This window comes from Citricoccus sp. SGAir0253, from assembly GCF_005877055.1.
GTDB lineage: Bacteria > Actinomycetota > Actinomycetes > Actinomycetales > Micrococcaceae > Citricoccus.
Map to the genome: position 1 here is coordinate 2,794,180 of NZ_CP039424.1, position 114,251 is coordinate 2,908,430.

General features: G+C 74.1%; 92 protein-coding genes, 5 tRNA genes and 1 riboswitch (1 of these 98 running past the window's edge). Of the genes, 39 read left to right on the plus strand and 58 right to left on the minus strand.

The features are described 5' to 3' along the window. A protein-coding gene (locus E7744_RS12215; protein WP_246858668.1) for a cell wall metabolism sensor histidine kinase WalK crosses the window boundary here: on the minus strand, positions 1–306 show its beginning. 834 nt of this gene lie to the left of the window's left edge; 306 of the gene's 1,140 nt are visible here — the first part of the coding sequence; it begins with the start codon at positions 304–306; its stop codon lies beyond the left edge, outside the window. Positions 307–618: 312 nt separating this feature from the next. Between E7744_RS12215 and phoU the strand changes: the two genes are divergently transcribed. Beyond that, a complete protein-coding gene (gene phoU, locus E7744_RS12220; protein ID WP_137774351.1) occupies positions 619–1,278 on the plus strand; it encodes a phosphate signaling complex protein PhoU in 660 nt (219 codons plus the stop codon). A gap of 145 nt (positions 1,279–1,423) precedes the next feature. Here phoU and E7744_RS12225 read toward each other — a convergent pair whose 3' ends face one another. Genes E7744_RS12225 through E7744_RS12235 form a run of 3 tightly spaced genes read right to left on the minus strand, consistent with a single transcriptional unit; the run spans position 1,424 to position 3,817 of the window. Continuing rightward, on the minus strand, positions 1,424–2,182 hold the full coding sequence (locus tag E7744_RS12225) for a phosphoglyceromutase (protein WP_137774352.1): 759 nt from the start codon (positions 2,180–2,182) through the stop codon (positions 1,424–1,426). A gap of 36 nt (positions 2,183–2,218) precedes the next feature. Next, a complete protein-coding gene (locus tag E7744_RS12230; protein WP_137774353.1) occupies positions 2,219–2,560 on the minus strand; it encodes a DUF2516 family protein in 342 nt (113 codons plus the stop codon). A 9-nt stretch (positions 2,561–2,569) separates the two neighbouring features. Continuing rightward, positions 2,570–3,817: a PLP-dependent aspartate aminotransferase family protein gene (locus tag E7744_RS12235; protein WP_137774354.1), complete on the minus strand. Its 1,248-nt coding sequence runs from the start codon at positions 3,815–3,817 to the stop codon at positions 2,570–2,572. A gap of 127 nt (positions 3,818–3,944) precedes the next feature. Here E7744_RS12235 and tmk point away from each other — a divergent pair, with 127 nt between their 5' ends. From tmk to E7744_RS12250, 3 genes are read left to right on the plus strand one after another with little or no spacing between them, the layout of a single operon-like run. Then, positions 3,945–4,685: a dTMP kinase gene (gene tmk / locus E7744_RS12240; RefSeq protein WP_137775035.1), complete on the plus strand. Its 741-nt coding sequence runs from the start codon at positions 3,945–3,947 to the stop codon at positions 4,683–4,685. Further along, positions 4,682–5,905: a DNA polymerase III subunit delta' gene (locus tag E7744_RS12245; protein WP_137774355.1), complete on the plus strand. Its 1,224-nt coding sequence runs from the start codon at positions 4,682–4,684 to the stop codon at positions 5,903–5,905. The genes tmk and E7744_RS12245 overlap by 4 nt, the downstream gene beginning before the upstream one ends. Before the next feature lie 25 nt (positions 5,906–5,930). After that, positions 5,931–7,529: an alpha/beta hydrolase gene (locus tag E7744_RS12250; RefSeq protein ID WP_371415344.1), complete on the plus strand. Its 1,599-nt coding sequence runs from the start codon at positions 5,931–5,933 to the stop codon at positions 7,527–7,529. 77 nt (positions 7,530–7,606) lie between these two features. Here E7744_RS12250 and E7744_RS12255 read toward each other — a convergent pair whose 3' ends face one another. After that, positions 7,607–8,323: an HAD family hydrolase gene (locus E7744_RS12255; RefSeq protein WP_137775037.1), complete on the minus strand. Its 717-nt coding sequence runs from the start codon at positions 8,321–8,323 to the stop codon at positions 7,607–7,609. A gap of 204 nt (positions 8,324–8,527) precedes the next feature. Here E7744_RS12255 and E7744_RS12260 point away from each other — a divergent pair. Further along, positions 8,528–8,601 (plus strand) — tRNA-Thr (locus E7744_RS12260). A gap of 26 nt (positions 8,602–8,627) precedes the next feature. On the opposite strand, the gene E7744_RS12265 is transcribed toward E7744_RS12260, so the two are convergent. Both E7744_RS12265 and E7744_RS12270 read right to left on the minus strand, forming a co-directional pair. Continuing rightward, a complete protein-coding gene (locus E7744_RS12265; protein ID WP_137774356.1) occupies positions 8,628–9,077 on the minus strand; it encodes a hypothetical protein in 450 nt (149 codons plus the stop codon). Next, positions 9,077–10,099 (minus strand): NAD(P)H-quinone oxidoreductase, encoded by a 1,023-nt coding sequence (locus tag E7744_RS12270; protein WP_246858440.1) that lies wholly within the window; start codon positions 10,097–10,099, stop codon positions 9,077–9,079. Before E7744_RS12270 ends, E7744_RS12265 begins: the two co-directional genes overlap by 1 nt. Positions 10,100–10,247: 148 nt before the next feature. Between E7744_RS12270 and E7744_RS12275 the strand changes: the two genes are divergently transcribed. The 3 genes from E7744_RS12275 to E7744_RS12285 all read left to right on the plus strand — a co-directional run bounded on the left by E7744_RS12275 (position 10,248) and on the right by E7744_RS12285 (position 13,752). Then, positions 10,248–10,335: transfer RNA gene (locus E7744_RS12275), tRNA-Ser, on the plus strand. Positions 10,336–10,471: 136 nt separating this feature from the next. Then, positions 10,472–10,975 carry a hypothetical protein gene (locus tag E7744_RS12280; RefSeq protein WP_137774357.1) on the plus strand — a complete coding sequence of 168 codons (504 nt, stop codon included), beginning with the start codon at positions 10,472–10,474 and terminating at the stop codon, positions 10,973–10,975. 170 nt (positions 10,976–11,145) lie between these two features. Continuing rightward, positions 11,146–13,752: an ExeM/NucH family extracellular endonuclease gene (locus E7744_RS12285; protein ID WP_137774358.1), complete on the plus strand. Its 2,607-nt coding sequence runs from the start codon at positions 11,146–11,148 to the stop codon at positions 13,750–13,752. A 105-nt stretch (positions 13,753–13,857) separates the two neighbouring features. Here E7744_RS12285 and E7744_RS12290 read toward each other — a convergent pair whose 3' ends face one another. Beyond that, complete coding sequence (locus tag E7744_RS12290) at positions 13,858–15,840, minus strand: FAD/NAD(P)-binding domain-containing protein (protein WP_137774359.1); 1,983 nt, start codon at positions 15,838–15,840, stop codon at positions 13,858–13,860. A 143-nt stretch (positions 15,841–15,983) separates the two neighbouring features. On the opposite strand from E7744_RS12290, the gene E7744_RS12295 reads away from it, so the two are divergent. The 3 genes from E7744_RS12295 to E7744_RS12305 all read left to right on the plus strand — a co-directional run bounded on the left by E7744_RS12295 (position 15,984) and on the right by E7744_RS12305 (position 19,800). Continuing rightward, entirely contained in the window at positions 15,984–18,359 is a 2,376-nt protein-coding gene (locus tag E7744_RS12295; RefSeq protein ID WP_246858441.1) for a prolyl oligopeptidase family protein, read from the plus strand. A gap of 59 nt (positions 18,360–18,418) precedes the next feature. Then, a tRNA-Ser gene (locus E7744_RS12300) sits at positions 18,419–18,510 on the plus strand. 372 nt (positions 18,511–18,882) lie between these two features. Continuing rightward, complete coding sequence (locus E7744_RS12305; RefSeq protein ID WP_137774360.1) at positions 18,883–19,800, plus strand: DUF2382 domain-containing protein; 918 nt, start codon at positions 18,883–18,885, stop codon at positions 19,798–19,800. A 117-nt stretch (positions 19,801–19,917) separates the two neighbouring features. Here the strand turns inward: E7744_RS12305 and E7744_RS12310 are convergent, their stop codons facing one another. The 4 genes from E7744_RS12310 to E7744_RS12330 all read right to left on the minus strand — a co-directional run bounded on the left by E7744_RS12310 (position 19,918) and on the right by E7744_RS12330 (position 25,190). Next, entirely contained in the window at positions 19,918–20,751 is an 834-nt protein-coding gene (locus E7744_RS12310; RefSeq protein ID WP_137774361.1) for a hypothetical protein, read from the minus strand. A gap of 23 nt (positions 20,752–20,774) precedes the next feature. Continuing rightward, the gene (locus tag E7744_RS12315) at positions 20,775–22,568 is read right to left on the minus strand and encodes an ABC transporter ATP-binding protein (RefSeq protein ID WP_246858442.1); all 1,794 of its coding nucleotides are present in this window, start codon (positions 22,566–22,568) and stop codon (positions 20,775–20,777) included. Positions 22,569–22,573: 5 nt separating this feature from the next. Further along, complete coding sequence (locus E7744_RS12325) at positions 22,574–23,782, minus strand: DUF1611 domain-containing protein (RefSeq protein ID WP_137774364.1); 1,209 nt, start codon at positions 23,780–23,782, stop codon at positions 22,574–22,576. 196 nt (positions 23,783–23,978) lie between these two features. Then, the gene (locus E7744_RS12330; protein ID WP_246858443.1) at positions 23,979–25,190 is read right to left on the minus strand and encodes an MFS transporter; all 1,212 of its coding nucleotides are present in this window, start codon (positions 25,188–25,190) and stop codon (positions 23,979–23,981) included. 34 nt (positions 25,191–25,224) lie between these two features. On the opposite strand from E7744_RS12330, the gene E7744_RS12335 reads away from it, so the two are divergent. Then, positions 25,225–26,664 carry a phosphomannomutase/phosphoglucomutase gene (locus E7744_RS12335; protein WP_137774365.1) on the plus strand — a complete coding sequence of 480 codons (1,440 nt, stop codon included), beginning with the start codon at positions 25,225–25,227 and terminating at the stop codon, positions 26,662–26,664. Positions 26,665–26,693: 29 nt separating this feature from the next. Here the strand turns inward: E7744_RS12335 and E7744_RS12340 are convergent, their stop codons facing one another. Continuing rightward, positions 26,694–28,910 (minus strand): ATP-dependent DNA helicase RecQ, encoded by a 2,217-nt coding sequence (locus tag E7744_RS12340; RefSeq protein ID WP_246858444.1) that lies wholly within the window; start codon positions 28,908–28,910, stop codon positions 26,694–26,696. A gap of 111 nt (positions 28,911–29,021) precedes the next feature. Here E7744_RS12340 and E7744_RS12345 point away from each other — a divergent pair, with 111 nt between their 5' ends. Further along, complete coding sequence (locus tag E7744_RS12345; protein ID WP_137774366.1) at positions 29,022–29,486, plus strand: Rrf2 family transcriptional regulator; 465 nt, start codon at positions 29,022–29,024, stop codon at positions 29,484–29,486. Positions 29,487–29,681: 195 nt separating this feature from the next. Then, positions 29,682–30,863: a globin domain-containing protein gene (locus E7744_RS12350; protein WP_137774367.1), complete on the plus strand. Its 1,182-nt coding sequence runs from the start codon at positions 29,682–29,684 to the stop codon at positions 30,861–30,863. Positions 30,864–31,088: 225 nt separating this feature from the next. Here the strand turns inward: E7744_RS12350 and E7744_RS12355 are convergent, their stop codons facing one another. Continuing rightward, positions 31,089–32,930 (minus strand): phosphoenolpyruvate carboxykinase (GTP), encoded by a 1,842-nt coding sequence (locus E7744_RS12355; RefSeq protein ID WP_137774368.1) that lies wholly within the window; start codon positions 32,928–32,930, stop codon positions 31,089–31,091. A gap of 364 nt (positions 32,931–33,294) precedes the next feature. On the opposite strand from E7744_RS12355, the gene E7744_RS12360 reads away from it, so the two are divergent. Next, positions 33,295–33,368 (plus strand) — tRNA-Arg (locus tag E7744_RS12360). Positions 33,369–33,555: 187 nt separating this feature from the next. Next, entirely contained in the window at positions 33,556–34,620 is a 1,065-nt protein-coding gene (locus tag E7744_RS12365) for a GTP-binding protein (protein WP_137774369.1), read from the plus strand. A 46-nt stretch (positions 34,621–34,666) separates the two neighbouring features. On the opposite strand, the gene E7744_RS12370 is transcribed toward E7744_RS12365, so the two are convergent. The 12 genes from E7744_RS12370 to upp all read right to left on the minus strand — a co-directional run bounded on the left by E7744_RS12370 (position 34,667) and on the right by upp (position 47,323). After that, a complete protein-coding gene (locus E7744_RS12370; protein ID WP_137774370.1) occupies positions 34,667–35,221 on the minus strand; it encodes a histidine phosphatase family protein in 555 nt (184 codons plus the stop codon). Positions 35,222–35,314: 93 nt separating this feature from the next. Beyond that, positions 35,315–36,610, minus strand: a complete 1,296-nt coding sequence (locus tag E7744_RS12375; RefSeq protein ID WP_246858445.1) for an acyl-CoA dehydrogenase family protein — start codon at positions 36,608–36,610, stop codon at positions 35,315–35,317. A 1-nt stretch (position 36,611) separates the two neighbouring features. Next, positions 36,612–37,538, minus strand: a complete 927-nt coding sequence (locus E7744_RS12380) for a 3-hydroxyacyl-CoA dehydrogenase family protein (protein WP_137774371.1) — start codon at positions 37,536–37,538, stop codon at positions 36,612–36,614. Positions 37,539–37,727: 189 nt separating this feature from the next. Continuing rightward, entirely contained in the window at positions 37,728–38,552 is an 825-nt protein-coding gene (locus tag E7744_RS12385) for an enoyl-CoA hydratase/isomerase family protein (protein WP_137774372.1), read from the minus strand. Then, the gene (locus E7744_RS12390) at positions 38,549–39,802 is read right to left on the minus strand and encodes an acyl-CoA dehydrogenase family protein (RefSeq protein ID WP_137774373.1); all 1,254 of its coding nucleotides are present in this window, start codon (positions 39,800–39,802) and stop codon (positions 38,549–38,551) included. The genes E7744_RS12385 and E7744_RS12390 overlap by 4 nt, the downstream gene beginning before the upstream one ends. Positions 39,803–39,810: 8 nt before the next feature. Further along, on the minus strand, positions 39,811–41,475 hold the full coding sequence (locus E7744_RS12395; protein WP_137774374.1) for an AMP-binding protein: 1,665 nt from the start codon (positions 41,473–41,475) through the stop codon (positions 39,811–39,813). A 47-nt stretch (positions 41,476–41,522) separates the two neighbouring features. Then, the gene (locus tag E7744_RS12400) at positions 41,523–42,299 is read right to left on the minus strand and encodes an SDR family NAD(P)-dependent oxidoreductase (protein WP_137774375.1); all 777 of its coding nucleotides are present in this window, start codon (positions 42,297–42,299) and stop codon (positions 41,523–41,525) included. A gap of 83 nt (positions 42,300–42,382) precedes the next feature. After that, on the minus strand, positions 42,383–43,525 hold the full coding sequence (locus E7744_RS12405; RefSeq protein WP_137774376.1) for an acyl-CoA dehydrogenase family protein: 1,143 nt from the start codon (positions 43,523–43,525) through the stop codon (positions 42,383–42,385). Between the two features lie 49 nt (positions 43,526–43,574). Further along, positions 43,575–44,426 carry an enoyl-CoA hydratase-related protein gene (locus E7744_RS12410; protein WP_210417111.1) on the minus strand — a complete coding sequence of 284 codons (852 nt, stop codon included), beginning with the start codon at positions 44,424–44,426 and terminating at the stop codon, positions 43,575–43,577. Between the two features lie 143 nt (positions 44,427–44,569). Then, the gene (locus E7744_RS12415) at positions 44,570–45,244 is read right to left on the minus strand and encodes a TetR/AcrR family transcriptional regulator (protein ID WP_246858446.1); all 675 of its coding nucleotides are present in this window, start codon (positions 45,242–45,244) and stop codon (positions 44,570–44,572) included. A gap of 233 nt (positions 45,245–45,477) precedes the next feature. Continuing rightward, positions 45,478–46,311 carry a winged helix-turn-helix domain-containing protein gene (locus E7744_RS12420; RefSeq protein WP_137774377.1) on the minus strand — a complete coding sequence of 278 codons (834 nt, stop codon included), beginning with the start codon at positions 46,309–46,311 and terminating at the stop codon, positions 45,478–45,480. A gap of 376 nt (positions 46,312–46,687) precedes the next feature. After that, a complete protein-coding gene (gene upp / locus E7744_RS12425) occupies positions 46,688–47,323 on the minus strand; it encodes a uracil phosphoribosyltransferase (RefSeq protein WP_137774378.1) in 636 nt (211 codons plus the stop codon). 167 nt (positions 47,324–47,490) lie between these two features. Here upp and E7744_RS12430 point away from each other — a divergent pair, with 167 nt between their 5' ends. The 6 genes from E7744_RS12430 (at position 47,491) to E7744_RS12455 (ending at position 52,858) form a co-directional block, all read left to right on the plus strand. Continuing rightward, on the plus strand, positions 47,491–48,717 hold the full coding sequence (locus tag E7744_RS12430; RefSeq protein WP_210417112.1) for a multidrug effflux MFS transporter: 1,227 nt from the start codon (positions 47,491–47,493) through the stop codon (positions 48,715–48,717). After that, positions 48,710–49,192 carry a tRNA adenosine(34) deaminase TadA gene (gene tadA, locus E7744_RS12435; protein ID WP_137774379.1) on the plus strand — a complete coding sequence of 161 codons (483 nt, stop codon included), beginning with the start codon at positions 48,710–48,712 and terminating at the stop codon, positions 49,190–49,192. Before E7744_RS12430 ends, tadA begins: the two co-directional genes overlap by 8 nt. Before the next feature lie 41 nt (positions 49,193–49,233). Next, positions 49,234–49,323, plus strand: a tRNA-Ser gene (locus E7744_RS12440). 94 nt (positions 49,324–49,417) lie between these two features. Next, entirely contained in the window at positions 49,418–50,719 is a 1,302-nt protein-coding gene (locus E7744_RS12445; RefSeq protein WP_137774380.1) for an aminotransferase class V-fold PLP-dependent enzyme, read from the plus strand. Continuing rightward, positions 50,716–51,168: a Fe-S cluster assembly sulfur transfer protein SufU gene (sufU, locus tag E7744_RS12450; RefSeq protein ID WP_137774381.1), complete on the plus strand. Its 453-nt coding sequence runs from the start codon at positions 50,716–50,718 to the stop codon at positions 51,166–51,168. The genes E7744_RS12445 and sufU overlap by 4 nt, the downstream gene beginning before the upstream one ends. Before the next feature lie 193 nt (positions 51,169–51,361). Next, on the plus strand, positions 51,362–52,858 hold the full coding sequence (locus E7744_RS12455) for a PHB depolymerase family esterase (RefSeq protein ID WP_137774382.1): 1,497 nt from the start codon (positions 51,362–51,364) through the stop codon (positions 52,856–52,858). 32 nt (positions 52,859–52,890) lie between these two features. Here E7744_RS12455 and E7744_RS12460 read toward each other — a convergent pair whose 3' ends face one another. Continuing rightward, entirely contained in the window at positions 52,891–54,030 is a 1,140-nt protein-coding gene (locus tag E7744_RS12460; RefSeq protein WP_137774383.1) for an alpha/beta hydrolase, read from the minus strand. A gap of 145 nt (positions 54,031–54,175) precedes the next feature. Between E7744_RS12460 and E7744_RS12465 the strand changes: the two genes are divergently transcribed. Continuing rightward, entirely contained in the window at positions 54,176–54,634 is a 459-nt protein-coding gene (locus E7744_RS12465; protein WP_210417113.1) for a 23S rRNA (pseudouridine(1915)-N(3))-methyltransferase RlmH, read from the plus strand. Positions 54,635–54,652: 18 nt separating this feature from the next. Here E7744_RS12465 and E7744_RS12470 read toward each other — a convergent pair whose 3' ends face one another. Further along, on the minus strand, positions 54,653–55,399 hold the full coding sequence (locus tag E7744_RS12470) for a maleylpyruvate isomerase family mycothiol-dependent enzyme (RefSeq protein ID WP_168199818.1): 747 nt from the start codon (positions 55,397–55,399) through the stop codon (positions 54,653–54,655). A 277-nt stretch (positions 55,400–55,676) separates the two neighbouring features. Between E7744_RS12470 and E7744_RS12475 the strand changes: the two genes are divergently transcribed. The 3 genes from E7744_RS12475 to E7744_RS12485 all read left to right on the plus strand — a co-directional run bounded on the left by E7744_RS12475 (position 55,677) and on the right by E7744_RS12485 (position 63,380). Then, positions 55,677–61,079, plus strand: a complete 5,403-nt coding sequence (locus E7744_RS12475; RefSeq protein ID WP_137774385.1) for a DEAD/DEAH box helicase — start codon at positions 55,677–55,679, stop codon at positions 61,077–61,079. Positions 61,080–61,112: 33 nt separating this feature from the next. After that, the gene (locus tag E7744_RS12480; RefSeq protein WP_137774386.1) at positions 61,113–62,045 is read left to right on the plus strand and encodes a DNA-formamidopyrimidine glycosylase family protein; all 933 of its coding nucleotides are present in this window, start codon (positions 61,113–61,115) and stop codon (positions 62,043–62,045) included. 99 nt (positions 62,046–62,144) lie between these two features. Beyond that, positions 62,145–63,380 (plus strand): glucose-1-phosphate adenylyltransferase family protein, encoded by a 1,236-nt coding sequence (locus E7744_RS12485; protein WP_137774387.1) that lies wholly within the window; start codon positions 62,145–62,147, stop codon positions 63,378–63,380. Positions 63,381–63,449: 69 nt separating this feature from the next. Here E7744_RS12485 and E7744_RS12490 read toward each other — a convergent pair whose 3' ends face one another. Next, on the minus strand, positions 63,450–68,969 hold the full coding sequence (locus tag E7744_RS12490; RefSeq protein WP_137774388.1) for a carboxyl transferase domain-containing protein: 5,520 nt from the start codon (positions 68,967–68,969) through the stop codon (positions 63,450–63,452). Between the two features lie 53 nt (positions 68,970–69,022). Beyond that, complete coding sequence (locus E7744_RS12495) at positions 69,023–70,963, minus strand: 3-oxoacyl-ACP synthase III family protein (protein WP_168199819.1); 1,941 nt, start codon at positions 70,961–70,963, stop codon at positions 69,023–69,025. Positions 70,964–71,380: 417 nt separating this feature from the next. Here E7744_RS12495 and E7744_RS12500 point away from each other — a divergent pair, with 417 nt between their 5' ends. Then, complete coding sequence (locus tag E7744_RS12500; protein WP_137774389.1) at positions 71,381–71,845, plus strand: helix-turn-helix domain-containing protein; 465 nt, start codon at positions 71,381–71,383, stop codon at positions 71,843–71,845. Between the two features lie 13 nt (positions 71,846–71,858). Here the strand turns inward: E7744_RS12500 and E7744_RS12505 are convergent, their stop codons facing one another. From E7744_RS12505 to E7744_RS12525, 5 genes are all read right to left on the minus strand, one after another. Then, positions 71,859–73,136, minus strand: a complete 1,278-nt coding sequence (locus E7744_RS12505) for an alpha/beta fold hydrolase (protein ID WP_137774390.1) — start codon at positions 73,134–73,136, stop codon at positions 71,859–71,861. A gap of 152 nt (positions 73,137–73,288) precedes the next feature. Next, positions 73,289–73,657 (minus strand): hypothetical protein, encoded by a 369-nt coding sequence (locus E7744_RS12510; RefSeq protein WP_137774391.1) that lies wholly within the window; start codon positions 73,655–73,657, stop codon positions 73,289–73,291. A gap of 115 nt (positions 73,658–73,772) precedes the next feature. Next, positions 73,773–74,588, minus strand: a complete 816-nt coding sequence (locus E7744_RS12515) for a beta-ketoacyl-ACP reductase (RefSeq protein ID WP_137774392.1) — start codon at positions 74,586–74,588, stop codon at positions 73,773–73,775. A gap of 36 nt (positions 74,589–74,624) precedes the next feature. After that, a complete protein-coding gene (locus E7744_RS12520; protein WP_246858447.1) occupies positions 74,625–75,665 on the minus strand; it encodes an alpha/beta fold hydrolase in 1,041 nt (346 codons plus the stop codon). 28 nt (positions 75,666–75,693) lie between these two features. Next, positions 75,694–76,113: a hypothetical protein gene (locus tag E7744_RS12525; RefSeq protein ID WP_137774393.1), complete on the minus strand. Its 420-nt coding sequence runs from the start codon at positions 76,111–76,113 to the stop codon at positions 75,694–75,696. A gap of 359 nt (positions 76,114–76,472) precedes the next feature. Here E7744_RS12525 and E7744_RS12530 point away from each other — a divergent pair, with 359 nt between their 5' ends. From E7744_RS12530 to E7744_RS12540, 3 genes are read left to right on the plus strand one after another with little or no spacing between them, the layout of a single operon-like run. After that, entirely contained in the window at positions 76,473–77,597 is a 1,125-nt protein-coding gene (locus E7744_RS12530) for a pseudouridine synthase (RefSeq protein WP_137774394.1), read from the plus strand. Beyond that, positions 77,594–78,196 carry a DedA family protein gene (locus tag E7744_RS12535; RefSeq protein WP_137774395.1) on the plus strand — a complete coding sequence of 201 codons (603 nt, stop codon included), beginning with the start codon at positions 77,594–77,596 and terminating at the stop codon, positions 78,194–78,196. Before E7744_RS12530 ends, E7744_RS12535 begins: the two co-directional genes overlap by 4 nt. Next, the gene (locus E7744_RS12540) at positions 78,197–80,047 is read left to right on the plus strand and encodes a DMT family transporter (RefSeq protein WP_137774396.1); all 1,851 of its coding nucleotides are present in this window, start codon (positions 78,197–78,199) and stop codon (positions 80,045–80,047) included. An 81-nt stretch (positions 80,048–80,128) separates the two neighbouring features. On the opposite strand, the gene E7744_RS12545 is transcribed toward E7744_RS12540, so the two are convergent. Then, positions 80,129–80,437 (minus strand): hypothetical protein, encoded by a 309-nt coding sequence (locus tag E7744_RS12545; RefSeq protein ID WP_137774397.1) that lies wholly within the window; start codon positions 80,435–80,437, stop codon positions 80,129–80,131. Between the two features lie 141 nt (positions 80,438–80,578). Between E7744_RS12545 and E7744_RS12550 the strand changes: the two genes are divergently transcribed. The 4 genes from E7744_RS12550 (at position 80,579) to E7744_RS12565 (ending at position 84,152) form a co-directional block, all read left to right on the plus strand. Continuing rightward, entirely contained in the window at positions 80,579–81,772 is a 1,194-nt protein-coding gene (locus E7744_RS12550; RefSeq protein WP_137774398.1) for an NADH:flavin oxidoreductase/NADH oxidase, read from the plus strand. Positions 81,773–81,807: 35 nt separating this feature from the next. Further along, entirely contained in the window at positions 81,808–82,584 is a 777-nt protein-coding gene (locus tag E7744_RS12555) for a glutamine amidotransferase (RefSeq protein ID WP_137774399.1), read from the plus strand. A 69-nt stretch (positions 82,585–82,653) separates the two neighbouring features. Then, a complete protein-coding gene (locus tag E7744_RS12560) occupies positions 82,654–83,193 on the plus strand; it encodes an NUDIX hydrolase family protein (RefSeq protein ID WP_137774400.1) in 540 nt (179 codons plus the stop codon). 2 nt (positions 83,194–83,195) lie between these two features. Continuing rightward, complete coding sequence (locus tag E7744_RS12565; RefSeq protein WP_246858448.1) at positions 83,196–84,152, plus strand: DUF6707 family protein; 957 nt, start codon at positions 83,196–83,198, stop codon at positions 84,150–84,152. A gap of 167 nt (positions 84,153–84,319) precedes the next feature. On the opposite strand, the gene E7744_RS16610 is transcribed toward E7744_RS12565, so the two are convergent. Continuing rightward, a complete protein-coding gene (locus tag E7744_RS16610) occupies positions 84,320–84,715 on the minus strand; it encodes an FUSC family protein (RefSeq protein ID WP_371415406.1) in 396 nt (131 codons plus the stop codon). After that, positions 84,598–85,419 carry a hypothetical protein gene (locus tag E7744_RS12570; protein ID WP_371415346.1) on the minus strand — a complete coding sequence of 274 codons (822 nt, stop codon included), beginning with the start codon at positions 85,417–85,419 and terminating at the stop codon, positions 84,598–84,600. Before E7744_RS12570 ends, E7744_RS16610 begins: the two co-directional genes overlap by 118 nt. 144 nt (positions 85,420–85,563) lie before the next feature. Here E7744_RS12570 and tgt point away from each other — a divergent pair, with 144 nt between their 5' ends. Continuing rightward, positions 85,564–86,937 carry a tRNA guanosine(34) transglycosylase Tgt gene (gene tgt, locus E7744_RS12575; RefSeq protein ID WP_371415347.1) on the plus strand — a complete coding sequence of 458 codons (1,374 nt, stop codon included), beginning with the start codon at positions 85,564–85,566 and terminating at the stop codon, positions 86,935–86,937. A 124-nt stretch (positions 86,938–87,061) separates the two neighbouring features. Here tgt and E7744_RS12580 read toward each other — a convergent pair whose 3' ends face one another. The 3 genes from E7744_RS12580 to E7744_RS12590 form a co-directional block, all read right to left on the minus strand. After that, entirely contained in the window at positions 87,062–88,348 is a 1,287-nt protein-coding gene (locus tag E7744_RS12580) for an acyl-CoA dehydrogenase family protein (RefSeq protein WP_137774401.1), read from the minus strand. Positions 88,349–88,427: 79 nt separating this feature from the next. Further along, positions 88,428–89,831: an acyl-CoA dehydrogenase gene (locus E7744_RS12585; protein WP_137774402.1), complete on the minus strand. Its 1,404-nt coding sequence runs from the start codon at positions 89,829–89,831 to the stop codon at positions 88,428–88,430. Between the two features lie 54 nt (positions 89,832–89,885). Further along, a riboswitch (SAM riboswitch) is annotated at positions 89,886–90,003 on the minus strand. Between the two features lie 208 nt (positions 90,004–90,211). After that, positions 90,212–91,849 carry a long-chain-fatty-acid--CoA ligase gene (locus E7744_RS12590; RefSeq protein ID WP_137774403.1) on the minus strand — a complete coding sequence of 546 codons (1,638 nt, stop codon included), beginning with the start codon at positions 91,847–91,849 and terminating at the stop codon, positions 90,212–90,214. A gap of 102 nt (positions 91,850–91,951) precedes the next feature. On the opposite strand from E7744_RS12590, the gene E7744_RS12595 reads away from it, so the two are divergent. After that, positions 91,952–92,680, plus strand: coding sequence for a TetR/AcrR family transcriptional regulator (locus E7744_RS12595; RefSeq protein WP_137774404.1), 729 nt, complete (start codon positions 91,952–91,954; stop codon positions 92,678–92,680). Positions 92,681–92,705: 25 nt separating this feature from the next. Here E7744_RS12595 and E7744_RS12600 read toward each other — a convergent pair whose 3' ends face one another. Beyond that, the gene (locus E7744_RS12600) at positions 92,706–93,533 is read right to left on the minus strand and encodes a queuosine precursor transporter (protein ID WP_246858449.1); all 828 of its coding nucleotides are present in this window, start codon (positions 93,531–93,533) and stop codon (positions 92,706–92,708) included. A 241-nt stretch (positions 93,534–93,774) separates the two neighbouring features. Here E7744_RS12600 and E7744_RS12605 point away from each other — a divergent pair, with 241 nt between their 5' ends. Continuing rightward, entirely contained in the window at positions 93,775–94,635 is an 861-nt protein-coding gene (locus E7744_RS12605) for a DUF427 domain-containing protein (RefSeq protein WP_137774406.1), read from the plus strand. A gap of 93 nt (positions 94,636–94,728) precedes the next feature. Next, entirely contained in the window at positions 94,729–95,793 is a 1,065-nt protein-coding gene (locus E7744_RS12610; protein WP_137774407.1) for a VOC family protein, read from the plus strand. Between the two features lie 22 nt (positions 95,794–95,815). Here the strand turns inward: E7744_RS12610 and E7744_RS12615 are convergent, their stop codons facing one another. From E7744_RS12615 to E7744_RS12625, 3 genes are all read right to left on the minus strand, one after another. Then, a complete protein-coding gene (locus E7744_RS12615; protein ID WP_371415348.1) occupies positions 95,816–96,472 on the minus strand; it encodes a methyltransferase in 657 nt (218 codons plus the stop codon). Then, positions 96,469–97,212 (minus strand): PIG-L deacetylase family protein, encoded by a 744-nt coding sequence (locus E7744_RS12620; RefSeq protein ID WP_137774408.1) that lies wholly within the window; start codon positions 97,210–97,212, stop codon positions 96,469–96,471. The genes E7744_RS12615 and E7744_RS12620 overlap by 4 nt, the downstream gene beginning before the upstream one ends. 101 nt (positions 97,213–97,313) lie before the next feature. Beyond that, positions 97,314–98,264 carry a DUF6282 family protein gene (locus tag E7744_RS12625; RefSeq protein ID WP_137774409.1) on the minus strand — a complete coding sequence of 317 codons (951 nt, stop codon included), beginning with the start codon at positions 98,262–98,264 and terminating at the stop codon, positions 97,314–97,316. A gap of 263 nt (positions 98,265–98,527) precedes the next feature. Between E7744_RS12625 and E7744_RS12630 the strand changes: the two genes are divergently transcribed. After that, complete coding sequence (locus tag E7744_RS12630) at positions 98,528–98,776, plus strand: hypothetical protein (protein WP_137774410.1); 249 nt, start codon at positions 98,528–98,530, stop codon at positions 98,774–98,776. Positions 98,777–98,893: 117 nt separating this feature from the next. Here E7744_RS12630 and E7744_RS12635 read toward each other — a convergent pair whose 3' ends face one another. From E7744_RS12635 to E7744_RS12695, 13 genes are all read right to left on the minus strand, one after another. Next, positions 98,894–100,045, minus strand: a complete 1,152-nt coding sequence (locus E7744_RS12635; protein WP_137774411.1) for an ABC transporter ATP-binding protein — start codon at positions 100,043–100,045, stop codon at positions 98,894–98,896. Continuing rightward, positions 100,042–101,151 carry an ABC transporter ATP-binding protein gene (locus tag E7744_RS12640; protein ID WP_137774412.1) on the minus strand — a complete coding sequence of 370 codons (1,110 nt, stop codon included), beginning with the start codon at positions 101,149–101,151 and terminating at the stop codon, positions 100,042–100,044. The genes E7744_RS12635 and E7744_RS12640 overlap by 4 nt, the downstream gene beginning before the upstream one ends. Beyond that, on the minus strand, positions 101,148–102,032 hold the full coding sequence (locus E7744_RS12645; RefSeq protein WP_137774413.1) for an ABC transporter permease: 885 nt from the start codon (positions 102,030–102,032) through the stop codon (positions 101,148–101,150). Before E7744_RS12645 ends, E7744_RS12640 begins: the two co-directional genes overlap by 4 nt. Further along, complete coding sequence (locus tag E7744_RS12650; protein WP_210417114.1) at positions 102,019–103,050, minus strand: ABC transporter permease; 1,032 nt, start codon at positions 103,048–103,050, stop codon at positions 102,019–102,021. The genes E7744_RS12645 and E7744_RS12650 overlap by 14 nt, the downstream gene beginning before the upstream one ends. After that, positions 103,043–104,788: an ABC transporter substrate-binding protein gene (locus tag E7744_RS12655; RefSeq protein ID WP_137774414.1), complete on the minus strand. Its 1,746-nt coding sequence runs from the start codon at positions 104,786–104,788 to the stop codon at positions 103,043–103,045. Before E7744_RS12655 ends, E7744_RS12650 begins: the two co-directional genes overlap by 8 nt. A gap of 317 nt (positions 104,789–105,105) precedes the next feature. Continuing rightward, the gene (locus E7744_RS12660) at positions 105,106–106,152 is read right to left on the minus strand and encodes an amidohydrolase family protein (protein WP_137774415.1); all 1,047 of its coding nucleotides are present in this window, start codon (positions 106,150–106,152) and stop codon (positions 105,106–105,108) included. Between the two features lie 38 nt (positions 106,153–106,190). Continuing rightward, positions 106,191–107,420 (minus strand): zinc-binding dehydrogenase, encoded by a 1,230-nt coding sequence (locus tag E7744_RS12665; RefSeq protein ID WP_137774416.1) that lies wholly within the window; start codon positions 107,418–107,420, stop codon positions 106,191–106,193. Between the two features lie 165 nt (positions 107,421–107,585). Then, positions 107,586–108,446, minus strand: coding sequence for an SDR family NAD(P)-dependent oxidoreductase (locus tag E7744_RS12670; RefSeq protein WP_210417115.1), 861 nt, complete (start codon positions 108,444–108,446; stop codon positions 107,586–107,588). Continuing rightward, positions 108,447–109,577 carry a hypothetical protein gene (locus E7744_RS12675; protein WP_210417116.1) on the minus strand — a complete coding sequence of 377 codons (1,131 nt, stop codon included), beginning with the start codon at positions 109,575–109,577 and terminating at the stop codon, positions 108,447–108,449. It abuts the gene before it with no gap. Then, entirely contained in the window at positions 109,574–110,170 is a 597-nt protein-coding gene (locus tag E7744_RS12680; RefSeq protein WP_137774417.1) for a UGSC family (seleno)protein, read from the minus strand. Before E7744_RS12680 ends, E7744_RS12675 begins: the two co-directional genes overlap by 4 nt. Positions 110,171–110,178: 8 nt before the next feature. Continuing rightward, positions 110,179–111,348, minus strand: coding sequence for an NDMA-dependent alcohol dehydrogenase (locus E7744_RS12685; protein WP_137774418.1), 1,170 nt, complete (start codon positions 111,346–111,348; stop codon positions 110,179–110,181). Positions 111,349–111,362: 14 nt separating this feature from the next. Continuing rightward, positions 111,363–112,853, minus strand: coding sequence for an aldehyde dehydrogenase (locus E7744_RS12690; protein ID WP_137774419.1), 1,491 nt, complete (start codon positions 112,851–112,853; stop codon positions 111,363–111,365). A gap of 28 nt (positions 112,854–112,881) precedes the next feature. After that, positions 112,882–113,991, minus strand: coding sequence for an NDMA-dependent alcohol dehydrogenase (locus E7744_RS12695; RefSeq protein WP_137774420.1), 1,110 nt, complete (start codon positions 113,989–113,991; stop codon positions 112,882–112,884). Between the last annotated feature and the right edge of the window lie 260 nt (positions 113,992–114,251).

Below are 114,251 nucleotides of genomic sequence, written 5' to 3' on the forward strand. Positions count from 1 at the left end.
CTGCACCACCAGGACGCCCTGGCCCACCGGCCCGCGCGGCAGCTCGTAGCGGCGGTCCACGATGATGCCGTCCGCCCGGACGCGGTCCACGAGCTCGAGCACCTCCTCGTGGACGAGGTGGTGGCCGCGCACGAGCCCGTAGGCGTACGCGGAGGGGTTCGCCCGCACCACGCCGTTGACGGCGTCCAGGACCACGTAGGCCCGGCCGATCACGGACAGGACCTCGGCCGCCCCCTCCGGGATGGAGGGCTCCCCCACGGTCAGGTGGACGGCCCGGCTGCGCTCGGAGACGCGGAAGGCGACCATGGCCAGCACGCCGAGCACGAGGCCGATCAGCCCGCACACCACTCCAACGACCACGGGATCCGTCACGCCGACCAGCCTACCCATCCGCCGGGCCCCGCTCGGCACCCGCACGGCGGGTGTCGGCCCGTCGATCCGCGTCATCCCGGCCGCCACCGGGCCGGACGGGGCATACTGGGCACGGGAGTACTCCTGCCGTTCAGCAGACGTTCACCTTCCGTGGCGACGATGACGCGGGCCCGTGTCCCCGACCGGGCGCCCGTGCCGCTGGACCACGGGGCCGACGACACCCCCAACCGGAAAGAGGGACCATCCATGCGAGAACTGTTCCATGCCGACCTGAAGGCCCTGGGCGACCAGCTGGTGGAGATCTCCGGCCTGGTCCGCGAGGCCATGGACAAGGCCCGGACCGCCTTCGAGAACGCGGACGTGGAGCTCGCCGAGGCCGTCATCACCGACGACGCCCGCATCGACTACCTGCAGACCTCGATCGACGAGAAGGCGATCGAGCTGCTCGCCCTGCAGGGCCCGGTCGCCGCGGACCTGCGCACGGTCGTGGCCGCCCTGCGGATGAGCTCGTCCCTGGAGCGCATGGGCGACCTGGCCCGGCACATCGCCCAGCTGGCCCGCCGCCGCTACCCGGACCTCGTCCTGCCCGAGTCCGTCCGCGAGGACTTCCGGCAGATGGCCGACCACTGCGTGGCGCTCGCCGGCGAGGTGGAGCAGCTGCTGACCGACCACGACACCACCCACGCCCAGCAGATCGTCAAGCTCAACGCCGCGATCAACGAGCTGCACGCCAAGAACTTCAAGACCGTCAACGCCGCCGACTGGAACGCCTCCGGCGCCATGACCGCGGACGTCACCCTGGCCTCCCGGTTCTTCGAGCGCTTCGCCGACCACGGGGTCTCCGTGGCCCGCAAGGTCACCTACCTCGCCACGGGCGAGTGGGAGCCGGTCATCGAGATCGACTGACCGGCCCCCCCGGGGGCCCTGCCCCCGGGACCCGTTCCCGCCCAGCACGACGCCGGCCGGTCGCCTTCCGCGGGGAAGGCGACCGGCCGGCGTCGTGGTTCCGGGGGGGCCGGGCGCGGCGCTCGCGGCGCCCGGTCCCGGGAGGCTACTTCCGGGCGCCCTGGGCCGCCACGGCGGCGGCACCGGCGGCCGCGGCCTCGGGGTCCAGGTACCGGCCGTGCGGGGTGACGGGGCGCAGGTCCTCGTCCAGCTCGTAGTACAGCGGGATGCCCGTGGGGATGTTCAGCCCGGCGATGTCCTCGTCCGAGATGCCGTCCAGGTGCTTGACCAGGGCGCGCAGGGAGTTGCCGTGCGCGGCGACGAGCACGGTCTTGCCGGCGCGCAGGTCCGGCACGATGTGGTCCGTCCAGTACGGCAGCAGCCGGGCCACCACGTCCTGGAGGCACTCGGTTCGCGGCACGTCCGGGCGCAGGTCCACGTAGCGCTCGTCGTGCGCCTGCGACCACTCGGAGGAGTCGTCCAGGGCCGGCGGCGGGGTGTCGTAGGACCGGCGCCAGACCATGAACTGGTCCTCGCCGAACTCCTCCCGGATCTCGGCCTTGTCCTTGCCCTGGAGGGCGCCGTAGTGCCGCTCGTTCAGCCGCCAGTGGCGGTGGACCGGGATCCACTGCCGGTCGGCGGCCTCGAGCGCGAGGTTCGCGGTGGTGATGGCGCGCTTGAGCACCGAGGTGTGCAGCACGTCCGGCAGCAGCCCCTCCTGGGCGAGCAGCTCGCCGCCACGGGCGGCCTCCTGGCGGCCCTTCTCGGTGAGCGGGACGTCCACCCAGCCGGTGAACAGGTTCTTCTCATTCCAGTCGCTCTGCCCGTGCCGCAGCAGGACGAGCTTGTAGGGGGTGTCAGCCATGCGCACATCCTAACGGCGCGGCCGGGCCCCGCCCGGTCAGTAGCCGTAGTGCGACGGGCCGCTGCGGCCGTACAGCTTCAGCTCGCCGCGCGGGCCGGCGAGGTAGACCGCGGCCACGCACAGCGCGGCGATCTGGAACAGGCCGAAGCCGGCGCCGAGGCTGTTGATCGAGCCGAGGAACGTCAGGACGCCGACCGCCCCGGCCACGCCGGTCAGGATCAGCCAGAAGGACTTCGGTTTCTGCCCGGCGCGCTCGAACTGCTGGGCCGGGCGCGTCAGGCAGTCGCCGAGCGCCCACACCTCGAGCACCACGGCCACCACGGACAGCGCGACGTACATCCAGTTCTCGATGGAGGTGACCAGTGCCCAGACGTTCATGGGGCCAGCCTAGCGGGGGCCCGCCCCCGCCGCGGCGGCGGCGCGCAGTCCGTGCACGAGGTCCTCCCACAGGTCCTCCACGTGCTCGATCCCGCAGCTCAGCCGCAGCAGGCCGGCCGGGACGGTGCGCGGCTCGGCGGCGAAGCGTCGGCGCCGCTCCACGAGCGACTCCACGCCGCCCAGCGAGGTGGCCGGGACCCAGAGGCGCAGCGCCGTCACCATCGCGTCCGCGACGGCGGCCACCTCCTCGTCCCCGGCGCCCTCCGGCCCCGCGACCTCGAGGGTGAGCACGGAGCCGAAGCCGCCGTGCATCTGCTCCGCGGCGATCGCGTGCTGCGGGTGGTCGGGCAGCCCCGGGTAGCGCACCGCGGCCAGCGGCAGGGCACCCTCGCGGCGGGCGGCCTCCGCGCGGCGGGCCAGCTCGGCCGCGGTGGCCTGCGAGCGCTCGAGGCGCAGGGCGAGGGTGCGCATGCCGCGCAGGGCCAGGAAGGCCTCCATCGGCCCGGCGATCGCCCCGTGCAGGGTCCGGTGCTCGAGCAGCCGGGCGTGCAGCGCGGGGTCCCGCGTGACGGCTGCCCCCAGCACCACGTCCGAGTGGCCGGCCAGGTACTTGGTGACGGAGTGGACCACGACGTCGGCGCCCAGCTCGAGCGGTCGCTGGACGAGAGGCGTGGCGAAGGTGTTGTCGACGACGACGAGGGCGCCGGCCGCGTGCGCGGCCTCGGCGAGCGCGCGCAGGTCCGCGACCTCGAGCATGGGGTTGGTCGGGGACTCGAGCCAGAGGATGGCGGCCGGGCCGCGGGCGCCGGCCGGGCCGGCGTCGGGGGTCCCGGGCGCGGGCGTGCCGGCGAGCGCGGCCTCGACGGCGGCGAGGTCGGTGATGTCCACCTGGTCCACCGCGAGCCGGCCGGACTCGCGCAGGGAGGCCAGCAGCGAGGTGAGCCCGTTGTAGGCGTGCTGCGGGGCGACCACGCGGGCGCCGGTGGGGACGAGATGCAGGGCGGCGGCGATCGCGCCCATCCCGGAGGAGAACAGCAGGGCGGGGGTCGCCGTCGGGTCCTCCACGCCCTCGAGGGCGGCCAGCAGGTGCTCGGGGCCCTCCCACGAGGGGTTGGACATGCGGCCGTAGACGCGGCGGTCCGTGGCCCCGGACTCCCAGCCGACGAACGTGGAGGTGAAGTGCACCGGCTCGTTGACGGGCGCGTCCACCTCCTTGGCGGGACGGGCGGCACTGACCAAGAGGGTTTCCGGATGCATGGGGCACATCGTACGTCCGCCGCCCCGGGCGCTGGGGATGGTGGGATCCCGTGACGCCACCGGCCGGTAGGCTGGACCGGTGACCCGGAAGCCTGCCGCTGCGCCCACCCCCGAGCGGGGACGCGGACTGTTCATCGCCTTCGAGGGCGGGGACGGCTCCGGCAAGTCCACCCAGGCCCGGCTGCTGGTCGAGGCCCTGCGCGAGGCCGGGTACGACGTGCTGCCCACCCGCGAGCCGGGCGGCACCCCGGTCGGCGAGCGGCTGCGCTCGCTCGTGCTGGACCCGGGGCACGCCCCGATCGACCCGGTCACCGAGGCCCTCGTCTTCGCCGCCTCCCGCTCCGCCCACGTGCGCCAGCTGCTGCGCCCGGCGCTGGAGGCCGGCCGCGTGGTGGTCACGGACCGCTACGTCGACTCCTCGGTGGCCTACCAGGGCGCCGGGCGGGACCTCGGGACGCGGCGGGTGGCCGAGCTCAACGAGTGGGCCACGGACGGGCTGCACCCGGACCTGACGGTCCTGCTGGACGTGGACACCGCCACCGCGGCCGCGCGGCGCGCCGCCCGGGAGGCCTCCCCCGGCGGGGCCGGCCCGGACCGCATGGAGGCCGAGCCGGAGGCGTTCCACGAGCGCATCCGCCAGGCGTTCCTCGAGCGGGCCGCGACCGACCCAGGCCGCTACTTGGTCATCGATCGGGCCTTACCCGTCCCGGAGATCGCCGCCGCGGTGCTGGCGCACGTCACCGGGCTGCTGGAGTCCCGCGAATCCTCCGGGGCGACGGCGGCGGAGGACACCGCGGCCGAGACCGCCGCTGCCGAGGATGCCGCTGCCGAGGATGCCGCCCATGCTGCCGAGGGGAGCCGGCCATGACCACCCCCGCCGGGACCGTACCCGGCACCCCCGCCGCCCCCGCACCGGTCTGGGGCGACCTCGCCGGCCAGCAGGCGGCCGTGGAGCAACTCTCCCGCGCCGCGGCCGCCGAGCGGCCCACCCACGCGTGGCTGTTCACCGGCCCCCCGGGCTCGGGCCGCTCGAACGCCGCGCGGGCCTTCGCCCAGGCACTGCAGTGCGAGGTGGCGGACCCGGCCGGGCGCGGCTGCGGGACGTGCCACGCGTGCCTGACCGTGGCCGCCGGGACCCACCCGGACGTCAAGGTCCTGGCCACCGAGAACGTCACCTACCGGATCGACGAGGTCCGCGAGCTCATCGCGCTGGCCCAGGACCGGCCGGTCGGCGGGCGGTGGCGCATCTTCATCATGGAGGACGCCGACCGCATGACGGAGCGGGCCACCAACGTGCTGCTCAAGGCGATCGAGGAGCCGCCCGAGCGGACCCTGTGGATGCTGTGCGCCCCGTCCCCGGCGGACGTGCTGGTGACCATCCGCTCGCGCTGCCGCCAGGTGGGGCTGCGCATCCCCTCCGTGGAGTCCGTGGCGCAGCTGCTCGTGGAGCGCGACGGCCTGGACCCGGAGCTGGCCCTGTTCGCCGCCCGCGCCTCCCAGTCGCACGTGGGCATGGCCCGGCGGCTGGCCCGGGACGAGGGGGCCCGCTCCCGGCGGGAGGCCGTGGTGCACCTGCCCCTGCGGATCCGGGCGACCTCGGACGCGGTGGCCATGGCCAAGGAGCTCGTGGAGGTCACCCAGGCCGAGGCCGCCGCCTCCGCGGAGGTCCGCAACGCCGAGGAGCGCCGGAACCTGCTGCGCTCCCTGGGCCTGGGCGAGGACGAGAAGGTCCCGCCGAAGCTGCGCCACCACGTCAAGCGGCTCGAGGACGCGCAGGCGGCGCGGAACAAGCGCTCCGTCCACGACACCCTGGACCGGGCGATGATCGACCTGACCGGGCTGTTCCGGGACGTGCTGGCCCTGCAGCTGGGCACCGAGGCGCCGCTCGTGAACGAGCACCTGCGGGACGAGCTCGCCTCCTACGCCCGCTCCGCCTCCCCCGAGCGCACGGTGGCCCGGATCGACGCCGTGGCCACCGCCCGGCGGCGACTGGCCGGCAACGTGCCCCCGCTGCTGGCCCTGGAGGCGATGGCCACCAGCTTCCTGCCGGACCGCATCCTCGACCGCCGCCCGCCCGACCACCCCTGAACCGCCTCCCGCCCGAAAGGCCGCCGTGCACCTGCGCCCCTCCCCCTCCTCCCGACGGCCCCTCGCGGTGGCCGGCGTCCTGGCCGCCGGGATGGCCCTGACCGCCTGCACGGCGCTCCCCGGGACCGGCCGGGGGCTGCAGGAGGGCCCGGAGGCCGGCAACGGGACGGGGGCGCCGACGTCGGGCCCCTCCTCCGGCGCGCCCGCCGGCGCGGTGCCGGAGGGCCTCGAGGAGTACTACGGCCAGGACCCCGAGTGGCGCGACTGCGAGCAGGAATCCGGCGGCCTGGAGTGCGCCACCGTCCGGGCGCCCCTGGACTACGCGGACCCGGACGGGGAGCACGTGGAGCTGGCGCTGGTCCGCTCGGCCGGGGCCGGCGCGGACGCCCCGCTCCTGCTGCTCAACCCCGGTGGGCCCGGGGCCTCCGGCGTGGACCTGGTGGCCGACTCCCTGGACTTCGTGGTCTCCGAGACGGTGCAGGAGCACTACACCGTGGTGGGCTTCGACCCGCGCGGGGTGTCCCGGTCCACGCCGGTGACGTGCCTGACGGACGCGGAGATGGACGCGGCGCGGCAGGAGGACATCGACCCGGCCACGGATGCCGGGCTGGCCGAGGCGCGCGCCTCCGCCCGCGAGTTCGCGGCGGCCTGCGACGAGCACACCGGCGCGGTCCTGGGCCACGTGGACACGGACACGGCCGCCCGGGACATGGACCTGCTGCGCGGGGTGCTCGGCGACGACCGGCTGAACTTCCTCGGCTTCTCCTACGGCAGCGCCCTCGGGGCCTCCTACGCCGGGCAGTTCCCGCAGAACGTGGGGCGGATGGTCCTGGACGGCGCCATGGACCCGTCCCTGACACCGGCCGAGGTGACGCTCGGCCAGGCCGAGGCGTTCGAGCGCGCCGTGCGGTCCTGGGTGGGGTACTGCCTCGCCCGCGAGGACTGCCCGCTCAGCGGCACCCCGGAGAACGCGCTCGCGCAGCTGCAGCGGTTGTTCGAGCAGGTGGAGCGCGAGCCCATGACCGCCTCCGACGGGCGCCTCGTGCCGGCCACCACGTTCGCCTCCGGGTTCATCACCCCGCTCTACGCGGACGAGAACTGGCCCACGCTCAACGACGCCGTGCAAGATGCCATGAACGGCGATCCGGACCTCATCCTCTACCTCGCCGACCTCAACGCCGGCCGGGACCAGGACGGTCGGTACACGAGCAACATCACGGCCGCGTTCACCGCCGTGAACTGCCTGGACGCCCCCGCGGCGGCGGACACCGCCACGCTGCGCCGGGAGGCGCAGCGGCTGGACGAGGCCTCGCCCACGCTCGGGCGCTTCCTCGCCTACGGGGCGGTGAACTGCGCGGACTGGCCGGTGCCGCCGGTGGACCGGCCGGCGCCGGCGAGCGCCCCGGGCGCGGCGCCGATCGTGGTCATCGGCACCACGGGCGACCCGGCCACCCCCTACGAGTGGGCGCCCGCGCTGGCCGAGCAGCTCGAGTCCGGCGTCCTGGTGACGTGGGAGGGCGAGGGGCACACGGCGTACGGGCGGGCCGGGGAGTGCATCGGCGACGCCGTGGACGGCTACCTGGTGGAGGGGCGGGTCCCGGAGGACGGGCTCACCTGCGGCTGAGCGTCAGCGCCGTGGCGCCCGACGGCGGCCGGTCGCCGTCGTGCTGGGCCCGACGTCCCGCGGTGCTCCTTGGGCCCTCAGCGCCCGGCGACGAGCGCGGGCACCTCGCGCACCGAGGGAACGACGACGGAGGCCCCGGCCCCGGTGAGCGCCCCCTCGTCGTGGTAGCCGGTGAGCACGCCGACGGTGAGCCCGGCTCCGGCGCGCTGGCCGGCGCGGATGTCCCCGACCGTGTCCCCCACAACCATGACCGAGCGCACGTCGTCGAGGTCCAGGGCCAGCAAGGCGGTGAGGATCATGTCCGGGTAGGGGACACCCCGGCCGGCGTCCGAGGGGCACAGGCTCAGGTCGGAGACGCCCATCCAGCCGAGGGACTCCAGGATCATGTTCTGGGTGTGCCGGGCGAAGCCGGTGGTGAGCACGATCCTCAGCCCGGCCTCGCGCAGCCCGGCCATCGCCTCGGCGGCGCCCTCCACGGGGCGCACCCCGCGCTCGGCGAGCAGCCGGTCGTACGTGTCCTCGAAGGACTGGTTGGCCCGCCGTGCGGCCTCCGGGTCCTCGGCGAAGAGGGAGCCGAAGATCTCGTGGCGGGCGGTGCCGCGCGCCTCGCGGAAGTACCCGACCATCGTCTCGTGGCGCGTGGTGCCCGGCTCGATGCCCTCCCGGCCGATCGCGGCGCCGAAGGCCTCGTCCTGCAGGCCGCCCTCGTCCACGGTGGTGCCGGACATGTCCAGCACCGCGAGCCTCAGCGGGCGCCGCAGGCGCAGGTCCCGTCCCGGGTGGGCGGCAGTCATCGTCACGGCAGTTCTCCCTAGACCACGGCCCGGCGGTCGCCGGGCGTGCGTCCATGCTCGGGCCCGTGCGCGGCGCCCACCTGTCCGCAGGTTGGCCGTGGAGTGAACGCCTCCTGAGGGTTGGGCGGGACCCGCTTTGCCGCGAGGGCGGGGATACCGCTACCATGGACAGCCGTGGCACCCGCTCGCCGGGCGCGCACGAACGCCTCCTTAGCTCAGCTGGCCAGAGCAGCTCCCTCGTAAAGAGCAGGTCGCCGGTTCGAATCCGGCAGGGGGCTCCGACCAGGACGGCTCCGTCCGGGGATCACCTCCCCGGCCGGAGCCGTTCTGCTTCCTCCACGCCCGCGACCACCTTCTCCGCCCGGCGGCCCACGGAGTCCAGCGATCCCTGCCCCAGCCGGAACATGGCCGCCGCCTGCGCCGTGGTGGCGAGGTCGTTGGCCGCGCGGGACAGCACGCGGTGCAGGTCCGAGACGTCCTGCGGGATCTCCAGCCCGTGCTCGGGGTGGGCCCGGCGCGCCTCGACGCACAGTCCGCGCACGGTGGGCATCAGTTCGGCCAGCACGTTGCCGGCGTTGACCAGGCCGTTGAGCTCGTCCTGCGGGACGGAGCCGTCACGCCGGGCCTCGTCCACCACCTGCCAGTAGCGGTCCAGGGAGCGGGCGAACCAGTCGTTGCACCGGCGCCACAGCTCGGTGCCGAGCTCCTGGTCGTCCTTGCGGGCCTGGCGCCGCCGCGCGAAGGGTCCGGCCATCACCGCTCCGCCTTGGCGGCGTGCTGCTCGGTGACCAGCAGGACCTTGCCGGTGCGGTCCGCCGCCTCGAACCGGTCCTGCGCCTCGGCCGCGCGCTCCAGCGGGAAGGTGGCGTCCGTCGTCGTGCGGATGGCACCGGAGGCCACCAGCGGCCAGACCTCCTCGCGCACCCGGCGCATGATCTCGGCCTTCTCCGCCACCGGCCGCGGGCGCAGCAGGGTGCCGGTGACCGAGCCGTTGCGGCCCATGAGGTCGGCCAGGGGCAGGGTGCCGGTCGCCCCGCCCTGCAGGCCGATGACCACGAGCCGGCCGCCGCGCGCGAGCACCTCCACGTTGCGCTCCAGGTACTTGGCGCCCATGACGTCCAGGACCACGTCCGCCCCGTGCCCGCCGGTGATCTCCCGCACGCGCTCCACGAAGTCCTCCGCGCGGTGGTCGATCGCGGCCTCCGCCCCCAGCTCGAGGCACCGCCGGACCTTCTCCGGGCCGCCGGCCGTGGCCAGGGGGCGGGCGCCGATCCCCTTGAGCAGTTGCAGGGCGAACGAGCCGATCCCGCCCGTGCCGCCGTGCACCAGGACCCACTCCCCCGCCTGCACCCCGGCCTCCATGGCGAGGTTGGACCAGCAGGTGGCCGCGACCTCCGGCAGCCCGGCCGCATCGGTGAGGGAGACGCCGTCCGGCACGGGGACCACCTGGCCCGCCGGGACCGTCACGTACTCCGCGTAGCCCCCGCCGGTCAGCAGCGCGCACACCGGGGTGCCGAACTCCCAGGGCCCGACGCCGGCCCCGGTCTCCTCGATCGTCCCGGAGACCTCCAGCCCGGGCACGGAGGAGGCACCGGGCGGCACCGGGTAGTTCCCGGCCCGCTGGAGCAGGTCCGCCCGGTTGATGCCGGCGGCCGCCACCTTCACGAGCACCTCGCCGGGGCCCGGGGTGGGCACGGGGAGCTCCACGACGGACACGGCCTCGCGTCCGCCCGCGCCCGTGTACTCGATGGCCTGCATGGTGGGATGGGTGCTCATGGTGTCCTCCGCTGCCCGGCGGCGGGCCGCGGGCCGATTGGGTGAAAGGCTACCGACCATGATGTCCCGGATCGCGGCCCCGCGGCCAGCCGGGCGCGGGGCGGGGCGAACGGGGCGGTCGGCGGGCACCCGTAGAATGGCCCGACCGGGATGGTTGTCCGAGCGGCCGAAGGAGCTGGTCTTGAAAACCAGTGTGCGGTAACCCCGTGCCAAGGGTTCGAATCCCTTACCATCCGCGTAGATAAAGGGAAGCGGCCCCGTTCAACGGGGCCGCTTCCGTCGTCTCCGCTTTGGCGAGGCCTCTGGGGCTTGAAGGTGAAGGCAGCCACTGGAGGCCCTAGGGTGGGACCACCCGAACGTGAGGACGTGGCCATGGCAGACGGACTGGAACACCTGGTCGCCGTCATCCAGGCGGCCAAGGCGTGGCGCGGGCGAGACATGATCACGGCGACCGTGGACGTCACCGGCGCCGTTCCGGAGACGTTCACGGTGCGGGCCCGCACCCCTGAGGGCACCATCGAGGCCTCCTCGGACCACCTGCGCGTCACCTACCACCCCGCCACCCGCGAGCGCACCGTCCAGGAACGGGGCCACCCGCCCATCACGGAGGTCCTCGAGACGTTCCCGATGCAGCCGCTGGTCCTGGGGATGTTCAGCCCGCTGGACCTGCCGATCTGGGGCGGGCTGGAGCCGAACCCGTCCGTCGTCGCGGCCACCCGGGACGGTGGCCTCGTCCGCCTCGAGCTGGCCGGCCTCTCCTCGTCCGGCCATGCGGTCGTGGACCTGGACACGGGCATCGTCGTGGACCTGGACTACCTCGGTCGGCGGTACACGACCCGCCAGGTGCGCCAGGTGGACGCCCTGCTCGCCGACTAGCCACCACGCGGCACGCGGCCCCTCGCCGCCTCCCGCCCGGGCCGCGATCCGCGGCCCGACCTCGACCCTCCGCCCGTTCACGAGGTGCTGGACCCCACGTCATCCCCCGTTCAGGGGCCGATGCCACGATGACCGGTATCGCACCCGTCATCACTCCCCGAAGGGCACCCATGTCCACCCTCCAGCGCCTGGCCGCGGCCGGCGCCTCCCTCGCACTGCTCTCCGCCGCCGTCGTCCTGCCGCCGGCCCAGGCCTCCCCCGCCGGTGACGGCATCGTCATCAGCGAGGCGTACACGAACGGCGGGTCGGCCAACGCGGTCTACACGCACAAGTTCGTCGAGCTCCACAACCCCACCGACGCGCCGGTCTCCCTGGACGGCTGGTCCCTGCAGTACCGCTCCGCCACCGGCACCTCCGCGCCGACCGGCACCGTCGAACTGACCGGCACCATCCCGGCCGGCGGCTACTACCTCATCAAGGGCTCCTCGAACGGCTCGGCCGGACAGCCGCTGCCCACGGCGGACGCGACCATCGGCGCGTCCTTCTCCGGCACCACCGGCACCCTCGTGCTGTCCAACCAGTCCGCCGCCCTCACCGGGCTGTCCACCGGCTCCGTCACGGCCGGGCAGGACGAGCGCGTGGTGGACCTGCTGGGCTACGGCACCTCCAACACCTTCGAGACCGCGGCGGCGCAGTCCCCCGCGGCGAACTCGGACCCGAAGTCCATGAACCGCGCCGCGGACGGGACGGACACGGACGACAACGCGGCCGACTTCCGCCTCTCCGGCACGGTGACCCCGATGAACGCCACCACGGAGCCGGGAGGGCCGGGCACCGGCACGGAGCCGGACCCCACGCCGGAGGACCCCGCGGCCCCCGCCACGATCACCCCCATCGCCGAGGTCCAGGGCACCGGGGACGCCACCGCGCTGGCCGGGCATTCCGTGACCACGCGCGGCGTGGTCACCGCGGTGTACTCGACCGGCGGCTACCAGGGCTACTACCTGCAGTCCGCGGCCACCGGCGGCGAGGCCACGGACGCGACCCCCGGTGCCTCGGACGGGATCTTCGTGTACTCGCGGGACACCGTGGGCTCGGTGACGATCGGCGACCACGTCCAGGTCACCGGCACCGCCGGCGAGTACCACGGCCTGACCCAGCTGAGCGTGCCGGCCGGCGGCCTGGAGGTCCTGGCCGAGGGCGCCGCCGTCGAGCCCACGGTGCTGGACTTCCCGCTCTCGGAGGCCGAGAAGGAGGCCCACGAGGGGATGCTGATCGCCCCGGCGGGCGAGTGGACCATCACGGACAACTACGACGTGAACTCCTACGGCTCCCTGGGCATCGTGCCCGGGGACAGCCCGCTGCTGAACCCCACCACGGTCGCCGAGCCCGGGGACGCCGCGCGGCGCGTCATGGCGGAGAACGCCGAGCGGCTCATCGTGCTGGACGACGGCGCGAGCACCAACTTCATGCGCTCCCCCGGCAACCAGGGCACCCTGCCCTACCTGGACCTGGACGACCCGGTGCGCGTGGGCTCCGGCGTGGACTTCACCACCCCCGTGGTCCTGGACTACCGCTACGGCGCGTGGAGCTTCCAGCCGCTGACCCACCTCACGGACGCCACGGCCGGGCAGTACCAGCCGGCCCGGTTCGAGGACACCCGCCCGGCGGAGCAGTCCCCGGCCGAGGTGGGCGGCACGGCCTCCGTCGCCACGTTCAACGTGCTGAACTACTTCACCACCCTCGGGGACCAGTACCCCGACTGCCGCGCCTACACCGACCGCGAGGGCGACCCGGTGACCACGAACTACTGCGAGCCCCGCGGGGCGTACGAGCAGGAGGACCTCGAGCGCCAGCAGGCCAAGATCGTCGCGGCGATCAACGGCCTGGACGCCTCCGTGGTGGGCCTCGAGGAGATCGAGAACTCCGCGCGGTTCGGCCAGGACCGCGACCACGCCCTGGCCGCGCTGGTGGACGCCCTGAACGCCGACGCCGGCCACGCCCAGTGGGCGTACGCGGCCTCGCCGGCCGAGCGCCCCGCCGCCGAGGACGAGGACGTCATCCGCAACGCCTTCATCTACCAGCCCGCGCAGGTCCGGCCCGTGGGCGAGTCGGTCATCCTCGACGACCAGGTCGCCTTCGACAATGCCCGCGAGCCGCTGGCCCAGGTGTTCCAGGCGGCCGACGGCGGCGCGTCCACCCGGTTCATCGCCATCACCAACCACTTCAAGTCCAAGGGCTCGGGCTCCGGCGAGGGCAACGCGGACACCGGCGACGGGCAGGGCGCGTCCAACGCGGACCGCGTCCGGCAGGCCGAGGCGCTCGTGGCCTTCGCGGACCGGCTGCGCCAGGACACCGGCGTGGAGCGCGTGCTGCTGATGGGCGACTTCAACGCCTACGAGCAGGAGGACCCGATCAAGGTCCTCGAGGCCGCCGGCTACGCCTCCCAGGGGACGCGCACGGGCGAGCACACCTACGCCTTCAACGGCTCCGTGGGCTCGCTGGACGGCGTGTTCGCCAACGCCGCCGCGGCGCGGGACGTGACCGGCGCGGACGTGTGGGACATCAACGCGGACGAGTCGGTGGCCTTCGAGTACTCGCGCCACAACTACGTGGCCGAGCAGCTCTACGCCCCGGACCAGTGGCGGTCCTCGGACCACGACCCGCTCAAGGTGGGCCTGGACCTCGCCCCGGCCGCCGCGGCACGCGGGGTGGACAACCCGAACCGCGGCCCCGGCAACGACAGCGGCCTGCACCTCGGGCAGCCGCGCGGCTGACGCCACCGCGCGGCGAGCGCATCACGCCACGGCCCCCGGGAGTCACCTCCCGGGGGCCGTGCCGTTTCGCGGGCCGTGGCGGGGACGGCGGGAGCCGCCCGAGCCTCAGGAGGTGACGATCCCCCAGGCCGCCCGCGCGGCGGCGTCCGCGTCACCCAGGGTGCGGGCCCGGCCGTCGGGATCCTCGCCGGCCTCGGCCGCGATGGCGGTGCCCCACTGCACCGAGGCCAGCTGCAGGCCGAGGACGAACACGGAGCCGTGCACCGTGCCGTCCGCCGCGCGCAGCCGGTACGGGCGCTCGGTGACGTCGAAGCCGCGGCCCGGCAGCAGCTCGCCGTCCTCGTCCTCCACGGTGTACGGGACCGCGGTGCCGGCGGCGAGCATCGAGGACACCAGCGGGGAGGCGGACTGCTGCACGCGGTTGGCGGGCATCATCGCCTCCACGAGCCACGTCCCGCTCTGCACGTCCTGGGCCTCCTCCCCGCCGCCCACCTGCGGGCTGGACACGGTGAACCGGGCCCGGCCGGCGTCGGGCTCGAACTGGGGGTCCGGGCCCACGAACCGGACCAGGCCCGCCCGGGCCAGCGCCAGCAGCTGCTCCACGCGCAGCAGCGGCGGACCGGAGGCCAGGCCCTCCACGAGGGACTCGAACCAGCCGGAGACGTCCCGGCGGCGCGAGGCGTCCGTGATCCGCCGCTCGGCGACGAGCCGCTTGACCAGCAGCCGGGCGGCGTGCAGGGTGCCGATCGCCACCATGAGCGGGGAGTCCTCGCCGGCGGCGGCCTCCGCGCACACGCCCTCGAGGAAGCCGGCGACCTCCCGCTGGTACTCCTCGCCCGAGTCGTAGACGCGGCGCTCGAAGGGCCGGCCCAGGGCGCGGATGTCCAGGAACGGCATGCCCGGCTGGTACTCGGCCAGCAGCTCCTGCGCGTGGCGGGCGGTCACGGGCTCGCCCCGGCCGGCGGCCTCGAACTGCCCCACGAGGGCCGCGAGGAACTCGCCCGCCCGCTCGGCCCCACCGAGCACCTTCGGCCGGGTCCGCACGAGCGTGAAGTAGTAGGCGCGCACCACGTCCCGGTGGACCAGCGGCCACAGGTGCACGGCGAAGTCCAGCACGCCGTGCTCGGCCTGCAGCCGCTCCACGGCCTCCCGGGTCAGGTACTTCAGGGACACCGCGTGGGGCACGAAGGCGTCCAGCTCGGCCTTGGGCAGGTAGCAGGTCCCCCGCCGGGAGGCCGGGTGCAGCACCGGCTCCCGCCCGGAGGGCACGTAGCGCAGCGTCCGCCCGGGCCCCTCGCCCGTCGGCTCGAACGTCCCGCCCCGGCCCAGGGTCAGCTGCGCCATCGCGTCGAAGAAGTTCAGCCCCATGCCCCGCACGAGCACGTCCTCGCCGGCGGGCAGGGTGTCCCAGTCGAGCTCGGCCGGCAGGTGGGGGCCGCGGTAGTGCAGGCCGAGCTCCGTGGCCGCGGCGGACAGCAGCTGCTGCTCGCGGGTCGGCCGGGCCGGCACGTGGCCGAGGCCGAGCACCACGGCGTCGGCCACGAGGGTGGCCCCGTCGTCGAGGGTGAGCGTGGCCCCGCCCGCGGGGCCGGGGATCAGGCCCACCACCTCGGCGGGCACCCAGGACACGGTCCCGACGGCGTCGTGCGCCTCGAGCGCGGCCGTCACCTCCCCGTACAGGTCCTCCAGGTAGAGGCCGTAGACGGCGCGCGGCGGGTAGTCGGAGCGGTCCAGGTCCCCGGCCCGGTCCGGGTTCGCCATGCGCCACTGGTCGAAGGTCAGCCCCACGGAGGACGGGCGCAGGCCCGGGGTGCCGGCGGCGGCCGCCGTCGGGAAGAAGGAGGGGGTGTTCATCAGGAACTGGGGTGACTGGTCGGTGCGCCACACGCGCCCGGGGCCGGGACGCTGCGGGTCCAGCACGACGACGTCCACCGGCCGGCCGCCGGGAGCGGGCCCCGGCTGCCCGGAGCGGCACTCCGCCGCCTCCTCGACCACGGCCAGGAGCCGTTCCAGGAAGGAGGTCCCGCGCGGGCCGGCTCCCACGACCGCGATGGTGGCCCGGTCCGGGGTGGCGGGGGACGGCGGCATGGGGATCCTCTCGGGGCGGGGTCGGGGTGGCTCCAGACTAAGCGGTGTCCGCGCGCGGGCGAGTGCCGCGAGCGCGGGCGAGTGCCGGGGAACGGGGACGGGGTGCCCCGGCGCCGCGGGGCGGAACGTGGTCTGATGGGAGGATGCCGACCACTCCCCCCGTGACCGCCGCCGACGACGAGTTCCTCTGGCTCGAGGAGGTGCACGGCGAGCGCCCGCTGGACTGGGTCCGCGAGCAGAACGCCCGCACGGAGGCCCGGCTGGACTCCCCCGCCCTGAGGGACCTGCAGGAGCGGATCACCGCCGTGCTGGACGCCCCGGACCGCATCCCGCACGTCACCAAGCGCGGCGACTGGTACTACAACTTCTGGCGGGACGCCGAGCACCCGCGCGGGCTGTGGCGACGCACGCGGTGGGAGCCCTACCTGGCCGGCGCCCCGGACTGGCAGGTCCTGCTGGACGTGGACGCGCTCGCCGCGGCCGAGGACACGCCGTGGGTGTTCTCCGGCGCGCGCCTGCTGCGCCCGGACTGGGACCGCGCCCTGGTGCGGCTGTCCCCGGACGGGGGCGATGCCGTGGCCGTGCGAGAGTTCGACGTCGAGGCCCGCCGGTTCGTCCCGCCGGCCGGAGCCGACGACGGCGGCGACCCGGACCGCGAGCGCCCGGTCCCGGATCCCGCCGGGCCGGGATCGGTCGCGCCCGGTCCGGACTCCCGGGACGCCCCCGGCTTCGTCCTGCCGGTGGCCAAGACGCACGTGTCCTGGATCGACCGGGACCACGTGCTGGTCGGCACCGTGACGGACCCGGATCCCGACGGCGGCGACGCCACTCGGTCCTCCTACGCCGCCACCCTGCGGGTGCTCACCCGCGGCCAGACCCCGGCCGAGGCCGAGACGGTGTTCGCGGTGGACCACGAGCACGTGGCCGCGTTCGGCGGCCACGACGCGACGCCGGGCTGGGAGCGCACCGTGGCCGTGGACGCCGTGGACTTCTACCGCTCCACCACGTGGCTGCGGGAGCCGGGGGCGGACGGCCCGCGGCCGGGCTGGCGCCTCGTGGACGCCCCGGAGGACGCCGAGGTGGACGTCCACCGGCAGTGGCTCACGCTGTTCCTGAAGTCCGCGTGGGACCGCCGGCAGGCGGACGGGACCACGGTGCACCACCCCGCCGGCTCCCTGCTCGTGTGCACGGTGGCCGGCTACCTGGACGGCACCGAGGACCCGCGGCCCGCGTTCGTGCCGGATCCCGAGGCGGTCCTGTCCTCGTGGACGTGGACGCGCTCGCACCTGGTGCTCACCGTGCTGCGCCACGTGGCCTCCTCCGTCCTCGTGCTGGCGCAGGAGCACCTCGGCCGGGACGGTGCCGCCGCGCGCGCCCGCCCGCTCGTGCTGGAGACCCCGAACCCGGCCGACCCGTTCCTGACCCTGTCCGTGGGCGCGGTGGACGACGAGGACCCGGAGTGCGGGGACGACCTGTGGATCACGGCCACCGGCGCACTCACCCCGCCCACGCTGCTGCGGGCCGCCCTGCCCGGCCCCGCGCCCAACGGGACCGGCACCGGGACGGGGGCGGCCGGCGTCGTGCCGGAGCTGGTGACGGTGCGGACCGCGCCGCACCGCTTCGACGCCTCCCGGCTCGCCGTCCGGCAGTTCTTCGCCACCTCGGCGGACGGCACGCGCGTGCCCTACTTCCAGGTGGGCCCGGCGGAGCTCGAGCACGACGGGCGCAACCCGGTGCTGCTGGACGGCTACGGCGGCTTCCTCGCCTCGAAGCTGCCCGCCTACTCGGGCGTCTACGGCCTGGGCTGGCTGTCCCGCACGGACGCGGCCGGCCGGCGCGGCATCCACGTCATCGCCAACATCCGCGGGGGCGGGGAGTACGGCCCGGACTGGCATCGGGCGGCGCTGCGCGAGGACCGGCACCGCGCCTACGAGGACTTCGCCGCCGTCGCCCGGGACCTCGTGGCGCGCGGCGTGACCGACCGCGCCCACCTCGCCGCCACCGGCCGCTCCAACGGCGGGCTGCTCATGGGTGTCATGGCCACGCGGTACGCGGACCTGTTCGGGGCGATCAGCTGCGGGGTGCCCCTGCTGGACATGCGCCGGTACACGGTGCTCTCCGCGGGCCACAGCTGGATCGCCGAGTACGGCGATCCCGAGGACGCGGAGCAGTGGGAGTCCCTGCGCACCTTCTCCCCCTACCACCTGTTGCTCGACGAGCCCGTGGACGGGGCGGCCGCGGGGCGCGACGGCGCCGGGCCGGGGAGCGGCCACCCGGACCTGCTGGTGTGGACGGCCACCTCGGACGACCGCGTCGGCCCCGTCCAGGCCCGCAAGATGGCCGCCCGGATGCAGCGCCTGGGCGTGCCCAACGTCTGGTTCCACGAGGACCTCGAGGGCGGGCACGCGGGCGCGAGCGACAACCGCCAGGCGGCCGCCCTGCACGCCCGGTCCCTCGAGTTCCTGTGGCAGTCGGTGGCGGAGGGGAACGGCGAGCGCGGGGGAGCCGACGCGCTTTGATCTACACGGGCCCGGGCGGCTACCATGTCAGGGTTACCGCCCGCGAGGACGGTGACGGAGGAGACGTGCCAGAGCGGCCGAATGGACTTCACTGCTAATGAAGGGCCCGGCGAAAGTTGGGCCGGGGGTTCAAATCCCCCCGTCTCCGCCACCGGGAAGGCCCGGGACCCATGCGGTCCCGGGCCTTCTCCGTGTCCGGCGGCCCTCCCGCCGGTCTTCCCGCGGTCCTTCGCCTTCCGTGTGGGCCCTCGCTCGCCGGGCGTGTGCGCCCTCATCCGCGGCCGATCCGCCCCTGACTGGGTGGAACCTGAATGCCGCCTGTGCCTTGGCGCAGAGCCCCTTTCGCACCGGCCCGAGGATCACTAGGGTCGGGAGAACGACATCAGGTCGGGTCATCGCCCAGAACGGATACCCGGGCGGCCCCGGCCGATGCACGGCCCCCCGGCGGCGACCGTCGCCGGGAACCGCGTCTCCACAGGCGTGTGACCGCACGCCGGACACCATTGAGTTAGGAGAGCACGCCATGCAGGACTTCACCACTGTCGAGAACCTCCAGAACGCCACGGTCTACGGCAATGACGGCGAGAAGATCGGATCGGTCGGGCAGGTCTACCTCGACGACCAGACCGACCGTCCCACGTTCGTCACCGTCCGCACGGGCCTGTTCGGCATGAACGAGACCTTCATCCCGGTCTCCGAGGCCACGCAGACCGCCGACGGGCTGACCGTCCCCTTCGACAAGGCCTTCGTCAAGGACGCGCCGAACATCGACGCGGACGGGTCCCTGACGCCCGAGGAGGAGCGCCGGATCTACGAGTACTACCGGATGGACTATGGCCACACCACCGGCTACGACGGCACCGCCGCGGACTACACGGGCCCGACCGGCACCGACTCCGGCCTGCGGGACACGGACCGCGACGCCGGCCTGGCCGCCTCCAGCGGCACCGCCGCCAGCGGGGTCTCGGGCCTGGGCGTCCAGCGCGGCGCCGACGACCGCACCGCGGCCGACCTGGACCGGGACGTCGCCGACCGCGACACCGTGGGCCGGGACGTCGACACCGACCGGGAGACGGTCGTGGCCCGCAACGAGGAACTCAACGTCGGCACCGAGGTCCGGGAGTCCGGACGGGTGCGCCTGCGCAAGCACACCTACACGGACACCGAGACCGTCGAGGTCCCGGTGACCCGGGAGGACGTGGTCGTGGAGCGGGAGACGATCGACCCGAACTCCCCCGAGGCGCAGCGCAGCACCGGCGACGAGGAGGTCGTGGTGACCACCCACGAGGAGGTCCCGGTGGTGGACAAGACCGCCACCGCCGAGAAGGTCACCGTGGACAAGACGCGCGTGCAGGACACCGAGCGCGTCTCGGGCACCGTGCAGCACGAGGACATCGAGGTGGAGGGCGACGGGGACACCGGCACCGGCCGGCGCGTCTGACGCCTCTCACCACGGGCGAGACCCGGCACCCCGTGGGTGCCGGGCCTCCTCCGTGTCCGGGCCCCGGCGTGGGGGGGCCTTGCGGGGTCTCGCGAGGGTCGGGGGATCCCGCCCGGGTCAGTCGTCCTCGTCCCTCTCGCGCTGCAGGATCCGCAGGAACTGCAGCGCCTCGTCCTCCGTGAGCACGGTGTGGGCCGAGAGCTCCAGGGCGGCCTCCTCCACGCGGCCGTCCCGCACCATCGCGGTGAGCTGGTCGCGCAGGAACGGCGGCAGGTCCGAGCTCGAGACGCGCACGGTGGTCTCGTCCCGGACGACCTCGAGTTCGAACGGCCGGTCCGCGGGCAGGTCCTCGGTCAGCCAGTCCTGCGGCACGACGAGCGAGGTGGCCTCGGGCTCTGCCGGCGCCGGTGGCCCGGGCCGGTCGCCACGCTCCCGGGGCGCCGACGGTCCGGTCCCCTCCTCGGCGGACGACGCCTGCGGCGCCTGCTCCTGCTCCTCGTGACCCTGCTCCCCGGTGCCCTGCTCGCCGGGACCCTGCTGACCGGCGCCCTGCGGACCGGCGCCCTCGGCGTGCGCGGTCTCGTTGGCAGGGGCCTGCGGGGCGGCCGGGGCCGTCCACACCTGCGGGAAGGTGGCCAGGGACTGCACGTCCAGCATGGCCTCGAAGGTCCCGCGTCCGGTGGAGCGGCGGTAGGCCAGCACGGCGTCCCCGGTGCGCCCGGCGGCGATGAGCCGGTAGACCTCGCGGTGCGTCTCCTGGTCCAGGCGGCCGGAGGCGGCGCGGGCGCTCTCCGAGCTCACCCGGGCCGCCAGCGAGCTGCGGCCGCCCCGGCGCTCCGCACGAGGGCCGGGCGTCCCGGCGGCGGACGAGCGGCGAGACAGCAGCCAGGCGCCCCCGGCGACGGCGGCACCGATGACCACGATGATCAGCACCGGGACGAGATACTCCATGGCCCCAGTCTAGGTGGCACGGTTCAGGGCCCGTCGATGGTCCAGGACCGGTGTCCCGGCGCGATCCGGCCCGGGTCGTGGGAGGTGACCAGCACGACGCCGGGGTAGTCCGCCAGCTCGCGGCGCAGCAGCCGCACGCCCTCATCGTCCAGCTCCGCGTCGAGGCCATCCAGGACCAGCACCGGGGGGTCACCCAGCAGGGCGCGGCCCAGTTTCAGCCGGGCCGCCTGCGGACCGGTCAGCGGACGGCCGCCGTCCCGCAGCCGGGTCTGCGTCCCCCGCGGGAGCGCCTCGAGGACCGAGCCCAGGCCGACGCGGCCCAGCGCGCGGCGGCACTCGTCCTCGGTCGCCCGGGGATCCCGGTAGGTGACGGCCCGCTCGATCGTCCCCCGCTCGAGCGGGACCCGCGCGGAGGCGTGGCCCAGCAGGCCCCGGCGTTCGCGGGCCGGGGCCCGGGTGTAGTCGTACCCGTCCACCACCATCCGCAGCGCCTGGGCACCAGGTTGTGCGGGGTCGTTGCGCCCGGCGAGCACGGCGTCCAGGACCGCTGCCGCGCGGGCCGGGTCCCGCGCGTCGAGCACCACCCGCTCCCCGGCCCGGGCGAGCAGGGCGGGGACGGGCCGCCCGCCGACCACGAGCCCCTCGATCCACACCCCGTTCCGGCCGGTGACGGAGCGGTCGCGCGGCACGCGCGCCCAGTCCCGTTCCAGCTCCCGCTCGGCCCGCAGCAATTCCTCGCCGCGCGCCAGCAGCGGCGCCTGGATCCGCCGGGCCGCCCGGTAGTTCTGCCGGTACTCCACCACGCGCCCCAGGTCGCCCAGCGGGGTGGTGAGCACGCCCACGAGCATCATGGCCGAGGCCACCGCCGCGGCGTCCACCACCGCGAGCGAGCCGAGCACCACCACGGTCCCCGTTGACAGCGAGGCCGCCGTGAGCGCCGCGGCGCGCACCAGCCCGGTGACGCGGGAGCGCCCGACGGCGGCGCCCACCACCCGGCGCGAGTCCCGGTCCAGCGCGTTGAGTTCCCGGCGCACCCCGCCGGCGGCCCGGATCCCCTCCCGGGCCCGGACGGCGTCGGCGATCCGGCCGGACATCCGGCCCCGGTGGCGGCGCAGGGTGCGGGCGCGCCGCAGGGCCGCTCGGGCCAGCGGCGGCACCGCCAGGCCGAACAGCACCACGGGCAGCCCCACGGCGAGCCCGATCCGCCAGTCCGAGAGCCCGAGCACCACGACCACGAGGACCACGAACGGCAGGGACGTCAGCAGCGCCACCAGTCCCCGGGCCACCCAGGTGCGCACGGCCGTGAGGTCGTTCGAGGCCCGGGTGATCGTCACGCCCAGCGAGGGACCCGCGTCCTCGGCCAGGGCCGCGCCGATGAGCCGGCGGCGCAGCCCGTGCACGTAGTCCTGGCCCAGGTCCTCGGCCACGACCCGCTCGGCCCAGCGGGCACCGAACAGGGTGAGCACCGCGACGGCGAGCACCGCCACCTGCGGCAAGGGCACGTGGACGGCGGCCGCGGCGCGCGCGGCCGGGTCCAGCGGCGTGCCGTCCGGCGCCCGGCCGGTGGCCAGCGCCGCGTTGTACTGCGCCGGCGCGCCGAGCAGCGCCTCCACCGAGAACGCCATCGCGAGGGCCATGACCGCCTGGAGGACCCCCAGCAGGACGAGGAGCACCAGCAGGAGGCGGCGGCGGCCCGCCCACACGGGGGGCATCCGCTCGGTCGCGGGGCCGTCGCCGTCCTCCGCGCCGACCGCTCGGCCGCCGACCTCGCCGGCACCCCGGGGCGGGGCCGGCGTCGGGAGTGCTCGCGTCTCCATGCGCCTCAGCGCCGCGGGAGCAGGGCGGTGGCCAGGGCCGGGTCGGTGAGCCCGTACGTGTCCAGGACCGGCACGCCCAGCACGGCCCGGGCCTCCTCGGTGGCCAGCGGCGAGGAGGTGAGGACGCCGGAGACGGCGGCCACGTCCAGTCCGGCGGCCTGCAGCTCGCGCACGCCGGCCACGGCGCCGAGGGCGTCGCCGGCGGCGAAGACCACGCGGTCCACGACCTCCTGGAAGAGGGGGTCGCGCAGCAGCCGGGCCGTCTCGCCCTGGTACACGCCGTCGGCGATCTCGACGACCACCACGTCCGTGCCCGGCCCGGAGAGCGCCTCGACGATGTCCACCGTCAGGGAGCGCACCCGCTCGTAGTCGAGTCGGAAGGTGGTGGGGTAGCCGAAGTCCGTGAAGTCCAGGACGGTGGCCGCGCCGGCGTCGCGGTAGAGCATCGGGTCGTTGCCGGCACCCGTTCCCGTGGACTTGCCCGCCGAGACGCTCAGGCCCGCCGCCGTCAACCCGTTGACCAGCGTGGCCATGGCGGTGGACTTGCCCGAGTTCATGGACGTGCCCAGCACGCCGATCACGGCCGGCCGACGAGCGGGCGCCCCGTTCGTCGGGTCGCCGGGGGCCTCCTGGGCTGCGGCGCCGGACACGGCCTGGGCCGTTGCGGCGGTCGCGGTCGTGCCGGTCGCCCGGGCGGCGGCGGGCACGGGGCGCGGGCGGTGCGGCGCGAACCGGGAGAGGTTGACGACGCCCTCCGCGTCCGCGAGCAGCCCCAGGGGCTCGATGCGGGTGGGGTCGTCCACGCGCACGTGCTGCCGGGTGACCACCCCGGCGACGCCCCCGGCCGCGACGAGGTGACAGGGCTCGAGGGTGTCGGGGACGTGGGCGAGGAACTGGTCGGCCGCATAGCGGTGGCCGTAGGCCAGCATGACGAGCGCCCCGGGGAACAGGATCGCCTTGCGCGACTCGGGGGTCTCCACGCGCTTGTGGTTGAGGATCTCGGTCACCCGGGCGACCACCACGTCCCCGGCCCGGGGGGTGACGGTCGGCCCGGCGGCCAGGTGGAAGGCGGCGGGGTCGGCCGCCACGGCGCGGTCGACGAAGCGCGTGGTGTAGGAGCCCTGGACGCGGGTGGGCAGCTCGATCCGCTGGTAGGTGGCCCCGGCCGTCTCCACGAGCGGCAGGGTGGCGGGGTGGGTCATCTCGATGGTCATGTCAGGGCCTCTCATGGTCTTCCGTCCCGTCCGGGGTGTTCCCTCGGCGTCGGGATCCATGCAAGCCGCCGGCCATGAACCGAGGATGAAGGACTGATGAGAACGCTCTCATCTTCGCGGCCGCCGGCCTCGGGAGCGGTCCCGGCCGGGGTGCCGGCAGGGTGCCGGCGGGGTGCCGGCCGGGGCCGGCGGGACCTCAGCGCACCGGGTCGCGGCGCAGCAGCAGGCTCGCCACCGCCAGCGCCGCCAGGGCGAGCCCGACCGTCATGAGCACCGTCCCGGGCCAGCCGAGGGTGGTGAGGAACACCCCGCCCAGCCAGCCGAACACGCTCGATCCGGCGTAGTAGCCCAGGTTGTACAGGGATGCGGACTGGGCCCGGCCCGCCGTCGCCGCCGCGCCCGCCCAGCCGGAGGCCACGGCGTGCGCGGCGAAGAAGGCGCCCGTGAACAGCACGGTGGCCGGCAGCACCGCCCACAGGGTGGGCAGCAGGGTCAGCAGGACGCCGGCGACCATGAGGACCGTGGCGGCGCGCAACACGGCCGGACGGCCGTACCGGGCGGCCAGCCGGCCCGCGAGGGGCGAGGTCCACGTCCCGGCGAGGTAGGCGAGGAAGACGAGCGAGACCACCGCCACGGGGAGCCCGAAGGGCTCCTCGGCCAGGTGGTAGCCGAGGTAGTTGTACATCGCCACGAAGCCGCCCATCAGCAGCATGCCCTGGGCGTACGTGGCCAGCAGGGCGGGCGAGCGCAGGTTGCCCGTCAGCGCGGCGATGGCCTGGCGGAACGAGGCGCGGTGGGGCGTGAAGCGCCGCGCCGCCGGGGCCAGCACCAGGAAGCCCACGGCGCACGCGACGGCGAGCACCGTGACGGCGAGCATCCCCAGCCGCCAGTGGAGCAGGTCCCCCACGGGGGCGGCCACGATCCGCCCGGTGAGCCCGCCGACCGTCGTCCCGGAGATGTACACCCCGGCCGCGACCGCCGCCGAGGCCCGGTGCACCTCCTCGTTGAGGTAGGCGATGGCCAGGGCCGGGACGCCCCCGAGCGCGGCCCCCTCGAGGAGGCGCAGGACGAGGACCGCCTCGAGGGCGGGCACGGCCACGGCCGCCGCGGAGAAGGCGCAGGCGCCGATGATGGCCCAGCCCATGGCGCGCTGCCGCCCGAACCGGTCCCCCGCGTACGACCACGGGATGACGCCGAGCGCCAGGCCCAGCGTCGCCAGGGACACCGTCAGCGCGGCGTCCTGGGCCGACACCCCCAGGTCAGCGCTGATGAGGGGCAACATGCCCTGGGGGGAGTAGAGCTGGGCGAACGTGGCGACGCCGGCCAGGAACAGGGCCAGCTGCAGGCGGCGGTACCCGCCGGTGCCCGGCACGTGGCCGGCCCACGTGACACCTCCCCCTGCGTTCACGGCTCCGACTCTAGCCCGCCTAGGATGGCGTCCTGTGAAGACTTCAGTGGATCTCAGCCAGTCCTTCAAGGCCTACGACGTCCGGGGCATCGTCGGGCAGACGATCACCGAGGACTCGGTGCGGGCGGTCGGCGCCGCGTTCGTGGACGTCCTGGGCCTCGGCGGGCAGCGCGTGCTCGTCGGCGGGGACATGCGCCCGTCCTCCCCGGCCTTCGCCCGCGCCTTCGCCGAGGGCGCCACGGCGCGCGGGGCCGACGTCGTGATGCTGGGGCTGGTCTCCACGGACATGCTCTACTACGCGTGCGGCGTGGAGGACGCGGCCGGCGTCGTCTTCACCGCCTCCCACAACCCCGCCGAGTACAACGGCATGAAGATGGCCCGGGCCGGCGCGGTGCCGGTGTCCTCGGACACCGGGCTCTACGAGATCCGGGACGTGGCCCAGCGCTACCTCGACGGCGGCGCGGTGCCGGCCGCGGAGCGCACCGGCTCCGTGACCGAGCAGGACCTGCTCTCCGGCTACGCCTCCTACCTGCGCTCCCTCGTGGACCTGTCCGGGATCCGCCCGCTGAAGGTCGTCGTGGACGCCGGGAACGGCATGGCCGGCAAGACCACCCCGGCCGTGCTGGGGGACGCCGTCCTGGAGGCCCTGCCGCTGGAGATCGTGCCCCTGTACTTCGAGCTCGACGGCACGTTCCCGAACCACCCGGCCAATCCCCTGGAGCCGGAGAACCTGCGGGACCTGCAGCGCGCGGTCACCGAGCACGGCGCGGACCTCGGGCTGGCCTTCGACGGCGACGCCGACCGCTGCTTCGTCATCGACGAGAACGGCGACCCGGTCTCCCCCTCGGCCGTGACCGGCCTGGTGGCCCGCCGCGAGATCGCCCGCGCCAAGGCCGGCGACACCGTCAACGGCACGGTGCACGCCCCCGAGGCCGAGCCCGTGGTCATCCACAACCTCATCACCTCGCGGGCCGTGCCGGAGCTGGTGGCGGCCGAGGGCGGCCGGGCCGTGAAGACGCGCGTGGGCCACTCGTTCATCAAGGCCGTGATGGCCCAGGAGAAGGCCGTCTTCGGCGGGGAGCACTCCGCCCACTACTACTTCCGGGACTTCTTCAACGCGGACACCGGCATGCTCGCGGCCATGCACGTGCTCGCCGCCCTCGGCGCCCAGGACCAGCCGTTGTCCCGGCTCGCCGCCGAGTACGACCCGTACGTGGCCTCGGGCGAGATCAACTCCCAGGTGGAGGACAAGGACGCGGCCGTGGCGGCGGTCCTGGAGGGCTTCGCCGCCGAGGACACGGTGGTGGAGCGCATGGACGGTACCACCGTCTCCGCGGCGGACGGGTCCTGGTGGTTCAACCTGCGCCCGTCCAACACGGAGCCCTTCCTGCGCTACAACGGCGAGGCCGCGGACGCGGCGACCATGGAGCGCATCCGGGACGCCGTGCTGGCGATCGTCCGCCGGGACGCCTGAGCGAGGGCGCCCGGGCCGGCCGGCCCGCCTCAGCCCGCGAGGGCCAGCACCAGCGGCAGCACGCCCTGGGCGCCGGCCTCCCGCAGCACCCGGCCGGCCTCCGTCAGCGTCCAGCGGCTGTCCGCCCGGTCGTCCACGAGCAGCACCGGCCCGTGGTGGCCGGCGGCGGCCGCCGCGGCCAGCTGCTCCCGCATCGGACCCGGCACGGCGTACAGCTGCCACACGGAGGCCAGGCGGAACGCGCTGTTGCCGCCGGACTCGGTGCGCGGCCGGTCGTCGGCGAACTCGAGCGGCCCCAGGTAGGGCAGGCGGCCGATCCGGGCGATGCCCTCCGCGAAGGAGGACACGAGCTGGTGCCGTGACCGCGAGGGGACGGAGACCACGGCGATGGGCCGCTGCCCCCACTCCCACGCGGAGAGGACCTTGACCGCCGCCTGGAGCAGGTCCGGCTCGATCGGGGCGTCGTGCGAGCCCTCGTGCCCGGCGGAGAAGAGGGTCCGCAGCCGGCCGCCCCAGCCGAGGTCCGTCAGGCGGGCAACGGCCCGGCCCTCCTCCACTTGGAGCTCCTCGGGGATCCTCCCCTTCAGCGGGACGCCGAGCCGGTCCATGCCGCTGGGCCACGTCCGGCGCGGCTCGATGGCCACCCCCACCCGGCCCAGGGCGCGGGCCGCGCTGTCCCGGGCGTCCTGGGCCACCCCGGTGGGATACCACGGGCCCGCGCAGTTGTCGCACCGGCCGCACGGGGCGGCGTCCGGGTCGTCGAGCACGTGGGACAGGAACTCCATGCGGCAGGAGGTGGAGTTCTCGTAGTCCAGCATGAGCTTCTCCTCGGCCACGCGGGCCTGGGCCACCCGGCCGTAGCGCTCCCCGTCGTACGTCCACGGCTCGGCGGTGCGCTGCCAGCCGCCCTGCGTGCGCTCCACGGCGCCGTCCACGGCCAGCACCTTCAGGAGCAGCTCCAGCGGGGTCCGCTTGAGGTCCACCCGCGTCTCGAGCGCGGGCACGGACAGGGGCCGCCCGGCCGCCTCGAGCTCGGTCAGCACGGCGCGCGCCCGGTGCTCGTCCGGCATCGACGTGGTGGCGAAGTACCGCCAGATGTCCCGGTCCTCCGTCCCGGGCAGCAGCAGCACGTCCGCGTGCTCCGTGGCGCGCCCGGCGCGGCCGACCTGCTGGTAGTAGGCGACCGGCGAGCTGGGCGCCCCGAGGTGGATGACGAAGCCGAGGTCCGGCTTGTCGAAGCCCATGCCGAGCGCCGAGGTGGCCACGAGCGCCTTGACCCGGTTGTCCTTGAGGGCCTGCTCCAGCTCGGCCCGCTGCTCGGGGTCCGTGCGCCCGGTGTAGGACGCCACCTCGTGGCCGGCCTCCCGCAGCGCCCGGGCGGTGTCCTCGGCGGCGGACACGGTCAGGGCGTAGACGATCCCGGAGCCGGGGAAGGAGCCCAGGTGGGTCAGCAGCCAGGCCAGCCGGCTCCCCGGGCTGGGCATGCGCAGCACGCCCAGGCGCAGGGAGGTCCGGGCCAGGGGGCCGCGCAGCACGAAGACCTCCTCCGTGCCGGCCACCCCGAGCTGCTCGGCGACGTCCTGCACCACCCGCGCGTTGGCCGTGGCCGTGGTGGCCAGGACCGGCACGCGCCGGTCCCCGGCCCCGGGCAGCCGGGCGATGAGGTCCCGGATCCGCCGGTAGTCCGGCCGGAAGTCATGCCCCCAGTCCGAGATGCAGTGCGCCTCGTCCACCACGAGCATGCCGGTGCGGCGGATGAGGTCCGGCAGCTGGACGTCCCGGAAGTGCGGATTGTTCAGCCGCTCCGGGGACACCAGCAGCACGTCCACGGAGTCCTCCGCCAGCCTGGCCTGGATGAGGTCCCACTCGGTGGCGTTGGCGGAGTTGATGGCCTCGGCCCGGACCCCGGCCCGGGCGGCCGCCGCCACCTGGTCCCGCATGAGGGCCAGCAGGGGCGAGACGATGAGCGTGGGTCCGGCGCCCCGGGCCCGCAGCAGCAGGGAGGCCACGAAGTACACCGCGGACTTGCCCCAGCCCGTGCGCTGGACGACGAGGGCGCGGCGGCGACGGGCGACGAGGGCCTCGATGGCCTCGAACTGCCCCTCGTGGAACCGGGCGTCCGGCCGGCCCACGAGCCGGCGCAGCACCTCCAGCGCCTCCGCGTGCAGGTCCTCCGCGTCCACCACCGTGGTCTGCACCGGCCCCGCGAGATCGCCGTTGCCGAGGCCGTCGTTGTTCTGCACCATGCGACCAGTATTCCAGCGGGCCCGGACACGGTAGCGCGAGCGGCGGGCCGTGGGGAGGGCCGGCGCACCGCGCCACGGTGTGCAGGATCCGCCGTCTGGGACAATGGAGGGGTGAAGCTCAACGCGTTCGGTGACGTCTGCCTGCGCACGCTCATGCTCCTGGGCGCCGAGCCCGACCGGCAGATGACCGGCCGGGAGATCGCCGACGCCGTGGGCATCCCGTACAACCACGTGAGCAAGGCCGTGCTCGAGCTCAAGCGCCGCGGCGCCCTCGAGGTCTCCCGCGGCCGCACCGGCGGCGCCCGCATCACGCCCGTGGGCCTCGGGCTGTCCGTGGGGCGGCTGCTGCGGGACCTGGACACCCAGCCGGACATCGTCGACTGCACCGGGTCCGGCAGCGACGGCGGCCGCCCCTGCCCCCTGCTGGCCGGCTGCCGGCTGCGCTCGGCGCTGGCGCGCGCCCGGGAGGCGTTCTACGCGGAGCTCGACGACACCACCGTCGCCGAGCTCACCGGCCCCGCCGCGACCCCCTTCCCGTCCGGCCCCACCGCCCTGCCGCTGCCCACCGTGCGCTGACGGCCTCCCGTCCGCGCCGCCTCCGCGACTCCTCCGAGCCCTCTCCCCGCCTCCTCCGCGCCCCAGCCCCGCCTCCGTCGCGCCCCGTTCGCGCCACGCCACGTCATCGGCTTGACCCCGTGTTCTACACCATGTAGAAATCGGGGTATCAATCTTGCATATCCTGCGCAAGTATCACCGACCTAGGAGTCGACCATGCTCTCGGACACCTCCCGCCCCGTCATCGAGGCGACCCTCCCCGTGGTGGCAGCCCACCTGGACGAGATCACGCCGAGGTTCTACGCCCGCATGTTCGCCGCGCGCCCCGAGCTGCTCGACGGCATCTTCAGCCGCGCCAACCAGCGCAACGGCACCCAGCAGAAGGCCCTCGCCGGGTCCATCGCCGCGTTCGCCTCCCACCTCATGGCGCACCCGGACACCCTGCCGGAGAAGGTGCTCTCGCGCATCGCCCACAAGCACACCTCGCTGGGCATCGTCGAGGATCAGTACCCGATCGTCTACGAGCACCTGTTCGCCGCGATCGTGGACGTGCTGGGCGAGGCCGTCACGGAGGAGGTGGCCGCCGCCTGGTCAGAGGTGTACTGGCTCATGGCCGACGCGCTCATCAAGATCGAGAAGGGCCTCTACGCCCAGCAGGCCAACGACAGGGCCTGGTCGCCGTGGCGCGTGGTCGCCAAGGAGCCCGCGGGCCGCGGCAGCGCCACCTTCCGCCTCGAGCCGGCCGACACCACCCCGGTCACCGCCGCCCGGCCCGGCCAGTACGTCTCCGTGCGCGTGCGCCTGGAGGACGGGCTGCGCCAGTGCCGCCAGTACTCGCTGTCCGAGGACGCCACCTCGACCACCACCCGTGTCTTCACCACGAAGCTGGACGAGGGCGGGGAGGTCTCCCCGTTCCTGCACCGCGAGGTCCAGGTGGGCGACGTCGTGGAGCTGTCCAACCCCTACGGCGACATCGAGCTGGACGACTCGGACGCCCCCCTCGTGCTGGCCACCGCCGGCATCGGCTGCACCCCGAGCGCCTCGGTCCTGCAGACCCTCGCCGCGGAGGCCTCCGACCGGCAGGTGCTGGTCCTGCACGCCGAGCGCACCGAGGGCGACTGGGCCCTCAAGGAGCAGATGCGCGAGAGCCTGACCGCCCTGCCCAACGCCGACCTCGCCCTGTGGCTCGAGGACACCACGGACGCCTCCGCGGAGCTGGCCCCGCGCCCGGGGTTCATGGACCTGGCCGCCGTCGACCTGCCGGCCAATGCCAAGGTCTACCTGTGCGGCCCGCTGCCGTTCATGAAGGCCGTGCGCTCCCAGGCCATCGCCGCCGGCATCCCGGCCACGGACATCCACTACGAGGTGTTCGGGCCGGACCTCTGGCTGGCCGCCTGAGGCGACCGGCCGGCGTCGGGGGCGTCCCGACGCCGGCCGCGCACCCCGGGTGCGACGACGGGCCGGGTCCGGTGGTCACCCACCGGGCCCGGCCCGTCGTCATGTTCCCGCCCCGCACCGGCCCCCGGGCGCCCGCGGCGGGCAGCCCAGGCCCCAGGAACGACCCTGGCCCCGTCCGGACGGACGGGGCCAGGGTCGTTCGGCGCCCCGCGGGCGGGGGAGGGGTCAGGCCCCGACGCGCTGCTTCAGGCCGTCCAGCTGGCCGGCGATGGAGGCCGGCAGCGAGGGGCCGAAGCGGTCGAACCACTCCTCGATCGAGGCCGTCTCGGCCTGCCACTCCTCCGCGTCGACCTTGAGGGCGTCCTCGAGGTCCTCGGGGGCGATCTCCAGGCCGGTCAGGTCGAGCGACTCCGGGGTGGGGACGTAGCCGATGGGGGTCTCCACGGCGTCGGCCGTGCCCTCGAGGCGGCCCACGATCCACTTCAGGACGCGGGAGTTCTCGCCGAAGCCCGGCCACGCGAAGCCGCCCTCGCGGTTGCGGCGGAACCAGTTGACGAGGTAGATCCGGGGCAGCTTGGACTGGTCCACGCGACCGGACTCCTTGACCCAGTGCTCCAGGTAGTCGCCCGCGTCGTAGCCCATGAACGGCAGCATGGCCATCGGGTCGCGGCGCACCACGCCCACGGCGCCGGCGGCGGCGGCCGTGGTCTCCGAGGAGAGGGTGGCACCCTTGAAGATGCCGTCCTCCCAGTCGAAGGACTCGGTGACCAGCGGGATGGTGGTCTTGCGGCGGCCGCCGAAGAGGATCGCGTCCAGCTTCACGCCGTTCGGGTCGTGGTACTCCGGGGCCAGCATGTCTGTCTGGTCGATCGGAGTGCAGAACCGGGAGTTCGGGTGCGCCGCCGGGGTGCCGGACTCGGGGGTCCAGTCGTTGCCCTGCCAGTCGGTGAGGTGGGCCGGGACCTCGTCGGTCATGCCCTCCCACCACACGCCGCCGTCGTCCGTCAGGGCGACGTTGGTGAAGATGGAGTTGCCCTTGGAGATCGCGCGCATGGCGTTCGGGTTGGTGGACCAGCCGGTGCCCGGGGCCACGCCGAAGTAGCCGGACTCCGGGTTGGTGACGCGGAACTCTCCGTCCTTGCCCGGGCGGATCCAGGTGATGTCGTCACCCAGGGTCTCGGCCTTCCAGTCCTCGATCGTGGGATCGATCAGGGCGAGGTTGGTCTTGCCGCAGGCCGACGGGAAGGCGCCGGAGATCGTGTAGGACTTCCCCTCCGGGCTGGTCAGCTTCAGGATCAGCATGTGCTCGGCGAGCCAGCCCTCGTCCCGGGCCATGACCGAGGCGATGCGCAGGGCGTAGCACTTCTTGCCCAGCAGCGCGTTGCCGCCGTAGCCGGAGCCGTAGGACCAGATGGAGCGCTCCTCGGGGAAGTGCACGATCCACTTGGTCTCGTTGCACGGCCAGGCCACGTCCGCCTCGCCGTCCTCGAGCGGGGCGCCGACGGAGTGCAGGGCCGGGACGAAGAAGGCCTGGGTCTCCTCCATCTTGCGCAGCACGTCCGTGCCGATGCGGGCCATGATCCGCATGGAGTTGACCACGTAGGCCGAGTCCGTGATCTCCACGCCGAACTTGGGGTCCTCGGCGTCGAGGTGGCCCATGACGAACGGGATCACGTACATGGTGCGCCCGTGCATGGAGCCGGCGAAGGCGTCCTTGAGGATGCCCTTCATCTCGGCCGGGTCCATCCAGTTGTTGGTGAAGCCGGCGTCCTCCTCCTTCTCGGAGCAGATGAAGGTGCGGTCCTCCACGCGGGCCACGTCGGCCGGGTCGGAGAACGCGGCGTAGGAGTTCGGGAACTTGTCCTCGGCCAGCTTGACGAAGGTGCCGGCCTCGACCAGCTCACCGGCCAGCCGGTCGTACTCCTCCTGCGAACCGTCCACCCAATACACGGAGTCCGGCTCCGTGAGCTCGGCGACCTCCTTCACCCAGTCGAGCAGCTTGCCGTACGTGGTCGGAGCCTCCGCCACGGCTCGGTCTGCGAAGGTGAGTGAGGAGTTGTCTGCCATGGGGGTTCCCTCCAGTGGGTAGCGGGTGCCTTCCGGGTTCGCGCGGAATGCGGCCGTCAGCGGCCGGCACCCCGTTGTGCGTACACCGTCTCCATCCTGCATTCTACCCACGGTGATCTGGCCCTCGTTCCATGACGTCACCTGACGCACACCTGCCCCCGCCCGGCGGCCCACTCGCCGGCCACCCGGACGGGGGTCCGCCACCCGGCCGGGTCGGGACGGGCGGGCGCGGGACGGGAGGCTGGCCGGCCGGTTTCCCACCGGGCACGGCACCCACGGGGATTGCCCGCACAGCGCCTGCCGGGGGCCGATTTGGTGAACGGCAGGTGGCCCGCTATAGTTCTTCAAGGCCGATGACGGTCAAGCGCCCTTAGCTCAGCTGGATAGAGCGTCTGTCTACGGAACAGAAGGTCAGGGGTTCGAATCCCTTAGGGCGCACATCAGGATCGAGGACGATCCACCAGGAAGGCCGGACCCGGTTCACGGGTCCGGCCTTCCGGCGTCTGGGGCGGCGTCGTCCACCGGGGTCCGCGTCCCGGGGCGCACGCCCCCGCAGTCCCGCGGCGCGGCGGCCGCGGCACGGCCACCGGCGAGGCACCACCGACCACCACGAGGGGGGACCGGCGTGACCCAGGCGATGACCCCGTCCGCCGGCCGGTCGTCGGCGCACTCCCCCGGGCACCGCGTGCCGGTCATCACCCTGGCCGGGTACCTCGGCGCCGGGAAGACCACGCTGCTCAACCACCTGCTGCGCCAGCCCGGCGCCCGCCTGGGCGTGGTGGTGAACGACTTCGGCACGCTCAACGTGGACGCCGCCCTCGTGGCCGGCCAGGTGGACGAGGCGGCGGCGATCTCCGGTGGCTGCCTGTGCTGCCTGCCGGACGCCGGCGGCCTGGACGAGGCGCTCGAGCGGCTCTCCCGTCCCCGGTTGCGCCTGGACGCCATCATCGTCGAGGCCAGCGGCGCCGCCGAGCCGCTGGCCCTCGCCCGCCTGGTCCGCCACTCCTCGGCGGGCCGGGTCCGCCCCGGCGGCCTCGTGGAGGTCGTGGACGCCACCGAGCACTTCCGCACCGTGGACACGCTGCCCGATCCCCCGGCGCGGCACGCGGCGGCCAGCCTCGTCGTCGTCACGAAGGCCGACCTGCTGCCGGACTCCGAGCGCCACGGGACCGTGGAGCGCATCCGCCGGCGGGTGGCCGCCCGGAACCCCGCCGTCCCGGTGGTGCTCGCCCGGCAGGGCCGGATCGACCCGGCCCTGGTGTTCGACACCGCGGAGCACGAGGACCCGCCGGACCAGCTGCCGATCGCCCGGCTGCTGCGGGAGCAGGCCAACGCGCACGACCACGAGCACGCGGCGGCCGTCGCCGTGCGGCTGGACGCCCCCGTGCCGGCCGCGGCGCTCGTGGACCTGCTCGAGCACCCGCCCGCCGGGGCCTACCGGCTGAAGGGCAGGGTGGCCGTCCGGCAGCCCCGGGGCGACCGCGGATACCTGGTGAACCTCGTGGGCCGCTCGATCCACGTCGCCGCCCTGCCCGCGCCGCCGGAGCCGGGGGAGCTGGTGGCGATCGGCCTGGGCCTGGACACCGCGGCCACGCGGGCACGGCTCGAGGCGGTGGCCGTCACGGCCGCGGGCGGGGACGACGCCGCCGCGCTGCGCCGGCTGCAGCGGTACCGCCGCCTCAGCGCCTGAGCCGGCCGCCGCCGTCGGAGGCCAGGATGGGGACCGGGGGCAGGGCTCAGGGGCAGGGCACCGCGAAGTGCGTCATCCGCGCGTCCCGCCCGTCCAGGGTGGCCCACTCCCCCGGCACCGCGAAGACCTGCAGCCCCAGGGTGGGCAGCCGCTCGGCCATGGTGACCACCGCGTCCTCGTCCGAGTCCACGGAGGCGATCCGCATGCCCACCTCCTGCACCCACGGCAGGTGGCCGATGACCAGGAGCGTCCGGACCTGCTCGTCCGTCTCGTTGATGACGGCCAGGGCGCGCGCCGCGTCCGCCTCGTACAGGCGGGAGTCCAGGTAGGCGGTGGGCGCCTTCTCCCCCAGCTCGCTGCACACCCACGTGCAGGTCTGGCGCGCGCGCACGGCGTCCGAGCACAGGATCATGTCCGGGTAGATGCCGTGCTCCACGAGCCAGCGCCCGGCCAGCGGCGCCTCGCGGTTGCCGCGGCCGGCGAGCGGCCGGTCGTGGTCCGGCACCCCGCGGGGATAGTCCGACTTCGCGTGCCGCAGGATGACCAGGGTCTTCTCGCCCGTCCGGTCCGGACGGGGGGAGGTCGCGACGTCGGCAGGCATGGTCCCAGCGTAGTGCGCCTCCCGCGGGGGCGGGCCGAGGGTCCCGCCGGCCCGGTGCGCCGGTCCCCGGGTCGGAGGGCCGGCGCGCCGGGCTCAGAGGGCGTCCTGGCCCGTGACCTTCCGGCCGATGAGCAGGGACTGGATGAACTCCGTGCCCTCGTAGGTGTGCACGACCTCCATGTCCGTCAGGTGGCGGGCCACGTGGAAGTCCAGCAGCAGCCCGTTGCCGGCCAGCAGGTCCCTCGCCTGGCGGGCGATCCACCGCGCCTTGTCCGCCGTGTGCATCTTGGCGATCGAGGCCATCGTCCCGGTCCACTGCCCGGCCTCCTGCAGGGCCGCCATCCGGTGGCAGAGCAGCTGGATGGCCGTGAGCTCCGTGAGCATCCCGGCCAGCGTGCCCTGCACCAGCTGGTTGGCCCCGATGGGCCGGCCGAACTGCTCCCGGACCTGGGCGTAGGTGGCGGCCGCCTCGTAGCAGGCGAGCGCGTGGCCCAGGGCCTCCCACGAGGCGCCGCCGCGGGTGGTGGCCAGCACGCGGGAGACGTCCCGGAAGCCCCGGGCCCCTGGCAGCCGGTTGTCCTCGGGGATCCGCACGTCCCGGAAGGAGAGGTTGGCCTGGAGGATGGCCCGCTTGCCGACCTTGCCCTCGATGACCTCGTAGTCGAAGCCCTCGGGCCGGTCCTCCGGGTCCCGGGGGTCCGCGCGCTCCAGGACGAAGGCCTTCACCTCGCCGTCGGCCACGTCCCGGGCGAAGACGATGACCAGGTGCGCCATGGACCCGTTGCCGATCCAGCGCTTGGCCCCGTTGATCACCCAGGTGTCCCCCTCGCGGCGGGCGGAGGTCTCCAGGTGGACGGAGTCCGAGCCGTGCCGCGGCTCGGTCAGCGCGAAGGCCCCGATCCGGCGCAGGGCGGCCATGTCCGGCAGCCAGCGCCGGCGCTGCTCCTCCGAGCCGAGCAGGTTGATCGTCCCCATGGACAGGTTCGCCTGGACGCCCATGAAGGTGTTCAGGGAGCCGTCGCCGCGGGACAGCTCGACCGTGGCGAGGCCCGCGGCCAGCCGGGACAGGCCGGGCCCGCCGTGCTCGGCCAGGGCGCCGCCCACCACGCCCGTGGCCGCGAGCGGTTCGAGCAGCTCGTAGGGGAACTCCGCCCGCTCCCAGTAGCCGTTGATGACGGGCAGGACGTCCCGGTCCACGAAGGACCGGACGGCCCGGCGGGCCCGCAGGGCGTCCTCGGGCAGGTCCTGCTCGAGCAGCAGGTAGTCCGTGTCCCGCGCCGTGGTCAGCCCCGAGCGCAGGGCCGCGAGGTACTCGGCGGTGTCCTCGCCCCAGTCGAGGGGCGCCGGCGCGCCGGAGGGGGCGGCCTGGGGCATCGGCTCAGCGGTCATGTCAGCGGTCATAGCGGTACCAGCCCTGTCCGGTCTTGCGGCCGTACTCCCCGGCCCGGTACTTCTCCTCGAGCAGCGGGTGCGGCTTCTCCGCCTCGTCCCCGGTCAGCTCGTAGGTGGCCTGGCGGATGAGGTAGCTGACGTCCAGGCCCACGAGGTCCATGAGCTCGAACGGGCCCATCGGGTGGCCCAGCGCGTTGCGGGCCGCCTCGTCGATGTCCTCGAACGAGGCGACGCCCTTCGCGTACAGGTCCAGGGCCTCGTCGCGCAGGGCCCCCATCAGCCGGTTTGCCACGAAGCCCGGGACCTCCTGGTGCAGCATCACCGGGACCTTGCCCATGGCCCGGGCCACCGCGGCCACGGCCTGCACCGTGTCCTCGCTGGTCCGCTCCTGCCGGACCACCTCGACGGCCTTCATGACCAGCGCCGGGTTGAAGAAGTGCATGTTGCACACCTTGTCCGGCCGTCCGGTGGCGTCGGCCACCGCGGAGGAGCCGTACGTGGAGGAGTTCGTGGCCAGGATGGCGTGCTTCGGCGCGAGCCGGTCGAGCTCGGCGAAGATGGCCCGCTTGACGTCCAGCTTCTCCGTGGCGGCCTCGATGACGAGGTCGGCCGTGGTGATGGCCGGCTCCAGGTCGGTGGTGAAGGCGATCCGCTCCCACGCCGCGTCCGCGGCGTCCTGGTCCATCCGGCCCTTGGCCACGCGGCCGTCCAGCCACGAGCGCATGTCCCGCTCGGCCGCGGCCACGGCCGTGGCGTCCACGTCCCGCACCGTCGTCGTGTAGCCGGCGACGGCGGCGGCCATGCCGATCTGCCGGCCCATGGCCCCTGAGCCGACCACCAGGATGCTGCGCACCCCGGCCCCCGCGTCCGCCTGCCCCTGCTCCCCCGGTGCGGTCCCGGCCCGGGCGGTCTCGTTCGTCGTCATGGCTCTCCCATCCCCGGTCCGGTCGGTGCGTCCCGCCGGTCCGTGTCCTCGCTGTGGTCGGTGTGGTCCGTGTCCTCGTGGTGCGCCGTGCCGCGGCGCGGGCCGCGCCGACGGCGTGGCCCCTGTCCTCCGTCATCGAAGCACGTCCCGGCGCGTCCCGGTCCTCCCGGCCGCGCCGTGACGCGCCCCTCATCGGCCCCGGAACTCCGGGGTGCGCCGGGCCAGGAACGCGGCGGCGCCCTCGGCCTTGTCCTCGGTGGTGTACAGCAGGGTCTGGGCCAGCCGCTCGAGCAGCAGGCCCGTCCTCTGGTCCGTCTCCGCGCCCTGGCCGATGACCATCTTGGCCAGCCGGATCGCCAGCGGGCCCTTGGTGAGGACGGTCGCCAGGGTGGCGGTCGCCGTCGGGAGCAGCTCCGCCGCCGGCAGCACGCTGGTGACGAGGCCGTAGCGCTCGGCCTCGTCCGCGGTGAGGATCCGGCTCGTGAGGATCATCTCCACGGCCCGTCCGGTGCCGACCAGCCGGGACAGGCGCTGGGTGCCCCCGGCCCCCGGCAGCACGCCGAGCGTGGTCTCCGGCAGGCCCATCCGCGCCGTGTCCGCGGCGATGCGGATGTCGCAGCTCATGGCCAGCTCCAGCCCCCCGCCCATGGCCACGCCGTTGAGGGCGGCCAGGGTGGGCTTGGGGTAGTCCTGGATCCGGTCGTAGAGCCGCTGCATGTGGGCGGCCAGTCCGTACGGCAGGTCGTAGTGGGCGAGCTGGGAGATGTCAGCGCCCGCGATGAACGCCTTCTCCCCCGCGCCGGTGAAGACCACGGCCGCGACGTCGTCGTCCTCCTCCCAGCGGTCCAGGACCTGGCCGATCTCGGCCAGCACCGTGCGGGAGAGCGCGTTGCGCTTCTCCGGCCGGTCCACGGTGATCGTCCCGATGCGCCCGTCCACGGACGCCCGGATGGTCTCGAGGACCTCTCCGGCGCCCGCGGCCTCCGGGAGCGCCTGGGCCTGCTGCCCGCTCATGGGCGCACCCCCGCCGCGGTGAAGGCGCCGATGCCGGTGAGGGCCCGGCCGATCGTGAGCTGGTGGACCTCGTCGGTGCCCTCGTAGGTGCGCACGGACTCGAGGTTGTTGGCGTGGCGCAGCGGCGAGTGTTCCAGGGTGATGCCGTTGCCGCCGAGCATCTCGCGGGCGTCCCGCGCGATCCCGATCGCCACCCGGCAGTTGTCCAGCTTGCCGGTGGAGATCATCGCCGGGGTGGTGCCGTGCGCGTCCTTGGTCCGGCCGATCTGGTGGGCCAGCAGGTAGCCCTTGTTGATCGCCACCGCCATGTCCGCGAGCTTGGCCTGCGTCAGCTGGAACGCGGCCAGCGGCGTGCCGAACTGGGTGCGGGCGTGCGCGTAGTCCAGGACCGCGTTGAAGGAGTCCCGCGCGGCGCCCATGACGCCCCAGATGATCCCGTACCGGGCCTCGTTGAGGCACTGGAAGGGACCCTTGAGCCCGAGGGCCGAGTCGGCCGGGAGGATCGCGTCCGCGGGCAGGCGCACGCCGTCCAGGCGGATCTCGCACTGCACCGAGGCGCGCATGGACAGCTTCTGCGCGATCGCCTCGGCGCTGAAGCCCGGGGTGTCCGTCGGCACCACGAAGCCGCGCACCCCGCGGCCGTCGCCGTGCTCGCCGGTCTGGGCCCAGATGACCGCCACGTCGGCCAGGGTGGCCAGGCCGATCCACCGCTTGGTGCCGTTGAGCACCCAGTCCCCGCCGGGCTCCTGCCGGGCGGTGGTGGTCATGGAGGCCGGGTCCGAGCCGGCGCCGGGCTCGGTGAGCCCGAAGCAGCCCACGGCCTCGCCGGCGGCCATGCGCGGCAGCCACTGCCGCTTCTGCTCCTCCGAGCCGTGCTTGTGGATCGCGGACATGGCCAGCGAGCCCTGCACGGAGACGAAGGTCCGCAGCCCCGAGTCCCCGGCCTCGAGCTCCTGGGCGGCCAGCCCGTACTCCACGGCCGAGCGGCCGGCGCAGCCGTAGCCGTGCAGGTGCATGCCCAGCACGCCCAGCCTCCCGAGCTCCGGGACGATCTCGGTGGGGAACACCGCCCGGTCGTACCAGTCGGCGATGTTCGGGCGGATCACCTCGTCCACGAGGGCCCGCACGTCCAGGGCCAGCTGCTTCTCCTCGGCGGAGAACAGCGCGTCCATCCCGGTCAGGTCCACCGGGCCGAGGAACGAGGCGGAGGTGTCCCGGGAGGGGGCGTCCTGCGCGGGGGAGGTCGTCATGGCGGTGTTCACTGCTGTGCTCCTTGGGTCAGGGCCTGCTGCGCCAGCTCCTGGCGCAGCAGGTACTTCTGGATCTTCCCGGAGGGGGTCCGGGGCATCTCGGGGACGATGAGCAGCCGCTCCGGCCAGTACGGCTTGGCCAGTCCCTTGGACTCGAAGAAGGCCTTGAGGCCGTCCAGGGTCAGCTCCTCGGAGCCCGGGCGCTGCACGACGACGGCGGCGGCGATCTCCTGCAGGCGCTCGTGCGGGATGCCGATCACGGCGGTGGCCTCCACGTCCGGGTGCTCGTAGAGGACGTTCTCCACGTAGGTGACCGGGATGTTCTCCCCGCCGCGGATGATGACGTCCTTGGTGCGGCCGGCCAGGCGGACGTAGCCGTCCTCGTCCATGGTGGCGAGGTCGCCGGTGTCGAACCACTCGCCGTCGAACTCCTCGCGCGTCTTGTCCAGCTGGCCGAGGTACCCGCGGAACAGGAAGGGGCCCTTCACCTGCAGGCGCCCCTCCTCGCCCGGGGCGGCCTCGGTCCCGTCGAAGCCGATGACGCGGGTCTGCATGCCGTCCAGGGCGCGGCCGTCCGTGGAGACGACCTTCTCCTCCGGGTCGGAGGGGTGGCCCATGGTCACGAGGCAGCACTCGGTCTGGCCCCAGCCGCCGAACACGCTCATCCCCGGCAGCTTCTGCCGGGCCTCGGCGACGTAGGAGCGCGGGATCGGCGCGCCCATGCAGCAGAAGTGCCGCAGGGAGCTGACGTCGTGGTCCGCGAGGGTCTTGGCCCCCAGCAGGTCGTGCAGGAAGGGCGTGGCCGCCGAGGTGTGGTTGACCCGGTGCCGCTCGACCAGCGCCACGAACTCCTCCACGTCCCACACGTCCTGGAAGACGCCGGTCCCGCCGAGCATGATCGGCAGGGCCACGCCGTAGAGGAAGCCGGTGAGGTGGCCGAAGGTCGAGGCCATGTGGATCACGGAGTCCTCGTCCAGGCCCAGGCGGTCCGGCCACGGCAGGGAGCCGGCGAGCACGGTGTTGTGGGTGTGCATGACGCCCTTGGGCCGCCCCGTGGTCCCGGACGTGAACATGAGCAGGGCCAGGGCGTTCGGGTCCGGGCGCAGGGCGGCGAGGTCCGCGGGGGCGGACTCGCGCCGGGCCCGGCCGCGGGCCAGGAAGTCGTCCCACGCGGTGAAGCCCTCGCGGGCCCCGCCGTGGACGATCACGGTCTCGCGCAGGGTGGGCAGGTCCGGCCGCAGGCGGTCGACCATGGCGGCGTAGTCGAACTTCCGGAAGCTCTCCGTGATGAACAGCACCGAGGTGCGGGCCGTGGCCGCCATGAACCCGATCTCGCGGTCCCGGTAGATCGGGATCAGCGGATTGGCCACCGCCCCGATGCGCGTGGTGGCCAGGTAGATGACCAGCCACTCGTACCAGTTGGGCAGCTGGATCGAGACCACGTCGGTGGGCTCCACGCCGGACTCGAGCAGCGCGTGGGCGCAGGCGTCCACGTCCGCGGCGAGCTCGGCGTAGGTGTGGGCCCCGCGCACGTCGATCGTGCACGTCTGCCCGGGACGGGCCGCGACGGCGTCGTCCAGGTAGTCGGACAGCAGCCGGTTCTTCCAGTGCCCGGATGCGGTGTAGGCGGCGATGTCCTCGTCGGTGAGGAGCATCTCGAAGGTGTTGGTCATGGGGTGTCTCCCGGTACGCCGGCCACGGTCCCGTGCCGGAGGATGGATCAGAGCATCGTGAGGCCACCGGAGACCGAGAGGGTCTGTCCGGTGATGTACCTCGAGGCGGGCGAGGCCATGAACGCGACGGCGTTGGCGAGGTCCTCGGGCTGGGCGAGCCGGCGCAGCGGGATGGCCTTCTCCAGGGCCGTGCGCAGCTTGGGGTTCTCGGCGGAGATCTGCTCGAACAGGGGGGTGTCCGCGGGGCCGGGGCACACCGCGTTGGCGGTGATGCCGTGGCGGGCGACCTCCCGGGCCAGGGTCTTGGTGAAGGCCACGACGCCGCCCTTGCAGGCCGAGTACACGGCCTCGCCGGACGAGCCCACGCGGGCGGCGTCCGAGCCGATGTTCACCACCGTTCCGTGGCCCTGCTCCACCATGCACCGCACGACCGACTGCGAGCAGTGCAGGGTGCCGTAGAGGTTGATGGCGATGACGCGGTCCCAGGTGTCCACCTCGGAGTCGAGGAACGGCCCCACCTTGTCCCAGCCGGCGTTGTTGACCAGGACGTCGATGCGCCCGAAGGTGTCCATGACCTGCCGGGTCATCGCATCGACCGCGGGACGGTCGGTGACGTTCACCGCGACGCCGATCGAGCCGTTGCCGAGCTCGGCGGCGGTCGCCTCGGCGGCCTCGCCGTTGAGGTCGGCCACCACGACGGTGGCGCCCTCCGCGACGAGCCGGGTGGCGATGCCCTTGCCGATGCCGCTGGCGGCGCCGGTCACGATGCAGACGCGGCCCCGCAGGTCCTCGTCGTTGACGGTGTTGGTGGTCTGGTCGGTCATGGTCTCCTCCATGGATGGGATGGTGCGGGGTGGTCCGGGGTGTCTGGGGTGCCGGGTGGCGGGGGCCGTGCGGGCCGCGCGGCTCAGGGGGCCACCTCGCGCGGCAGGTTCTGCCGCGAGATGATGAGCTTCATGATCTGGGCGGTGCCGTCGCCGATCTGCAGGCCCAGGACGTCGCGCATCCGCTGCTCGATCGGGCGGTCGGTGAGGTAGCCGAACTGCCCGTGGGACAGCAGGCACTGGTTGATGACGTCGTATGCGGTCTTCGGGGCCCACCACTTGCACATGGCGGCCTCCTTGGTGTGCGGCTGCCCGGCGTCCTTGAGCCACAGGGTCTTCTGGCACAGCACGCGGGCCGCCGTGAGCAGGGTGTCCGCCTCGGCCAGCGGGAAGGACAGCCCCTGGAACTTCGAGATCGGCTGGTCGAACGCCACGCGCTGGCCGGCGTACTCCCAGGTCTCGTCCAGGGTCACCTGCGCGGCGCCGATGCACTGCAGGCCGATCAGGGCGCGGGAGAAGTCGAAGCCCTGCATGACCTCGGTGAAGCCCTTGCCCTCGGCGCCGAGCAGGTTCGCCTCGGGGATCCACGTGTCCGTGAAGGTCACGAAGCCGCGGCCCACGCACTTGGTGCCCATGTCCGGGGTGGCCCGGCGCTCGATGCCGTCCCGGTCGAGCTCCACGAGGAAGGCGCTGATGCCCCGTCCCCGCCGGTTCTCCTCCGTGCGGGCGAAGACCACGGTCGCCCCCGCGTGCAGCGCGAAGGACATCGACTTGGTGCCGTTGAGCACCCAGCCGTCCCGCTCGCGCCGGGCGGTGAGCCCGGGGTTGCCGGCATCCGAGCCGCCGTCGGGCTCGGACAGGCCGATGGCGACGATGTCCTCGCCGCTGGCGATCCGCGGCACCCAGGTCCGGGCCAGGTCCGGTCCGGCGTTCCGGGCCAGGATCTGGCCGACGAGCGAGCCGACCACCTGCACGTAGCCGACGTTGATGTCACCGCGCGAGACCTGCTCGGTGATCATCCCGGAGGTCAGGGCGCGCTCGCCCCGGCCCCCGAGCTCCACCGGCAGCTCCGGCGCGATCAGGCCGCGCGAGCCCATCTCGCAGCGCAGCGCCGGGTCGATGATCCCGTCCCGCTCGCGCTGCTGGTAGCCCGGCGCCAGGTCCGCGGCCATGGCGGCGGCGGCGTCGATGTAGCCCTGCATCGCGGTGTCGATCGTGAAGTCCATGCGTTCCTCGTGCTGTTCGGAGGGTGGGGTGGGTGGGTGACCGGGCCGGTCAGTGGCCGACGACCTTGGAGGCGAAGTCCGGGGCCCGCTTCTCGGCGAAGGCGATGGCGCCCTCCATGCCCTCCGGGGAGACGGCGTAGAGGTCCAGCGCGGACATCGCCATGTTGCTCAGCCCGGCCTGGTGGTCGGTGTCCGCGTTGAAGGACTGCTTGAGGAACCGGATGGCGGTCGGGGACTTCTGGGCGATCTCGTCCGCCCACTCCTGGGCCTCGTCCAGCAGGCGGTCCGGCTCGACGACGGCGTTGACCAGGCCCCAGCGCTCGGCCGTGGCCGCGTCGTACTTGCGGCACAGGTACCAGATCTCCCGCGCCCGCTTCTCCCCGACGATCCGGGCCAGGAAGGCGGAGCCGAAGCCGGCGTCGAAGGACCCGACGCGCGGGCCCGCCTGGCCGAACTGGGCGGTGGAGGAGGCGATGGACAGGTCGCACAGCACGTGCAGGACGTGGCCGCCGCCGATGGCGACGCCGTTGACGGCGGCGATGACGGGCTTGGGGATGTCCCGGATGGTCTTGTGCAGCAGGCCGATCTCGAACATGCCGGACTCGCTCGGCCCGTAGTCGCCGGTCTCGGCGCGCTGCTTGACGTCCCCGCCCGTGCAGAACGCCTTCTGGCCGGCGCCGGTGAGGATGACGGCCTGCACGCCGCGGTCGGCCCAGGCGAGCTTGAAGGCCTTGATGAGCTCCTCCACCGTCTGCGCGCGGAAGGCGTTGTACCGGTCGGGGCGGTTGATGGTGATGATCGCGGCCGCGTTGCGCCGCTCGTAGGTGATGTCCCCGAAGTCCGGGACGGCGGGGCCGCCGGCCGGGGCGGTGGCGGTCTCGGTGGTGTGCTGCGAGGTCATGGGCCTGCCTTTCGTCGTGCAGTCGTCGTGGGGTCGTCGAGTCGTCGTCGTGGCGCGCGCAACCGGGGGGGGTTCCGCGGGGTGGGAGGTGGGGGTGAGGAATGGGGTGAGCGGAGGACCGGGGGGCCCGGTTCGCGGACCGCTCAGGCGGGGGCGCCCAGCAGGTCGGCGTAGTCCGCCCGGTGGGCGCCGTCCAGCAGGGTGGACAGCAGCAGGGACAGCTGGGAGCGGATGAACCCGTCGAGGTCCATGAGCGGGGCGAAGTACCAGTGCTTGAGGGCCCAGGACTGGGCCACGATGAGCAGGTCGTAGGAGAAGATCCGCACGTCCACCGGTGCCAGCAGCCCCCGGTCCACGGCCTCCTGGACGGCGTCGCGCAGGGGCTGGGCGGTCTGGACCTCGAGGTCCTTGATGAGCTGGCGGCCCTGGTCGTCGAGCGTGTTGGACTCCCGGTAGGTCAGCAGGACGGCCTCGCGGTTGTCTTCCACGACGCGGCAGTAGGCCGCGAAGGCGGCGGCGATCCGCCGCACCGGGTCCTGCTCGGGACCGATGGCGTCGGGGATCAGCCGGGCCATGTCGTCGAGCACGCCGACGATGACGCCCTGGACGAGGTCCTGCTTGTTGCCGAAGTAGCGGTAGATCAGGCCCACCGAGACGCCGGCCTCCTCCGCGACCGCCTGCATGGAGACCGCGTGCGAGCCCCTGCGCTCCATGAGCCGGGCCGCCGCCTCCAGCAGTTGCCGCGTCCGCGCGGTCGACCGCGCCGCGCGGGCGGCATCCTCCGCCGCGACCTCGACCGCCGCTCCCTTGAGGACCACGGTGCCTCCCCGGTGTCGGTTCTGAACTGTCGTTCAGAATGAATGAATGTTCGTTCACATGTGACTCTAGACACACGCCGGGGAGGCCGTCAAGGGGTCGTCCGGAACGTCTTCCCGGCCCGTGGGACGCGGCCCCGGCCCGCCCGCCCGCAGGCGCCCGGGAACGACGAAGGGCCCCGGATCCAGGGGATCCGGGGCCCTTCGGGGCCGGCCCGGCGAGGCCGGGCGGCGGGTCAGATGCTGTACTCGGGAGCGGCCCAGACGACGACCTCGGGGTGCTCGTAGAAGCGGTACCCCTGGCCGCGGACCGTGCGCACGGTGCCGGAGAGCCGGCCCAGCTTGGAGCGCAGCCGGCGGATGTGGACGTCGATGGTGCGCTCGTTGGGCACCTCGTCGGCGTTCTTCCACAGGGACTCGAGCAGCTCGTCGCGGCCGACGGTGCGCCCGCCGTTCTCGACGAGATAGTTCAGCAGCTCGAACTCCTTGTAGGTCAGGTTCAGCCCCTCCCCGTCCAGCTGCACCTCACGGCGGGCCAGGTCGATCAGCACGCCGGGCTGGCGCGTGGACACCGGGGCGGGCGCCTGGAGCAGGTCGGGACGGGCGGCCTGCTGGATGGTCGGGTCCCCCAGCACCTGGCGGACGACCTCGAGGTCAGAGCCCGGGGCTCCGGCGGGGGCGATCGCGACGGCGGCCGCGGACTGGGAGCCCGGCACCAGCGACTCGACGTAGTGGCGCAGCTCGTTGGCCAGCCGGGTGAGGGAGGTCCCCGCGGCGGAGGCCGCCGACTCGTCCATGCCCACGTAGATGACGAACCCGCGGGCCTCGGTCTCCGTGGCCACCGCCTGGGGCCCGGGGATGCCGTTCGGCGCCAGGACGGTCAGGGGGGCGGTCTGCGGGGCCGCCTCGGCGGCCGCGGGCGCCGGGGCCCCCTCCTGCACCGGGTGCAGGGGGCGGGGCGACGGGGCCCCATAGGTGCCACCGTGCTCGCGATAGCTGCGGACCCGAGCCGCCCGGCGCTGGGCGTTGCGGACCGAGATGTGGACGTATCCCTGGGGACTGGTGCTCATGTCGATGAATCCTTGCGTCGATGCCCCGTTCGGCCGACGACTGGCGGGCCGGACCGGATCACGGTCCTCACCGCCGACCACCGGCCGGACGAAGCCGGCCCGGCCGTGCCCCCCGGTGTCACCACCGGTCGGCCGGGGCCTCGTGGAGGCCGTCCGGGTCGCGGAACTTCATGTGACAACCCTCGGGCGTCATAAATGTGTCGCGCAAGTAACAATGGCCTAGGCGTCTCATTATGTGAGACAAACCCGCCGAATCGTGACGAAGATCACTCCAGGGGGCCCCGAAAGCGGGCCTCCGGAGGGCCGCGGGGTCAACCTACAAGGTCGGCCGGCCTGCCGCTCCTTTGTTACCGGGAGCCCCGTCCGGCCGACGGGCTCACTCGGCGACGCCGTACAGGCGGTCGCCGGCGTCACCGAGACCGGGCACGATGTAGGCCTGCTCGTTGAGCCGCTCGTCGATGGCCGCCAGGTAGATGTCCACGTCCACGTCCGCCAGCTCGCCCTCGAGGCGGGCGATGCCCTCGGGCGCGGCGAGCAGGCAGATGCACGTCACGCGCCGGGCCTTGCGCGCGTACAGGAAGCGGACGGTCTCCGCGAGCGTGCCGCCCGTGGCCAGCATGGGGTCCAGGACGAACACGTGCCGGCCGGTCAGGTCGGCGGGCAGCCGCTCGGCGTAGGTGACGATGTCCAGGGTCTCCTCGTTCCGGGCCATGCCCAGGAACCCGACCTCCGCGGTCGGCGCCATCCGGACCATGCCCTCCAGCATCCCCAGGCCCGCCCGCAGGATGGGCACCACCAGGGGGGTGGGCCGCGCCAGCCGCACGCCGGTGGTCGTGGCCACGGGCGTCTCGATCTCCACCCGCTCCACCGCGACGTCCCGGGTGGCCTCGTAGGCCAGGAGCATGACCAGCTCCTCCGTCAGCTGGCGGAAGATCAGGGAGGGCGTCTCCTTCTTCCGCAGGACGGTGAGCTTGTGGGCGACGAGCGGGTGTTCGACGAGCTGTACGCGCATGGTGCAACCCTACCGGCCGCGCCGCGTGCCGCCCCGCCCGGGGCGTCCCGGGCACGGGGACCGGAGGACGGGAGGACCGGGGCGACAATGGGAGCACGGCGCCGCACCGCGCCCCGGCCCACCCGCGTGGCCCTCCCCCAGCACACCCCTCCCCCGAAGGGACCACCGTGACCGAACCGCCCCGGCCCGCCGCCCCGCCCGGACCCGTGCTCGTGGCCCTGCTGGCGCTGCTCACCGCCGTGGCCGCCCTGTCCACGGACCTGTACCTGCCCGCCCTGCCGGCCGTGGCCGCCGACCTGGGGGCCACGGCCTCCGGCGTCCAGCTGACCCTGACCGCGTTCATGGTGGGCCTGGCCGCAGGCCAGTTCGTCATCGGCCCCCTGTCCGACGTCCTGGGGCGGCGCCGACCGCTGTTGGCGGGGGTCGGGCTGTGCCTGGCGGCCAGCGTCGCCTGCGCGCTCGCCCCGGACCTCGGCACGCTGGCGCTCGCCCGGTTCGTCCAGGGCTTCTCCGGGGCGGCCGGCGTGGTGATCGCCCGGGCGATCGTCGCGGACACCACGCGCGGCCGGGCCACCGCGAAGCTCATGGGCCTGATGATGATCATCGTGGGCGTCATGCCGGTCCTGGCCCCGCTGGGCGGCGCCGCCGTGCTGCAGTTCGCCCCGTGGCGGGGCGTGTTCTGGGCCGTGGCCGCCCTCGTGCTCGTCATGGTCGTCGGCTCGCTCACCGTGGTGCCGGAGACGCTGCCCCCCGAACGCCGGCACCCGGTCGGCCTTCGGCCCCTGCTGGCGAACGCCGCGGCCGTGCTGCGCACGCGCCGCTACCGGTACGCGCTGCTCACCTTCGCCCTGTCCTTCGGGGCGATGTTCTCCTACATCTCCGCCTCGCCGTTCGTCCTGCAGGAGGTCGCGGGCCTGACGACGGTGCAGTACGCCGTGGCCTTCGGGGTCAACGGCCTGGGGATGATGACCGCGGGCCTGGTGTCCATCCGCCTCGTGGACCGGTTGCCCGTGCTGCGGGTCCTGTCCGTCGGCGTCGGCCTGCTGCTGCTGGCGGCCGTGGGGCTGCTGGTCACCGTCCTGCTGGGCACGCCCACCGTGCCCCTGCTGGCGTGCCTGTTCGTGCTCGTCTCCGCCATGGGGCTGGTGCTGGGCAACGCGAGCGCCACGGCCATGGGGGCGGTCCCCGACCGGGCCGGGACGGGCTCCGCCCTGCTGGGCACCACGCAGTTCCTGCTCGCCGCGCTCGTGGCCCCGCTGGTGGGCCTGGGCGGGAAGGCGGACCCGCTGCCCATGGCCGTCACCGTGCTGGCCTGCGCCGCGCTCGCCGCGACGGCGCTGCTCGCCCTGCCCCGGGACGCGGGCGACCGGACCCGGGCGGCCGTCGATGGCTGACCGGTCCCGGCACGAGCACTGGATGGCCCTCGCCCTCGAGGAGGCCCGGCGGGCCACCGCCACCGGGGACGTGCCCATCGGCGCCGTGGTCCTCGGTCCCGACGGCGCCGTGCTGGGCACCGGGCGCAACGAGCGGGAGGCGAGCGGGGACCCGACCGCCCATGCCGAGGTGCTGGCGCTGCGGGCCGCGGCGGCCGCCCGCCGGGACACCGCCGGGGACGACGGCTGGCGGCTGGACGACTGCACGCTCGTGGTCACCCTGGAGCCGTGCGCCATGTGCGCGGGGGCGATCGTGCTGGCCCGCCTGCCCCGGCTGGTCTTCGGCGCGTGGGACCCCAAGGCCGGGGCCTGCGGGTCCGTGTTCGACGTGGTCCGCGAGCCCCGCCTGAACCACTGGGTCGAGGTGTACCCGGGGGTGCGCGAGGACGAGTGCGGGGAGCTGCTGGTGGACTTCTTCCGCGCCCGCCGAGGCTGATTGGGACGCTGCCCGCCGCGTCCGGTAAGATGGTCCGGTCTGGTGACGTGTCCGAGCGGCCGAAGGTGCAACACTCGAAATGTTGTGTAGGTTCACCCCTACCGTGGGTTCAAATCCCACCGTCACCGCCAGCCGACAGGCCCTCGCCCCGCATGACCAGCGGGCGGGGGCCTGTCGTCTATCCGCGGCGGATGCCGACGCCGGATCTTCCCGAGAGGCAGGACGATGAGCACGACGAGCACGCAGGACACCCTCCCCACCCAGGAGGAGGTCCGCCGGTGGCGGGGTGACTTCCCGCTGCTGGCCACCGAGGTCAACGGCCACCCCCTGGCCTACCTCGATTCCGGCGCCACCTCCCAGAAGCCGACCGCCGTCCTCGACGCCGAGCGCGAGTACTACGGCCGGCTCAACGCCGCCGTGCACCGTGGCGCACACACCCTCGCCGCCGAGGCCACGGTGCTCTTCGAGGACGCCCGGGCCACGGTGGCCCGCTTCGTGGGCGCGGCCGAGGACGAGGTCGTCTGGACCTCCAACGCCACCGAGGCCCTCAACCTGGTCGCCTACTCGTTCTCCAACGCGAGCGCCGGCCGCGGCGGCGAGGCCGCCCGGCGCTTCCGGCTCGGCCCCGGCGACGAGCTCGTGGTCACCGAGCAGGAGCACCACGCGAACCTCATCCCCTGGCAGGAGCTCGCCGCACGCACCGGGGCCACGCTCCGGTACATCCCCGTCACGGACTCCGGCGCCCTGGACCTCGAGGCCGCCGGCGAGGTCATCACCGAGCGCACCCGGCTCGTGGCGTTCACGCACGTCTCCAACGTCCTGGGCCTGGTCAATCCGGTGGCCGAGCTGACGGCGCGCGCCCATGCGGTGGGCGCCCTCGTGGTGCTCGACGCCTGCCAGTCGGTGCCGCACCTGCCGGTCGACTTCCCGGCCCTCGGGGTGGACTTCGCCGCCTTCTCCGGCCACAAGATGCTCGCCCCCACCGGCATCGGCGCCCTCTACGGCCGCCGGGAGCTGCTGGCCGCGATGCCGCCGTTCCTCACCGGCGGGTCCATGATCACCACGGTGACCATGGAGGGCGCCGAGTACCTGCCGCCGCCGCAGCGCTTCGAGGCCGGCACCCAGAAGGTCTCGCAGGCGATCGCCCTGGCGGCCGCCGTGGACTACCTGGGGGCCATCGGCATGGAGCGGATCGCCGCGCACGAGGCCGAGCTGGGCCGGCGGCTGGTGGAGGGCCTCGCGGCCCTGCCCGGGATCCGCGTCCTCGGCGGGGACGTCCCGGGCGGGCGCGTGGGCCTGGCCAGCTTCGACGTGGCCGGGGTGCACGCCCACGACGTCGGCCAGTTCCTGGACGACCGCGGGATCGCCGTGCGCGTGGGCCACCACTGCGCCCAGCCCCTGCACCGGCGCCTCGGCGTCACCGCCTCCACCCGGGCGAGCACGTACCTCTACACGACCGACGAGGACGTGAGCCGCCTGCTCGAGGGCGTGGCCGGCGTCGGCGCGTTCTTCGGGGTGGACGCATGAGCGCCGCCGACCTGCAGGGCCTGTACCAGGAACTGATCCTGGACCACGCCAAGACCCCCTCCGGCACCGGGCTGCTGGACGCCCCGGGCGGGCAGTCCCACCAGCTCAACCCGACGTGCGGGGACGAGATCACCCTCCAGGTGCACCTCGCCGAGGACGGCACGGTGGGCCAGGTCCGCTGGGAGGGCCACGGCTGCGCCATCTCCCAGGCCTCGGCCTCCCTGCTCTCGGAGCTGGCCGAGGGCCTGACGACGGCCGAGCTGACCGAGCGCATCGGGGCCTTCCGCACCGCGATGCAGTCCCGCGGGAAGATCCAGCCCTCCGAGGAGCTGTTCGGCGACGCCGTGGCCCTGGGCGGCGTCTCGCGCTACGTGGCCCGCGTCAAGTGCGCCATGCTCGCGTGGGTGGCCGCCGAGGACGCCCTCGCCCAGGCGACCGCCGGGCGCTGATGCCCCTTGGGGCCCCCGGGAAACCCCGAGGGGTCCGGACACGGGGCCGCGGTCACGTGCCGGCGCACGGCCGCGGCCATGGGGTGGTTACCTGAATCACCTTTCAGGTGTACGGTGCGGTGGTCCGTCCCGCCGTCGAGGAGCCCGGGTGGGGATGCCCGGCCGGCCGCGGGGACGCGGAGGAGGAACCGCCATGACCCCATGCCCCGCCGAGTCTCGCCCCCACGATCGGGAGCCGCTCCGTGCCGCCCACCGGGACCGGACCGGACCGCCGCGCCCGCCGCGCCCCGGGCGCCGGGCCCCGGCCGCCGCGCTGGCCGCCGTCGTGCTGACGGGGCTGGTCTCCGTCCTCGCGCTCGTGGGCTTCCCGCCCGCCGCCCAGGCGATCCTGTGCCCGCCCGCTCTCGGGACGCTGCCCGGGTGCACGGGCCCGACGGACGCGGGAACCGGAGGCACGGAGGCCGACGCGTCCGCCCCCAGCGGGACGTGGACCACCGAGACGATCGCCGGGATGGCCGTGCACCTCTACGTGCCCACCACGGCACCCGCCCACCCGGACGGGCGGGCCCTGATGGTCTCCCTGCACGGCTGCGTCCAGAAGGCGGGAGACCTCAGGACCGGGGGCAACTGGACCGCCACGGCCGACGAGTACGGCATGGTCGTCGCCCTCCCGGCGGCACCGAACGGGGGCGTGCTGCTGGGCTGCTGGGACTACTACGGCACCGGGCACGACCGCACCGCGCCCGCACGCCACGACGACAACCTGCTCGGCCTCGTCGGTGCGCTCACCGCGCGTGACGCCCTGGACTTGGACACGGACCAGGTGTACCTCTCCGGCCTGAGCTCCGGCGGGGGCCAGACGATGGTCATGGGCTGCCTGGCCCCGGACGTCTTCGCCGGCATCGGCATCAACGCCGGTCCGACGGTCGGCACCGGCTCGGGACAGATCTCCACCGTCTCCACGACCCAGGCCCAGGGCACCGCGACGTGCCGGGACTTCGCGGGGGACGCGGCGTCCGCCTTCGGCACGCAGCTGACCTCGGTCGTCTACGGCAACGACGACACGGTGGTCGCGCCGGGGTACAACCCCCTGAACGCGCGGATCATGGCCGGCATCTACGGGGCCGCCACGGTGTCCTCCTTCCCGCTGGCGGGACTGGACGGCTCCAGCACGGCAGGGGAGGGCACGCTCTACTCCGACGACCGCGGCCCGCGCGTGTCCCTGGTCCAGAACACGGGGCTCGGCCACAACTGGCCCGCGGGCGAGGGCCCGGGTGGCCCGTACATCTCCACCCGCAGCATCGACTACCCGGCCTACGTGACGGCCTTCTTCGTCGAGAACAACCGGCGCACCGGTCCGGTGCCCCCGCCGGGGCCGACCCCGACGGCCGAGCCCACGCTCACGGCCGAGCCCACGCCCACGCTGACGCCCACGGCGGAGCCCTCCCCGACGACCGAGCCGACGCCCGCCCCGACGGGCAGCACCGCACCGACCGGGGACCCGGACGGCTGCGTCACCGCGGCCAACGCGGACCACGAGGCGGCCGGCCGCGCGGTGTCCTACGGCACGGACCCCTACAACCCGTTCTACGCCGTCGGGACCCAGGACTACCTCGGCCAGGGCGATGCCACGGTGACCAGCCTGCGGCGCACGGCCGAGGGCGTGTACGACCACGTCCCGGCCTGCTGAGGGGCACCGGGACGGACGGGCGGGCGGGTGGCTCAGCGCACGGGCGGGTCGCCCAGCTGCCGGTCGAGGAAGTCCGCGATGACCGGCCACGTCAGCTGCTCGCCGGGGACGGGTGCGGGGTCCAGGTGGGCGGAGACCACGGTGGTGGGCAGCGCGGCGACCGACCCGGCGTAGCGGACGTCGTGCCCCACCCCGCCGACCTCGTAGTATGCGCTGGGCACGCCGGCGCCCGCGAGCGCCTCGAACAGCACGGCGCTCTGCTGGTGGGGCACCACCCAGTCCTCCGTCCCGTGGGTGATGAGCGTGGGCGCGTCCGCGGCGTCCACGTAGGCCAGCGGGCTGGCCGCCAGCGCCAGGGCGGGGTGCTGCACGGTGGACGCGCCGATCAGCCGGGACTCGAAGGCCCCGGGGTCGTCGTGGCACAGCGTCACCCGGTAGGCGGCGTTGAACCGCTCGCAGGCCCCGGGGATCATCTGGCCCGTGAGGGTGAGGAAGTCCACGGGGGCGAAGAAGTCCACCACGGCGGACACCCGCGAGGACACCCCGGTCACGCCCACGGTCCCCTCCAGGGCGGGCTCGTTGCCGGCGACCCCGAGCATGGCGGCGATCCACCCGCCGGAGGAGTTGCCCGCCGCCGCGATCCGGGCGGGGTCCAGGCCCCAACGCCCGGCGTGGGCGCGGACGAAGCGCACGGCGGCCTTGGCGTCGTGCAGCTGGGCCGGGAACGTGGCCTGGGAGGAGCTGCGCACGGAGAACAGCCCGACGGCGTAGCCCCGCCGCACCAGCTGCTCGGCGACCCGTTCCCCGCCCACGTTGCCGCCGTCCGACCGCCAGCCGGAGCCCTGGCTCCACAGCACCACCGGGAACGGGCCCGCCCCCTCGCGGGGCACGAACAGGTCGAGGGTCCCCGCCTGGCCCGGCAGCGGCGCGTACTCCAGCCCCAGGTGGGCCTCGGCGCCGCGCGGCAGGTCCCGGGACGACGCCGGCCCGGCCGACTCCAGCAGGGCGGGCACGGCTCCCAGCAGCAGTGCCACCACCGCCACGATCCCGGCGAGCAGCCGACGGGCGCGCCGCCGTCGAGGGTCGGTCGGGGGCTCGGGATCCGGGGCACCCGGCGGGGGACCCGCAGGCCCCGTCACGGTGGTGCCGGCGGGGCCGGGCGTCACGTCCATGCTGGGTCCTTCTCCGGCGTCCCCCGGCCCGCGGGGCTCCGCCTCCAGCGTAGGCGCCGCCGCGTGCCCGGTCAGGGCACGGTTCGGTCACGGGGTGGTCGGGGGCGAGGCGGCCGCCGCGGGCACGACCTGTCACGATGGACGCATGACGGTGAGGATCCTGGCCATCGGCAAGAAGCACGAGTCCTGGGTGTCGGAGGGCATCGACCGCTACGCCAAGCGGCTCAAGAAGCCCTTCGACGCCTCCTGGCACCTGCTGCCCCACTCGTCCCGGGAGGGCGACGCGGCGCGGGCCGAGGAGTCGGCGCGGATCCTGGCGAAGGTCGAGGACCGGGACCACCTCGTGCTGCTGGACGAGCGGGGCACCGGCTTCGACTCCCCCGGCCTCTCCCGTCACCTGCAGGGACGCTTCGACGCCGGCCAGGCCGTCACCCTCGTCATCGGTGGCGCCTACGGCGTGGACGCGTCCGTGCACGCCCGGGCGGACACCGTGTGGTCGCTGTCCAGGCTGGTCTTCCCGCACCAGCTGGTCCGGCTCATCCTCGCCGAGCAGCTCTACCGCGCCCAGGAGATCGCGGGGGGCCGCCCCTACCACCACGTCTGAGGCATCCCGCGGGGCCGGTCAGAAGGGCACCTTCACGGCCAGCAGGCCGGTGCCGGCGCCCCGCCCGGACAGGACGCGGCAGAAGTCCAGGGCGTCCATCGCGAGGCGTTCCCCACCCGTGCCCTCGTCCCAGTGCCCGCCGGCCGGACCGGAGAGGTCGAGCTCGAACGGCCGGCCGTGGCGTACGGCCCACTCCGCCACCACGTCTGCCACGATCACGCCCTCGTGCCCGGCCGTCACCGGCAGCAGCACCCCGGTGGCCCGGGCGATGTCCAGCCGGTGCATGAACGGGTCGCGCGTGAGGATCGTGTCGATGGTGTAGGCCAGGGTCCAGCGCTCCATGGTCCCCTCGAACTCCTGGCCGAGGATGACGCGGGAGGCCACGAGCGGGGCGAAGCGGGACCGGAACCGCACGGCGCGCGGGGCCACCCGGCGATACCGCTCGACCAGGCCGGCCGCGTCCAGGCCGGCATGCTCCTGCACCTGCAGGGCCGTCACGGCGTCGAGCTGTGAGAGTCGCCCACGCCGGGCGCGACGAGACGCCGCGACCGTCTGCCGGACCAACTCGCCGATCGACGCCGCGTACTCCGCCATGCCCAGCATGTGCCCGGCCATGTCCCGCACGGTCCAGCCCGGGCACTCGGTGGGCCGGTCCCAGTCCTCGGGCGAGAGCAGCTCGAGGGTGGAGACCACGCGCTGGTACTCGGTGGCGGCGAGCGCCATGGCCTGCCCGTGGTCGAACCGGGAGCGCACGATGTCCGGCATGGGGCGCATTCTGCGCCGTTGCACCCGCGCAGTCCATCCCCCGGCGACCTTCCCACCGCCTTCCCGTTGCCCTTCCCGGTGTCCTTCCCGGGTCGCGAACCGTGGATGTGCGGCCCCGGCATCCACGGTTCGCGACCCGGGAGCGGGAGGGGACGCGGAACGGGTGAGCGGGAGGGGCAACGGAACGGGTGAGCGGGAGGGGACGCGGGACGAGCGCGCGGGGACGCGGGAGGGGCACGGCCCTGCGCGTCCGTGCCGCGGCGTACGCTGATCTGCGATGGCAGCCGACCCCACCACCGACCAGGCGACCGGCCGGTCCACCGCTCCGGCGGGCCCAGCGGCCGGCCGGGCGAGCGCCCCGGCGGGCCCCGCGACCGGCCCGACGACGCCGGGCGCCCAGGACCCGGCCGCGGTCCTGGGCCGCTTCACCCCCGCCACGCGCGAGTGGTTCACGGGGGCCTTCGCGGCGCCCACCCCCGCGCAGCTGGGCGCATGGGACGCCATCTCCTCCGGCCAGCACGCCCTGGTCGTCGCCCCCACGGGATCCGGCAAGACCCTCTCGGCGTTCCTGTGGGCCCTGGACGGCTTCCTGCGCCCCCGGGAGCGGCCCGCGGGCGGCGACGCCCCGGCCGCCGGACCCGGACAGGACCCCCTGCCGGGAGCGCCGCCCGCCCCCGCCGCTGGAACCGGGACGTCCGGCAAGCGGCCGAAGGAACTCACCCGGGTCCTCTACGTCTCCCCGCTCAAGGCACTCGGCGTGGACGTGGAGCGGAACCTGCGCGCCCCGCTCATCGGGATCACCCAGACGGCCCGGCGGCTCGGGGTCGAGGCCCCGGAGGTCCGCGTGGGCGTGCGCTCCGGGGACACCCCGGCCCGCGAGCGCCGGCAGCTCGTGAGCCACCCCCCGGACATCCTCATCACCACCCCGGAGTCCCTGTACCTCATGCTCACCTCGCAGGCGCGCTCCACGCTGGCCGGGGTGGAGACGGTGATCGTGGACGAGGTGCACGCGGTGGCCGGCACCAAGCGCGGCGCCCACCTGGCGGTATCCCTCGAGCGGCTGGACGCGCTGCTGCCGGCCCCCGCCCAGCGCATCGGCCTGTCCGCCACGGTGGAGCCGAAGGAGGAGGTCGCCCGCTTCCTCGGCGGCATCCAGCCGGTGCGGGTGGTGGCCCCGGGGTCGGCGAAGTCCTGGGACGTGCACGTCACGGTGCCCGTCCCGGACATGACCGAACTGCCCGCCGCGGCCGCCGCCCACGACCTCGGGCCGGGCTCCGGGCTCCAGGCCCAGGCCTCGATCTGGCCGCACGTGGAGGAGCGGATCGTGGACCTCGTGGCCCGCAACCGCTCCACGATCGTCTTCGCGAACTCCCGCCGGCTCGCCGAGCGGCTCACCGGCCGGCTCAACGAGATCTGGGAGGAGCGCCTTGCCGCTGCGGCAGAGGGCGTCGCGGCCGGGACGCACGGGACGGCCGGGACGGATGGTCTTGACGGCGCCGGACCGGCCGAGCCGGCCCGGCTGGGGGACGTGCTGGCCGGCGTCGTGCCCGGCCGGACGGGCGGGGACCGGGAGCGGCGCGGCGCCCCGGCCCAGGTGATGGCCCAGGCCGGCCAGTCGGCGGGCACGGCCGCCGAGGGCACCGGCGGTGAGTTCGCCCGGGCGCACCACGGATCGGTGTCCAAGGAGCAGCGGGCCCTGATCGAGGACGCGCTGAAGACGGGCCGGCTGCGCTGCGTGGTGGCCACGAGCTCGCTGGAGCTGGGCATCGACATGGGCGCCGTGGACCTCGTCATCCAGGTCGAGTCCCCGCCCTCGGTCGCCTCCGGCCTGCAGCGCGTGGGCCGGGCCGGGCACCAGGTCGGGGAGACCTCCACCGGCTGGTTCTTCCCCAAGCACCGCGGCGACCTCGTGGACACCGCGGTCGTGGTGGAGCGCATGCTCGCCGGGCGCATCGAGTCCCTGTCCGTGCCCGCCAACCCGCTGGACATCCTCGCCCAGCAGACCGTGGCGGCGTGCGCCCTGGACGAGATCGACGCCGAGGACTGGTTCGACCGGCTGCGCCGCACCGCACCCTTCGCCACGCTGCCGCACTCGGCCTACGAGTCCGTGCTGGACCTGCTCTCCGGGCGCTATCCCTCGGACGAGTTCGCCGAGCTGCGCCCGCGCGTGGTGTGGGACCGCGAGGCCGGCACCCTCACCGGCCGCAACGGCTCGCAGTGGCTGGCGGTCACCTCCGGCGGCACCATCCCGGACCGGGGGCTGTTCGGCGTCTTCCTGGCCGGCTCGGAGGACCGCACCGGCGGCGCGGACGGCCCGGCGGCGGCCGGCACCGCGCGCACGGGCGGGCGCCGGGTGGGCGAGCTGGACGAGGAGATGGTCTACGAGTCCCGCGTCGGGGACGTGATCGTGCTGGGGGCCACCAGCTGGCAGATCCAGGACATCACCCACGACCGCGTCCTCGTCCTGCCCGCCTTCGGCCAGCCGGGCAAGCTGCCGTTCTGGCGCGGGGACGCCGAGGGCCGGCCCGCCGAGCTCGGCGCGGCCGTCGGCGCCTTCCGGCGCGAGGTGGAGGCCGCGCTGGGACCGGACGGCACGCCGTCGGGACCGGCCGGGGAGCGGCTCGCCGCGGCCGGGCTGGACGGATGGGCGCGGGACAACCTCGCCGCGTACCTGTCCGAGCAGCGCGAGTCCACCGGGGTGGTCCCCACGGAGCGCACCCTCGTGGTGGAGCGGTTCCTGGACGAGCTGAGCGACTGGCGCGTGGTGCTGCACTCCCCCTTCGGGATGCCCGTGCACGCCCCGTGGGCGCTGGCCGTCGGGGCCCGGCTGCACGCCCGCTACGGCATGGACGGCTCGGCCATGGCGGCCGACGACGGGATCGTGCTGCGGGTGCCGATGATGGACGACGAGCCGCCCGGGGCCGACCTGTTCCTGTTCACCGCCGAGGAGCTGGATGAGCTCGTCACGGCCGAGGTGGGCGGCTCGGCCCTGTTCGCGGCCCGGTTCCGGGAGAACGCCGCCCGCGCCCTGCTGCTGCCGCGGCGGGACCCGGGCCGGCGCTCGCCCCTGTGGCAGCAGCGCCAGCGGGCCGCCCAGCTGCTCGAGGTGGCCCGGAAGTACCCGCAGTTCCCGGTCATCCTGGAGACGGTGCGCGAGTGCCTGCAGGACGTCTATGACCTGCCGGCCCTCAAGGACCTGGCCGGGCGGATCGAGGCGAAGTCGGTGCGGCTGGTGGAGACCACCACGAAGTCGCCCTCGCCCTTCGCGCAGTCGCTGCTGTTCGGCTACGTGGCCCAGTTCATCTACGAGGGCGACTCCCCGCTCGCCGAGCGCCGCGCCGCCGCCCTGTCCCTGGACCCCGGGCTGCTCAACGAGCTGCTGGGCCGGGCCGAGCTGGCCGACCTGCTGGACGCCGAGGTCATCGCCACCGTGGAGGCGGACCTGCAGCGGCTCTCCCCCGCCCGCCGCGTCCGGGGCGCCGAGGGCCTGGCGGACCTGCTGCGGCTGCTCGGGCCGCTGACCGCCGCCGAGGCCGCGGCGCGCCTGCAGTCCGGGCGTCCGCCGGAGGCCGAAGCGGGAGCCGTGGCGGGAGCGGTGGCGGCCGGCGCGGCCGGGGTGGTCGCGGGAGCCGGCGACGAGGGCGCCCCGGACGACGGCGCGGTCGAGCCGGTGGCCGCGGAGCCACCCGTGGCGCCGCCCGCCGGCGAGGAGGAGGCCGCCGAACTGCTCGACGGGCTGGTGGCCGCGCACCGGGCGCTGCGGATCCGGCTGGCCGGCCGGGAGCACTACGCCGCGGTCGAGGACGCCGCCCGCCTCCGGGACGCCCTCGGGGTGGCCCTGCCGATGGGCGTGCCGCTGGCCTTCATCGAGCCGGTCGCGGACCCGCTGGGGGACCTGGTCTCCCGCTACGCCCGCACCCACGGGCCCTTCACCGCCACCGAGGCGGGGGCCGCGCTGGGACTCGGTGCCGCCGTCGTGCTCCAGGTCCTGCAGCGCCTGGCCGCCGAGCGCCGGGTCACCGAGGGCCGGTACCGGCCCGGCGGGGAGTCACCGGCCGGGCCGCTGGACGCCGAGTGGTGCGAGGTCGAGGTGCTGCGCCGGATCCGGCGGCGCTCCCTCGCGGCCCTGCGCGCCGAGGTCGAGCCGGTCGAGCAGCCCGCCTACGCGCGGTTCCTCGCGGACTGGCAGCACCTGGAGCCGGCGCCGGGCGGCGGCTCGCCGGCCACGCTGCGCGGGATCGACGGCGTGGCGACCGTCCTGGAGCAGCTCGCCGGGGTGCCCGTGCCCGCCAGCGCGTGGGAGTCGCACGTGCTGCCGGCCCGCGTGCGGGACTACGCCCCCGCGCAGCTGGACGAGCTGCTCGCGAGCGGGGAGTTCCTGTGGGCCGGCACCGCGGCCGCCGCCGGCACCGACGGCTGGATCGCCTTCCACCCGGCCGAGACGGTGGACCTCGGGATCGTGCGCGCCGAGGACTTCGAGCCCGGACCGGTGCACCGGGCGCTGGAGGCGGTGCTCGACGGCGGCGGGGCCTGGTTCTTCGGCCCGCTCGCCGCGCGCGTCCGGGCCGGCTGGGAGGGCGAGCCGCTGTCCACCCACGACCTGCTCGCCGCGCTCTGGGAGCTGGTCTGGGCCGGGCGGGTCGGCAACGACACCTTCGCACCGGTGCGCGGACTGCTCGGCCGGGGCCGGACCGCGCACAAGTCGCGCGCCCGCACGCCCCGCGCGCGCTCGGCCCGGCCCGGCGGGGGCGCCCGGCTGTCCCGGCTGCGCCGGCTCGAGGAGGCCACCGGGGCGTTCGGCGCCGGCGGCCTCGACGGCGAGGGCACCGGGACCCCGGGGCGCGGGGCCGGGATGCCGGTGGAACTGGGCCCGGCGGACGCCGCCCGGGCGGCCGGGCGCTGGTCGCTGCTGCCGGCCCCGCTCGAGGACCCGACGATCCGCGCGCACGCCGCCGCCGAGGCCCTGCTGGAGCGCTACGGCGTCATCACCCGCGGCTCCGTGGTCGCCGAGGAGGTCCCGGGCGGCTTCGGCACCCAGTACCGCCTGCTGACCCGGATGGAGGAGGCCGGCCAGGTCCGCCGCGGCTACTACGTTGAGCACCTCGGGGCCGCCCAGTTCTCCACCGGGGCCACCGTGGACCGGCTGCGCGGCTTCGCGCGCCAGGACGTGGCCGCCCCCGAGTCCCCGCCGTCCGGGCCGGGGGGCTGGTCCCCGCCCGGCAGTGGCGGCCGTCCGCGGCCGGGCCGGGACGAGTGGTCCCGTGCGGGTGGCGCCGCCCGGCCGGACCCCGGCCCACCGGCCCTCGCGCTGGCGGCCACGGACCCGGCCAACCCCTACGGCGCGGCCCTGCCGTGGCCGGAGCTGCCCCCGGGCCCGGACGGGGTGCGCCCCACGGGCCAGCGCCCGGGGCGCAAGGCCGGGGCCGTCGTGGTGCTCGTGGCCGGGGAGCTGGTGCTGTACGTGGAGCGCGGCGGGCGCACGCTGCTGTGCTTCTCCGAGGACCCGGAGGTCCTGGGGTCGACCGCCCGGGCGCTCGAGTGGGCGCTGCGGACCGCCCGGGTGGAGAAGATGTCCCTGGAGAAGGTCAACGGCCTGTCCCTGCCGGGCACGGCCCTGGCGGAGGCCCTGCTCGAGGCGGGGTTCTACTCCTCGCCCTCCGGCGTGAGGTTCCGCTCGTGAGGGCCCGGCCCGCCGGCACCCGGGGAGGCCGCCATGCCCGAGGGTGACTCCCTCGTCCGGGTGGCGAACCGGCTGCGGCCCGTCCTGGCCGGCCGGGAGCTGCGGCGCACCGACTTCCGGGTGCCGCAGCTGGCCACCGCCGACCTCTCCGGGCGCACCGTGGAGGCCGTGTGGCCGCGGGCGAAGTACCTGGTGGTGCAGGCGGGCGAGCTGGCGGTCCTGTCCCACCTGAAGATGGAGGGCCACTGGGACGTCCACGAGCTCACCGGGCCGGACGGCGCGCCCCTGCGCCCGCGGTGGCGCTCCCCCGGCTGGCAGGCCCGGTGCGTGCTCGAGACCGCGGAGCACCAGGTGGTCGGGTTCCAGCTGGGCCTGCTGGAGGTGCTGCCGACCGCCGGGCTCGAGGAGCGGCTCGGCTTCCTGGGACCGGACCTGCTGGACCCGGGCTGGGCGGACCCGGCCGTGGCCGCGGCCCTGCTCGAGGAGGGGGTCCGGCGGCTGGCGGCCGAGCCGGAACGGCCGATCGGGGTGGCGCTGCTGGACCAGCGCCTCGTGTCCGGGATCGGCAACATCTACCGCTGCGAGACCCTCCTGCTGGCCGGGCTGGACCCGCACCGCCCCGTCTCCGCCGTGCCGGACCTGCCCGGGCTGGTGCTGCTGGCCCGGGACCTGATGCGGGTCAACACCGGCCCCGGTCCGCGGGGCACCACGGACGTGGTGCGCGACGACGCCGCCCCCTACGGCATCCGGGTGCGGACCCCGCCGGGCGGGCCGGGCGGGCCGTACGCGAACCGGCCGGCGGCCGGGGCCCGGGGCGGCGCCGACCGCCGCGCGCCCCGGTACTGGGTCTACGGCCGCGGCCGGCACGGGTGCTACCGCTGTGGCGGGCCGGTCGCCGTCGAGCAGCTCGGGGACGCGCGCGCCCTGGACCGCACCCTCCACTGGTGCCCCCGCTGCCAGCGCTGACCTCTCGCTGACCGCGGCCCGCCGGCCACCGGGGCGTGGCATCCTTGCAGGACCGCCCCGGCAGGCCGCCGGGGCGCCCGGAGACGAGGAGGATTCACCATGGCCGACCCGTTCCCCCAGGACCCCGCCCGCCGGACCGTCGCCCTCGTGCTGGCCGGCGGCCGCGGCGGCCGGCTGACCCCGCTGACCGACGCCCGGTCCAAGCCCGCGGTGCCGGTGGCCGGACAGTACCGGCTGATCGACGTGGCGATGTCCAACCTGGCCCACTCGGGGCTGCGGGACGTGTGGGTGGTCGAGCAGTACCGGCCCTTCACGCTCAACCAGCACTTGGCCGGCGGCCGGCCCTGGGACCTCGACGGCACCCGGCACGGACTGCGCATCCTGCCCCCGGCCGAGGGCCGCACGGAGGAGGGCTTCTCCGCCGGCAACGGCCACGCGCTGTTCCAGCAGCTGCCGTTGCTGGAGGCCTTCGGGGCTCGGACCGTGGTGGTGCTCAGCGCCGACCAGCTCTACGAGCTGGACCTGGGCCCCGTGCTGGAGCAGCACCGCGAGCGCGGCTCCGAGCTGACCATGGTCACCACCGAGACGGACGAGGACCCCTCCCGGTTCGGCGTGGTGCAGGTGGACGGGGACGGCGCCGTCACCGACTACGCCTACAAGCCCGAGGAGCCGAACGGGCGCCTCGTGGCCGCGGAGGTCTTCGTGTTCGACGTCGCGGCCCTGGCCCGTGTGGTGCGTGGGCTGGTCGAGGAGCAGGACGACCCGGAGGGCACCTCCCTGGGTGACTACGGCGAGACGATCCTGCCCCGGTTCCTCGAGGGCTCGCGCGTGCACGAGTACCGCCTCGAGGGCTACTGGCGGGACATCGGCACCCTCGAGGCGTACTACCGGGCCCACATGGAGCTGGTGGAGCAGCGCGGCCTGCCGCTGGACCGGCCGGACTGGCCGCTCCTCACGAACGCCGAGTCCACGCCGCCGGCCTGGATCGACGCCGAGGCCACGGTGCGCTCCTCCCTCGTCTCCGCCGGCTGCCGGATCCACGGGGAGGTCGAGTACAGCGTGATCGGCCCCGGTGTGGTGGTGGAGGCCGGGGCGAGGGTGTCCCGGTCCGTGCTGCTCGGGGACGCCACCGTGCCCGCCGGAGCGGTCCTCGAGACGGTGATCGCCGACGTCGGGGCCGAGATCCCCACCGGGCGCTCCGGCGGACCCGGGGGCGCGGACGGCGCGGAGGTGGCGAACCGGCTCGAGGGCGACGGCGAGGGCTCCGGGGAGCTCACCGTCCTGGTGCCCGCCGACCGCGGCCCCGGCGGCCCGGACGAGACGACCGGGGACTGACGCCGAGGGGCGCCCCCGCCCGCGGCACGCTGGCCGCGGGCGGGGGCGCCCCTCCGGGGTCCGTGCGGGCTACGCCCGGTCGGCCCCGGCCGACTCCAGCTCGCGGCCGGAGTAGCCCGCCAGGCCGCGCTCGACCGCGTCCACCAGGTAGGGGCGCAGGCCCCCGGGCTGCACGATGACGTCCACCGAGCCCACCTCGCGGGCGCGCTCGATGCTGTGCTTGCGGTCGAACTCGGTGCCGACCTCGCTGAGCTTCTCGGAGCGCACCTCGGCGCGCACCTCGTTCAGCTGGACCAGCAGCCGGGCCCGCTCCGCCTCGTCCGCGGCGGCGGCCACCGCGGACTCGAGCTCCACGACCCGCGGGTCGGCCGCGGTGCGGCGGTCCACGTCCCGCGTGAACACGACCGCGGCGGCCGAGGACCCGCCGAGCACGGAGGCGTAGGCGCCCTCCACGGCGGCGACCTCCATGTTCTGGTTGAGGGTCCCGGAGAAGACCACGAAGGCACCGCCGTGGTACCGCGTGAGCACGCAGAACACGATCGGGCCGTCGAAGTTCACGATCGCCCGCCCGATCTCCGCGCCGAACTCCAGCTGCCACGTGCGCATCGACTCCGGGGAGCCGTCGAACCCGGACAGGTTCGCCAGCACCACGAGGGGCCGGTTGCCGCTGGCCGCGTTGATCGCCCGCGCGGTCTTCTTCGAGGAGCGCGGGAACAGGGTGCCGGCGGTCCACTGGTCGGGCCCGTCCGCCGGGTACTGGCCGGTGCGCGGCACCGCGCGGGACTCGATGCCGACCAGGGTGACCGGGTGGCCGCCCAGGTGCGCGTCGAAGACCACGGAGGTGTCGGCGTCGGCCATGTCCGCCCAGCGCTCGAGCACCCGGTGGTCCTGGTCGGAGACCGCGCGCATCACCGTGCGGATGTCGTACGGCTTCTTCCGGTCCGGGTTCGCCTCGGCCGAGAAGATGTCCCCCACCGTGGTGAAGTCGCTGGACGGGTGCACGTGCGGGAAGGTCCGCACGTCCCGGTCCACCGGGTCGCTCGTGGGGGCCTGGCGCGGGAAGCGCTCCCCCGGGGCCACGTAGGCGTGGTCGTAGTGCGCGAACAGCACGCCCACGGCCGAGGTGAGGTCCGGGGCCCAGTACTGCGCCTGCCCGTTGGGGCCCATGACGCGGTCGTAGCCGCCGATGCCGAAGTTGTCCTCGGCCGAGACGCCGCCGGCGTAGTCCAGCGAGTGCTTGCCGGTCAGCACCATGGCGCTGTCCGGGGTCATCACCAGGATGCCCTTGGTGTGCATCAGCATGGTGGCCTCGGCGTTCCAGTACGGCTGGGCGCCCACGTTGATGCCCGTGACCACGATGTTGATCTCGCCGCCGCCCTGGGTGAAGGTCACGATCCGGCGCAGCGCGCGGGACACCCAGTCCATGTTCTCGGTGCCGCGGTCCATGGAGATCTCGGCACCGGCGGACAGGGCGAACCACTCCACCGGCACGCCCCGCTCCTCGGCGAGGTCGATCGCCGCGACCACCCGGGCGCACTCCGGCTCGGCGAGCGAGCCCAGCGCCTTGGTCGGGTCGCCGAACAGCACCACGCGGGTCATGCCCTCGGGGTAGAGCGGCGTCGGCGTCGTGACGACGCCGGCGACGATCCCCGCCGTGTTCTGCCCGTACGGCCGGTCCACCGGCACCAGCCGGCCGGCGTCGTCGAGGTCGTGCTCGGTGAACGAGCCCTGCTCCCCGGTGAGCAGCGGGATGATCTCGTAGGGGTACACGTTCCCGCGGGAGCGGGCCTTGCGCACCTTCTGCGTGTAGGCGTCCATCGGCTGCAGCGGCTCGGTGTCCACCTCGGACAGCTGGGTGGTGATGCCGCCGTCGGCCTCGAAGAGGTAGCGCAGCGCCATCTCGCGCGGCTCGGCGCCGGCCCCCTGGCTGACGCGGAAGATCAAGGTGATCTCCTCGAGCCCCACGCCCATCGTCAGGGGCCGGATGTTGCGGGCCACCACCTCGGCCACGTCCGTGACGGGCCGCTCGAAGACCGGCCACGCGTAGAGCACCACCCGGTTGGCGTTCAGCCGGCGGCGGGCCCCGCGCCGCGCCTGGGCGCGGCGGATCCCGTCGAGGCAGGCGGCGACCGTGCGCTCGGCCATCGGCAGCCCGACGACGGCGCCGTCCTCGTCGTACTCCGGCGTGACGTCCCGGATCTCGGCCAGGGCCACGATCCGCTCGTCCTCCGGGTTGCCCTTGCCCGCCAGGTGGAACACGAAGGTGTCCGGGGCGGCCGGCAGGCGCGTGCCGTCGAAGTTCTTGAACCGCCACAGCTCCACGCGCTGGCCGGTCAGCGGGTGCATGTCCCGGATGACCCGCTGCTCGCCCGGCCGGCCGTCCTCGTCGCGGCGGAAGGTGAACTGGTGGTGGGAGTCCTGCTCGGCACCGCACACCGTGATGGTCACCCGGCGCGCGTCGGCCGGCCAGGAGGCCGAGGCAAGCTCCGAGCGCAGGGTCTCGGCCATCGCGTCCGCGTCCTGCGGGCGGTCGGCCCAGGACAGGTAGAGGTCCAGCACCGGCTGGCCCTCCAGCCCCGCGGCGACGGGCTCGACCTCGGCCAGCAGGGCTGGCAGCCCCGCGGCGTCGCCCACCGTGGACACCACGGCCAGCCGGTCGCCCTGGAGCTCGAAGCCGCCCGTGACGACGGGCCGCTCGCCCAGCAGGAAGGACTCCACCTGCCGCAGGGTGCGGATCTTGTAGTACCGGCGCGTGATGGCCTCCAGCAGCTCCCGGACCCCGGTGCCGCCGCGGCTGATCTTGCGGGACAGCATGTCCAGGATCGGCTCCGGGCCGGACACGATGTCCTCGATGCGCTGGGCGCGGTCCGCCGCCTGCGGGTTCTCGGCCAGGTACGCGATGCTGCCGCGGACCCGGTCGTAGACCTGTTCGCGCGCGGCGCGGATGCGCGGCTCCTCGAAGACGCGGAAGCGCAGGCTGCGCGCCACGTCCCCGACGACGGGGAAGCGGGCCTGGGTGGCGACCACGAGGCGGTCCAGGACCTCCTCGAGGCCCTCGGGCGCGCGCTCGGCCGCCGGCTCGCCCTCGAGCCAGCGCTCGAGCAGCCCCATGACCACGGGGATCTGGTGGTCGATCCGCTGCTGGGCCAGGAACAGCCGGTACACGGCCTGCTCCAGGTCGGGGGTGTGCTCCAGGCCGGTCACGTCGTAGTGGCGCAGGGCGCGGGAGAGCCGGTCCTGGAAGGACGCGGGCAGGCCCTCGCGTTCCGGGTCCAGCGAGTGCAGGTAGGTGTGGAAGAACTCGCGCGGGCTGTGCACGCGGGTCTCGAGTTCGTCCTCCGCGAGGGCCGGCCGGTTGCGGGCCAGTTCGCACAGGTCCGCGAAGGTGGTGAGCACCTCGAGCTCGGCGCGCACCAGCTCCGCGTCCTCCTGGGCGCCGCGTGCCCCGGCCTGCTCGTACTCGGCCAGCAGCTCGCGTGCGTGGGCGGCCGTGACGTCGTAGCCGGTGATGAGCGCCCGGAGCGTGTCCAGCTGGGCCAGCGCCGCGGACTGCGGGTCGGCCTGGGCGGCGGTCCCGCCGAGGTCGAAGACCACGCGGGGGGCCTCGTCGGCGGTGGACTGGTCCTCCGCGGACTCGAGGCGGATCAGCGAGGCCCCGGCGTCCACCTGGGTGTTCACGGAGGCCAGGACCTCGCGGACGCGGCCGGCCTGGGGCGCGCGCACCGCGGTCTCCATCTTCATGGACTCGAGCACCACGAGGGTGTCCCCGGCCTGGACCTCGTCGCCCACGCACACCGGCACGGCCATGACGACGGCCGGCGACGGCGTGCGGACGAGCCCGGCCTCGTCGCGCGTGATGCGGTGCGAGACGCCGTCCACCTCCACGAGGTGCCCGCCGGTGCCGGCCACGGAGACCACCTGGTAGGTGCCCTTGCCGGTCGCCACGCGGCGGCCGAACTCGCCCAGGCGCTCGACGTCCAGCTGCGCCTCGCCGTGCTCGCCGGTGACCTGGTAGCGGTGCGGGCCGATCTTGCCCACCGTGAACGTGTAGGGCTGGCCCTGGTAGGCCAGCTCGACGCTGCGGCCCACCGCGTGGTCGGCGCGCGGGCGGCCGCCGCGGGCGGAGGCGAAGAAGCGGCTGCGCTCGAGCGCCTCCTCCTCCTCGTAGACCTCCACGGCGGTCGCCAGCAGCGCGACGTCGGCGACGGGGCTGGGCGTCCGGGAGGTGCCCGCGCCGGAGCGGTCCAGCCAGCCGGTGTCCGCGGAGGCCGTGATGACCTCCTCGCGGTCCAGCAGCTCGAGCAGGAAGGACTTCGTGGTGGTGCCGCCGTCGATCACGACGGTCGTCTCCCGCAGCGCGGTGCGCAGGCGGGCCAGGGCCACGGCGCGGTCCGGTCCCCACGCGATGATCTTGGCGACCATGGAGTCGTACTCCGGCGGGATGACGTCGCCCTGGCCGATGCCGGTGTCCACGCGGATCCCGGGGCCCAGGGGCAGGTTGAGCAGCTTCACGGTGCCGGGGGCGGCGGCGAACTCGTTGTCCGCGTCCTCGGCGTTGAGGCGGGCCTCCACGGCGTGGCCGAACTCGGCCGGCATCTCCCCGGGCAGCGGCTCGCCGGCGGCGACCAGCAGCTGCAGCTTCACGAGGTCCAGCCCCGTGGTGGCCTCGGTGATCGGGTGCTCCACCTGCAGGCGGGTGTTGACCTCGAGGAAGGTGAACAGCTCCTGCTCGGGCTGGTACAGGTACTCGACCGTGCCGGCGCCCAGGTAGCCCGCGGCGCGCACCAGGTCCGCGGAGACCCGGCGCAGGTGGTCGGACTGCTCCTGGGAGAGCAGCGGGGAGCTGGACTCCTCGATGACCTTCTGGTTGCGGCGCTGGATGGAGCAGTCGCGCACGCCCGGGGCCCACACGTTGCCGTGCGCGTCGGCGATGACCTGCACCTCCACGTGGCGGGCGTGGGTGACGAGGCGCTCCATGAACACGACCGGGTCACCGAAGGAGCGCAGGGCCTCGCCCTGGGTGCGCTCGAAGGCGATCTCCAGCTCGTCCTCGGCGTACACCTTGCGGATGCCGCGCCCGCCGCCGCCGCTGCGGGCCTTGATGATCAGCGGGTAGCCGATGTTCTGCGCGTGCCGGCGCGCGTCCGCCAGGCTCTCCACGGGGCCGCCGCTCCACGGGGCCACCGGGACGTCGACCTCCTCCGCCAGCAGCTTCGCGGTCACCTTGTCCCCGAGCCGGCGCATGGCGTCCGCGGAGGGGCCGATGAGCGTGATCCCGAGCCGCTCGCACAGCTCGGCGAAGGCCGGGTCCTCGGCCACGAAGCCCCAGCCCACCCAGACGGCGTCCGCGCGGGACAGGCGCAGCACCCGCTCGAGCTCGGCGTGGTCGAGGTAGGGCGTGCCCGTGCCGGTGCTGCGCAGGGTGAAGCCCTCGTCGGCCTGGCGGACGAACATCGCCCGCCGCTCGGCCTCCGTGTGGAGCGCGAGGGTGCGGATGCCGTACCCGTGCTCGGCATTCACCTCCCGCACCGCCCGGATGAGCCGCACCGCGGCCTCGCCCCGGTTGACCACTGCAATCCGCTGGAACATTCTGGTTGTCACCGTTCTTTCGTGAGGGAGCTTGCTGCTGGCGTCGGAGGGGATCAGGTGAAGGCGACGACCATGTCGTCGACCGAGGAGGCCGGCCGGGCGGAGGTCGCCTCGGCGGCGGCGTCCGGCCGGGGCGCCATCACGGCGGGATCGACGCGCAGCACCGCGTAGCCGGCCACGGCACCGGCGCCGAAGCCGGGGGCGAACACGCGCGTGGGACGGGTGATCACGCCGTCGCGCACGGCGTCGTGGATCGCCAGCGGGATGCTCGCGGAGGACGTGTTGCCCACCTTGTCGATGTTGAAGTACAGCTGCTCGGGCGTCAGCCCCGCCTTGAGGGCCAGGTCGATGACCATGGTCTTGTTCGCCTGGTGGGGGACGATCAGCTCGATGCTGTCCAGCAGGGAGGCCGCGCGGCCGTCCGGGTCCGGCAGGGCCTTGATGTCCTCGAGCATCTGGGCCAGGTAGCGGCCGGCCAGGTCCTTGACCTCCGGGCCGTAGACCGTGAGGTTGCGGTCGAACTCGGGGTTGGGCCAGATGATGGAGTTCACCTGGCTCTGCGGGCCGCTCGCGTAGGTCTGGAGGAACTCGATGTCCCGGCCCTCGCCCTCGGCGGCGGGCCCCACGAGGACGGCGGAGGCGCCGTCGCCGAAGATCATCCGGGAGGTGCGCACGTTGCCGATCTTGTCCGAGAACTTCTCCACGCACACCACCAGGACCGGGCGCTCGACCTCCTGCAGCAGGCGCGTGGCCTCGGCCATGGCGTAGGGCATGCCGGCGCAGGCGGCGATGAGGTCGTAGGAGGCGTAGGCCTGGTAGATGCCGAGCTCGCCCGAGAGGTAGGTGGCGATGGAGGGCATCAGGCGGTCGTTGGTGCACGTCGCCACGATCACGGCGCCCACGTCCTCCGGGCCCACGCCGGCGTGCTCGAGGGCCGTCCGGGCGGCCTTGAGGGCCAGGTCCTCGATCCGGGACATGCTGTAGAGGCGCTGCTCGATGCCGGTCTTCTTCACGATCGAGGCGGCGCTCATCGGGGACCAGTTGTACGCGGTGTTGCGCACGAGGTCGTCGTTGGAGCACACGACCTCGCCGGGGGCCACCGACAGCGAGAGGATGCGCGGCTGGACGGCCAGGGTGCCGACCTCGAGCGCCCGGTAGGGCCGGGAGGGGCGGCGCGGCTCCACGGCGGCGGACGGCGCGGCCTGGGTGGCCGAGCGCCCGGTGACGGCGCGCCGGATGAAGCGCTGGACCTGCGGCTCGCGCGGGTGGAACACGACCACGTAGTCGTCGTCCCGCAGCTCGCCCACCGGCACCAGCTCGCTGCGGGTGCGGTCCCACGGGTACTGGTTGTGCAGCACCATCGCCCAGCGCTCCAGCGCCTCGAGCTCCGGCACGTCCTGGTGGGCGTCGAGGATGGCGTCGTCGCTGAACACCGGGTAGTTCGGGTCGTAGCCGGTGACCCGGGTGGTCAGCGCGTCCGGGGTCTCCAGGATCTCCGCCACGGTGGGCTTGATCGCGGAGAGCTCGGTGGCGTGGAACTTCCGGTGGGCGAACACGTCGAACAGGGTCCGGAAGATGCCGTCCTCCACCTCGGCGTCCCAGCGGGCCGGCAGCTGCGGGTAGGCCTCCTTCACGGCGGCGACCTTGCGGTCCCCGTCCTCCCACGGCGTCAGGCGCGGCAGGTAGACGTCGTCGCGCTGGCGAGGCACGTCCGCCCAGCGGGTGAGGCGCTTCTCGTACATCGTCATCGCGTACCGGTTCGTCCAGAACAGGTTCATGGCGAGGTCGCGCAGCAGCTCGGTGCGGTCGCCGTAGCGGCCCTCCGTGATCCGCTGCAGGATGTCGGTGCCGCTCGGCGACTTCTCCTCGAAGTCCCGGTGGATCACCTCCTCGAGGCCCTCGAGGCTGTCCAGGGCGGACAGGTCCAGCTCCGGCATGAAGTTGGACGGGAACACCAGTCGTCCGTGGCTGTTGATCATGGCGGGCTGTGCCATCGCGGTCTCCTATCGACTCACTCCGCCGCCCTCGTCCGGCCGGTACCGGCGGGCGGTGACCCCTCCTCGCGGACGCGCGGAACGATGCCCCACTGCGGTCCGGGTCACATCCATTTACCCACGTCCGGCGGTGCGCGCGGTGAACGGCCGGGGCCTCGGACGGGTGGTGACGGTGAACACTCCCCGATGACGCACGTCAACACTGGGCTCGCGGCGTGATCGAGGCCTCACGGCGCGTCGTCATGTCCAGTCACATACCCGGCGGTAGCATTCTCCCCCGCTGTTCCGGGGTCCCCGGAGCCCGAGGGGGCCTCCGGGCGGAGCCGGGAGCGGGCCCGGTCAACGCCGGGTCCGGACCCGCTGCGGAAGGGGCCGGGGCCCGGCCGGGCGAGGGGGCCGGCGTCGTAGAATGGGGTGATGGCGAGTCGAGAGCAGCGCAACCTGATGGGCGCATACATCCGCCAGCAGCGGAAGCTGGCCGACCTGTCCATGCGGCAGGTCTCGGCGATGGTCGGGATCTCGAACCCGTACCTCTCCCAGATCGAGCGCGGCCTGCGCGCGCCCTCCGAGGCCGTGGCCGCCGGCATCGCCACGGCGCTGGGCATCGACATGGACGAGTTCACCGGCCGCGCGGGCGAGGACGAGCGCAGCGAGTTCCTCCTCGCCCTGGAGAACGCGCGCGAGCTCACGGCCTCCCAGCGGGACTCGCTGGCCGAGATCTACCGGTCCTTCGTCCGGGCGAACGAGCGGGAGGAGCGCCCGACGGCGGCCCGCACCCGGGCCGGCGACGAGGACCCCGGGGCCCCGGCCGACGAGGACGGCTCCGGGCCGCCCTCGCCGCGGGACGACGGCGGCGATGCCGCCGACCGCGGGGAGGACTGAGCCCGGCACGCGGTCAGGGGCGCTCCTGGCCCGCCGCGTCCTTCCGGGGCGCCCGCCGCCCGCGCGTGGTGGGCCGCTTGTGCGTGGGCTCGTCCGTGAGCACGTCCGGGTCGTCGTCCGGCGTCGGCGTGGACAGGGCGCCCATCTCCGCGAAGATGACGTTCCAGTGCTGCTCGAGGGACTCGTGGCTCATGAACAGGCCCAGGTGCCCCGCGCGCGCGGACTGGCGGCCGATCCGGTCCTCCTCGGTCGAGGCGTGGTCGGCCAGGGCCCACACCTGGTCCGGCGGGGTGATGTGGTCCGTCTGGCCCGCCATGAGGAACAGGGGGCAGTCGATGGCCCCCAGGTCCACGCGCCGGCCCTCGACCACGAGCTCGCCCGCGATGAGGGAGTTGCGCATGAACAGGTGCTCGACGACCCAGAGGTAGAACTCGCCGGGCAGGTCCTGGGTCCACTGGAACCAGTTCTCGAAGATCCGGTAGCGCTCCACGTGGCGGGCGTCCCGGACGTTGGTCAGCAGGTCCAGCCGGCGGCCCAGCTCCTGGTCCGGCTGCAGCGCCTTGAACCCGTCGAGCAGGAACCGCCCCGGCAGGACGCCGTCGTTGGCCTCCACGGCCGAGCGGAAGAAGGCCATGTCCTGGTTCGGTGCCAGCGTGCGCACCCAGTCGTGGATGAGGGGCTCGCCGGCGTGGAAGTCGATCGGGGCGCCGGCGATGGCCAGGGAGTTGACGCGCTCCGGGTACAGCGCGGTGAAGATCGTGGCGAGCCACCCGCCCTGGCAGTCGCCGACCAGGTTCATCCTGCCGCCCAGCAGGTCCGCGACCTCCCGCAGCAGGGCCATGTAGTCGTCGATCGAGGTGTCCTTGGTGTCCTGCGTGGCCCCGACCCACTCGAGCGCGTAGACCCGCGCGCAGCCGTTCTCGCGGGCGGTCACCACCTGGCTCTGCCCCTCGGCGAAGTCGACGATGCTGGAGTCGTGCCCGGCCTGCGGCGGCAGGATGACCGTGGGGACCATGTCGGCCGGGGCGTCCTCGGCGGAGAAGTCCCGCAGGCGCGCGATCGGCCACTCCCGGACCACGTGGTTCTCGTGCGCCCACGGCGGACGCTCACGGTCCGTGATGGCGGTGGACCAGGAGAAGAGGTCCTGGGCGAGGTCGAAGGGGGTGGCACCGGTGGACAAGGCATTCCACCAGTAGTCCACGGTGAACTGGCGCAGCGAGCGCCAGCTGCCGATCGTCCCGGACACCATGGAGTCGACGATCCCCTGGGGGACGTTCCGATAGGGGTTCAAGTACACAGGAGCTCCTGTTGCCGATCGATTAAATCGTGGTGAACATCACAATAAGCGGGGACTCTACGCGCAGATCAGACGGTGCAACAGGGGTGGTATACGAAGAGGGCCCTGCCGTGATGGCAGGGCCCTCGATCGTTGTCAGGCCGTGATCACTTCAGGAGCTCACGAGCGGCCTTGACCCAGGCGTTGGTGACGTCCTCGGCGAACTGGATCTGGGTGTGGGCGGCGTCCTTCATCCACTCGACGCGGCTGGTGCCGGCCATCTGGCGCTGCATCTCGAAGACGCTCTTGGCGGCGGTCTCGTAGTTGTCCACGGCGACGCGGCTGCCGGCCTTGGTGGACTCGACCATGGAGGAGCTGAACTCCTTCATGCGCTCGGCGTTCTCCTCCATGCGGCGGGTGGCCTCCTCGGCCATCTTGGTGGCGGTCTGGTTGGCGCGGTCGGCGGTGGCCTTGGCCTGGTCGGTGGCGGCCTTGGCCTGGTCGGCGGCGGTGGCGGTGTTGGCGGTGGTGGCCATGGTCTCTCTCCTCGGGTCGGTGTCTCCGGCAGCGGACCCTGCCAGCGTTAACAAAGTTAGCAGGCTCCTGCTAACTCCACAAGGCCGCTCCCGAAGGCCGGCCCGAGGAGGGGGATCACATGTCCATGCCGCCGTTGACGCCCCAGACCTGGCCGGTGATGTAGGAGGACTTGTCCGCGCACAGGAAGTGCACCACGCGGGCGATCTCGTCCGGGTTGGCCAGGCGGGCCATCGGGATCTTGCCCTTGATCTTCTCCAGGACCTTCTCCGGCACGGCCTCCACCATCTCCGTGTTCACGTAGCCCGGGGTGACGGAGTTGACCGTGACCCCGATCGAGTCCGGGCTCAGCTTGCCGGCGCGCTCGAGGTGGAACAGCGCCTCGCGGGCCAGGGTCTTGGTGAGCCCGAACAGGCCGGACTTGGACGCGGCGTAGTTGGCCTGGCCCACGTTGCCCATCTCGCCGATGATCGAGGAGACGTTGACGATCCGGCCGGTGCCGCGCTCGAGCATGTGCTTCAGGGCGGCCTGGGCCATGTAGAAGGTGCCCGAGAGGTTGACCTGCAGGACCGCGTCCCAGTCGTCGTCCTCCATCTTCAGCACCGTGCGGTCCCGCGTGATGCCGGCGTTGTTGACGAGGATGTCGACCTTGCCGTGCTGCTCCACCACGTCCGCGAACGTCTGGCGGGCGTCGGTGGCCTTGCCCACGTTGCCCGAGTGCACCGTGAAGGTGCCCTCGGGGAACTGGCGCTGCATCTCCTCCTGGAACTGGCGCGCACGCTCGTGGTCCCCGCCGTAGCCCATGGCCACGTCCGCGCCCTGCTCGGCGAGGCTGCGGGTGATGGCGGCCCCGATGCCGCGGGTGCCCCCCGTCACGAGGGCCGTGCGGCCGGCGAGCTTGTTTCCCTTGAGTCCGGTGGACTGTTCCGACATGTGAGACTCCTTCGTCCGGTCTGTGTCGAGGCCCGGTCAGTCCGGGCGCTGCCCCTGGCTGCGGGGCGCGAGCCAGTCGTTGATGTGCGGCCAGATGTCCCCCCGGGCCCGGGACCCGGCCATCAGGCCGATGTGCCCGCCGACGCCGTCGAGGTGCTCCACGTCCGGGCTCTGGAGGACCTGCAGCAGGGGCAGCGTCCCCTCGCGCGGGGCGATGTGGTCCTTGGTGGCCGTGACCACCAGGATCGACTGGCGCAGGGCCGAGAGGTCCACGCGCTTGCCGCGCAGCCGCAGCCGGCCGGTGGCCAGGCGGTTCTCCTTGTAGATCCACGTGACCCACTGGCGGAACGCGCGCATGGGGAAGTTCGGGTTGTCCCGCACCCACTTGGCCATGGACTGGTAGGCGTCCCGGTTCACGGTGCCGTCCTGGACCTGGCGCCACAGCCGCAGCGGGGTGCCCACCATGTTCGGCACGGGCTTGAGCAGCTGGTTCACGGTGTCCACGTAGGACCCGGGCAGGTACTCGGCGTGCTGCTCGAGCCAGTCGGCGTCCAGCTCGTCGTGGCCCAGGAGGGTCTCATAGAGCGAGTTGGACGCGTCGAACGGCATGGTCAGCGGGATCCAGTTGCGCACGGGGGCGTCCGGGGTGACCGCCAGGTACATGCCGGACAGCGCGGCGCCGATGCACCAGCCGATGAGGGTGATCTCCTCGGCGCCGCTCGTGCGGCGGACCTGCCGGATGGCGCGCGGCAGGAACTCCAGGGCGTAGTGCTCCAGGCCCGTGTCCGCGTCCTCCTCGTCGGCGTAGCCCCAGTCGACGAGGTAGACGTCGTAGCCCTCGTTCAGCAGGAACTCCACGAAGGAGTTGCCCGGGCGCAGGTCGAAGATGTCCGGGCGGTTGATCAGGGCGAACGTCAGCAGGATCGGGACCGGGTGGGTGCGCCGGGTGCTGCGGTAGCGGTAGAGGGTGGTCTTCCGGTAAGTCCAGACGACGTCCTTCGGGGTGACGCCGACCGGCGCGTCCGCCGTGGTGAGGCGGATGTTGGTGTACTGCAGCAGCGCGGAGGGGAACGTCACCAGGTCACGGAACGACGACCGCACGGGATCACTCACCCTGCTTGCGGGCCGGGCGCGAGGCCCCGGAGGTCCGCGACTGCTGGGTGGACTGCTGGGTGGCCTGCTCGGCGGACTGCTCCGCGTGGCGGGCGCGCTCGGCGGCCAGCTCGTCCTCGAGCCGCTCCACGGTCTCCAGGACCATCTCCAGCTTGTCCTCGGAGCGGGCGAGCTGGCGGTGCAGGGAGGTCACGTCCGCCCGGCTGGCGATCCGGGCGTTGCGCAACGCCAGGTCCGCCATCTCGTTGCCGATCCGCTGCATGGCCACGAGGTTCCCGGCGGTCTGCGAGAGCATCGCCCCGAAGGAGCGGGAGTTGACCACCTCCTCCAGGCCCGGCGCCGCGGCGGCGAGGAAGTCGTCGACGTACTGGCGGAACACGTTGGCTCCCTGGGATCCGGATGCCTCGGCCATGTGGCCCCCTTCTGCGGTCGCGACGGCCCCGAGCCGTCAGCGTCACGGTCTGTTGGCGATCTGCCGCGCTCATCGTACATATCGGCCTGCGTGAGGCGGATCACGATCGATTCATGTGACGCAACCTCGCCGCCGGCGTCCCGGCCGGCGTCCCCGCCGCCGACCGGTCGCCGTCCCGTCCCCGCCCCCGGCGTTGTCCCAGTCTTCACGGGGAGTTGGCCCGGCGCTCCCCCGCACGTCGCCCGCGGACCGGGCGGGGAGACCGGGGCCCGGACCCGCGGGAGGACCGCACCGCCGTCCGCCGCGGGACGCCCGCCGGCCGGGCCGCGCGGGCCGGCGGCTCTGGGAGACTGGGAGGCGTGTCCCAGCCCTCCCCCCTGCCCGTCCGCGACGGCGTCAACGCCACCCGCCTCCGGCTGCCGGACTCCGGCTGGCCCACCGTCCTCGACTACGTGCTGCACCGCTGGGGCCACGTGGACCCGGAGGGCATCGTGGACCGCTTCCGCACCGGCGAGGTCCGGGCCGCGGACGGCACGGTGATCACCGAGACCACGCCGCTGGGCGTCCACGGGTCCGTCTGGTACTACCGCTCGGTCCCCCGCGAGGACCCCATCCCCTTCGATCTCGAGGTGCTGCACCGGGACGAGCACCTCGTGGTGGCGGACAAGCCCCACTTCCTGCCCACCACCCCCGGCGGGCGGTTCGTGCAGGAGTCCGCGCTCGTGCGCCTGCGCAACCGGCTGGGGCTGGACCACCTGGTGCCCATCCACCGCCTGGACCGGGCGACGGCCGGCGTCGTGATGTTCTCCACCGACCCGGACACGCGCGGCGCCTACCAGGTGCTGTTCGAGCGCCGCCAGGTCTGGAAGCAGTACGAGGCGGTCTCCGCCCTCGGCCCGCTCCCCGTCCCGGCCCCCGGCCCGCGGGAGCCGCGGGATCCCGACGGCGGCCGCGCCCCGGGCGCGGAGGGCACCGACGGAGTCGATCCCGAGGGCACGGGCCCCGAGGACGTCGCCGCCCTCGTCCACCGGTTCCCGCTGACCTACCGCAACCGGATGGACAAGGTGAAGGGCGTGCTCACGGCGCGCACCCTGGACTACCCGCCGCTGCACTCGGGCCGGGCCCCCGGCACGCCGGCCCGGCGGGGCCGGCGGACCAACCGGCCGACCGTCGGGGCGAACGCGGAGACGCGCATCGAGCTGATCGGCACGGGGGTCTCCGCGGGCACGTGGGCGGGGGCCGCCGTCGGGCACTTCCGGCTGTTCCCGCGCACCGGGCGCACCCACCAGCTGCGCGTGCACCTCGCGGCGCTCGGCCTGGGCATCCTCAACGACCCCTTCTATCCCGAGCTGCTGGACGTCGCCCCGGACGACTACGACCGCCCCCTGCAGCTGCTGGCGCACACGATCGGCTTCACCGACCCGCTGACCGGCCGCGAGCGGCGGTTCGGCTCCGGGCTGCGGCTACGAGAGCGGCCGGCGTGAGCGGCCTCGACGCCGGCTGGGTCGCCTCCCTGGGGTGGTGGTTCCACCCGCTGACCGCCCTGCTGGTCGCCCTCGACGCCCCCGTCCCGCCCGTGCCGAGCGAGCTGTTCGTCATCGGCTCCGGGGCGCTGGCGGACCGGGGCGCGGTGGGCCTCGTGCCGTCCGTGCTGGCCGCCTGGCTCGGCTGCTGGGCCGGGGACGCGGGGCTGTACGCCCTGTTCCGCTACCGGCTCACCCGCCTGCTGGACCGGGCCTCGTGGGGCCAGCGCGTCCACCGCGGCATCCTGCGCCTGCTGGACCGGGCCGGGCCCGCCCCGAGCTACGCCACGCTGTCCGTGCTGCGCTTCGTCTCCGGCGGGCGGACCGCCTCGATGGCCGCGGCCGGGATCGCCCGGCTCCCGTGGCCGGCGTTCCTCGTCCTCTCGGGGGCCGGGTCCCTCGCCTGGGCCGCCTGGATGGTGGGCCTGGGCTGGGCCACGGGCAGCGCGACTGGCCTTCCGACATGGGCCAGCGCGGTGGTGGGGATGGGATTGGGTACCCTTGCAGGGTTGGTCATTGCGGGCGTGATCGCCGTCCGGCGACGCTCCAGGGAGGGATGAATGGCGGACGAGACGTCCTCTTCCTCTGCCGCGCTGCACCGCTTGAAGGCCGCGGCGGACACGTCCTCCGGCCCGGGGAACACCGGACCGGAGGCAGGGTCGAGCCCCGGGGACGTGCCCCGGCCCGACGGCCCGGCCGCCGGTCCCACGGACAAGGCCGCCCCCGCCGAGCGCGGACCCGCCCCCGGCATGCCCCGCCTGCGCCACGCCAACCTGCGTGAGCCGGTGCGCCGCCGCGAGTCCCTCAACGACTGGCTGGACGGGCTCGGCGAGCCCGACTGGGAGAAGGTCAGCGACTCCATCTACCACTCCCCCACGAACGCCAAGGCCGCGTACGAGCAGGCCAAGGTGCGCCTGGCCGAGGAGCGCGAACGGCGCGCCGAGGAGCGGCGCCGGGCGGAGATCGCGCGCCGGGAGGCCGCCGCGCGGGCCGAGGCCGCCCGGATCGAGGCCGAGCGCCTCGCCGAGGAGGAGCGACTGGAGGCCGAGCGCCGGGCCGCCGCGCGCGCCGAGGCGGAGCGCCTGGCCGCGTACCGCCGCGCCCAGGAGGAGGCCCGGCTCGAGGCCGAGCGCCGGGCCGAGGAGGAGGCCCGCCGGGAGGCGGAGCGGCTGCTGGAGCTCCAGCGCGCCGAGGAGGAGGCGCTGCGCCAGGAGATGGAGCGCCAGGAGTACCAGGAGTGGCTTGAGCGCCAGCGCGAGCGGGAGACCTGGGCCCTGCAGACGGCCGCCCGCGAGGCCGACGGCATCGACTGGGTGCCCCCGGCCGAGCGCCGCCCGCTGCTCGAGGAGCGCGGCGAGGACCTGACGGACGCGGAGCTGCTGGACCGCGCCCGGGCGTCCCTGCCGGAGTGGCGGCACCGGGACCGCATCGCGGAGAAGGCGGCCGCCATCCAGGCCGCCACCCTGCGCACCATGACCGGGCCGGAGTCGGCGGACGGGGACGAGGACGAACCGCCGGCGGTGCGCTACATCCCGCCCTACAACCTGCCCTCCCGCGAACCCGATCCCCGGCCCACCGTCCTGGACGCGCTCCGGCGGGCCGTGGTGACCGTGTCCTGGCTCGCCTTCGTGGTCGGCGGGGTCTACGGGGTCGGGCTGCTCGGCGTGGACGGGACCGGCCCGTGGCTGCACGAGCTGCACGGTGGCCGGTTCGCCGGCGACTACTCGATGCTCTCCATGCAGTCCTGGGCCCAGCTGGTCTGGCCCCTGCTGTGGCTGGCGCTGGGCGTGTACACGGTGCACCAGTGGATGCCCTCCCAGGCCTCCGCCGCCCGCCAGCGGGCCACCGGCTGGCGGATGTCCGCGGCGATGCTGGCCGCCGTCGGGTGGTTCGTCATCGCCCGCACCGGGGTGATGCTCGGCGTGGAGCTCGTGGTCTGGCTGGCGCTGACGTACCTGCTCGTGGACGTGGTGCACCAGCTGAACCTCTACACCGCGCGCACCCGCACGGAGCGGGCGCTGACGGACGGGATGATCGGGCTCTACGCCGGCTGGGCGGTCATCCACGCCGCCACCAACCTGTCCATCTGGCTGCAGTCCCTGGGCGTGAACCTGCTGTGGATCCCCGGGGCCGTCTGGGCGGTGCTGGCCATCATCGTGGTGGTGTGGGGCACCGCCATGATGTCCATGACCGAGCGCGGGCGCATCACCATCGCCCTCGGCCTGGCATGGGGCCTCGCGGCCATCCTGGTCCCGCGGCTCGTGGGCACCATGCACTCCGTGTGGGTGGCGATCATGGCCGCGATGGGGCTGTTCGTGGTGCTGCTGGCCACGGAGAACCGGCGCTACCGGATCAACCACGCCGAGCACCGTGCCGCCCTGGGCCACGTGGTGGACGCGGACGACTTCTGACCGTCCCCCACCGGTCGGCCCCACCGGTCGGCCCCTCCGGTCGGCCCCTCCGGTCTGCCGCCCGGGCCCGGCCGGCCGGCGTCAGCCGACCGGCTGCCACCGGCCGCGGACGCGGCGCAGCACCTCGGCCCGGCCGGTCGTGGCGACCTCCGCCACCGCCTGGCGCATGCGCGCGGCCGCGGCGAGCGCGGCCCGGTCCTCGCCGGCCCACGTGGACTCCGGCACGGTGAACCGCAGCACGATCCGCGGCACGCGCGCCACCACCTCCAGGTCCTTCGCCTCCACCGTGTACGCGGCCGCGAGGGCGGCCTCGGCGGCGGCCATGACCTCCTCCGGGGCGTGGCCGGGCAGCAGGTCCCCGATCGGCAGCCGGGCGCGGAAGGAGGGCATGGGGCCAGTCTAGGGACCGGCCCGCGGCGGGGACCCCGGAGGGCCAGGTGACCGGGCGGCGGAGGTGCCGCGGAGGTGCCGCGGAGGTTGCCGCGGAGGCGCCGAGGAATACCACCGCGTCATCGCGTGGTTGTGCCCGGCATGACCGTTCTCCTCGATCCCGTCCAGCTGGCCGGCCGCACCCTGCGCAACCGGCTGGTCCTGCCCCCCATGTGCCAGTACACCGTCACCGCCAAGGACGGGGTGCCCGGCCCGTGGCACCTGGCCCACCTCGGGGCCCGCGCCGCCGGCGGCTTCGGGATGGTGGTGGCCGAGGCCACCGCGGTGACGGCCGAGGGCCGGATCTCGGACCAGGACACCGGCCTATGGAACGACGCCCAGCGCGACGCGTGGGCCCCGATCGCCGACTTCATCCGCTCCCAGGGGGCGCTGCCCGCCGTCCAGCTCGCCCACGCCGGCTCCAAGGCCTCCACGTGGCCCGGCCACCCCGGGTACCCCGCCGACGGCATCCCGCTGGACGAGGGCGGCTGGGAGACCGTCTCCCCCTCCGGGATCCCCGCCGTGTCCGCCGTCGGCCCCACCCGCGAGCTGACCGGCGCGGAGATCGAGGGCCTCGTCGAGGCCTTCGCGGCCGCCGCCCGGCGGGCGGACGAGGCCGGGTTCGAGGCCGTGCAGGTGCACGGCGCGCACGGCTACATCATCCACCAGTTCCTCTCCCCCGTCACCAACCACCGCACCGACGAGTGGGGCGGGTCCTTCGAGAACCGCACGCGCTTCGTGCGCCGCGTGGTGGAGGCCGTGCGCGCCGCCTGGCCGGCGGACAAGGTCCTGGGCCTGCGCCTGTCCGGCTCCGACTGGCTCGAGGGCAGCTGGGGCGAGGAGGACACCGTGCGCCTGGTGCGCGAGCTCGTCCCGCTCGGCCTGGACTGGGTGGACGTGTCCTCCGGCGGAATCGGGGACACGTACCACGGGCCGAAGGGCCCCGCCTACCAGGTCCCGCTCGCCGAGGCCGTCCGCACCGGCACCGCGGACCTGGCCCTGGGCCCCGGCCGCGGGACCCCGGATCCCGACGGCGGCGCGCGGCGGCTGTTCGTCTCCGCCGTCGGCTCGATCACCGACCCGGAGCTCGCCGAGTCCGTGGTGGCCGAGGGCCGGGCGGACGCCGTGTGCATCGGCCGGGCCGCCCTCGTGCACCCGAACTGGCCGGTGGAGGCCGCCGAGTCCCTCGGGAACGAGCGGTACCGCCAGCTGGCGGCCCCGGCCTACCACCGCGGCTCGTGGGGGCGCGTGTCCACGCCGCTGCGCCAGGCCGCGGCCGTGGGCGCGTCCGCCTAGCCGTACGGACCCGGCGGGCGGGCTAGCCTGAGCCCGTGCTGCCCTTCCTGCTGGTCCAGACCCGCTCCGACGACGCCGTGGCCGCGGACGAGGTCCGCTCCACCACGGCGCTGGGCGGCTTCGCCCCGGGCGAGCTCGTCCCGCTGCGCCTGGACCGGGCCGTCGCGGCCGCCGGGCCGTCGTCGGGCGGGACCGCGGACCTGGACTGGGAGGACCTCGTCTCCCGGCACTCCGGGGTGATCGTGGGCGGCAGCCCCTTCACGTCCTCGGACCCGGAGGAGTTCAAGTCCGACCTGCAGGTGGTGGTGGAGGCCGAGCTGCGGCGGCTGCTGGACGTCGTCATGGACCGGGACGTGCCGTTCCTCGGGGCCTGCTACGGGGTCGGCACGCTCGGCCTGCACCAGGGCGCCAGCGTGGACGCCACCTACGGGGAGCCGGCCGGGGCGGTCCGGCTGCGCCTCACGGAGGCCGGTCGGGCCGACCCGCTGCTGGCCGGGGTGGCCGCGGAGTTCGAGGCGTTCGTGGGGCACAAGGAGGCCGTGCGCGAGCTGCCCGGACACGCCGTGCTGCTCGTGGCGGGCGAGGCGTGCCCCGTGCAGATGTTCCGCATCGGGCGGCACCAGTACGCCACCCAGTTCCACCCCGAGCTGGACGTGGAGGGCCTGCTGTACCGCCTCGAGGTCTACGCGGACAACGGCTACTACGACCCCGCCGAGGCCGAGGCCCTGTTCGCCCGGGTGCGGGCCGCCGCCGTGGACGAGCCGCGCAAGGTGCTGGCGAACTTCCGGCGCCGCTACGCGCGGGAGGGCTGAGCCCGCCGTTTGGCCCCTCACCGGACCGGCGGCGTGACCGGTGCACCGGACTCGGGTAGAACAGAGGGCATGAACGTGCGCACCCCCGACCCGAATCCCGGGTGGCTCTCCGACGAGGACCTCTACGAGGCCCGCCGGCGGCTGCCGATGGTCTACGTGGAGGCCCTGCCGGTCCGCCTGGACGCCCTCGGATACGTGTCGGAGATCGGCCTGCTGTACCTGGCCGACGGCGACGGCCACCTGCGCCGGACCCTCGTGTCCGGCCGCGTGATGTACCGCGAGACGGTGCGTGCCGCCCTCATGCGCCACCTGGAGAAGGACCTGGGCCCGCTGGCCCTGCCGCAACTGCCGCCCTCGATCACCCCGTTCACGGTGGCCGAGTACTTCCCGTCCCCGTCCGAGACCGGGCTGACGGATGACCGCCAGCACGCCGTGGCCCTGGCCTACCTCGTGCCGGTCACGGGCGAGTGCCAGCCCCGCGGCGACGCGCTGGAGCTGACCTGGCTGACCCCCGAGGAGGCGCTGAGCGCCGAGATCCAGGCCGAGTTCATCGGCGGCCGCGGGAACCTCGTGCGCCAAGCGCTCGCCCACGTGGGCTGGGGGCGCTGACCATGGCCTCCCCCCAGACCCCCGCAGGGTCCCCCTCGTCCCCGAGCGGTTCCTCCCGCCCCTCCCGGCACGACGCCGCCGGAGACTACCTGCGCTCCGTCAAGGCCCAGCAGGTCCAGCCCGGGGACCGCTTCCTGACCCGCCGCGGCGAGCCCTCGGAGCCCGTGCAGCACACCCGCATCTCCCGGGACGACTTCGGCACCCCGGCGCTCATCGTCGCCACCCTGGCGGACGGCCGCGAGGTGCGGATCGCCTTCGGCTCGACCATCCGCGTGCGCACGCACCGCCCGGCCCCGGTGATCGACCCCGCCGCGGACCTGGCCCCCGTGGAGGAGGGCTCGCCCGAGGCGGTGGTCGTGGAGATCGCGCGGCGCCACCCGGAGGACCAGCACCTGCTGGCCCTGGCCGCGAAGCTCTCGCGCGGGATCAACATGCGCTCGGGCTCCCAGCTCGAGGACATCGACACCATGGCGCGGTACCTGTTCACGGACCTCGACGACTCGGAGGGCGCCCTGCGGGCCACCACGCTGCTGACCGACCTGCCCTACGACGGGGCGATGGGCCGGTGGAAGTCGATCGAGTCCTCCCTCGCCCTGGCCGCGAACATCCACCACCACCGCGGCGAGCGCGCCGAGGCGGAGGCCGCCGGGGCGCGGCTGCGCGAGCCGGACGAGGCCGAGACGGACCCCGTGCGGGCCCGGCGCACCGCGGAGATCCGCCAGCGCCAGCTCAACGAGCCGAACCTGTACGACCGGGAGATCCTGCGCGCCCAGGCCGCCGGCGACCTCGTGGCCGAGCGGCAGTGGCGTGAGTCGCGGCTGTCCACCCTGTTCTACCTGCGGGCCCGCGGCGGGTCCGAGACGTTCACGGACGAGGAGCTGGACCGCCGGGTCGCCCGCGAGGTCGAGGCCGTGCGCGCCGTGGCCGACCGCCTGGCCGAGGCCGGCCCGGACGCCTGACGGCCACCCCGCTCACCCTCCTCCCCCGCTCCCCCTCCCCCGCCTCCCTTCAACTGGCGGTCGAATCCGCCCCGAATCACCCGTCTGGAGGCGCCGGAACGGTGCGGAATCGACCGCCAGTTGCCGGGGTGGGGGTGCCGGTCGGAGGGGACCGGCCCGGCGCGTGGTCAGCGGCTGGTCTCCACGGCGGGGTCGGGGTCGTGCCGGACCCACTTGCGCCAGGCCCACGGGTAGAGCACGCACGCCACGCCGACCGCGGCACCGATCACGGTCTCGATGAACCGGTCCGTCAGCAGCGAGCGCCCGTCCACGGGCGCCCCCGTGCCCACCATGACCAGCACGGTGGACAGCAGCGCCAGCGGCGTGACCACCAGCTGGGCGAGGACGTACTGCCGGGCGATGAACAGCTCGGCGCCGGTCTGCAGCACGGCGATGATGAGCACCATCACCCACGGCTCCGGCCGCAGGGCGAGGATGCCGGCCATGAGCAGGAGCCCCAGGAACGTGCCGATGACGCGCTGCAGGCCCCGGTTGACGCGGTAGCGCGTGGAGTGCCCGGCCAGGGGACCACGGCGGCGATCATGGCCCAGTAGTTGTGCTCGATCCCCAGGCCGGGGCCCAGGGCCGTGGCGAGGGACCCCGCCGCCCCGGCCGCGATCGCGTACCACAGGGCCTCGAGCCAGATGATCCGGTGCTGGTCCGAGGTGGACTGCTCCCGGGGCGGCCACGCGAGGGGCTCCCGGTGGGAGGGCAGGACCCGGGAGGCGAGGCCCACGAGGATCGCCAGGGCCACGGTGGCCACGGCGGTCAGCATGGCCTCCCCCAGCGGCGGCTGGTACGGCACCGAGGCCACGGCGGCGAAGGCGAAGACGTGGAACAGCGAACCGGCCGGGCGCAGCCTCCAGTACCCCGCCACCACGGTGCACAGCCCGGCCACCAGGGTGGTCAGCCCCACGAGCCCCCACGGGTCCTCCGCCTCGGAGACGCCGTTGCGCCCGGCCAGGGTGGCCGCGAGGATCACCGCGACCATGAGCAGCCCGGCGCGCAGCTGCATCTGCAGCCGGACCCCGTGCGTGGTGTTGCGGCCGTAGATGGCGGTGAAGGCGCCGAAGGAGGCGAAGATCGCCAGGTCGATGCGGTCGAGCAGCAGCAGGGACAGCAGCGGCACCAGCACGGTGATGCCGCACCGGATGCCCACCTCGTGGTCGCGGTTCGCGGGGGCGATGGTGAACAGGGAGGGCAGCGGGTTGAGGTCCGACATCCGCATGCGCACGATCCTGTTCCCGGCCCCGCGGGGCCGTGCCACGAGTGGTCCGGGTGGGTCTCCACCCGGCGGACGGTCCGCGGGGGCCACGGGGCCCCGGCCCGTCGCACCGGCGCCGGGACGTGCCCGTCCTGATCGATACATACCATGGAGGGCGTGCCTGAGACCCCTGGACCCCGCCCCGTTGTGACCGACCCGACCCCCGGGGGTGCCCCCGGCCCCGCGCCGGCGCCGGCCTCCCCGCGCCAGGTGGGCTTCGCCGTCGGGACCCGCCTGGCCGGGCCGCGCGGCGAGGCGCGCGCGGGACGGACCGGGACGCTCACCACGCCCCACGGCACGATCGCCACGCCGGCGTTCATCCCGGTGGCCACGCAGGCCACCGTCAAGGCCGTGCTGCCGGAGGCGATGGCCGGGCTCGGCGCGCAGGCGCTGCTGGCCAACGCCTACCACCTGTACCTGCAGCCGGGCCCGGACATCCTGGACGAGGCCGGCGGACTGGGGCGGTTCATGAACTGGCCGGGGCCCACGTTCACCGACTCGGGGGGCTTCCAGGTGATGAGCCTGGGCTCGGGCTTCAAGAAGGTCATCGACATGAAGGGACCCGAGGCCCCCTCCGGGCGCGGCGCCGACGACGCCGTGGCCCCCGGCAAGGAGCGGCTGGCCACCGTGGACGAGGACGGCGTCTGGTTCCGCTCCCACCTCAACGGAGACCGGCACCGGTTCACCCCCGAGGTCTCGGTGGGCATCCAGCACCAGCTGGGCGCGGACGTCATGTTCGCCTTCGACGAGCTGACCACCCTGCACAACTCGCGCGGCTACCAGGAGGAGGCCCTCGAGCGCACGCGCCGCTGGGCCCAGCGCTGCCTGGACGAGCACGCCCGGCTCACCGGCGAGCGCGCCGCCCGGCCCTACCAGGCCCTCTTCGGGGTCATCCAGGGCGCCCAGTACGAGGACCTGCGGCGCAAGGCCTGCCGGGACCTGGCCGCCATGACGGCCGACTTCCCGGACGGCGAGGGCGGCCGGATGGCGCACGGCTTCGACGGCTACGGGATCGGCGGGGCGCTCGAGAAGGAGAACCTCGGCACGATCGTGGGCTGGTGCGTCGAGGAGCTGCCGGAGGACCGGCCGCGGCACCTGCTGGGCATCTCCGAGCCGGACGACCTGTTCACCGCGGTGGAGAACGGCGCGGACACCTTCGACTGCGTCTCCCCCACCCGCGTGGCCCGCACCGGGGCCTTCTACACCGCCGACGGCCGGTACAACCTGCCGGGCGCCCGGTACAAGCGGGACTTCGCCCCGCTCGAGGAGGGCTGCGACTGCTACACGTGCGCCCACTACACGCGGGCGTACATCCACCACCTCATCAAGGCCAAGGAGATGGTGTCCCACACGCTGATCTCCATCCACAACGAGCGGTTCACGGTGCGCCTCGTGGACCGCATGCGCGCCGCCATCGAGGACGGCACGTTCTGGGACCTCAAGGACGCGGTGCTCGGGCGCTACTACGCCGCGTCCCGGTAGCCGGGGCGGGGTCCCGACGGCGGCCGCGGCGGGTCCGGCGCTCCGGCCGCCCGGCGTCCCCGTTCCGGACGCCGGACGGCCGGGGCGGGACGCCGGGCGGTGCGGGCCCGGGCCGGACCGCCGCTCAGGCGGAGCCGATGCGGTAGGCCCGTCCCGGCGGGGTCCCGTTGACCTCCCAGTCGCCGATGTAGCGGGCGCGGTAGATCAGCGGGTTGTGGTTGGCCAGCACCCGGGCGTTGCGCCAGTGCCGGTCGAACCGCTTCGCCGAGCTCGTGGCGGAGGCCCCGCCCACCTCGAACCAGCGGGTGGCGGCCTCCAGCACGGTCTTCGCGATGACCTGCTGGGCCTGGTAGACGCGGATGTACAGGGCGTTGACGTCCTCCTCCGGGAGCGCCTCGCCGGCGGCCTCGCGCTCGAGGACGTCCCCGAGCGCGGCGACCACGGCGTCGAACGCGGCGCGGACGGCGAAGGCGGAGGCGGAGACCTCGCCGATGACCTGCAGCACCTGGGCGTCGTCCCGCGGCAGCTCGGTGACCCCGTGGCTGAAGGACCGGCGGCGGCCGCGCACGTAGGCGGCCGAGTCCCGCACCACGGCCTGGGCGATGCCCGTGAGCGAGGCCAGGTGCAGGAACTGCCACGAGGCCTGGCCGGTGGCCACGCGGGTGCCGTCGTCCAGGCCGCCGCGGTAGACCTCGGCCGGGTCCACGGGGGTGTCCTCGAACACCGTGGTGCCGGAGGCGGTCAGCTGCTGGCCGAAGCCGTCCCAGTCGTCCAGCAGGGTCACCCCGGGGGCGTCCACCGGCACCGTTGCGGCGATCTCCTCGCCGTGGGCGTCCACGGCGGCCACGATGATCCAGTCGGCGTACAGCGAGCCGGTGGAGTAGTACTTGGTGCCGTTGAGCCGCCACGTGCCCCCGGCGTCCTGCACGAGCCGGGTGGTGCCCTCCCCCACCGCGTTGTCGATCTCGGTCACCGCGTTCCCGACGACGGCGCCCTCGCCCAGGCGGCGCAGCCACCGGTCGCGGAACGCCGGGTCCGGGTGCCCCAGCACGTTCTCCTGGTTGATCAGGTGGGCGCGCAGCGCCTGGGTCAGGTTGGAGTCCGCGGCCGCGAGCTCGACGATGAGCCCGGCCGACTGCGCGAACGTGAGCCCGGAGCCGCCGTACTCCACCGGCACCCGCAGGGAGGTGAAGCCCGCCTCGGCGAGGCGACGGACGGCGTCGCGGTCGATGATGCGCCCGGCCTCGCGCTCGGCGGCGCTCTCCGCGATGGAGGCGAAGACCGGGGCGAGGCGCTCGCGCACCGCCGCCAGGCGGGCGGCCTGCGCGGCGGCGTCCTGGGCGGGGTCGGTGGCGGTGGCGGTGGTCCCGGCGGTCGGGGTGGTCGCCGCGGGGTCGTGGGTCAGGGTCATTGCTCTGGTCCTTCCGTGGTGGTCTGGGGTCGGGGTGCTCGAGGGCAGGCCCGTCCGGGCGGACGGGTCCCGGACCGGCTCAGGGGCCGGCGGGGGCGGAGTTCCGGGCGGTGGAGTGGAACGGCGGGACGGTCCCGTTGAGGCGGTAGTCGCCGACCGCCCGGGTGCGGTAGACCAGCGGGGTGTGGCTCGCGATGGTGCGCGCGTTCAGCCAGTGCCGGTGCAGCTGCCGCGCGGCGTCCGTGGCCGAGGCGCCGCCGCACTCGAAGACCTGGTTGGTGGCCTCCAGCACCAGCTCGGAGACCACGAGGCTGGCCTCGGACAGGGCCACGTTGGCGCGGGCGTGGGCCTCGAGGACCACCGGGTCCTCCAGGTCCCGGTGGCCGCGCACCTGCCGGAAGGACTCCTCGACCACGGCCGCGGCGGACGTCACGACGTGCCGGGCGGCGGAGACCTTCGCCGAGACCGCGCCGATGACCTGGTGCACCAGCGGGTCCTCGGCGGGGGTCTCGGCCAGGGCGTGGTCGTAGGTGCGGCGGCGCGCCCGCACGAAGTCGGTGATCGCGGCCAGCGCCGCCGCCCCGATCCCGGCCTGCGTGGCGGAGAGCACCACCCACAGCACCGGGTAGGCCAGCACGCCCGTGGGGACGTTGAACTCCTGGGTCCGGTGGGCCCGCACGGGCACCCGGTCGAAGGTGGTGGTGCCCGAGGCGGTGAGCCGCTGCCCGAAGCCGTTCCAGTCGTCGATCCGGCGCACCCCCTCGTGGCCGGCGTCCACGATCGCGAACACCGGCCCCTCGTCCTCCCGGCCGGGCCGCGTGGCGGTCACGAGCAGGTGGTCGGCGAACAGCGCCCCGGTGGAGTAGAACTTGTCCCCCGTGATCTCGGCGACCTCTGGGCTCCCGACGGCCGAGGCGGCCTGGGCGGTGTCCGGATCGGCATCGGTCCACAGCACGGGCCGGGAACCGGCGGCCGGGGGGAGCTCCACGAGCGCGTTGCCGAAGATCCGCCCGGCCGCCACCTCCGCCAGCCACCACTCGGAGACCGCGCCCTGGGACTCGTTCTGGTGCTGCTCGGTGAACATGAAGTGCCCGTGCAGGGCCTGCGGGAGGTTCGAGTCCGCGGCGGCCAGGTCCACCAGCAGGCCGGCGAGCTGAGGCAGGCTCGCCCCGATGCCCCCGTGCTCGCGGGCCAGGCGGACGCGGGTGAAGCCGGAGGCGCGCAGGGCCTCGATCGCGGCGAAGGCCAGCTCGTGGTCCAGTTCCCGCTGGGCCGCCCCGGCCGCGATGGCCGCGAAGACGGGGGCGAAGTGGGCGGTGAGCTGGGCGTCCGTCGGGGCGCCCCCCGCGGTGGCGGCCCACAGGTCCGCGAAGGTGGGCAGGTCTCCCGGCAGCGGGGGCCCGCCGGCCAGCGTCGCGCTACTGCCGTCCGGGCGGGGCGTTCCGGGGGCGGCGGTGCGCTCGGGTCGGGTCGTGTCGGTCATGGTCGCCTCTCGGTCCGGGCACCACGCGAACGGTCCGGGCGTCGGGACCGCGGGGTGCCGTACTTGCCCGCGCCGCCATGCGCGACCGGGCCGAATCCTCACCTGGAGCACCCCACTACGGCGAGAGGGTTGCCGTCCGGCCAGCCAGGGCTTGTCACCGGATCTCGTGATTCTGCTGCCACCCTAGGGGGCGGGGCCCGTGGCCCCAAGGGCCCGGGTCATGTTTCGCCGTCCACCGTCACGGAGGCCGGCGCCCGGGGCGCACGAGGCCCCGTGTGACGTCCGATGACGTCACACGGGGCCTCGTGACGAGGGGGTTCCCTCCGCCCGCTGGCGCGGCCGTCACCACCCGGCCGGCGGCCCGGGGGCCGTCGTCCCGCTCAGGACCTCGCCGGGGACGCCGGCTCCTCGTCCCGGAGGGAGCGCAGCATGGTCTTGCGGATCTTGCCGGTGGCCGTGCGCGGCAGCTCATCCACGAACGTCACGCGGTCCGGCACCTTGAACCCGGCGAGCGACTCCCGGCAGTGGGCGCGGAGCTCCTCGGCGGTCACCGGCGCCCCGGCCTCGGCCACCACGAAGGCCACGGGGCGCTCGCCCCACTTGTCGTCCTGGACCCCGACGACGGCCACGTCGGACACCCGCGGGTGGGCGTGCAGCACGGACTCGACCTCGATCGAGGAGATGTTCTCGCCCCCGGAGATGATGATGTCCTTGGCCCGGTCCATCAGCTGGACGTAACCGTCCGGGTGCATCACGCCGAGGTCGCCCGTGTGGTACCAGCCGCCGCGGAAGGCCTCGGCGGTGGCCTCGGGGTTCTTGAAGTACTCCCGCATGACACCGTTGCCCCGCAGGACCACCTCGCCCAGGGTGGTGCCGTCCGCGGGCAGCCGGTTCAGCTCGGCGTCCATGACGGCGACCTCGCCGGCGTGCACCATCGGCACGCCCTGGCGGGCCATCAGCCGGGCCCGCTCGGCGGCGGGCAGCCCCGCCCACGCCGGCTGCGGCTCGCAGATGGTGAACGGCCCGTACACCTCGGTGAGGCCATAGACGTGCACGGGGGTGATGTTGAGCGCCTCGAGCGCCTCGATGACCGACGGCGGCGGGGCGGCCCCCGCGGTGGTCATCCGCAGCTCCCGGTCCAGGGGGCGGGCACGCCCGGACTCGTGGATCATGGCGCACACGACCGGCGCCCCGCACAGGTGCGTGATGCCCTCGTGGTCGAACGCGTCCCAGATGGCGTCCTGGCGCACCGCGCGCAGGCACACGTGCGTGCCGCCCGCGGAGGTCACCGCCCACGGCGTGCACCAGCCGTTGCAGTGGAACATCGGCAGCGTCCACAGGTAGCGGGTGGTCCCGGTGTAGCCGTTGTGGAACACCGCCCCCTGGGCCGCCAGGTAGGCACCGCGGTGGGTGTAGACCGCGCCCTTGGGCGGGCCGGTGGTGCCCGAGGTGTAGTTGAGCGTGATCGGCGACTCCTCGTCCTCCACCCGCCACGGCAGGTCCGGCCCGGCGGGCCCCTGGGCGAGGAAGTCCTCGTAGGCGAGGGCGCCGGCGTCGGTCCCGCGGGGGTCCGCGTGGCCGGCCTGGTCGTCCACGATCTCCACGACCAGCGGCCGGTGCGGCAGGTCCTGCACGACCTCGCGGACCGTGGCCGCCACGTCGCCGTCCGCGAGCACCACCCGGGCCTCGGAGTGCTCCAGGATGTACTCCAGCTCGCGGGAGGTCAGGCGCGGGTTGAGGGGGCTCAGCACGCCCCCGGCCAGCGGCACGGCGAAGTGGGCCGCGAGCATGGCGGGGACGTTGGGCGCGATCACCGCGACCGTCTGGCCGGGCTCGATCCGCGCCCGGAGGGCCTTGGCCAGCCGCTGCACCTCGGCCGCGAACTCGCGGTAGGTGGAGCGCCGCTCGCCGTACACCACCGCCTCCCGGTCCGGGAACACGGCGGCCGTGCGCCCGAGGAAGGCCAGCGGCGTGAGGGGTTCGTGGGCGGCGGGGCGGTCTTCGGCCAGGGCGGTCATGCGGTCCTCCGGGAGACGGATCGGTGATCTCCGTCACTATCCACTGATACTGGGTATCATGTCAAGCAACTCCGTCTCACCCGCCATGACCCGAGGAGCAGGATGGACCCGGCCACCGCCCCCAGCACGCTCGCCGCCCTGCTGCGGCTCCTGGACGCCCGCGGCTGGGACCGCACCACGGTGGACGACCTGGCCCGGGAGGCCGGGATGAGCCGGGCGACCTTCTTCCGCACCTTCGGCAGCAAGGAGGACGTGGTCTTCGCCGACCACGCCGCCATGCTCGCCCGGCTCGGCGACTTCCTCGACCGGACCGGGCACGACACCGCCTCGGCGCTGCGCGAGGGACTGCTGCTGGTGTTCCGCTACCACCTCGACGACCCGGAACGCACCCTGGCCCGGCACCGGCTGCTGCGCCAGTCCCAGGCCCTGCGCAACCGGGAGCTGCTGACCTCGCACCACTACGAGGCGGTCTTCCGCCGCTGGCTCCGCGAGCGACTCGCGGGCACGGCCGCGTCCGGCGACGGCGAGGGGAACACCGAGGGGGACGGGAGCGGCGTCGGGCACGACGTCGCCCCCGTGGCGGCCGCCCTGGCGGGCGCGTGCGTGGCCTTGCACAACAGCCACCTGCGCCAGTGGCTCCGGGCGCCCGACGACCGCGTGCTGGAGGAGTTCTCAGCCCGGGCCAGGCGGCTGATCCACGTGGTGCTGGAGGGCTACGGGGCGTCGCCCGGCGCCGCCGCGACGGCCCGGCCGGTCGCCGTGGTGACCGTGGTGGACCCGCACGCGGACACCGAGGAGATCGTCGACGCCGTGCGGCGGGCCCTGGGCTGAGGCGCCCGGGCGACCGGCGGCCCGGTCAGGCGGCCGGGGCGGCGGCCCGCCCGTACTCCGGCTCGGCGCGCTTGACGACCGCGATGACCCCCATGGTCACCGGCGAGAGCACGATCTCCACGAGGGACTTGAAGACGAAGCCGACCACCACGTAGTTGACGAAGGTGGGCAGGTCGGTGATGCCGATGACCCCGGCGGCGATGGAGCAGAAGACGAGCGTGTCCAGGAACTCGCCCACGAGCGTGGAGGCGGCGATGCGGCCGAACAGCAGCCGCTCCCCCGCCCGCCGCTTGAGCCGGACCATGATCCAGGAGTTCGCCAGCTGGCCCACGAGGAAGCCGAGCAGGGAGGCGAGCACGATCAACGGCACGGGCGCCAGGGTCCGGACGAGCTCGTCCTGGCCGTCGTACCACTCGGCCCCCGGCAGCGCGATGATGATCCAGTAGCACAGGGCGGCGAACGCCGAGAGGCCGAAGGTGGTGACGATCGCCCGGCGGGACGCCCGGAAGCCGTAGACCTCCGAGACCACGTCCCCCACGATGTAGGCCAGCGGGAACAGGAAGAAGCCGCCGTCGGTGACGATCGGCCCGAACGTCACGCCCTTGGACGCACCGAGGTTGGACAGGATCAGCACCACGGCCATCACCGCCGTGAAGATCGCGTACAGGCCGGTGCCGGTGGGGGCGAAGCGGGCGACGCCGGCGCCCGCCCCTTCCGCCCGGGCGGCGGTCCCGGGGGCGGTCGCCCCGGGGGTGGCGGCGGCCGCGCCGGCCGGATCGGCCGGCCCGGCGCCGTGGGCGGCTCCGGTGCGGGTGGGGTCGGCGGGCTGGACAGGGGGGTTCTGGGGGTTCACGACGGTTCCTCGAAGGTGGTGGTTCGCCTGGCGGTGGCCGGCTGTATTAGCACTCACGCGGTCCCGGACGCGGCGGTCGGCGGTCTCCACGACCCCGCACTCACCTGCTGCCCCAGGTGGCGCCGGAACGGCGCTCCATTCTCCCACAGGTCCTCCTCCCCCCGCCCCGGAGGCCGCCCGGTCCCGGCGCCCGGGACGCCGCGCCACTGACACGGGCGCCGCCCCGGCGCAGAATGTCGCCATGGCCCAGTCGCTGACGACCCTGCTCGCGGACGCCCACGGGCTGCTGCGGTACGTGCCCACGCCGAAGCGGGTGCGCGCCCGGCTCCACGGCCACCCCGTGGCCGACTCGACGCGCGCGGTGCTGTTGTGGGAGCCGCGGCGCGTGGTCCCCTCCTACGCCGTGCCGCGCGAGGACGTCGCCGCCGCGCTCTCCGACGCGCCGGCCGCCGCGGCGTCGCCGGGTGGGACGGGACCCGCGGGCGGCCCCGGCGCGGACGGCGAACGCGCCGCCCTGGACCCCTCCGTCCCGTTCGCGGTGCACACCACCCCCGGCCGACCGCTGTCCGTGGAGGCCGGCGGGGCCGTCGTCGAGGGAGCGGCCTTCGCGCTCGGGGACCCGGACCTGGACGGCTACGTGGTGCTCGACTTCGCCCCCTTCGACTGGTTCGACGAGGACCAGCCGCTGCTCGGCCACCCCCGCGACCCGCTGCACCGGATCGACGTCTGCCCGTCCGGCCGGACGGTACGGATCGAGCACGAGGGCACCGTGCTGGCCGAGACGGACGAGGCCCGGTGGCTGTTCGAGGGCACGTTCCCGATGCCGCGCTACTACCTGCCGCGCCGCGCGCTGCGGGTCCCGCTCGTGCCCGGGACGCTGCGCACGACGTGCGCGTACAAGGGCCGGGCGAGCCACTGGACGGTCGAGGCACCCGGCCTGCGCCTGCCGGACATCGCCTGGAGCTACGAGGACCCCGCGCACGACGCCGAGCCGGTCCGCGGGCTGGTCAGCTTCTACACCGAGCGCCTCGACGTGTTCATCGACGGCGAGCCGGTCCGGCGTCCCCGGACCCCCTGGTCGCGTCCCGCCGGCCAGGCCTGAACCCCGCCTCCCCGGGGCCATGGCCAAGGAGCGGCCGACTGCCTATGCTTTGTTGACAATCTTGTTCGCAGTCTCGAGCCGCCAGGAGCCCACATGACCGAGCGCATCCGCGACATCGCCCACCTGTCCACGGTCGAGCTCTACACGCCCCGGTTCGAGGAGTCCCTCTGGTTCTTCCGGGACCTGCTGGCCATGCGGGAGGTCGGCCGCACCACCGAGGACGGCGCCGAGTCGGCGTACCTGCACTGCTGGGACGACTACGAGCCGTACTCCATCAAGCTCACGGCCAGGGAGCACGCCGGCGTGGGCCGGGTGGGCTGGCGGGCCAACAGCCCGGAGGCGCTGGAGCGCGTGGTCGGCCGGATCGAGGCGGCCGGGCTCGGCGAGGGCTGGGTGGACGGGGAGATGGGCCGGGGCCGCACCTTCCGGTACCGGGATCCCGACCAGCACCTCATGGAGGTGTACTACGAGACCGAGTGGTACCGGGCCACGGACGAGGACCGGCCCGCCCTGAAGAACCAGGCCTCGCGCTACCCGGGGTTCGGCGCCAACGCCCGGCGGCTGGACCACATCAACTACCTCACCGCGGACATGGCCGGGGTCTGCGACTTCACCGAGCAGGTGATGGGCGGGTTCACCACCGAGTACATCCAGCTGGACGACGGCGAGGTGGGCGGGCACTGGTTCACCTACGGCCAGAAGTCCTACGACGTGGTCTACTCGGACGACTGGACCGGGACGCCCGGCCGGCTGCACCACATCGCCTTCGCCTCGGACACCCGCGAGGACATCCTCAAGGCCGCGGACATCTTCCTGGAGAACGGCGTCTACATCGAGTACGGCCCGTACAAGCACGCCATCCAGCAGGGCTTCTTCCTGTACGTGTGGGAGCCGGGCGGCAACCGCATCGAGCTGGCCAACCAGGGCTCCCGGCTCATCCTGGCCCCGGACTGGAAGCCCATCGGCTGGACCCAGGCCGAGCGCGCCAAGGGCCAGGCCTGGGGCATGAAGACCATCTCCACCTTCCACACCCACGGCACCCCGGTGGTGGAGGGCGGGGACGACGTCGCCAACCCGCACGAGGCCGTGGCCAAGGCGCAGCGGACGGCCGAGCGGGCCGGCGCCGGGGAGCCGGTGGACGAGGGCCTGGACTCCTGAGCCCCCGCCGACCGGACCCGGCTCAGGACCCGATCTCGGCCCGCTGCCGGGCCTCGGTGGCGTGCTTGGCCTCGGCCGCGGCCAGCACCTCGGCCGCGCGCTCCCACGGGACCACCGCGACGCCGTCGTCGTCGCCCAGCACCAGGTCCCCCGGGTGCACCACCACGCCCCCGACGGCGGCGGCGACGCCGGCCTCGAAGGGCCCGTTGCGGTAGGGCCCCGCGGGGGTGGTGCCGCGGGCGAAGACGGGGAAGCCCATCCGCTGCAGGTCCACGGCGTCCCGCACGCAGGCGTCCAGGACGAAGCCACGGCAGCCGCGGGCCATCGCCCGCCCGGCGATCAGCTCGCCGACCAGGGCCCGGTGGGTGGCGCCCTGGCCGTTGACCACGAGCACGTCGCCCTCCGTGAGCGTGGGGATGACCTCGTGGATGCCCAGGTTGTCCCCGCCGGCCACGGTCACCGGCACGGCACGCCCGGCCAGCCGGGCGCCGACGGCGGGCCACACGGAGTGGATGGCGCCGTCCACGACGTGCAGCCGGTCCATCGCGTCGCCCACGTTGGCCACGGGCAGCGCGGCGAGGCGAGCGATGAGCTCCGCCTCCCCCGGCGCCTCCCCGCCGCCGGCCGGTCGCGGTCCGGGACCGGCCGGCGTCGGGCCCGGGTCCGACGGGGCGCTCACAGGGACCCCACGACGTTCGGGACCAGGCGCATGAACGCCTCGGCCTGGCGGATCTCCTTGGTGCCGGTGACCTTGCGGGCGTGGTTGCCGCGGTGCTCGGCGCGCTCGGCGTAGTAGGACTGCAGGTAGGCCTGCGCCTTCATCTCCGCCATGGCGGCCTTCTTCTGCTCGAAGACCTCGGTGATGTCCACGAACACGGAGGGCACGAAGCCGCACAGCTCCGGCTGGTGCGGCTCGAAGACGAGGAACTCGCTGGGCGGGGCGGTCCGGAACCCGGACTCGACGCCGGCCCCGGAGGTCATCAGCCGGGCCTTCTGGACCATCTGGTACGCCACCGGGTGGTCCGGGTTGAAGGGGTCCGTGTCCGGGTGCGTCAGCACCACGGTGGGGGCGAAGTCCCGCATGAGCCCGGCCAGGCGCTCGATGTCCGCGTGGTCGTTGACGAGCGGGTAGTCGCCGAGGTCGAAGGCCTCGAAGGTGGCGCCCAGGTGGGCCGAGGCCCGCTCGGCCTCGCCGTGGCGGATCCTCTTGACGTTCTCCTCCGTCTGGCCCTCCTGCTTCCACAGCTCGCCGGACTCGCCGCGCTCCCCGTAGGTGAGCGCGACGACCTTGGCCTCGCCGCCGGCCTTCACGAACTTCGCGACGGCGCCGGCCGCGCGCCAGACGAAGTCGGCGGAGTGGGCGCCGACGACGAGGAGCCGGCCCCTCGCGGGGGCGGGGGTCTCGGAGGTGGTGGTCATGGGAGGGTCCTTTCGCGGGCGGTGGAGTGAGGGTCCGGGCCGGGTCGGTGACCGGCCGGCGTGGGGGTCGGAGGGGCGGTCGGGATGAGGTCCCGGCGGCCTCAGCGCAGGTGCGCCGGGGCGTCGGGCAGCGGGTCGGCCCCGGCGAGGTGCCGGGAGTTGTGGACGGTCATGAGCCGGATCTCCGCCTCGGTGTAGTCCTGGTCCAGCATGAGGTCGGCGACGATCGCCAGCCCGTCCTCGACCGGCGGGTTGAACGGCTGGCCGAGGTCGGTGGAGACCACGGAGTTCTCCACGCCCGCGCCGCGGATGTTGCGGTGCCAGGTCTCCCACGGGACCTTCCCGGTCAGCGGGGTGGTCAGGCAGCGCTCGAGGAACACGCCCTGCGCGGCGAGGGACTGCTGGGCGTCCAGGCCCATCCGCTGGGAGGTGAACTCCGGGTGGGTGACGACGATGCGCCCGACGCCGGCCGCCCGGGCCGCCGGGACGAGGGTGGCGGACTCGTCCGGGTGCAGGTGACCCGTGGCCAGCACCATGGAGTGCTTGGCCATGACCTGGAGCACCTGGGCGGTCTGGGTGGTCGGCGCGCCGTCCGCGGTGAGGACCGGGACGGCCTCGGCCCGCATGCCGGCGTCCTCGATGTCCTGCTGCAGCTGGGCCCACATCGGCGGGGTGGCCCCCTCGGGCTCCTCGGCCAGGCAGGAGCGCTGGTTGGCCGAGTCCACCGTGGGGAACCAGACCACGCGCGCCCCGCCGCGGCCGGCGATCTCCACCGCGACGGGGTTCATCCCGCCCACCGAGGCGTTGAGCGTGATGGCCCCGAGGGCGTCCACCTCCGGGACGAGCGTGCGCACGTGCTCGGCGCGCTCCGCGGTGGGGACGTAGTGGGACTTGATGACGAAGCCGGCCAGCCCGAGGTCCCGGAAGCGGCGGGCCAGGTCCAGGTCGTCGATCCGGCGCCTCATGACGTCCGGGGCCACGTGCACGTGGAGGTCGTACGCGCCGCGGACCAGTTCGCGGGCCCGGGCCGAGGGGACGGGGTGCTGCGTCATGCCCCCAGCGTAGCCACGCCCGGAGGGGATTGCCAGCAATATTGTTGACAATAAGGGTGGGGTGGAACGCCCCAGGTGGTCGACCCCGGCCCGCTCCCGGGCTCGCGGCGCCGGGCAGGACCCCTTCCGCCGTGCGGAAGGCATCCCGTGCCCGCCGGCCGGCGTGGACACAATGGACCGATGCGGGCACCCATGCGGCCCCGCGCCCGTGGGTGCCCGCCGACCAATCGCCACGGCCACGCCCCGCGACCACAGGAGGAACCATGTCCACCCAGCCCCTGGAGGAACTCCGCCAGACCCTGGCCGCCGACGGATACGTCCTCGCGGTGACCCGGGTCGGCCCCCGCCTGGACGCACGCATCAGCGCCGAGGCCGGAGTGTGCGGCGACTGCCTGGTGCCCAAGCACCTCATGGCCACGATGATCGCCAACGCGACCGGCCGCACCCCGGAGGACATCGACGTCACCTATCCCTCCGAGATCGGCGACGACGGCCAGCTCGTCGAGGCCTAGCCCCCCGAGCGCCCGACCGGTCGCGCACCGGCAGGACGAGGACGAGGACGAGACGGCGGACAGCCGGTGGACCGAGGGTCCACCGGCTGTCCGCCGTGGGCTCCTGGCGCCCCGCCCTCAGGGACGGGCCGGGGAGCCCAGGGCCTCGACCTCACCGTCCCGCCTCCCGGCGGAACGCCGGCCCGCCCCGGCCGGGTGCCCGTTGGTCGGCAGCCCGTCGTCGTCGAGGGGGAAGTGGCAGGCGGCCTGCCCGCCCCCGGCACACGCCTCGAGCCGGGGCTCCACCTCGGCACAGACGTCCTGGGCGAAGGGACAACGCGTCCGGAACCGGCAGCCGGAGGGCGGGTCCAGGGGGCTGGGCACGTCGCCGCCCAGCACCACCGGCCGCTTGGCGACCCCGGTCTCCGGGTCTAGCCCGGGCACCGAGTCCAGCAGCGCCCGCGTGTAGGGATGGCGCGGCGTCTCGTAGAGCCGGTCCGACGGCGCGATCTCGGCCAACTGGCCGAGGTAGAGCACCGCCACGCGATCGCTGACCTGCTTCACGGTCGCCAGGTCATGGGCGATGAACAGGTAGGACAACCCCATCTCGACCCGGAGCCGTTCGAAGAGGTTGATGATCTGGGCCTGGATCAGCACGTCGAGGGAGGAGATCGCCTCGTCGCAGATGATGACGGACGGCTCCAGCGCGATCGCCCGCGCGATCGCCACGCGCTGCGCCTGGCCTCCCGAGAGGTCCATGGGCCGGCGGCGAAGGTAGGTGTCCGGATCCAGTCCCACCAGGTCCAGCAACTCCCGGACGCGCGCCCGCCGCTCGGACCGGTCCAGCCTCGAGTGCCCCCGCAGGGGCTCGGCCACCACGTCCTCGATCCGCCAGCGCGGGTTGAGGGAGCCGAACGGGTCCTGGTAGACCATCTGGAACTCCGACCAGACCCGGCGCAGCTCCTTGCGCCCCAGCTCCGTCAGGTCCCGGCCCCGGAACACGACGGAGCCGGACTTCGGGCGGTCGACCTGGATCACCGCGCGTGCCAGCGTGCTCTTGCCGGAGCCGGTCTCCCCCACGATCCCCAGCGTCTCCCCCGGCATCAGGTCGAAGGAGACCCCCGAGACGGCGTGGACCACCCCCTCCTTGACCCCACCCGGGCCGCGGCTCTCGAACTCCTGGACGATGTCCCTGACGGACAGCAGGCACCCGCCCTCCTGGTCCTCGCCGGTACCCCCGTGTCCGTGGGTCCCGTCCCGGGGTGCCGTCACCGGCGTAGCGTGGCTCATCGTCCGTCCTTCCCGGCCGCGACCTCGAGGGGGTCCGGCCTCGGTGTGTCCACCGGCATCCCGCCGGTGAGGGGTCCACCGCCTCCGCCGCCGCCCATCGGGTGCCAGCAGGCGTACCGGTGACCCGGCTCGTGTTCCGTGAGGGCGGGAGCCTCGAGGCATGCCTCGGTGGCCCGGGGGCACCGGGGCCGGAACGGGCAGCCCGCGACCGGCCGGCCGGGGTCCGGCGGGTGGCCACCGATCACGGCGAGCGGCGTGTGGGAGGGCAGGGCGACCTGCGGGATCGCGTCCAGCAGGGCCCTCGTGTACGGCATCCGCACGCGGGAGAAGAGTTCGGCGGTGTCCGCCTGCTCCACGATGCGGCCCGCGTACATGACGACCACCTCGTCCGCATAGCTCGCCGCCAGGCCCAGGTCGTGGCTGATCATGACCACGGCCGTGCCGAGGCGCCCCTGCAGGTCCACGAGGAGTTCCATGATCTGGGCCTGGGTGGTGACGTCGAGGGCCGTGGTGGCCTCGTCGGCGATGAGGACCTTCGGGTCCGAGGCCAGGGCGATGGCGATCATGACGCGTTGGCGCATGCCGCCGGAGAGCTGGTGCGGATACTGGTGGAAGCGCTTCTCCGGCGCCGGGAGGCGCACCATCCGCAGCAGCTCGACCGCCCGTTCCGCCGCCTCGCGGCGTCCCATCGGCTGGTGCGTCCGCACGGCCTCCACGATCTGCGCCCCCACGGACATGGTGGGGTTCAGCGACCGCGCCGGGTCCTGGAAGACCATGGAGACCTCCCGGCCGCGGATGCGGCGCAGCTGCTTCTCGCCCATGCCCACCAGCTCCGTGTCGCCGAGGCGGGCGGAGCCGCTGACGCGGGCGCTGGGGGGCAGCAGCCCCATCAGGGCCCGCACCGTCACGGACTTGCCGGAGCCGGACTCCCCGATGATCGCGAGCATCCGGCCCGGACGCACGTCGAAGGAGACGCCCTTGGCGGCCTGGACCTGCCGGCCGCCCCGGGTGAAGGTCACCTTGAGGTCCCGCACCTCCAGTGCCGGCCGGTCGGGACCCGGGACCTGCCGGTCCGGGGCGGCGGGGTTCGTCAGCACGGTTCTCATCGACCACTCATCTCGTCGCGGATGTTCTCCCCGAGCAGGTTGAAGGACAGGACCGTGGCCAGGAGGGCCAGGCTCGGCCACAGCACCAGCAGCGGGGTGGCGGACATGGACTGCTGTCCCTCGAAGATCATGTTCCCCCAGCTGGGGTTGGGGGCGGGGATGCCCAGGCCCAGGAAGCTCAGGGCCCCCTCGGTGACGATGACGATCCCCATGCCGAGCATGGCGAAGTTCAGCATCTGGGGGGTGATGTTCGGGGCGACGTGCAACAGCAGGGTGCGCCACGCGGGGCTGCCGCCGAGTTCCGCCGCCTGGAGATAGGGCATCGTCTTCACGCGCAGCGTGGCCGACCGGGACACCCTGGCCACGGCGGGGATGCTGAAGGCCGTCAGGGCCAGGACCGTATTGGGCAGGCTTGGCCCCAGGGCCTGGGCGATGGCGATGGTCAGCACGAGCGAGGGGAAGGCGATCACGACGTCCAGGACGCGCATGATCACGTTGTCCACCCACCCGCCCACGTAGCCCGAGACGGCTCCGATCCCCCCGCCGACCACGAGTCCGATGACGTTGACGGCCACGGCGACGATGAGCGAGGACTGGCCACCGTGGAGCAGCCGGGACAGCACGTCGTTGCCGTTGACGTCCGTCCCGAGCGGGTGTCCCGGCGAGCCGGGCGGCAGGGCGCTCTCGAGGATGTTGCCGCCCACCGGTGCCGGCAGGGGCAGCAGGACGGGACCGAGGAAGCAGGCCACCAGCAGGAGGCCCACGAAGGCGACGGGCAGGCCGAGCACCAGCCGCCGGCGGATCCGGGACCAGCGGGCGCCCAGGTCCTCGGGCGGGGACAGGACGGTGGCGACGACGGCCGGGGCTTCAGTGACTGCCATAGCGGATCCTCGGGTCTAGGACGGCGTACAGGAGGTCGACGACGAGGTTGGCCAGCACTGCCACGGCGGCGAAGACGAAGACGCACATCTGCACCACGGCCACGTCCCGGGACATGGCGCCCTCGAGCATCATCATCCCCATGCCCGGCATGGCGAAGATCTGCTCGATGATCACGGTGCCGCCCACGAGGGTGCCGATGTTCAGCCCCACGATCGTCAGCAGGCCGAAGGAGGAGTTCCGGAAGGCGTGGAGCCACAGCACCAGCCAGGGGCGGACGCCCTTGGCCCGGGCGGTGTCCACGTAGTCGGCCGCGTTCATCTGCTCCACGAGGTCTCCGCGCAGGAACCGCGTGTAGAACGCCGCCAGGGGCACGGCGAGCGCCAGCACCGGCAGGGTGACCGACCGCAGGTTCGGCAGCAGCCCCTCGGACAGGGGAACGAAGCCGATGGCCGGCAGCAGCCGCAGCATGATGCCGAAGACCAGGACCAGGAGCATGGCCAGCACGTAGTTCGGCACGGCCAGCATCGTCATGGAGACGACCATCGTGGCCCGGTCGAAGACCCCGCCCGGCCGCCGCGCGGCGAGCAGGGCCACCGGGATCGCGATGGCCAGGGACACGGCGAAGGCCAGGAGCACCAGTTCCATGGTCACCGGTGCGCGGTCCCCCAGCATCTCGGTCACCGACTGGCCGCTGACGGAGGACCGTCCGAGGTCTCCCCTGAAGATGCCCCCCAGCCAGCCGAGATAGCGCTCCACGGGCGGCCGGTCCAGGCCCAGCCGCCTCCGGACCGCCTCGACCTCCTCCTCCGAGGCGTCCATGCCCGCCTGGTTGCGGGCCGGGTCCCCGGGCATCATCTCCAGCAGGGCGAACACCAGGACGCTGATGGCCAGCAACAGCGGGATCGCCATCAGCAGCCGCCGCAGGGTCAGTCTCACCAGGGGCGAGCCCGAGACCCGGCCCGGACGGCGGTGCGCCGCGGGCCGGGTCTCGGTGCTCCGCGTGACGGTCTCAGTCACCTTCGACCCACACCTCGTCGTAGAGGACCGTGGAGTTCACGGTCAGGGCGGGGATGGGCGTGGTGAGCCCGGGACCGTGGACGCCCTTGCGGACCACCTGCGCCGGCGAGAACGCCATCCCGAACGGGCCGTACGCCTCGTCGGAGATCATCGTGGCGGCCTCCTGGTACAGCTGCTCCCGCTCCGCCGGGTCCACCGTGGCGGAGGCGTCCGTGAGCACCTCGTCCAGGTCGGTCTGCAGCCCCTCCTGCATCGCCTCCGTCGCCGTGGACGCCCCCTCCGGCAGCGGCGTGCCGCTGAACGGGGAGGTCGAGCCGAAGCGGACGGCGACGCCGATGCCCGCCGCCGGGTCCCAGGCGCCGGCGGTCTGGAGCATCGACTCCCACTCGCCGCTGGTGAACTTGGTGATGACGTCCCCCAGCGGCTGGGCCTCGATCTCCACCTCGATGCCGGCCTCGCGCCACTGGGTCTGCAGCGCGGTGGTCACGGAGCGGGCCGTGACGATGTCCGTGGTGCCGAGCTCGACCTTGAGCCCGCCGAGCTCCTCCACCAGCGCCTTGGCCTTCTCCACGTCGTGGGTGCGGTACCCCTCGACCTCCGGCTGGTGGAACAGTCCGCCGGAGGCGGTGAACGACTGGCTCATGTCCCCCTGGCCCTGGAACAGCCCCTGGTTGATGGCCTCGAAGTCCGTGGCGTAGTAGATCGCCTCACGGGCTCTCTTGTCGTCGAAGGGCTCCGCACGGGTGTTGAGCTGGATGACGTAGGGCGAGGTCGGGGCGCCCAGCGTGGTCGTCAGCTCCGCGTTGGACTGGGCCTGGGAGATCAGGGTGACCGCGCTGAGGCCCTCGATCGCGTCGCCCTGGCCCGCCTGGAGCGTCTGGTACGCCACCTGGTCGCCGTTGACGGACTGGAACGTCAGGTCGTCCAGGTACGGCAGCCCCTCCTTGAAGTACTCGGGGTTCTTCTCCAGCTCCAACCGCTCGCTGAGGTTGTTCGCCTCCACGGTGAAGGGGCCGGCGGCCACGGGCGTCCGGGCGAATTCCTCGGCGCCGAGCTCCTTGTAGGCCGTGGGCGAGCCGATGTAGTTCATGTTGGTGGCCGGCATCGCGTTGACGAAGGCACCGTTCGGGACCGCGAAGTGGATCTCGAGGGTCTTGTCGTCGACCGCCTGGATCGCCCCGAGCTGCTGCTCGATGGTCGTCTTGTCGACGTCCTCGGGCAGGGCCGCGTAGAGGTCGTCCAGGAAGTCCTGGTCGAGGTCCGGCATCTCCCGTTCCAGGTCGAGCTGGATGCGGGGCGCCCCCGTACTGCCCGAGCTCAGGTCGCGGATCCAGTTCCACAGGACGGCCCGGGCGTCCATGGGGGTGCCGTCGGAGAAGGTGACCCCCTCCTTGAGCGTGACGGTCAGGGTCTTGCCGTCCTCGGAGTATTCGTAGGACTCGGCCTGGTTGGGCCGGATCTCGGCGTTCTTGCCCTCCTCGTCCGCCACGAGGGTGAACAGGCCACCGAAGATGGCGGAGTTCTGGGCCAGGTTGGCCCCGACGGTGTTGCTCGTGGCGGGGTCGAGGCCGGTGTTCCACCCACCGGCGAAGCCGGCGTCCAGCAGGACCGTCAGGTCCCCGCCGGCCTGGGGCTCGGCACTGCTGCCGGCCCCGGCGGCACCGGCCGCCCCCGGGTCCCCGCCCGAGCAGGACGTGAGGGCCAGGCCCAGGCCGGCGGCGAGGGCTACGGTGCCCATCAGACGACGGGCTGCCCAGTGGTGACGCGAAGTGTGGTTCATGAGAGCTCCCCTGAGAGGTGGCGGGCCGTGCTGTGGTCTGGATCACCAGCGGCCATGCCCGGAAGTCTTCCGCAGGCGCCGGGGGCGTTCCATGCGCTTTCCGTCGGATGAAAGGGGCCCGTGGCGCCCCTCCGCGGGGGCCACCGTGCGGCCCCGACGGGTGACCGCGGGCCGTGGCGGCCCGGCCCGGGGACGAGGCCGGGCGCACGGGGACGGCCCCGGAGCCGTCCCCGGAGGGGCGGGTCCGGGGCCGTGGACGCGGCGTGCCCGGCCGGTCAGCGGCTCCGGGCCGCCGGCCCCGCCACGGCCGCCGCCGAGGCGTCCTCCCCGGTCCGGCCGAGCCAGCGCAGGGCGTTGCGGGAGCCGATGTCCTCCCACTGCCCGGCCGGCAGGTCCATCTCCCGCAGGGTCCGGGCGATGGGTTCCTCCCGGGGCATCGCGGGGAAGTCGGAGCCGACCAGCAGGCGGTCGGCGCCCAGCAGGTCGATCAGGTACCGGATCGTCCGGTGGTCGAAGACCATCGAGTCGTAGTAGAACCGCCGCGCGATCTCCAGCGGGGACGGACCGTCGTCGGGCATCACGGCGCGCGCGGGGTCCACCGGGCCCTCGTTCCAGGCACCACCCCAGAAGTACTGGGCCCGGGGCAGCATCATGGCGAAGCCGCCGGCGGCATGGCTGAAGGAGATGCGCAGGTCCGGGCAGGCGGCGGCCGTGCCGCCGAGGGCCATGGAGCCGGCGGCGAACATGCCCTCCACCCCGACCACGTAGGTCCCCATGGCGGACATCGGCAGCCGGGACGTGGGCGAGGGCATGGCGTGGACGAAGACGGACAGCCCCAACCGCTCGGCCTCGCGGAAGAACTCCAGGAACCGCTCGTGCCCGATCGAGTCCCCGAGGACGTTCGAGGCGATCTCGACCCCGGCCAGGCCGGCATCCCGGATGGCGGACAGTTCGGCCGTCGCCGCGTCGGGATCCTGCAGCGGCACCATGCCGAGGCCGGCCAGGCGGTCCGGGGCGTGCGCGCACGACTGCGCGGTGAAGTCGTTGACGTGCTGGGCCAGGGCGAGGCCGTCCGCCGCGGGCAGGTCGTACCTCAGCAGCGGGGGCATGGGGCTGACGACCTCCATGTCCACCCCCGAGGCGTCCTGCTCCTCGAGCCGCCGCTCGGCGGCGAAGAAGGCGTCCCGGGCCCGGAAGCGCATCTGCCCGAAGACGAGGGTGCGGTCGGTGGACCCGTCCACCGGCTCCATCGACGGGAAGCATGCCGGGGCGCCCTCCGGGTAGTCGGCGGGCAGGACGTGTGCGTGGGCGTCGATGATCATGGGTGGGGTGCCTTCCAGGGGGTCGGGACAACGGCTCGTCACGGGGTGCGTCCGAGATGGGGCTGGACGGTGACGTGGATGGCGCTCGTGTCCTCGCGCTCGCCGGCCAGGGTCTCGATCGCCTCGGCGACCTGGTCCAGCCCGAAGGTGTGGGTGTGCAACCGTTCGAGCGGGAACCGCCCCGACTCCAGCAGGGCGATCGCCTTCTCGTTGGCGGCCGCGTCCACCCCGAAGGCGCCCCGGACGGTGAGGCCGCGGTTGATGACCAGGTCGGTGTCCAGCGGGATCTCACGCCCGCCCTTCAGCCCGGCCAGCACCACCCGGCCGCCGTGACGGACGACGTTGAGGGCGTCCGTCACCGGCCCGGCCGCCATCGGGGTCAGGTCGAGCGAGACGTCCGCCATGCGCCCCCCGGTGATCTCGGTGACCGCCTCGACGATGTCCCGGCCCTCCGGCCCGTCCACCACGATGGCGTGGTCGGCGCCGAGCTCCTCCGCGACGGCCAGCTTGTGCCGGTCCGACTCCAGCCCGGTGATGATGACCGTCCGGGCGCCGGCCGCCTTGGCGGCCATCACGGCGGCGAGGCCGCGCTGGCCCGCGCCGAGGACCACCAGGGTGTCCCCCAGCCCCACCTCCCCGAGGTCCACCGCCCAGCGGACGCCCGCCCCCAGGGGGTTGTACATGGCGGCGATGTCGATCGGCAGGCGCCTGTCGACCTTGTGCATGACCGCGTTGGGGGCCAGGTACAGGTATTCGGCGAACCCCCCGTGGAGGGACGGCTCCACGTCCACCGGCGTCACGCCGTGCCCACCCTGCCTGTTCCGGCAGGCCTGGTACCGGCCCACGAGGCAGTCGGCGCACGAGCGGCAGGGAATGATCACCTCGAGTGCCACCCGGTCACCCACCTGCACGCCCCACCGCTCGGCGGCCCGCTCGCCCAGTTCCTCGATGATGCCCAGGGGCTCGTGGCCGGGGATGAAGGGGGCGGCCGAGCGGCCGTGGAGGTGTCCGCGGTAGATCTCCACGTCCGAGCCGCAGATGCCGTTGGCCTCCACCCGGAGCAGCCCGTCGTCGGGACCGGTCACGGGCCGCGGGAACTCCCGGACCTCCAGGGTGCGGGGACCCGTCTGCACGACGGCGCGGATCGTCCGGGACCGCCCGGACGGCCTCGCGCCGCGGGGCTCCCCGGAGGCGTCACGCTCGCGTGGGCCGTCGGGGACGACGGGGACGGCGGTGACGTCCGAGACGTCGGGGACACTGTCGGTCATGCGCTCTGGCATGTCGGTCACCTCTCTGTTGGCTGGCGCGCGGCCGTCGACGGACACGCGCGGCCGGACGTCCGCGAGGCGGTCCCGTCCGGTGGGTGGATGCGGAGCCGGGCCCGGTGCCCGCCTCCGGGAACAGGGCGGGCCCCCGTCCACGGGGCCCGGTGCTCAGCGGGCCACGCTGGTGACCGGCGGCCCGGCGGGCCCCCGGCCGAAGGGGCCACCGTCCACGGCGAGCGTCTGGCCGGTGATCCACCGGGCCTCGTCACTGAGCAGGAATGCGGCCGCGTGGGCGATGTCCCAGGCGCTGCCCTCCGTCTTCAGCGTGGTGGCCTCCCGGCGCTGCGCCCGGAAGGACTCGTCCATGTTCGCCGCCGCGAAGGAGCCCCAGATGGCGCCCACCTCGATGGTGTTGACGCGGATGCCCTGCGGACCGAGCGTGGTGGCGGCGCCCTCGCCGAGGTTCTCCAGCCCGGCCTTGGCCACGCAGTAGGGCATCCCCGGACCGCGGGCGCGCACCCCCACGGAGGAGATGTTGAGGATGGCGCTGCCGCGGGGCATCCGGGGCACCGCATGGCGCGTCACGTACCAGGCCGACTTGAGGTTGATGTCCAGCAGCTCCTCGAACCGCTCGGGCGTGATGTCGAAGATTCCGGCCCGGTCACCGCTCGCGACGTTGTTGACCAGCGTGTCCAGGCCCCCCATCAGGTCCACCGCCTCGGCGATGGCCCGCTCGCACTCCGCGTCCCGGGTGACGTCCGCCGTGAGCGGGTGTGCCACACCGCCACCTGCCGCGATCCGGTCCACCGTGCGCCGGGCGGCCTCGGGGCTGCGGTCCAGGACCACCACGGAGGCACCCCGCGCCGCCAGGAGCCGGGCGATCCCGTACCCGACGCCGGGCAGGTCCCCGTTCTGGCCGGCGCCGGTCACGAGTGCCCGGCGGCCGGCCATCCGGGCCGTCCCCTGGCCGGCCAGGGGGTCCTCGAGCGGTGTCTCCGTGAGCCGGTCGTCGAGATCGATGCTGTCCATCTACCGTCCCTCTGCTGTCAGCGCCGCGGCGGCCCCGGGACGCGGCCGCGCCCCGTCCTCCGCCGCGGCGACGGTGGTGGTGGAGCCGGCGGCGCGGACGGCGACGGGCCGGCCGGACCAGTCGGCGAAGTAGCGCACGACCATGGAGATCCCCGCGTTGCGGGACCCGGCCACCGCGATGATCATCGAGGCCGGGTCCGCGATGGTGCGCTGGAACTCGTCCGGGTCCGCGGGCTCTCCGGGGAAGCGCACGCCGTTCTCGTTGGACCGGTCCTTGCCCACCGCCGCGAGCTGGCCGGTGGTGCGGCCGGAGTGCTCGGCGAGCCAGGCCGCGACGTCCGCCCGGGAGAACCCTGCCTGCGCCAGCAGGTTCGCGTGCTCGGGGCACAGCACCAGCCCGGCCGCCGCGTGCCGGAAGATCCATGGGCCGGAACGGCCGATGGTGTCGGCGAAGTCGGCGAGCAACTGCTCCGGGGCCGCGGTGTGCCGGTTGTCCACGAACTCGCTCGTGCGCAGCAGCGTGGAGGTCACCGCGTCCCCGGGCACGCCCAGGTCCTCGGCGAGCGGGGCCCACGGGCTCTCCTCCTCGTTCTCCGCCAGGCAGATGGACCACCGTCCCGGGATGCCCTGGGTGGCCTGCTCGAGTTCGTGCGGACGGATGCCGTAGGCGTTGCGCACGGTCAGCCCGATCGCCCGGGCCACGGTGGCGTTGGGCCTGAACCCGGGGCCGAACACGCCGCCGGTGCCGTTGAAGCCCAGCTCCCGGCGGACCGGTCCGTTGACGATGATGAGCGGTGCCGGTCCACTGGTGGACTGCCACCCCCCGCCCCCCGTGGTCCGTTCGCGGGCCAGTGCCTCCCACGCGGCCAGGACCACCGGGAAGTACTCGGGCAGGCATCCGGCCATCGCCGCGTTGATGGCCAGCAGTTCCACCGTGACGGTGCGGTCCACCTGCCTCAGGTGGCTGAGGACCTCGTCCGCCGGGCGGCCCGCGGCCGCCAGGAACCGGTCCACCAGCTCCCGGGTGGCGGGCACCGCCGGCAGCCCGTCCGTCCACCCCTGGGCGTAGGCGTACTCGATGGCGTCCTGGGCCGCGGCCGGGTCCAGCCGGCCGGCCGTCGGGGCGGTCATGCCCCCTCCCCCGTGGCCCGTCCCGGGGCGGTCAGCGTGGACAGGATCTCGGGCACCAGCCGCCGGGCCCGTTCCCGGACCTGGTCCTCCGACAGCACGGCCATGGGGTGCTCCGTCCGGATCCACGCGTAGTCGGGCGCGCCCTGCACCCCGGCCATCGTGCGGCCGGTGATGTCGAAGGCGTCGGTGAGGACGGCCGCGGCCGGTAGTCCGGCACGCTCGAAGGCGATCCCGTCCGCCACCGCGGCCGCGCTGCAGGATCCGCAGTCGCCCACCCCGGTGACCACCACGTCGCAGGCGGTCCGGTACCGGGAGATGATCTCCTCGTCCACGGGGACCGAGAAGTTCGCCTTGGTCTCCACGATGCCCACGGAGTCGGCCCCGTGTTCCTCGACCAGCAGCTCGCCCACGGCCTGCAGGAACAGCATCGCGTTGTGCTTGGTGTTGTCCAGCAGGCCGATGCGGGCCCCGGCCAGCGAGTCCGGCCGGGGTGCCAGCCGCACGGCCGGCCGGCCCTCGGATGCCGTGCCGTCCGGCGCGGGGCCACCGGTCGCGGGCGCCCGGCCCGTGGGGTCCAGGATGGTGTCGGTCATGACCGCTCCTACTGCTCGTGGACGATGATGCCGCGGATGTTCCGTCCTGCGAGCAGGTCCTCGTACGCGGTGTTCACCTCGTCCAGGGTGTACTTGCGGGTGATCAGTTCCTCGAGCTTGAGGTCGCCGGAGCGGTACAGGCCGAGCAGCTTCGGGATGTCGTACAGCGGGTTGCAGTCCCCGAAGAGGGCTCCCCGGACCTGCCGCTGGTAGCTGATGAGCATGCCGGCGTGGATCGTCACCGCCTGCTCGTCGAGGTGGCCGACCGAGGTGATGGTGAGCTTGCCGCCCTTGCCGGTCATCGCGATCCCGGCGTTGGCCATCTCCTGCGTGACGACGTCGGCGGTGATGATCACCTTGTCCGCCAGCTGCCCCCAGGTGGTGTCCACGACGAAGTCGTGGGCCTCCTGCGCGGTGGCGAAGGCGTGGGTGGCCCCGAACAGCTCGAGCGCGGACTCGCGCTTGAAGGCCACGGGGTCCACGACCACCACGTTCTTGGCGCCGGCGTAGCGGGCGCCCTGGACGGCATTGGAGCCCACGCCGCCGGCCCCGAAGACCACCACGGTCTCCCCCGCGCGGACCTCGGCGGCGTAGACGGCCGATCCCCAGCCGGTGGGGACGCCGCAGCCCACGAGCGAGCCGAGCTCGAACGGGATGTCGTCCGGCAACGGGACGACGGCGTACTCGGAGACCACCGTGAACTGGGAGAACGTGCCCAGGGTGCAGAAGCCGCCGACGTCCTCGCCCGTCCCGTCATGGAAGCGGAAGGTGTCGTCGAGGAACATGCCCGTCCCGGCGTTGAGGCCCTTGACGCACATGTTCTGGTGTCCGGTGGAGCACGGCCGGCAGTACCCGCAGGCGGGGATGTAGGCGCAGACCACGCGGTCGCCCGGCCTCACGCGGGTGACGCTCGGGCCGACCGACTCCACGACCCCGGCGCCCTCGTGGCCGCCGACGATGGGGAACCGGACGGGGGCGTCCCCGGCGGTGATGTGGTGGTCGGAGTGGCACAGCCCGGCGGCGTGCATCCGCACCCGGACCTCGTGTTCCTTCGGGGGGTCCACCCGCAGCTCGGTGAGCTGCCAGCCCTCGTGGGGGCCCCGGGCGACGGCGGCGCGCGTGGTCAGCGTGGCCGCGGGGGCCTCTTCCGTGGTGACCGTGGTCGTGGGGATTGCCATCGTGGTGCTTCCTTTCAGTTGCCCGGACGCGTCGCGCCGCGCATCGAGACGGTCTTGACCTGGGTCCACTCCAGGACGGAGTCGGCGCCCATGGTCCGCCCGAAGCCGCTGTTCTTGTAGCCGCCGAACGGGCCGCCGATCACCCCGGCGCCGAGGGCGTTGTTGATGCCGACCTGACCGGCCTGCAGCGCCCGGGACATCCGCACGGCGGTCCCGACGTCCTCGGTCCACACCGAGGCGACCAACCCGTAGTCGACCCCGTTGGCCACCGCGATCGCCTCCGCCTCGTCGTCGACGGGGATGACGGACAGCACGGGACCGAAGATCTCCTCCCGGGCGATCGTCATGTCCGGGCTGACGTTGTCGAAGAGGGTCGGGCTCACGAAGAAGCCGTCCCCGTACTCCGCCCCGCGGGGAACGCCGCCGCCGACCACCACGTCGGCCCCCTCGGAACGGCCCGCCTCGATGTAGCCCATGACCCGCTCGTGCTGGCGGCCGTTGATGAGCGGTCCCATGTTCACCGGCTGGTGCCACGGGCCCACGGAGATGCGCTCCATGGCCTGGGCCAGGCGTTCCACCACCTCCTGGTGCACGCTGCGCAGGACCACCACGCGCGATCCGGCGGCACAGATCTGGCCGGTGTTCAGGGTGATGCCGCTGGCGATGGCCGGCGCGGCCACGGACAGGTCCGCATCGGGGAAGACCACCTGGGGGGACTTTCCACCGAGCTCGAGATGCAGGGGGATGAGGTTGCGGGCGCAGGCCTCCATGACGGTGGCCCCCGTGACCGGCGACCCGGTGAAGCCGACGCGGCGGATGCCCGGATGGCTGGGGATCGCCGCCCCGGCCTCGGACCCGTAGCCGGTGACGACGTTGACGACCCCGGCCGGGATGCCCGCGTCCATCGCGAGGCGGGCCAGTGCCAGGGGCGCGAGCGGCGCGTCCTCGGCGGGCTTGATGACGATGGTGTTCCCGGCCGCGATGGCGGCGGCCACCTCGGTGACGAACATCGGCCCCGGGGCGTTCCAGGGGATGATGGCGCCGACCACGCCGTAGGGCTCGCGCAGGGTGAACCCGACGACGTCCGGCGTGTAGGTCGGCAGCGAGACGCCCTGCACCTTGTCCGCCTGGCCGGCGATGAAGCGCACCTGTCCGGCCATGGGCGGCGGGCCCCAGTGCGGACGTCCGACGTCGCGTGACTCCAGCTGGTCCAGCACGGCCGCGTGCTCGTCGATCAGCTCCGCCCAGCGGAACAGCAGCCCGGCGCGGGCGGTGGCGTTGAGGTCCCGCCAGGCGGGCAGCGCCCGCTCCGCCGCCCGGACGGCGGCGTCCACGTCCTCGGCGGTGCCGCGCGGCACCCGGCCCAGCACCTCGCGGTTGGCCGGGTTGAGGACCTCGATGGTCTCCCCGCTCGCGGCGGGGACCCATTCCCCGCCGATGAGGTGGGCGTTGTCCCGCAGCAGCTCCGTGTCGAGTGCCGCCTGGGGGTCGATGACTGCAGTCATGGTGCTCTCTTCCGTCCGGCGAGCCGGCTCAGTGCTCGATGGTGATGATTCCGCGGATGTTCTTGCCGTCGAGCATGTCCCGGTAGCCCTCGTTGACCTGGTCCAGGGTGTAGCGACTGGTGATCAGTTCATCGAGCTTGAGCTTGCCGGCCTGGTACATGCCGACCAGCCGGGGGACGTCGTGCAGCGGGTTGCAGGCGCCGAAGATGGCCCCCTGGATCCGGCGCTGGTAGCCGATGAGCATGCCGGGGTGTTCCCGGATGGTCCCGTTGCCGACGGCCGTGATGGTGACCTGGCCGGACTTGCCGACGATGTTGATGGCGTCGTGGATGACCTCGTCGTGCAGGCTGCCGACCGTGATGATGGCGTGGTCGGCGAGTTCGCCCCACGTGGACTCGATGACGAAGTCCGTGGCCTCCTGGGCGCTCGGGAACACGTGCGTGGCGCCGAACTCCAGGGCCTTGTCCCGCTTGAACTCGACGGGGTCGACGACCACCACGCGCTGGGCGCCGGCCAGCGCCGCGCCCTGGACGGCGTTCATGCCGACCCCGCCCGCGCCGAACACCACGGCCGTCTGGCCGACCTGGACGCCGGCCGCGTGGACGGCCGAGCCCCATCCGGTGGGGACGCCGCAGCCGACGAGGCAGGCGACGTCGAACGGGAGGTCCTCCGGGATCGGGATCACGGAGTACTCGGAGACCACCGTGTACTGGGAGAAGGTGCCCAGGACGCAGAGCCCTCCGAAGTCCACGCCGTCCTGGTGGAAGCGGAAGGTCCCGTCCGGGAACTCCCCGGTGGCGGCGTTCTTGCCGGAGTCGCAGAGGTTCTGGCGGCCGGTGGAGCAGTACCGGCAGGAGCCGCAGGCCGGGATGAAGGAGCACACGACGTGGTCCCCCACCTTGACGCGAGTGACCCCCTCGCCGACGGCGTCGATGATCCCGGCGCCCTCGTGGCCGCCGACCACCGGCATGCGCATGGGGGCGTCGCCCTTCTGGATGTGGTCGTCCGAGTGGCACATGCCGGCGGCCATCATCTTGATGCGGACCTCGTTGGCCCGGGGCTCGTCGAGGTCGAGTTCGGTGACTTCCCAGGGCTGTCCGGGCGCACGGCACACGACCGCGCGGGTCTTCATGCTCATGGGGACCCCTTTCTGGCAGGTGACGCCCCGGCTCGGGTGCCGGCGGCTGGTGGCGCAGCGCCGGTCGTCGGGGCCGGTGGTGCGGTTGCCTCCACCGTGCTCGCTCGGGCGGGGGGCCGCCACGGGCTTTCCGTCGCACGGAAGCCCCGGACGGGGCACCGGCCACGGCACCGGGTCCGCCACCGGGGGCCGGGGCGCCCGGGGTACCGGTCCGCCTTCTGCCGCGTGGAAGCGCGCGTGCCCGTCACGGGGTGCCGGGA

Excerpts from the sequence above, each read along its gene's own strand:
- E7744_RS12325 (WP_137774364.1), bottom strand. The coding sequence starts at position 23,782 with ATGACCATCGAGATGACCCACCCCGCCACCCTGCCGCTCGTGGAGACG.
- E7744_RS12370 (WP_137774370.1), bottom strand. The coding sequence starts at position 35,221 with ATGCCTGCCGACGTCGCGACCTCCCCCCGTCCGGACCGGACGGGCGAG.
- E7744_RS12230 (WP_137774353.1), bottom strand. The coding sequence starts at position 2,560 with ATGAACGTCTGGGCACTGGTCACCTCCATCGAGAACTGGATGTACGTC.
- E7744_RS12550 (WP_137774398.1), top strand. The coding sequence starts at position 80,579 with ATGACCGTTCTCCTCGATCCCGTCCAGCTGGCCGGCCGCACCCTGCGC.
- E7744_RS12420 (WP_137774377.1), bottom strand. The coding sequence starts at position 46,311 with ATGAGCACCAGTCCCCAGGGATACGTCCACATCTCGGTCCGCAACGCC.
- E7744_RS12680 (WP_137774417.1), bottom strand. The coding sequence starts at position 110,170 with ATGACCGACACCATCCTGGACCCCACGGGCCGGGCGCCCGCGACCGGT.
- E7744_RS12455 (WP_137774382.1), top strand. The coding sequence starts at position 51,362 with ATGACCCCATGCCCCGCCGAGTCTCGCCCCCACGATCGGGAGCCGCTC.
- E7744_RS12460 (WP_137774383.1), bottom strand. The coding sequence starts at position 54,030 with ATGGACGTGACGCCCGGCCCCGCCGGCACCACCGTGACGGGGCCTGCG.
- E7744_RS12350 (WP_137774367.1), top strand. The coding sequence starts at position 29,682 with ATGCTCTCGGACACCTCCCGCCCCGTCATCGAGGCGACCCTCCCCGTG.
- E7744_RS12405 (WP_137774376.1), bottom strand. The coding sequence starts at position 43,525 with ATGGACTTCACGATCGACACCGCGATGCAGGGCTACATCGACGCCGCC.
- E7744_RS12255 (WP_137775037.1), bottom strand. The coding sequence starts at position 8,323 with ATGACTGCCGCCCACCCGGGACGGGACCTGCGCCTGCGGCGCCCGCTG.
- E7744_RS12515 (WP_137774392.1), bottom strand. The coding sequence starts at position 74,588 with ATGTCGGAACAGTCCACCGGACTCAAGGGAAACAAGCTCGCCGGCCGC.
- E7744_RS12490 (WP_137774388.1), bottom strand. The coding sequence starts at position 68,969 with ATGTTCCAGCGGATTGCAGTGGTCAACCGGGGCGAGGCCGCGGTGCGG.
- E7744_RS12565 (WP_246858448.1), top strand. The coding sequence starts at position 83,196 with ATGGCCTCCCCCCAGACCCCCGCAGGGTCCCCCTCGTCCCCGAGCGGT.
- E7744_RS12470 (WP_168199818.1), bottom strand. The coding sequence starts at position 55,399 with ATGCCGGACATCGTGCGCTCCCGGTTCGACCACGGGCAGGCCATGGCG.
- E7744_RS12630 (WP_137774410.1), top strand. The coding sequence starts at position 98,528 with ATGTCCACCCAGCCCCTGGAGGAACTCCGCCAGACCCTGGCCGCCGAC.
- E7744_RS12315 (WP_246858442.1), bottom strand. The coding sequence starts at position 22,568 with ATGGAGACGCGAGCACTCCCGACGCCGGCCCCGCCCCGGGGTGCCGGC.
- E7744_RS12685 (WP_137774418.1), bottom strand. The coding sequence starts at position 111,348 with ATGGCAATCCCCACGACCACGGTCACCACGGAAGAGGCCCCCGCGGCC.
- E7744_RS12245 (WP_137774355.1), top strand. The coding sequence starts at position 4,682 with ATGACCACCCCCGCCGGGACCGTACCCGGCACCCCCGCCGCCCCCGCA.
- E7744_RS12655 (WP_137774414.1), bottom strand. The coding sequence starts at position 104,788 with ATGGGCACCGTAGCCCTCGCCGCCGGCCTGGGCCTGGCCCTCACGTCC.
- E7744_RS12625 (WP_137774409.1), bottom strand. The coding sequence starts at position 98,264 with ATGACGCAGCACCCCGTCCCCTCGGCCCGGGCCCGCGAACTGGTCCGC.
- E7744_RS12560 (WP_137774400.1), top strand. The coding sequence starts at position 82,654 with ATGAACGTGCGCACCCCCGACCCGAATCCCGGGTGGCTCTCCGACGAG.
- phoU (WP_137774351.1), top strand. The coding sequence starts at position 619 with ATGCGAGAACTGTTCCATGCCGACCTGAAGGCCCTGGGCGACCAGCTG.
- E7744_RS12590 (WP_137774403.1), bottom strand. The coding sequence starts at position 91,849 with ATGACCGCCCTGGCCGAAGACCGCCCCGCCGCCCACGAACCCCTCACG.
- E7744_RS12695 (WP_137774420.1), bottom strand. The coding sequence starts at position 113,991 with ATGAGCATGAAGACCCGCGCGGTCGTGTGCCGTGCGCCCGGACAGCCC.
- E7744_RS12475 (WP_137774385.1), top strand. The coding sequence starts at position 55,677 with ATGGCAGCCGACCCCACCACCGACCAGGCGACCGGCCGGTCCACCGCT.
- E7744_RS12270 (WP_246858440.1), bottom strand. The coding sequence starts at position 10,099 with ATGAGCACCCATCCCACCATGCAGGCCATCGAGTACACGGGCGCGGGC.
- E7744_RS12580 (WP_137774401.1), bottom strand. The coding sequence starts at position 88,348 with ATGACCCTGACCCACGACCCCGCGGCGACCACCCCGACCGCCGGGACC.
- E7744_RS12340 (WP_246858444.1), bottom strand. The coding sequence starts at position 28,910 with ATGGTGCAGAACAACGACGGCCTCGGCAACGGCGATCTCGCGGGGCCG.
- E7744_RS12310 (WP_137774361.1), bottom strand. The coding sequence starts at position 20,751 with ATGGAGTATCTCGTCCCGGTGCTGATCATCGTGGTCATCGGTGCCGCC.
- E7744_RS12570 (WP_371415346.1), bottom strand. The coding sequence starts at position 85,419 with ATGCGGATGTCGGACCTCAACCCGCTGCCCTCCCTGTTCACCATCGCC.
- E7744_RS12595 (WP_137774404.1), top strand. The coding sequence starts at position 91,952 with ATGGACCCGGCCACCGCCCCCAGCACGCTCGCCGCCCTGCTGCGGCTC.
- E7744_RS12620 (WP_137774408.1), bottom strand. The coding sequence starts at position 97,212 with ATGACCACCACCTCCGAGACCCCCGCCCCCGCGAGGGGCCGGCTCCTC.
- E7744_RS12645 (WP_137774413.1), bottom strand. The coding sequence starts at position 102,032 with ATGGCAGTCACTGAAGCCCCGGCCGTCGTCGCCACCGTCCTGTCCCCG.
- E7744_RS12500 (WP_137774389.1), top strand. The coding sequence starts at position 71,381 with ATGGCGAGTCGAGAGCAGCGCAACCTGATGGGCGCATACATCCGCCAG.
- E7744_RS12400 (WP_137774375.1), bottom strand. The coding sequence starts at position 42,299 with ATGACCGACCAGACCACCAACACCGTCAACGACGAGGACCTGCGGGGC.
- E7744_RS12390 (WP_137774373.1), bottom strand. The coding sequence starts at position 39,802 with ATGACGACCTCCCCCGCGCAGGACGCCCCCTCCCGGGACACCTCCGCC.
- E7744_RS12225 (WP_137774352.1), bottom strand. The coding sequence starts at position 2,182 with ATGGCTGACACCCCCTACAAGCTCGTCCTGCTGCGGCACGGGCAGAGC.
- E7744_RS12635 (WP_137774411.1), bottom strand. The coding sequence starts at position 100,045 with ATGAGCCACGCTACGCCGGTGACGGCACCCCGGGACGGGACCCACGGA.
- E7744_RS12605 (WP_137774406.1), top strand. The coding sequence starts at position 93,775 with ATGGCCCAGTCGCTGACGACCCTGCTCGCGGACGCCCACGGGCTGCTG.
- E7744_RS12640 (WP_137774412.1), bottom strand. The coding sequence starts at position 101,151 with ATGAGAACCGTGCTGACGAACCCCGCCGCCCCGGACCGGCAGGTCCCG.
- E7744_RS12410 (WP_210417111.1), bottom strand. The coding sequence starts at position 44,426 with ATGACCTCGCAGCACACCACCGAGACCGCCACCGCCCCGGCCGGCGGC.
- E7744_RS12375 (WP_246858445.1), bottom strand. The coding sequence starts at position 36,610 with ATGACCGCTGAGCCGATGCCCCAGGCCGCCCCCTCCGGCGCGCCGGCG.
- E7744_RS12285 (WP_137774358.1), top strand. The coding sequence starts at position 11,146 with ATGTCCACCCTCCAGCGCCTGGCCGCGGCCGGCGCCTCCCTCGCACTG.
- E7744_RS12290 (WP_137774359.1), bottom strand. The coding sequence starts at position 15,840 with ATGCCGCCGTCCCCCGCCACCCCGGACCGGGCCACCATCGCGGTCGTG.
- E7744_RS12235 (WP_137774354.1), bottom strand. The coding sequence starts at position 3,817 with ATGCATCCGGAAACCCTCTTGGTCAGTGCCGCCCGTCCCGCCAAGGAG.
- E7744_RS12675 (WP_210417116.1), bottom strand. The coding sequence starts at position 109,577 with ATGACCGCCCCGACGGCCGGCCGGCTGGACCCGGCCGCGGCCCAGGAC.
- E7744_RS12465 (WP_210417113.1), top strand. The coding sequence starts at position 54,176 with ATGACGGTGAGGATCCTGGCCATCGGCAAGAAGCACGAGTCCTGGGTG.
- tadA (WP_137774379.1), top strand. The coding sequence starts at position 48,710 with ATGGCTGACCGGTCCCGGCACGAGCACTGGATGGCCCTCGCCCTCGAG.
- E7744_RS12355 (WP_137774368.1), bottom strand. The coding sequence starts at position 32,930 with ATGGCAGACAACTCCTCACTCACCTTCGCAGACCGAGCCGTGGCGGAG.
- E7744_RS12540 (WP_137774396.1), top strand. The coding sequence starts at position 78,197 with ATGGCGGACGAGACGTCCTCTTCCTCTGCCGCGCTGCACCGCTTGAAG.
- E7744_RS12690 (WP_137774419.1), bottom strand. The coding sequence starts at position 112,853 with ATGACTGCAGTCATCGACCCCCAGGCGGCACTCGACACGGAGCTGCTG.
- E7744_RS12445 (WP_137774380.1), top strand. The coding sequence starts at position 49,418 with ATGAGCACGACGAGCACGCAGGACACCCTCCCCACCCAGGAGGAGGTC.
- E7744_RS12585 (WP_137774402.1), bottom strand. The coding sequence starts at position 89,831 with ATGACCGACACGACCCGACCCGAGCGCACCGCCGCCCCCGGAACGCCC.
- E7744_RS12265 (WP_137774356.1), bottom strand. The coding sequence starts at position 9,077 with ATGGCCGGACCCTTCGCGCGGCGGCGCCAGGCCCGCAAGGACGACCAG.
- upp (WP_137774378.1), bottom strand. The coding sequence starts at position 47,323 with ATGCGCGTACAGCTCGTCGAACACCCGCTCGTCGCCCACAAGCTCACC.
- E7744_RS12545 (WP_137774397.1), bottom strand. The coding sequence starts at position 80,437 with ATGCCCTCCTTCCGCGCCCGGCTGCCGATCGGGGACCTGCTGCCCGGC.
- E7744_RS12395 (WP_137774374.1), bottom strand. The coding sequence starts at position 41,475 with ATGACCAACACCTTCGAGATGCTCCTCACCGACGAGGACATCGCCGCC.
- E7744_RS12525 (WP_137774393.1), bottom strand. The coding sequence starts at position 76,113 with ATGGCCGAGGCATCCGGATCCCAGGGAGCCAACGTGTTCCGCCAGTAC.
- E7744_RS12280 (WP_137774357.1), top strand. The coding sequence starts at position 10,472 with ATGGCAGACGGACTGGAACACCTGGTCGCCGTCATCCAGGCGGCCAAG.
- E7744_RS12480 (WP_137774386.1), top strand. The coding sequence starts at position 61,113 with ATGCCCGAGGGTGACTCCCTCGTCCGGGTGGCGAACCGGCTGCGGCCC.
- E7744_RS12660 (WP_137774415.1), bottom strand. The coding sequence starts at position 106,152 with ATGATCATCGACGCCCACGCACACGTCCTGCCCGCCGACTACCCGGAG.
- sufU (WP_137774381.1), top strand. The coding sequence starts at position 50,716 with ATGAGCGCCGCCGACCTGCAGGGCCTGTACCAGGAACTGATCCTGGAC.
- E7744_RS12385 (WP_137774372.1), bottom strand. The coding sequence starts at position 38,552 with ATGAGCGGGCAGCAGGCCCAGGCGCTCCCGGAGGCCGCGGGCGCCGGA.
- E7744_RS12670 (WP_210417115.1), bottom strand. The coding sequence starts at position 108,446 with ATGGACAGCATCGATCTCGACGACCGGCTCACGGAGACACCGCTCGAG.
- E7744_RS12295 (WP_246858441.1), top strand. The coding sequence starts at position 15,984 with ATGCCGACCACTCCCCCCGTGACCGCCGCCGACGACGAGTTCCTCTGG.
- E7744_RS12305 (WP_137774360.1), top strand. The coding sequence starts at position 18,883 with ATGCAGGACTTCACCACTGTCGAGAACCTCCAGAACGCCACGGTCTAC.
- E7744_RS12610 (WP_137774407.1), top strand. The coding sequence starts at position 94,729 with ATGACCGAGCGCATCCGCGACATCGCCCACCTGTCCACGGTCGAGCTC.
- E7744_RS12665 (WP_137774416.1), bottom strand. The coding sequence starts at position 107,420 with ATGACCGACAGTGTCCCCGACGTCTCGGACGTCACCGCCGTCCCCGTC.
- E7744_RS12485 (WP_137774387.1), top strand. The coding sequence starts at position 62,145 with ATGGCCGACCCGTTCCCCCAGGACCCCGCCCGCCGGACCGTCGCCCTC.
- E7744_RS12380 (WP_137774371.1), bottom strand. The coding sequence starts at position 37,538 with ATGACGACGAACGAGACCGCCCGGGCCGGGACCGCACCGGGGGAGCAG.
- tgt (WP_371415347.1), top strand. The coding sequence starts at position 85,564 with ATGGAGGGCGTGCCTGAGACCCCTGGACCCCGCCCCGTTGTGACCGAC.
- E7744_RS12510 (WP_137774391.1), bottom strand. The coding sequence starts at position 73,657 with ATGGCCACCACCGCCAACACCGCCACCGCCGCCGACCAGGCCAAGGCC.
- E7744_RS12495 (WP_168199819.1), bottom strand. The coding sequence starts at position 70,963 with ATGGCACAGCCCGCCATGATCAACAGCCACGGACGACTGGTGTTCCCG.